This window comes from Bacteroidota bacterium, from assembly GCA_019637975.1.
Classification (GTDB): domain Bacteria; phylum Bacteroidota; class Ignavibacteria; order UBA10030; family UBA6906; genus CAADGV01.
In genome coordinates this window covers 57,672-173,014 of record JAHBUR010000003.1, presented here as the reverse complement: position 1 = coordinate 173,014, position 115,343 = coordinate 57,672, and the positions used below count along the sequence as shown (strand labels likewise).

The window sequence follows — 115,343 nt, the reverse complement described above, 5'->3', positions numbered from 1 at the left end:
AGCATTGAAGTCATGAATCCCGCCTCCGTAGGCAAGCGGCATAAAACACTCGTCGCAGATCTGGCGCAGCACATCAAGATTGGGTTCACGCCTTTCCTTCGTCGCCCGGATATCCAGAAAGCAAAGTTCATCAACTTCCAACTCATTGAAGATGCGAACCGTATTGACCGGGTCGCCGATGTACCCGTATTCACCGAACTTAATGGTCTTGACGAGACTTTCACCCACAAGCTGCAGGCACGGAATGACACGGGTCCTAACCACAACAATCAGAGAGAAGCAAAGTTCTCAAGTAGCCGGAGTCCGAATTTGTGACTCTTCTCGGGGTGAAATTGTGCTCCAAAAATATTGTCATGCTGGATAACCGAATCGAAGTGTATTCCATGATGGGTTTGCATAACAACATCGGAGCGATCTGCTGCCTTCACGTAGTAGGAATGCACAAAGTAGAAGCGGGGGTCATCCGGCAGCCCGGTTGTTAAAGGTGAGGGCCTGATTTCGCTGACGCGGTTCCATCCCATGTGCGGGACCTTCAATCCGGAATCCAGAGAAAATGAAAATCTATGCACGGAACCCGGAATGAATCCCAATCCCGCAAGACTCCCCTCCTCACTCGACTCCAGCAGAAGTTGCATACCCAGGCAGACCCCGAGAATTGGGACACCATCTTTCGCCTTCCGGATCAGTACGTCCCGAAAGCCGCCGTCGTTTATGCGTTTCATCGCGGCGTCGAAGGCCCCGACCCCGGGGAGCAACACCTTCCGGGCAACACTCAACGACGCCGGATCACTGGTGACTTCGGTTTCGACTTTGAGTTTTTTGAACATGTTCACAAGCGAACCGAGATTACCCATGCCGTAATCCACAAGTGTGATCACTGCCGGGTCAGATCTCCGATTTAGAGGTGTACTTGATGTAAAAACTCATAGGGACGAGATTGACTTTGGCCAACAGAAAGAAGAGTGGACGAAGGCGCTCGAAGGTACGCTTATAGGTTGGATAGTCCCGATATGATTTTGCAGGCAAAGCCATGGTGGATGCAAATTCTTCATCCGAGAGGCCGAGCCGCTTTTTGAAATACTCCAACAAGTCAGGCTCCATGTGAGGCGGCTCTGCAAATTCCATCAATGCTTCATCTCGAGAGAGAAGGCCTGCCCGCACAGATGCAGAAAGACTGTTGTTGCGGTTGTCGATTCCAAACTTCATCGGGTTGTAGTAGCTATGATGAAAGGCTGTGATGCGATTTTCAAGATGGTGGCCACCATAGTACTGCCAACCAAATTCTCTCTCCAGGAAAGCCCGTGCTTCTGTCTTTGAATAGCCTATGTACCAAAGGGGACGAATCTTCTTAATACGCTTCAACAGAATCCATTTCATGAACGTCCAGAAAGGCATGTTTGGATAAGTCCTCATCGGCATTGTTCCGTACAATTTGTGCACTGATCGGATATATTTGCCGTCCATATAGAGTGTTCCCAGAGGAGATATCCCTTCTGCAATATACGAGTGCCCTTCAAGAATATACGCTACACCGTACGTATCTGCAGCACGATACAAGGTCTCTGCAAGTGCGATATCGGTTGCGCAGTCAAGGTCTGGGACACTGGCTTTGAAGAAGGACTTGATGATGTCGTCTGCCTCCTTGTTGTCCACAACGTGGGTGTAGAGGTCTACTCCGAGCTTCCCTAGAACCTTCTTGATGTTCTCGGTGGCGATCGCCGTGTTCCAAGTATTGTCATAATGAACCGCCAAGGGCCTCAACCCCCATTCGACAGCCTTGGCTATCATGAAGGAAGAGTCCGTTCCTCCGCTAACTCCGACAACACAATCATATTTCTTGTTGCGTCCATCTTGCCGCATCCGGTCAATCAAAACCTGGAGTCTCTTCTCTCCTTCAGGTGTTCCAGTTGCATACTCAATCCGCAACTGATCAATGGTATGACAATAATTACAGACGCCCTCTGCGTCAAATCGAATTCCTCCGACGGTTTCGTCATAGATACACCGCGTGCAAATGCGTCGCCTGCGTAGGTGAGCCGGTGTTTGACGCGAAGAGACTTCCTCTACATCGACGGCAGTTTGCATGTCTTCAGCTTTAATTAGTGTGCCAGCCATGTTGTTCTAGATGGGGCGTGCCGGATTGCCTGCAACTTTGGAACCGGCCGGAAGCGACCGATTAACAAAACTGTTTGCACCAATCAAACATCCGTCGGCAACAACGACCCCTTTCGAGATAATAGTGTTCGGGCCGACGTAGCAGCGTGATCCGATTGATGTTGGCTGATGCTCGTATTTTTCGGTACCACCGGACAAAGCCCAAAGCACGGAATCGTGTGTATAGACTTGAACCCCTGCGCTGATGCTGCAATTGTCACCAATTGTCAATCCACCAGTTCCATCAAGTATCGTGAAAGGACCAATCCATGTATTGAGACCTACCTTGACATTGCCATAAACATAGCTGTTATGGTATATGCTCGATCCTTCTCCAAAACCAAGAATTCGTGCGCGCTCCCAACGATCAAACAAGAGCTCTTCAAAAGGGAGATCGCGATTCCATTTTCTTGAGTTGTCACTTCGCAATTGCTCGTACAATGAGCGAAGTCCTTTAAGCAGCTCATTCATTTCGAGTTTCATGCTTTCACCTTTCAGAGGTTACAGTCACTTGATAAATTGCCGAAGCCACCATTCGAATGAAAGGAGAGACCAGATCAGAAGCCTGCGGTTCGTTTTTCCATCAAAATGCTCGCGCATGAAGGCTTGCGCTTTCGCAGGTTGTATATAGTCGTATATCCTTGCTTTTCTATCGAACAGCAGCGTGCGAATGTACTCAATACTCTCACCGCGGAACCAACTTGCATCCGGCGCTGAAAATCCCTGCTTTGCCCCGTTTGTGAATTGCTCCGGCATGAAAGGCGACAACGCTTTTCGCAAGATCTGCTTCCCCTCCGTTGTTTGCTCCATCGACTTGGCGACTTGAGGATCATTCTCATTGATGCGCCTTTGCAAATGGAGACTCATCAATTTGTAGCGCGCTGGCACCCGCATGGCAAAATCAACAAGATCATTATCCATAAAGGGGACACGCGACTCAAGGCTGTGCGCCATGCTGAGTTTGTCCTCCACGACAAACAGGCCGTGGAGAAACGTGCGCATTTCAAAATACAGAGACTGATTGACGTATTCGCTCGCCTCATTGCTTTTCGGAGCCTTGCCATTGATGATGGTGCGGAACACGTCCTTGGTTTGATAATCCCAAATCTGCGGGTAGATCGACGGCTGATAGAAATCCGGCTTCTCACTGTCCGACACGAGACGCTGCCAATAGCGATAGTACTTGTCGATGTAGTGATTGGGGTCGTCGTTCGATACGGCGCTGAAATAGCGCCATGGGTATCCTGCAAACAACTCGTCACCGCCCGCCCCTGAAAGCACAACCTTCACGAACTTGCTTGCGAGCCTTGCAATGTAATAGTTGGGATAGGATTGGCCGAGACGCAGATCTTCAAGATGCCACACAAGATCAGGCATCACCCGCTCCATGTCGCCCGCCTTGAGAACAACTTCATAATGCTCGGTCTTGTATGCGTTGGAAAGAAACTCGGCTTTTGTCCGTTCGTCAAATCCGAGCTCAAGGCCCGAAGCCGAGGAGAGGTCGAACCCACCTGTAAATGTTTTGAGGTTTCTGAAGCTCCTCGCAGCGATAGCGGTCACCGACCCTGAGTCCATGCCGCCGCTCAGATACGAACCGACCTCCACATCGCTGATGAGTTGCCTGTTGACCGCCTGCTCGAACAAGCGGGAGAGTTCCAGCGCGCATTCATCCTCGGTCAGCGTCAGTTCATCGCGGAAATGATAATCCCAGTACCTTTCCGTGCGGAGAGAGTTCAGGTCTCCGAGCCGGAGCGTCAGAGTATGCGCCGCCGGAAGCAGCCGTACGCCCTCAAAAAGCGTGAGATCGGAAAAGACATTCTGAAATGAGAAGTACTCATTCAACGCTTGAATCGAAACCGAGACGGAGAAATCGGGATGCGTGAGAAGCGCTTTGATCTCGGATCCGAAGAGAAAGACACCGTTCTTGTAGTAGTAGTAGAGGGGCTTGATGCCGTACCGGTCGCGTGCAATAAACAGTTGCTGTTGTTTCTTGTCCCAAATGGCAAACGCAAACATGCCGTTGAACTTGCCGACGCAGGCTTTGCCCCACTCCTGATACGACTTCAGCACAACCTCTGTGTCTGTCCTTGAGTGGAACGCATAGCCTTTTGCCTCGAGCTCAAGTCGGATATTCTGGAAATTGTACACCTCGCCGTTGTAGGCTATGACGAGCGACCCGTCGTTGTTCTGCATCGGCTGATGCCCCAACGGCGATAAATCAATAATGGCCAGGCGGCGATGCCCGAAACCCACAAAGGATTCGGTCCAAAAACCCTCTCCGTCAGGCCCGCGATGCTTTATTGCATCCGTCATCTTCTTCAGGGTGTTGATGGAGACCGGTTTCCCATCAACGTTTAAAATGCCGGCTATGCCGCACATTAGATCGTCATTTCCTCGTCATTGAGTAGAATCGCTGTCCCCGCCGCAAGATCAACCTTCTCATTCTATAACTTCGCGAAAAAAATCGGACACTCCATGAAGAGGAAATTCATGTCCACCATCATGGTACAGAAATCGAATATTCTCCAACTGATTGAACTTCTTCTCCGTAAGTTTCTTCTCGTATTCAAGTGCGTACAAACCGGATTCCTCTGCGCCGTATGTGAGCATAAACTGCGTTGGCATTTTGCTGATCTGGCTAAAGAGCTCGTCCTCGGAATAGTGCTTGTAAAGTCCCGGTATCAGTATTTGGCTGAGACCGGCATGCGTCAGACGGTAATTGACTATGGAGAACCCTGAGGACACTATTGCTGCAGTCGGATGTGCCTGAAGGCTAATAAGTAGCGCGGCCAAGCCACCTTGCGAAAGGCCGACAACAACAACCTTTTCATATCTTGCCTTTAAATATTTTGTCAGAGCCATTGCATTCACCAGATAATAGGAGGAATACGAACCTCCCTCGCTTATGAGGTAATTCACAATGAACTGGTAATTCAACTTCCTCGTGCCATCATGTATTGCAAGAAAGCCTTCGTTGGGTTTAACGGCCACATAGGTATCACAGAATTCCACGAGAGAGTCAAGGACATGACCGTGATAATTTCCTTGTGTTCTTTGCATAAGGGCAGTGGATTGGTTAATGCCGGTTCCCGGAATTACAATTGCTGCGGTTGTGAGGTCCCTTCGGCGCGCCGGCTCAAAATATGCATACGAAATCCGCTCTTCATTGCTTAGTCGATATGGCACTCCTACGACTTTGTTGTTACCAACTATCAGCGTCTCAAAACTTTCGTTCGAGAGAGATATTCCTGCATAAGCGTCCCAGAAGAGTTCAACCGGAATCACCAGCTTCTTGAGTTCGTTGTGCGCCGCCGAGATACTACTGACTGGTGGAAGCAGGAGTGTATCCGCCCCTATCGGATCGGTGAAGGCCAACGAGAGAAGGTCGTTGTTAGAGGCAACAGAGTTGCTGTGCGCGGATTCCCCAACGAGCATGTTGCGGAGGGATCGCAACTGAGCGTAAGGTGGATACTGGTATACTCCCACAAGCATCCCAAGTGTGAAGGAAACTCCTGCAAGCACACTTAGAAGTATACCGCGACGTAGCTTCGAGGAAGCAGTTCGCTGAGCCCTTCGGAAAAGGTTTGTCTTACCGAGCACCCGGGTAGTCCGAAACAACTGAACGGATCAGGTCAAATTCACTGTTGCTCATATTGGCAAACAACGGAAATGCGATGGAGCACTGATCTGCGATCCACGCGTTTGGGAAATCGTCCGGCATAAGGCTGTATTTTTGGGAGTAGTGCGCAAGCATGTGAACTCCATGCGTCCCGGGGCGTGTGGAAACTCCGTGCTCTTGAAGATACTCCATGAAACTGTTGCGCAGCCGGTTTATCTCGCTCACGTTGTCAGTTGTCACAGGCTCAGGTTGAAAGAGGCAGACATACGCCTGATAGCCGTGCACAAACGCTTCAGCCGCAAAGGGCTTTCTCAACCAGGGAATACCGGCAAGGAGTACATCGTAACGGGCCGCTATTTCGGTACGCAGCCGGTGAATATCCTGTGCTCTGTCCATCTGCGATGAGCCAATCGATGCCTGGATATCGGTCAGCCGGTAGTTGAAACCGAGGTATGGGAAATCCGGAAGCAGATACGGCTTGCTGCCCAAGTGGCGTTGATGGTCGGATGTTGTTGCGCCATGGTCGCGCATGGCACGCAGCTTTCCGGCCAGAGTTGCATCGTTCGTCGTGATCATTCCCCCCTCACCCGTGGTAATAGCTTTACGCGGATGAAAGCTGAAACACCCTGTTGTACCAAAATTCCCCACATGAACCCCTTTGTATCGGGACGCGAAACCGCACGCCGCATCTTCCACAATCAGCAGATTATGTCGGCGGGCAATGTCGGGAATCTCGTCCATGTCGGCAGCAAGTCCGAAGAGATGCACCGGCATAATCGCTTTTGTACGCGACGTGATTTTCGTTTCAATCTGCCTTGGCTCAATGTTGAACGTGGCAAGATTGATATCGCAGAACACCGGCTTTGCCCCAAGCGATTCGACGGCGTTCGCCGAGGCAACCCAGGTAAATGCCGGTACGATTACTTCATCACCCTGCCCGATACCGAGTGCTGCGAGAGAGAGATGCAACGCGGTAGTACAGTTTGATGTAGCGATAGAGTGTTTTGCTCCGGTGAACTGCGACCATTTCTCTTCGAACTCCTTGACGAGCGGCCCTTGAACAACCCAACCGGATTTCAGCGGTTTGAGTATGGCCTCAAGGTCAGCATCCGAAAAGACCGTCTTTGCTATCGGGATGTTCATGCCTGGAAATCGGCAATGAGTTGTTTGCGGGTATTGCGCCATTCGATCAGTTTCATCAATCCCTCGCGCAACTCAATCGTGGATCGAAAACCGAGGTCCTGTTCCGCCTTGGCCGTGCTCCCGATTCTGTTGGTCACAAACGTTTTCCCTGCAGGCTCATAGTGAATCTGAAGATCTGAACCCGTCAGTTCAAGGAGCAATTCACACACTTCTTTGATTGACGTTTTGATGCCGCTTCCGATGTTGTAGAAACGATCACTCACGTCGGACTTCAGGGCACACACGTTTGCGCGACCAACGTCGCTGACGTAGATGAAATCATAACTCTGTGATCCATCCCCGAACACAATCGGCGGCAATCCCTGATCGATCCGGTCAAGAATCTTCATAATAACCGCGATATAGGTTCCCTTGTAGTCCTGCCGGGCCCCGTACACATTCATGTACCGGAGTCCGACATAGGATAGTCCGTATCTGTCGTTGAACGCCCTGCACATCGCTTCGCCGGCGATCTTTGTTGCTCCGTAAAAAGTCCGGTTATTGAACGGATGCTCCTCGGTCATAGGAATTTCGACAGCGTCACCGTACACTGATGCGGACGATGAATAGACCAGACGCCGGACAGCATGGTCGCGGCATGCTTCCAGCACATTGAATGTCCCGCGAATATTCACATCAAACGCTGCGCGTGGGTATTCATAGCATTGAAGCAGCCACAATGCCGCCAGATGGATCACGCCATCGCAACCCTTCATCGCCGACGAGAGAATATCAGTTTGCAGTATGTCACCCCCGATGTCAAAAATCCGTGCCCGTGGATCTTCCAAAGCGTCGGCGAGATTTTCCCGCGTGCCGCGGCAGAAATTGTCGTAGATAATAACCTCACCTACATCTTCTCGAAGCAATTCTTCAACGACATGAGACCCGATGAGTCCTGCGCCACCGATAACAAGTATTTTCTTTCCGCGTATATCCATGATACTCCTTACTTCGTTATATGCTCCGGCAAATGCCACGTTGCCTCCATCGCAATGAATCCGTGCGATGAGGACCAACGGTAGTGCCTGTCTTTTTCAAGGGAAACCTTCAAGACCGTGAAATCGCACACACGCTCAATCCAGTCAATTGTTTTGCCGTTCAAATGCCCCAGCCCGAGTTGAATGGAGTAGTTGCCCGGAAGCAGCGAGGCCGGAATCTCCACGCCGATGCAGTGGTGGCCTTCCGTCAACGTCAAAGTACTGCCATCGATGTCAAGAGTCTCGGAGTAAACGACCATCATTCCATCTGCGGTGGTTATTCCCACACTGATATTGGCATCAGGAACCTGTTGTTTCACTTCGAATTCCATTCCGACTGTTATATGCTGCCGGAAATAGAACTGCTTGGTCGGGATGCCATCCGATGTGGTCAGTTCTACTTTCCGAAAACGGGCCTCACCGGTGCCGAATTGACGAGTGAATGAGTCATCAATGACGCCTGTTTCATGAATTGTGGAGCCATCCGTGAGGTACTTATCGACTGCCTCCTTGACATCCCCTTCGAACCCGATTTGACCGCTCTTGAGAAGAAGGGCCTTCGAGCAGAGGGATTTCACGGCAGACATATTGTGACTGACGAATACCACCGTTCTGCCTGCACTTGCAACATCACTCATCTTGCCGAGACATTTTTTTTGGAACTGCATATCACCAACCGCCAGAACTTCGTCCACAAGAAGAATATCAGTTTCGAGATGGGCGGCTACCGCGAACGCGAGCCGAAGGTACATCCCGCTGGAATAGTGCTTCACGGGCGTATCGATAAATTTTTCAACTTCTGCAAAGCTGACCATCTCGTCGAATCGGCGAGCGATGTCCACTTTGCTCATACCAAGAATAGCGCCGTTGAGTAGGATGTTCTCTCTGCCGGTCAACTCGGGATGGAATCCTGTTCCTACCTCAAGTAACGATCCAACCCTGCCGCGAATCTCGGCATATCCCGACGTTGGGTCAGTTATTCTAGAAAGAATCTTCAGCAGTGTGCTTTTGCCGGCTCCGTTTCTTCCGATGACACCAATCACCTCGCCGCTCTGTACTTCAAACGTTACGTCCTTGAGAGCCCAGAACGTGTTGTGTGCAGGCTTCGTGTATCCGTTGCGACCGAACATGGATTTGGCAAATCTGAGGGGCGCACCGGGTATTCGGGCGATGGAGTCCCGCAGCGTCCTGTATCCCGCTTTCTGCACGCCGATGCGATACAGCTTTCCCAGGTTGGAGGCTATGATTGCTTTAGAACTCATTTCGCATCAGGCTTCGAAACGATCAACTGCGATCCTTCTTGTAGAAGTCGTATGGCTTGACCCCAACCCTTAATCCATCCGGCAAGGGCTGGTCTTCGGGCAGATCCACACAATGAACTACCCCGTTCACAAGTTTGTAGTTCAGCCCGCTCTCACTGCACGTTGCATTTCCGCTATCGTCAAAATTGAGTCTGTGACCGTGCCGCGACATCCAGCCGCGCTGCTTCCCCGGTACGCCAATAATGAGGGCATAGTCGGGCACATCCTTTGCCACCAAACTGCCCGCTGCAACAAACGCATAACAGCCGATGGTGACACCGCAGACGATCGTCGCGTTGGCTCCTATTGTGCAACCCCGCCGTAGAAGTGTTTTCTCATAAAGCGCGTGCCTGTTCACCTGCGATCGGGGGTTCGTCACATTGGTCAACACACATGAGGGGCCGAGAAACACATCATCTTCAATGATCGTCCCCGTGTAGATTGAGACGTTGTTTTGCACTTTCACGTTCGAGCCGATGACAACATCGTTGCCAACATTGCAATTCTGTCCAAAGACACAGTGTTGGCCGATCCGGGCTCCTTTCTGAATGTGCGTGAAGTGCCAGATTTTCGTGCCTTCTCCTATCTCGCACGGTTCATCCACATATGCGGATTCATGTTTGAAGTATGACATCGACATGGTATTCGGTTCAGTGTGGCGTGGAAGTGATGAGAAGCGGATGCAGCTCACCGGCTGAAGGCGTTACAGGCGCCGTCCTGATGCGGTAGGCAAGCTCAACCGATGGCCTTGCATCGTCGATGCTAAAACCGGAACCGGCAAGCGTTTGTTCATATACCCTTGTGTGCAAGTCCGTAAACCCCTCCGTAAACTCGATCTCCTCGCCATCCACTTGAATCGAACGATATGTTGTGGGTTGGCCGGGCTGCGGTTTGAACGGCAGATCATTCTGCTCCATAGAAAGGAACCAACGCACGTCTGCGTTCTCCAACTCCAGAAAACCGCCCATCTTCGTGACATCTCTTACATTGACGCCGAAGGCTTCTACTTTCCCAAACAACCAGATAAGCAGATCAAAAAAGTGAATACCGATGTTTGTGGCTACCCCCCCGGACTTCTCAGGATTTCCTTTCCAGGACGTTTGGTACCACAGACCTCTTGAGGTGACGTAGGTTAGCTGAACAATGTGCCGACGGCCGTTATTCTTCTTTTGAAGTCGCTCACGCAGTGCAATAAGTGACGGGTGTACCCGCAACTGCAGCACAGTGTAAATCCGGTTACCATACTCCTGCTCAAGTTCCGTCAGTGCGTCAAGATTCCATGGATTGATTACCAAAGGCTTTTCACAAATGGCATCTGCTCCAACGCGCAATGCCAACCTGCAATGAGCGTCATGCAAAAAATTCGGCGAGCAAATGCTGAGATAATGCACACGCTTCTCATCGGGTCCCCGCCGAAGCTTTTCCAAATGCCGATCGAACCTCTCGAATTCCGTGAAAAACCGGATGTCGAATCCAAACTGATCGAGAATACCAACAGCATCGTGCGGATCCACTGCGGCGAGAAGACGATTGCCGGTGTCCCGGATTGCTCTAAGGTGCCGGGGCGCGATGTACCCCGCTACTCCGGTGACTGCAAAATTTTTAGGAGCGTTGACCATAATCGTCTTTTGTGTCAGACTAAATCTGCAAAATTCTTTTCCATCCTCTTGAAGTAAAATGCACCGCTCACGAGAAGAACCAATGCCGCAAGCGAAGAAGCGATGATCATCGGTCCGGGTTGCGTATCCGTGCCGAGCAGCGCCCAACGAAATCCCTCGACAACACCAACCATCGGGTTCAGCGCATAGACAGGCCGCCAGAATTCGGGCAGCAGATTGCTCGGGTAGGCAATCGGCGTCGCAAACATCCAGAACTGTGTCAGGAATGGAATCACATAGCGAACATCCCTGTACTCGACATTGAGTGCCGAAAGCCAGAGTCCGACGCCGAGCGACGTCACCCCTGCAAGCAGTAACAGCGCCGGCAGCCACACGACGTTCATCGTCGGGAAAATGCTGAAGTACACCATCAACACTAACAGCATCACAAAGGACAAGGCAAAATCGACAACGCCCGAAAGAATGCTGGAAATAGGAACAACGAGCCGCGGGAAATACACTTTCTTGATAAGATTGGCGCTGCCGACAAGACTGTTTGACGATTGGCTGAGTCCGTACGCGAAGAATGTCCAGGGAACTAATGCCGCAAAGCTGAAGATCGGGTACGGAAGTCCGTCAGAAGGAATTTGGGCAAGCTTTCCGAAGAAGAGACTGAACACCACCATTGTCATGAACGGCTGCAACACTGCCCACGCCGCTCCGAGTGCTGTTTGCTTGTAGCGCACTTTGATATCGCGCCACGTGAGGAAGTACAGAAGCTCTCGGTACTCCCACAACTCTTTGAGCTTCAGCGAAACCCATCCACGCGAAGGCTCAATGCGGATGACGGGAATTACCGGTGATATTGTTGTTTCTGTTTGCATTGTTTTTTTAGCTATCAGCTATCGGCAATCAGCTCTCAGCGCTCACTACTTATCCTCAACCTCAACCTTGTCATTCAACCATCAACCATCAACCATCAGCCGCCATAAAACTCCCTGTACCACTCCACAAACCTCTTCACTCCCTCCTCAATCGGCGTCGAAGGCGCAAAGCCGACATCGTGCGCGAGATCATCCACATCGGCAAATGTTGCGGGCACGTCGCCGGGCTGCATAGGAAGAAACCGCTTCTCCGCCGTCCGCCCGGTTGCCTTCTCGATCAGTTCTATGAAGTGCATCAGGTGAACCGGATTGTGATTGCCGATGTTGTAGAGACGGTACGGCGCTTTACTGGTTGCGGGATTCGGTGCTGCGCCGTTCCATGCCTGGTCCGCGGACGGGATTCTCGTTGCGACACGCGCTACCCCCTCGACGATATCGTCGATGTAGGTAAAGTCACGTTGCAGGTCACCGTTGTTGTACACGTCGATCGGTCTCCCCTCGAGAATCGCCTTCGTGAACAGGAACATCGCCATGTCCGGTCTCCCCCACGGGCCGTACACAGAGAAGAAACGAAGTCCTGTACACGGAAGGCCATACAAGTGCGCGTACGAATGCGCCATCAACTCGTTCGCCTTCTTGCTTGCCGCGTACAACGACACCGGATGATCGACATTGTCCGACACGGCAAACGGCATGTGGGTGTTGGCACCGTACACCGAGCTGCTGGATGCGAAGACGAGATGCTTCACCTTTGCGTGCCTGCATCCTTCAAGGACATTGAGGAACCCGACAATGTTCGAATCAATGTACGCATGCGGATTGGTGAGCGAGTAGCGCACGCCCGCCTGCGCCGCAAGATTGACAACAACATCGAATGTGTGTTCAGCGAACAGCCGTTCCATCCCGCTCCGGTCTGCAAGATCGAGCTTCACAAACTCGAACCCCTTGTGGCATCGCAAACGGTCGAGCCGCGCCTCCTTCAGACTGACATCGTAGTACGCATTCATGTTGTCCAGTCCGACGACACGCACCCCCTGCGAAAGGAGTCTTTCCGCAAGATGATAGCCGATGAATCCGGCGGAACCGGTGACTAGGTAGGAGGACAAGGAAGAGGTTTAGGTTTAGGTTTAGGTTTAGGTTTAGGTTTAGGTTGAGGCTGAGAAATTGAGTGATTGAATGATCTTGTTGATATCATGAATCAACTGCGACAACCGAACATCGAGAGTGGCAACCGACGTTTCGGGGATATACCCGACTCTCCTGCAATACTCAAGGTGGCTTTGTGTTTCCGTTGCCGACCCACGTGCTATATAGTAGAAGTTCATTTTATCTTTTGAGTGGTGCCGCCCAAAGCCTTCAGCAATATTGCCGGAAATGCTCAAAGCAGATCGACGGATTTGGCTCGTAACGCCGTAATCTTCCTTCTTCGGGAGACCATCAGTAAGGCGAAAGACCTCAGCAGCAATCTCCATCGCCTCCCGCCAAACAGGCATGTCACGAAACGATTCATACATCTAGCTAAACCTCGACCTTGATCTCAACCTTAACCTCATCCTCACCCTACGCCTTATACGCTCTTCCTATGGACACCATATTCCTCGTATCCACAATCGGTGCGGTGAAGCTGCTGAAATCCATTCTCCTGTATTCGTCATGCGGCGTTGCGATGAGGATGAGGTCGTAGATGTTGCTTATCTCCACCGACTCGCGGCCTGCGTATTTCGACCATTCGCGCGAGGGACGGATCACGGGGACGAACGGATCGTTGTAGCTTACCGTTGCGCCTTTCTCTTCCAGCTTCTCGATCAAGTGATAGGAAGGGGATTCGCGGTCGTCATCAACGTTGGCTTTGTATGCAAGTCCCAACATCAGGATTTTCGAGCCTTTGAGTGCCTTGCCGTGATCATTGAGTGCCTCCATCACGCGTTGCACCACAAAGTCCGGCATGGAAGTATTGATCTCGCCCGCCAACTCGATGAACCGCGTGGCAACACCATACTCCCGCGCTTTCCACGTAAGGTAGAACGGATCAATGGGAATGCAGTGGCCGCCGAGACCCGGACCCGGATAGAACGGCATATAGCCGAACGGCTTTGTCTTCGCTGCTTCGATCACTTCCCACACGTCAATTCCCATTTTCATGAAGGCAACTTTCAGCTCATTGACCAGGGCGATGTTTACCGAACGGAAGATGTTCTCCATCAGCTTCGTTGCTTCGGCGACGCGGGTTGAGGAAACAGGTACCGTTCGCACAACGATTTGCGAGTAGAGTTTATCCGCGACAGCAAGTCCGTCAGGCGATGTTGCACCGACGACTTTCGGGATCGTCTCGGTGCGGTACTCCTTGTTGTTCGGATCTTCACGCTCGGGAGAGAATGCGGCAAAGAAATCAACATCGCATTTCAATCCGGTTGATTCGAGAATCGGAATCACCACCTCATCTGTTGTGCCGGGATAGGTGGTTGACTCCAGCACGAACAACTGCCCTGAACGCACGTACGGCGCAATTGTCTCGCAGGTGCTGACGATGTACGACATGTCGGGCTCGCGGTTCTTGTTCAGCGGTGTGGGGACGGCAATCAGAACGGCGTCGCACTTCGCAATCATCGAAAAATCTGTTGTCGCGCTGAACATGCCCGAACAGACAGCCTGCCGGATACGTTCGGAAGGAATGTGCTTGATGTACGATTCGCCTTTCGACAATGTGTCCGTTTTTTTGCGGTCGATATCGAACCCGATGCAATGGAACTTCTTCTCCGCAAAGCAAAGGCCGAGCGGCAGGCCTACGTAGCCGAGCCCGATGATGCCGACAACAGCAGTCTTGCCATTAATTTTGTTTAGAAGGTTATCCTTCGTTGTATCAGCTTGATGTATTTGTGGTGGGTGCATTATTGCATCTGTCCGCTTGTTGTCATTTGGGGTTGAGATTCAGGTTAAAGGTTCCGATCTCCGGACCGGAATCTCAATCTCATCCTTGGCCTCAACCTGTCCTCTCAGGTACGCTCCGCCCTTTCAGTCACATTCTGCTTTTAGAACAAGCAGATGCGGCCTACTTGGGCATTTTGTTACAACACAACTCTCAACGTCTCTTCAATGTCGCTGACATATGAAGGGATGAACTACAGCCTTGGTATGAAGCCCGCTCTTTGTTCCTCAACAGGCTGATCGATTCTCTCCAAAAACTCCTGTGGCACTTCCACGGATACCGACTGCGCTATGCACGATAACGACACGGCGACACGAGCCGTATCCTTCACCTTCATGACAACTCCTTCAACACCTTTGAACTGACCGGCGATGATTCGTACGACCTCGCCCACGCTTACATATTCCTCGCGACGGATCGCATCAGGCGACCCGGCGAGAATGCGCACCCAATTGATCTGGTGTTCGGGAACAGGCGATGGCGTGTTACGCACACCCACAAACCGGACAATGCCGTCGGTTTGAAGGATGGAGACCTTGTTGCGCAAGTCCGTCCGCACAAAAATGTACCCCCGGAACAGCGGCTCAAGCACTTTCTTTTTCCGGTCGCTCCACAAACGTACTTCTTCCACGAGCGGAAGGAAGCTTTCGATTCCCCGCCGGCGAAAATCATCGTCGATCTTCTTTTCAAACCGGGAACGGGTGTACAGCGCGTACCAGCGTGCGGTGTGCTCTGTTGCGGATAGGTGATGGTTCATCTCGGAAATACCCCGGACCGTTGTGAGAGACAACTTATCGTCGGGCCAGATTAATGACCGTGGCAGCGGTTGTGGTGATCACGGCAGCGTATCCCACCACACCGAAGATATCACGGACTACCGACCACGTGGATCTGTCGACCTCCACGACATCGCCGGGCTGCAAAGCGAGTTGTTCCGCACCAATACGGGTAAGATCGTTCAGGTCAACCGTGAACTCTTGGCGGGCAAACCGCTCCTCGTTTCGAACGAGACGGGAGATCTTGATTCCCTTTAGCGTTCCATCCACGGAAGGGCCGCCGGCTAATGCGAGCAGGTTGATCAGATCAATGGTGCTGGAGATTTCGTACCGTCCGGGCTTCTGCACAAATCCCAGCACATTCACGATAATGGTCAGCTCATTCGGCTTCGCAAAATAGAAGTTCGACGTTGTCGTTCCCACCGATGTGGCGGAAAGCAGCCCTGTTTGATCGAGCTGTGCCTGTGCCTGATGCGACAGCAAGATCGCAACTATACCAATCAACAGAAAATTCTTCATACCCTCTTTATACAGATTGTGAACAAACCGGTTTTCGTGAACGAGGTACTCTCAACTGCCGACAGTTTTCTTCCGCTTCTTCTTCGGACTCTCACCGTTTCCGTTGGAATGGTAGTACCCGTAATTGTGCGCATAGTAACTGTACCCGTAGCTTCCGTAGTAGCCGCCGTATGCTTTCTTGACATCAAAATTATTGAGCAGCACACCGAGTACTTTTCCTCCGACATTTGTCAACGATCCTGTTGCACGGTAGATTGCCGGCATCGGGTCTTCTGCGGAGGCGACAAGAATTGCCCCGTCGACAATGGTCGAGAGCACAGCTGCACTGTTACCGCCAGCAGCGGTGCGAATCGAACATCAGGATGTCGTACTTCCACTCATCTGTTCGATGAATTCACGCATCCTGCGCGAGCCGAGAAGTTCCGCCGGGTTGGGTGGCGTTGTACCGCAGCACAACACGTCCAGATTTTCCACAACATTCCTGTTCAGTGCATCATCAATGGAGACACTCCCGACAAAGATATCCGTGAGGCCGGGGTTCTTGTTGATTCGGAAGTAGTTGTGAATTGTCGCCCGACGCATATCCGCATCAACCAGCAACACTCTTTTCTCTGCCTGTGCAAACGCAACAGCGAGATTGGAGATCGTGGTGGATTTCCCCTCCGAGGGGTTTGCGCTCGTTACCAAAAAACTCTTCAGCGGCGTATCAAGCTGTGCGTACAGAACGTTCGTGCGCAAACGGCGGTACGCCTCGGCAAGAGGCGACAGCGGATTGTGGTACGCAACCAGGTGCGGGTCGAAATCGGGACTTTCATGAGGGGAATGCCCGTTCCCCGTCGAAGCTTCCTGCTTGTGCATATTGTCCATTTGATGCACGGCAGACAGCGGAATAAACCCGAATCGCTTCAGATCCTCGGGTGTTCTGACCCGAACATCGAGGTAGGAACGCAAGAGGACGTACGCAACACCAAGTCCGAGCCCGACTAACAGGCCAAGAATCAGGTTCTTGCGCATGTTGGGACTGACGGGCCCTCCCGGCACAATTGCCGGATCAATGATGTCAACATACCCGAATTCGGATTTTTCGGTGATAGCTGCTTCGTTGTACTTCTCCTCGACGAGAAGGTAGAGTTTTTCGTTGCTGAGTCGTGCCCGCTGGAGTTTCGCCAGTTCGATGCTTTTTTCCGGAATCTGATTGAACTGCCGCTCGTATTGCGCGATAACAGACTGCAAAGCCCGCTTGCGTGCATCAAGGGCCTCCAACTCAATTTGCTGCTCGACGATCTTCTGCCTCATCTGCCCGACAAACGCGGCACTGCCGATGCCGTCTTCGCCGGAGCCGATGGTTTTCAGAAATGCTTCCGTTCGTGATTTGAGATTCACCTTCAACGCGGCAATCTGGGAGTCGATTTCCTTCAGCTTCTCGGAGTAAATAGACTGTCCGGCAAGCGCAGGATTCTGGGCGATGACCACATCGCGCTGTACCTCGAGCGCGGCAAGCTTGTCTTGCAGCAAGCGGATATACGCATCACTCGATTCGCCCAGTGTCCGGGCAACGCTGGGTTCCTGTTTGGCAATTTCTTCACGATAGGAAGCGAGGGCCTTTTCTTTGGACCGGATTTCCACCTCGATAGCGTCGCGGTTTGCCTCGAGTTGCGACAACTGGGCCACGACTTTGTTGGATTCGCCGTCGAGCGAGACCATACCTGCAGACTTCATATACGCCTGAAGGGATGCCTCGGCTGTATCCAGCGCAGTTCTACGGGTTTCCAACTGACCCTGCAGGAACTCCCGAACGGCGCGAGAGCGCGTACGGCTGGCATCCATGTTCCGCTCGGCATAGACCTTCATGTAGGTGTTAGCGAGTAATGCCGCCTCCGCCCGATGGTTGCTTCGTGCCGTAATCCTGATAATATCCGAGTCACGAATCGGGACAAACAACACCGACCCGAGCAGCCGCCCGGCAACCTCTCTTACACTGGCGAGTTTCTGTTGGGGAACGCCATCCACAATCACCAGAAGTATCGGGGTTACCTCTGAAATCGGGCTGGCGTGTTCCGCGTCCTTCAGCAGGTCCTGGGCAACCGCCTCCGCCATTGTCCGCGATTTGAGGATCTCCAGTTCGTTGGTCATCTTATTGAAGCTGGTTCCGGCAAAATCAAAGAACGGGAGCTGGCCTCCTTTTCCTTTCATATCCACAAGAACAAGAGCCGCGGATTCATACACCGGATCTGTGCGCAATGTGACGAATGCGCTGATCGTAGTGGCAAGCAGCATCGAGGCAAGTATGATCCACTTTCCCCGAAGAATGATGGAGACATACTCCTGCACATGGGATTCACGCGGAAGTCCCCCGTGCATATCACCGTTTGTTCCAAAGTTTATTGTTTCCACGCTGCACCTTGCTTGATGTTACGTTCGAATTCGTCCCTGTTCACAGTATTTTTCCGCCCAACCATACTTGACTTGCTTTTCTCGTTTCAACATATAACTTATCAGATATGCGCGTCGCTATTCTTGCTGATATTCATTCCAATCTTCAGGCACTTGCCAAAGCGTTTTCGATTATCGACCGTTCCCGCATTGACGAAATCTATTGTCTCGGTGACATTGTCGGGTACGGCGCCAATCCCAACGAATGCCTCGGGCTTATCCGTGAGCGTTGTACTTTGACCGTTCTGGGAAACCACGACCTTGCCGCTATTGACACCTCCGTTGCCCATTACTTCACGAAGCCCGGCCGTATTGCCGCCGAGTGGACTCATTCGGTACTCACACCCGACAATATCGATTTTCTGAAGTCACTCCCCTATTCCACGGCCAAAGAACAAGCAACCCTTGTGCATGCTTCTCCGCATGAGCCCGAACAATGGACCTACGTTTCTTCTCTCGTTCTTGCGCAGAAGCAATTCCCGGCATTCGCAACGCCTTTGTGTTTCATCGGCCACACGCACATTCCCTTTGTATGCGGTGAGAATCTGAAAACCTTCTCCCTCAAGAAAGATATGCGCTTTCTCATCAATGTCGGCAGTGTCGGACAGCCGCGTGATGGCAATCCTCAGCTCAGCTTTGGCATGTTCGACTCTGACAGCTGGTCATACCAGAACATCCGGTCAGAATACGATATTGACGGCGCTGCCAAAGCTATACTTGCCAAAGGTCTGCCAACCGTACTTGCCAAACGACTCTCGCTCGGAGAATAGAGCCGGAGAATCACGATAGACTGGCGTACATGCGGAGAATTGTTGTCGGTTCGATTCCGATGGGGCAATGTGGGAGGGGGTACTGTGAGAAATCCTCTGCCGTGTTCCTGCAACGTTCCGTCAATGACAAAGGAAATGGTATTGCGCTCTCCCCAATAGACTCCATCGGCAGTTCCCGCCCGACCTGATGCCGGTGTCGCCAGTGCAAGCACACAGTTGACTGTAAGATTATGCCGGACTTGCAGTTAACGATTGCAGAGTCCGTTCAAGTAACGCATTAGTGTAACCGAATAATGCGTGAAAGTCAACAATGTTCTGTGCTCATAGGTGACACGCTAAGCGCGTCAAGTCACCGACCTCTCTCCGAATCCGCCGTCCTTCAGCACACGGGATGACTTCCCTGTTTTCCCGACTCGTCCCCCCTGAACGAATTCGGAAGCATCAGGTTCAGCATCCGCGTTTTTTGCATCGTCTCTTGCATCTTGTGCAATCAAGTGATACAATGCAACTCAAGTATGTAACTCTTTGCTGCTTCAGTTCATGTGATACGGAACAAACCCAACCGCCCTTATGATATGCCCGTCCTGCAAAAGCTCACGCGTATTCCGCTCACGGAGCAAAACCGCATCAGAAAAGGCTATTAGGGCACTTTTGCCTGTGCATTACTTCCGGTGCCATGAGTGTAATTGGAGGGGAATGAGGATAAGAAGAAAGGCGCTGAGAGTAACACAAGTGGTATTATTGGGAATAGGGTTCGGAATCATCCTGCTCGAATTCGCCAAGCCATTCCTGAGGGCGTTGATCAGGATATTCCTTTCCTGAAGCGTGGCGGCCAAGGCCCGGATGCAGACCTTCCCGAAACGCCGCCCCGACAACTCCTATAAACAGCAATCACGACTTAGTACGAAATCGGCGCGACATCAATCAGCTCTGCTTTGGGGTCCTGCTTCTTGAGAAAGTCAATAAACTCCGAATTGTAGTATTCCTGATGTGTCTTCTCGAATTTCTTCAAGAGAGTCCTGATCTTCTTCTCCTGAAACGTACTCCGGATGTAGTTGAACTGCTCTTTGTCGTCGTAAATGCGATAGTAGTAGTACGCCGTCCTCTTTGCCATGATATCGTTTCCTCGTAATGAATCTGATTGGATGTGATTACTGCAAAATCTTGCTTGCGTGCAGCAAATCGCCAAACAACTCTCCCCTGATTGCCTCGGCATTCCTGCGTGCCTGCGCCAGGGAAGTAACGATGTAACGATTTGCGATGAACACTTTCCGCGGCTCAATCTCCGCCTCATCCAATAATAGATAACCGATGTAGAGAGAGCCGTACATCTCTACAAGGTCCTTCGCAGCAACATCCTGAAATCCGCTGTCTTTCTTGTCAACCACATATTTCAGGCTGTCAAGAAACAGGCGCCGGATTTCCTTCAGATGATCTGCAAGCCGGGTGAGGCCTCCTTTGTACTCACGTTTCTCATTCGCCTCGAACGTCTCCCCCAACACATCATTGATGACACCGCCGGACGCCGCGACGATCTGCAGTTGCGACGTTCCTTCATAAATATTCGTGATGCGCGCATCGCGGGCAAGCTGCTCCACATGGAACTCCTTCATGTATCCTGTGCCGCCGTGAATTTGCAGTGCGTCGTACGTTATTCTGTTGCTGCACTCTGCGAGCATGTATTTCGACATGGGCGTGAGCAGATTGGCTGTTTTCGTGACGTGTTTCAGCCGGGCTGTCTCTTCCGCGACAGATTTTCCTTCCGCCTTCAGCTTTTCGATCCTGTCTTCCAACTTCTCCTTTTCATCCACACATTGTGTTGTACTGTAGAACAGCGAACGATTACTTTCGAGCATCACACGCATATCGATCAGCATGTTGGAGATGACCGGAATATCGGCAATCGCCTTGCCGAATTGCCTGCGCTCGCGTGCGTACTTCAGCGCTTCTTCATATGCCGCCTGCGAAATCCCGAGCGCCTGTGCCGACACACCCATGCGCGCCCTGTACATCAAATCAAGGACATACTTGATGAGCCCGAAGCGCCGTGATCCGACAAGCTGTGCAGGCGTGTCATTGAATTGCAGTTCGCAGGTGGGCGAGCCGTGAATGCCCAACTTGTTCTCGATGCGGCGGATCTTGACGGTTTTGTCGTGATGGCAAACGAAGAGGCTCAGGCCCCTGCCGTCCTTTGTTCCGGCTTCTGATCGGGCAAGAACAAGCAACACCTGCGCATTGCCGTTGGTGATGAAGCGCTTCATTCCGCGCAGGAACCATCGGCCTTGCTCGTCCTGATAGGCATGGAGTTTCACTGCCTGCAGATCGGAACCTGCATCGGGCTCCGTCAATGCCATTGCGCCGGTGTGTTCGCCCGAACTGATCTTCGGCAGAAATTCCATCCGTTGATCCTCGTTGCCGAACTTGCGGATCGTATCACCGATATCCTGCAAACCGAAGATATTCATCAGTGACGCATCGGCGCGGGAGAGCATCTCCACCGTCATCATGTAGATGGTGAAGGGGAAGTTCAATCCTCCGTATTTGCGCGGAAGAATCATGCCCATCAAATCCGCTTGGGAGAGTTGCTTCAAGTTCTTCTGCGTACCCCCGGCATAGGCGACTTTGCCGTCGGCAAACCTGGCGCCCTCATGATCCACGCCCGCGGCCCGCGCTGCAATGAAGTTCCCTGAAAGATCGCCCACCACTTCAAGCACCTTCCGGTAGTTTTCCATTGCATCCTCGTATCCGGCGGGAGCATACGGAAACTCTTGTGCCTGTGCGTAGTCGTCTTCCGCAATGGCAACGACTTCCTTCAAGTCAAGATTATTGAAATGAAAGAGAATATCTGGATTGTCAAGAAAGTAGTTCGGCATAGACCCTCACTTCAATCTGCTTCTGAATGCTTCGATGAATTTCGGGATGACGTCGGTGGCATCACCAACGATGCCGTAATGCGACACATCGAAAATGGGCGCATCCGCATCCGTATTGATGGCAATGATCTTTTTGGCCTCCTGCATGCCCGCCCTGTGCTGAATAGCTCCGGAAATTCCGATGGCGATATAGAGTTTAGGGCGCACGGTCACTCCCGTTTGCCCGACTTGTCGTTCATGCGGTATAAACCCTGCATCCACCGCTGCGCGGCTTCCCGCAACCTCTCCGCCTATAGTATGCGCTAGTTCGTGAACGAGACGGAAATTTTCTCTTGTGCCAAGACCGTATCCTCCCGCGACGATGATCGGGGCCCCTTTCAGATTTACTTTGTTTTCGGTACGGTGTTGTTCGATGATGGTCACAATGCTATCCACGCTGTCCGGAGTGTAGGGAATGTGGGTGATGTTCACCTCATGCGGATGAGAGAGAGGATGAAGCTCCATCACTCCTTCCCGGACTGTCGCCATTTGCGTCGGCGTATCGGGAGTAATAATCGTTGCAATGATATTGCCGCCAAAAGCGGGCCTGATCTGCAACAACAAGTTCTTGTGTTCCTTGCCGAGATACGTCACATCCGCAATCTTCAGATCGGTGCAATCGGCCGTCAGGCCGCTGCGGGTATGCGACGCGATGCGCGGTGCAAGGTCACGCCCGACAATCGTGGCGCCGAACAAGACAATGCGTGGTGTGTGGGCCCCGACGAGGTCATTCAGTACGCGTGCATAGGGCAATGTTGTGTAGTGTCCGAGATCGGGGTGGGAGACAACCATTGCCTCGTCCGCACCAAAACGGAATGTATCGGCCGCAATGGTCTGTACGTCGTTTCCGAGTACAACGGCCTTGAGTTTTCCTCCCATGCTGTCGGCCAATTTCCGGCCTTTGCTGAGAAGCTCGAAGCTCACTTCAGCGGGTTTTCCGTCCCGTTGCTCAACAAACACCCAGACATCATTTGTGAAGTTTTCCATGATCATCATCCCAGTATTCTGTCTTCCATCAATACATCGACGAGGGAGAGCATGCCTGCCTTGGAATTCTCAAACCGCATCGGTTTGCTTCCGGTCAGCACGACGGATTCCACCTCGTACACTTTTGTGGGTGAGCCCTTGATGCCGCATCGTGCGACGTCGATGTGCAGATCTTCCGCCGTCAACGTCGGAATGAAGAGCGAGCGGTTCTTGTATTCGTAGATGAGTTTGTCGATGTACAGTAGGGAATTTCCTTCGGCAAGTTTTTCGAGTTCGAGAAGTGACTTCGCCCCTTTGTATGCCATGACGCGTTTCGCGCTGAACGGCCGGGGCTCGGCCGCATCCTTGAGCACTGTCAGAAGGACGGGAAGTTGCGCCTCCACTATCTCGTATCCGCCGTCAATTTTCTTCTTGACGCGTATCTTGTTCCCGCCGATGTCGAGGATTTCTTCGGTGTATGTGATTTGCGGAATGCCGAGTTTTTCAGCCGTCTGCGGGCCCACCTGTGCCGTATCGCCGTCAATTGCCTGTCTGCCGGCAAAAATGAGATCAGCATCTCCGATCTTCCTGATCGCTTCGCTGAGAACATAGGAGGTCGCGAGCGTATCTGCTCCGGCGAACTTCCTGTCGGTAATCAGAAACGCATCGTCCGCCCCCATGTAGAGGCATTCGCGAAGAATGTCGGACGCACGGGGCGGACCCATCGTCACAGCCGTTACCTTTCCGCCGCAGCGATCCTTGATCTGAAGGGCGAATTCCAACGCGACTCTGTCTTCAAAATTGAAGATCGCCGGCAACTTCGCCCGGTTGACCGTTCCATCCTCTTTCATCACCTGGCCGGAGATGTTGGAGGTGTCGGGCACCTGTTTGACAAGGACTATTGAATTGTACATAGTGATTTCCTGAACGTGAATCTGCTGTGCCTACAGCACATCCTGCGCAGGAAATGGTCATTCCTGACCCGAAGCAACGTATGGTGATGAATACAGGAGGATGAAGATGATGATGAGAAAACGTTGAAAATCTCTTCACATGAAGGCCGGGCCTGCATTCCCTTGCAGGGTGTGAAAGAACGGGGGTAGATGTTGGGGTTGAAGATACTTCCGGCGTGTTGCCACAGACATTGTAGCAATTTTTTACACAGCAAGCAACCCGGCTATGGACGCCGGAACAGGTCAGGAGGGCGGAAATTTCCCGTTTGAAGAAGCAAGGTCAACGTGCGCAGACTCCAGTTGTAGTAATTTCCCACAGCCGGAGGTTCACGGAGAGCATTCTCGCGATAAAGTGAATCACACAATGGTTGATATTCCTCGCCCGCAACCATTGCAGCCGCCCCGAAAGGCCCCACAAATATGCTATTGCGTTCGGGCCCCATCGGCTTGCCATCCAACGAATAGCCGTTCCCGATATTTGCTGCGCCGATTGTTCGCGCAAATCCGGCAATCTTCAAGCAGAATTGCCGTGCTTCTTCGTTCCCGTACCAAAGATAGTCAAGGGCAATTCGCCACGGCGTTCTTGTTGCATCCCAATAATAGTAATGATTATTTTCACGCCCTTGTCCCGGAGATCCGTCTGCTTTGCACCAGTCCGGCACAAGTCCGGTTTCCGGATGGGCAGCATTTCTCAGAACTTCATAGCATTTCTCCATGACCCTCGACCATCCCGGGTTGCCCGTTGCTGCCTCGAATGCACGGTAATACGCCGGGGCAAAATACGATGGGTTGAGGAGATGCGATCCACCCCACGTGCCGTTTCCGGGTTTAAGAACAAACGTTTCCGGCTCGACCTGATGTGTGAAGATCCGGTCAATCAGAACCTGCGCATCCTCCCGGTAGTTGACTTTGCCATCGCTGCACCACTGCTCGTCGGCAAGCAACAACGCAAAGGCTGCATCCTCATCGGCGTCGGTTGCACCTCCGTATCCCAGAACTGTACAACTGTCGCTGATGTGCCAATCCATGAAGCCGCTTTTGTTCAGGAATCTTTGATAGTACGACCACAGATCATCAAAGAGTGCCTGATCGCCGAACGTAACAGCTAACAACATCCCGTACCCGATTCCCTCGGATGTTGTTGAACGCATATCGTCAAACAACACCCGCCGGAAACCGCACGCACCTTGCGACGTCACGTAGCCGGTCTTCCAACTCATGTACGAGGCTTCAGCAATCCCGTGATTCCGTTGTCGCGGCATAGCGCCGTATTGGTATACAATGTTCCGAGGAAATGGAAACTTCTCGCAACCGCCGCCATTTTGCGTCCGGAGAATCGTTCCATGTACACCCACGACAACACCTATCGTACCGTTTGCAAACGACACGCCGCGCAAATCGGTTTCTGTTCCGGCTGGCTGGTTAGCCCAAATGTTCCTGCCGTCTGTCGACTTCAACAGTGCGCCGGCAGACCCGACGATAAAACCGATTTTTGTGTCAGCAAAGCATACATCCCAAAGATCCGACGTAGTGTTGGAGGGGGCCTCTCGCCAATCTACGCCACCATTGGTAGTAGTGAGGATCGTTCCTGCTTCGCCGACCGCTATTCCAAAACCCGCGTTGGTGAAACGAACGTTGTGGAGCAGTGTTGATTTCCCTGACGGTCGCCGAGTCCACGTCTCGCCCGCATCGGTCGTGCGGAGGATTGTTCCTTCGGACCCCACGGCAATACCTGTGACACTATCGATAAGAAACACGCCGCGCAAGTTCGCCGTTGTTCCGCCCGGCTGCGTCACCCAGGTTGCTCCACCGTCCTTCGTTCGAAGAATCGTTCCCTCGAAACCGACGATGGCTCCGTTTCTCTTGTCTGAAAAGGAAACGCCGTACAGCGATTTCTTCGTCCCTCCTTCGTATTGCAGCCACACTTCTCCGGCGTTGGAGGTGGTGAGCATTCTTCCATTCCATCCCACAATCCATCCCGTGTTTTCATCAACGAAACTGACTGCACTGAGCCAAGTATTTGTGCCGCTTGATTGCTTGCTCCATGTAACACCGCTGTCTTCCGAGCAGGCGATGAACCCGCGTGCCCCTACAGCGTACCAACGGCTGCCGCCGGCATGTGTCACCGCAGAAAGCGGGTCTGTACTTCCGCTCGTGCTGCTTGTCCATTGACAGCGTGTGGAACTGACAAGAATGAACACCATCCAAACAGTGGCGAAGACTGTTCGTTGGAATCCGGAGTATGAGAATAAAAAATGCCTATATGTCATCGGAGCTCAAAAAGGAATTCGGATTCTTCCGCACGGTGGAGCCGTTCTTACTGTCCTGATGTCCTGTGCCCGTCGGCGGACAAAACGGCGTTTGCCTCGTCTCTGAATCGTTTCATGCGGGAGTTATGCAAGCGGTCAAACAGTCGCAAAGGAGCTGCTGTAGCGGGCGTTCGTTTGTTCTCTGCTTCACCATGTTCTTGTGTCGTCGCCGGAGCATGAAGTTTCCGCCTCATCGTGCGCCACATGCGATCGTCCTTCCAGATTCTGGAAGTTACAGGATGGGCAAGGAAACGGAGGATTGCCTTTGCAAGTGTAGAATGGAATTCTGACGAAAAGAATCGCAACGGATCTGAAAAAAGACTGATCCCTAAATACCTGAGAGATGTGCCATACCGACTGCGACGATTACTCTTTCCGGTAAGGTACAGGTAGTACGACCCCTTCGCCACCCGGAGTATCGGATTTGGAATGTGCGGGTGACGATGTTTTATCTCCTTCAGCAGCGATGCAAAGGCTCCTTCCATCCGGTAATGATTTGCAGACAAACTGGTCAGCACCTCCCTGTATCCGACGAGAATGTTCGGGACGAGACGGACCTTGTAACGTTCGGCAACACGGATGTACAAGTCCCATTCCTCACATGGTGTTGTAGCGCCGTTATACTCCCCCACCGCATCAAAGCACCTTCGCCGGATGAGCGCACAACTGCCGTTTCCAAGGAAATTTGAATAGACCAGATCGGCAAATACTCGCCCTTCATACGAGTGCGTTATATCAACAATGGGCCGGTCATCTTCGTCGATGATCTTTGACCAGCAATAGACGAGTCCAACAGACTCATCCGATTGTATCATACATTCAACCTGCGCCTTCAATCTGTCGGGATACCACACATCATCGGAATCGCATGGGGCAACATATTCGCCTGTTGCGTTCCGAATACCCATGTTGCGTGCCGTCGCCACCCCCCCGTTGGGTTTCTGAAGAAGCTTGACGCGGGAATCGTGAACAGCAAACGATTTGACTATACCTGCTGTACTGTCTGTTGAACCATCGTCAACGACAAGGACTTCAAAGTGCGGGTAGGTCTGCAACAGAATCGACTCGATGGTCTTGCCGACAAACCTTTCTGCGTTGTAGGCGGGAATAACAACCGACACAAGCGGCGTATTGGGAGTGGTCATCTCGTTGTTGTGGTACGTACGAAACTACTGAGTGAGTGAACGAAAGCATTGTGCGTAAAAGTCCGAATCCTGCACATGCGTCGTGTCACAAAATTCCCGGTTAGAGAGGAATGCGTTGATTTGCTGCTACTTGATCAGAACGAATTTCTTTGTCAGAATCACTCCCCCGGCACGCAATTGAAAGTAGTAGATGCCGCTCGCGAGGCGAGTGTTCCTGAATACGACTTCATGATAGCCGGCCTGCTGATAATCATTTACCATTTCTTCCACGACCTGGCCAAGAGTGTTGAACACGAACAGGGAAACATCCGAGTTGCGCGGCAAACCGTACCTGATTGTCGTCGTCGGGTTGAACGGGTTCGGATAGTTCTGCGCAAGCTCGAACTCCTGAGGAACTGCGTATGTTGTGCCCGAACTCGTGGTCAACACACTGAACCTTCGAACATCGCTGAATTCTCCCCAACCCGCTTCATTCTTTGATCTCACCCTCCACCAATACAAGGAATGATTCACGAGGCCGCGGGCTACGCGAATGGTATCTGTCAGTGTCGAATCGATTTTGGAATCTTCGAAGGTTGAATCACTTGCTATTTCAAACCAATAGAAGTCTACCGCAGGCCCGCTTGGGCGCCATGTGAATTGCACACTGTCGGATGCGATAACTGCTGCATTCAGCGGGGCAACCAGTACGACCTGATCCGGCAATCGGAGTATTGTTGTGAACCTCCATACATCCGACCAGACTCCGACAGCTTCCGTGTTGCTCCCCCTTACTCTCCAGAAATACTGGAGTGAATTCTCCAGTCCGGCTGCATAACATTCAATTTCGCCGACCACCACACTATCAAGGACTACAATACCGAATGACGAATCCCGCGAAACCAGTACCTGATACCGGAGCGCACCCGCCACTGAATCCCACGAGAGTAAAGGATTGGTTGAGACTCCTACCGCGCCATCGGGCGGCATAAGGAGTAAAGGCGGTGGAAGCGTAGTCGTGAAACGCCATGCCTCCGAAAACGGACTCGAGCCCCCTTCATTGCGGGCACTTACACGCCAATAGTATGCCGTCAGAAAGTTCAGTGGCCCGACGGGCAAGAAGGTTGCAGCAACCGCGGAGTCGTCAACAACAACACTTGAGAACAACGAATCGCTTGAAACCTGAACCCGATACATTGACGCATTCTGTGAGCTATCCCATGAAAGAGTAGGAGAAACCGCTACTCCTGCTGCCCAATTAGCGGGCAGATGAAGTGCCGGAGCAACCGGTGGCAACGGAACTGTAGTGAACTTCCACGAGGCACCAAATTCAGTCCATCCAACATGATTTTTCGCCTTAACGCGCCAATGGTACGAGGTTGCATTTGACAATCCCGTAACAAACCGTGTTGTGTCAACCAGCGTCGAATCATCAAGCATCAATGATGTAAATGTTGAATCAGCCGCAATTTGTATTCTGTAGCTCGTGGCCCGCGCGGACGCATGCCAGACCAGTACGGGAGAAGTGGGATTGGTGGTTGACCCATTCACAGGACTCACCAATGACGGGATTGCCGGTATCTGAACCGGATCCGCCAATGGGTTGAAGAAGTTCCCCGTCTGAAGAAAAAGCGTGAGGGTTCGCAGACTGTAGTTGTAGTAGTTTCCATTCACGAACTGCGGCACCGTTGCGACATTGTCCTCATAAGCGGAATCGCAAAAAGCCTGAAATGGTGCCCCCGTTCCCATTGCGCCGGCCCCGAACGGCCCGACAAACACATTGATATGCGCCGAACCCATTGGACTTCCATCTATTTGATATCCCTCGCCAATATTGACTGACCCGATGTTGCGGGCAAACGATGAGATCTTCTCGCAAAAAGCTTTTGCTCTTTCGTCACCAAACCATAAATAATCCAGCGCAATTCGCCACGGGGTTCTTGTTGCGTCGTAGTAGTAATAATAGGCAAAGCCGCTTGCCGGCAAACCATTCGCCTGACACCAATCAGGCACAAGCCCGGTTGTCGGGTGTGCGGCGTTGTTCAGAATCTGATAACATTTTGTAATCACGGAATCCCACGCGGCATTGCCTGTGGCTTCGCGAAATGCACGATAGTATGCCGGAGCAAAGTAAGAAGGATTTGTGACGTTGGAACCTCCCCACGTATCCCCGGGCTTCAGCACATACGTGTTGCGTTCAACCTGGCGTTGATAGATCCGATTGATTTGCGTGACTGCAAGTTGCCTGTAGTTGAGAGGGCCGGTACTGCACCATTGTTTGTCGGCAAGCAAAAGCGCAAATGCAACATCCTCGTCGGCATCGGTCGCGGCATTGATGCCCAACACCTGGCAGTTGTTGCCAATCCACCAGTGCATCAATCCGTACTGGTCAAGATTGGCCACGTAGTAGCGCCAAAGGTCATCGAACAATGGCTGGTCATCAAAGTTAGCGGCAAGCAGCATTCCGTATCCGATTCCCTCGGAGTAAGTCGAGTTCATGTCGTTGAACAGCACGCGCCGAAACCCGCAGGCTCCGGAGGATGTAACATAGTTGTTCTTCCAACTGAGGTATGATTGTTGAGCGTGAAGGTGATTACGATCCGCCGGCATCAGACCGTGGGGATAAATCGCATCCTGAGGAAATGGATAGTTGTGACATTCCAGCGTGTCGGAAATGCCGAATTGCTGTGCCCATAATGACCCGGCACTCACAAAGGCAACAAGAAGGATTCTTTCTACAAATCGAAGCGGGTTCACTCTCCCCCAATTCCACCTTTCGCGAAAGGTTGGTGTGTGCTCGTGGATACGAGATTGTCTCGCGCTAAAATATACGCGTAGATGAGAGGGTTGTCAAGAACTGAAAACGAATTATTACGGCAAAGGGGGAGCAGATTGTGACGATTTCGCCTTACAAACCAGAGTTCGTGATACTATTTGACGAGAATGAGTTTCCTGGATGCCACGAATCCTCCGGCTCTGAGCGTGCAGTAGTACACGCCGCTCGACAACCCCTCTGCACGGAATACCATTTCGTGATACCCGCGAGGCTTCTCTTCATCGATCAGTTGAGCAACGAGTTGTCCGAGGGTATTATGCACACTCATCTTGACATTGGCGTCATTCGGGAGGCCGAAGCGAATCCGGGTCGAGGGATTGAAAGGATTCGGAAAGTTCTGATACAGCGAAAAAGCAACCGGAACTGCTTCCTCATGAACCGACGTTGGTGCCTCCACCAAGATTGCATCAGTGAAATGCAATCTCCCGTCAAGGTCAATTTGTTTCAGCCTGTAGTATGTTGGACGCGTGATGGCTTCATTGTCTGCAAACGAATAGAATTGCGGCTCAAGCGTTGTGCCGTGTCCGGGAATGAAACTATTGGGCAGCGTTGCGAACTCCGGCGCTGATGGAGTTCGTTTCTGGATCTCAAATCCATAGTTGTTCAGCTCGGACAGCGTTCCCCACTCAAGCAATGCGCGGTTACCGGGCAGGGTAACCCGGCCTCTGAAATACGCGAGATGCACAGGCAACGGCACTTCGTTCGGGTTGAGGAAATTCCCTGTCTGAAGGAACAGCGTGAGCGTCCTCAAACTGTAGTTATAGTAATTTCCGGGAATGAACCATGGGATGGTATTTACGTTCTCATCGTACATTGAATCACAAAATGCCTGGTACGCTTCATCCGTTGCCATTGCACCCGCGCCAAACGGACCGATGAACACATTGATGTGCGACCAATTGAGGGGAGTTCCATTGAGATGATATCCTTCAAGAATATTGGGAGCGCCAATCCCTCGAGCAAAATTTGAGATCTTCTTGCAGAATTCGTAAGCACGTTGATCACCATACCACAGGTAGTCCAGAGCGACCCGCCACGGCGTTCGTGTTGCATCGTAGTAGTAGTAGTACGCGAACCCGTTTGCCGGTTGACCATTTGCCTGGCACCAATCGGGCACCAGACCCGTTGTGTGATGTGCCGCGTTGTTCAGAATCTCATAGCATTTGGTAACAACCGAATCCCAACCCGCATTCCCTGTTGCCTCACGAAATGCCCGGTAGTATGCCGGAGCAAAGTACGAAGGATTCGTCACATGCGAGCCTCCCCAACTATCTCCGGGTTTGAGAACATACGTATCCGGTTCAACCGTGTGAGCGTACAACCGATCGATGATCGTTTGTGCACTCAGAAGGTAGTTGACTGCCCCTTCGCTGCACCACTGCCGATGAGCCTGAAGAAGCGCAAACGCCACATCCTGATCCGCATCCGTTGCCGCCGTAATTCCGATAACCTGGCAATTACTCCCGATCCACCAGTGCATGAGTCCTTTTTGATCGAGAAAGTTGTTGTAGTATCCGAACAAATCATCAAACAACTCCTGATCGCCTGCATTGACGGCGAGAAGCATCCCGTATCCTATCCCCTCGGAGTAAGTCGTATTCATGTCGTTAAACACCACCCTGCGGAAACCGCATGCTCCGTCGGTTGTGACGTAGTTGTTTTTCCATGCAAGATAGGATTGGTAAGCCATTGCATGATCTCTGCCGTTCGGCATGAGGCCGAAAGGATAGGTTGCATTCTGAGGGAACGGAAAATTCAGACATTCGTTGCCGAGAGTATCGACGCGGTTTATCCTTGTGAGATTATCCCTCGGGCCGCCGAACATCTCGGACGCAAGAGCCGTAGCACTCCATAAAGCGACACAAATTACCGTTGCACGCATACATCCTGTGAAATGTGATTAGATAGAAAATGCTACAGAAGAGACGTCCGGAGTGACCGATACGGGACCGGCATAGTGTCAACAAATTGATGCTTACAAAATTCCCTCCAAATATACTTCGGACGGAATCGTTTGTCAAATGAAATTGCTTGCGACCGAACGATTTCCTCTTTCGTCCGGTAGACGGTTCACACAGGCCTGCGGGGTGCACAAAGACTGTCACCCATTTTTTGAGGCTTCAATTGCTCAGGCTCACAGCCGCCACATCACATAGACTTTTCACTGTGATCATGAGGAGAGGAGACACCTAAGCAGTTGATTGTAAATGCAAAAGCCTTGGGGAGTAATCCCAAGGCCTCTGGCTCCGCGAGCAGGACTCGAACCTGCAACCCTGCGGTTAACAGCCGCATGCTCTACCATTGAGCTATCGCGGAATGGATTTCAAATGTGGATGTATGATACAGAAAACAGGAACGAAGTTCAAGCCATTTCTTTGTCACACAAACAGGTTGTGGATGGCATCAACGATGTAATATCCTCCGGCGGCAACAGTCGCGGATGCCGGAATCGTAAGAACCCATGCCCAAACGATTCTGCCTGCGATTCCCCACCGCACAGCCGACAACCTCCTTGTTGACCCAACGCCCATTATGGCACCGGCAATCGTGTGGGTAGTGCTGACGGGAATTCCTGCCAGCGCCGTTCCGAGAAGGATGGAGGCACCCGCTGTCTCGGCACAGAAACCGCCGATTGGTCGCAAGTGGGTTAGTTTCATTCCCATCGTGCGGACAACTTTCCACCCTCCCATGTATGTGCCAAGTCCGATTGCCGCATGTGCCGAAAGAATTACCCAGACCGGAACGTAGAATTCGTCACCCAGATAACCCGATGTGTAAAGAACCAACGCAATAATACCCATGGTTTTCTGCGCGTCATTTGTGCCGTGACCAAGACTGTACGCAGCCGATGAGAGTAACTGTCCCACCCGAAAGACGCGGTCAACCTTGTGCGGCGAAGAATTCCGCGACAACCACGTTACACCAACCATAAAAACGTATGCTATCAACAATCCCAACAGAGGGGAGAGAAAAATGAACAATGATACCTTGATAAGACCGGCGGCTACAAGCGCCTCAAATCCGCCTTTCGCCAGCCCGGCACCTGCAAGCCCGCCAATGAGGGCATGCGAGACGCTGATCGGCAGGCCATATCGTGTGCAGACATGCGTCCAGACGATGGCCCCGATCAATGCTCCGAGAATCAGGTACTCGTTCACAACTGACAGCTCAACAATCCCCCTCCCGATTGTATTGGCAACATGCACACCGAATCCAAACGCTGCGGCAACATTGAAAAACGCCGCCCACAATACCGCAAGCTTGGGCGAAAGTACATGTGTCGATACAATTGTTGCAATGGAGTTGGCAGCATCGTTCATTCCGTTAAGGAAATCAAACAACAAAGCCATCACAATGATTATGATAACGAGTGTCAGCATATCAGGCGTTCTTGACGATAATCGATTCGATGGCGTTCGCCGCATCCTCGCACTTGTCCGTTGCCGTTTCGAGACTCACAATCAGCTCTTTGTTCTTGATCAGAAGAATCGGGTCTTTGCAGGTATCGAACAGGTTGGCAATGGCACGCTCGAACAAATCATCCGCCTCGTTTTCGATGCTGTGAATCTTCACAAGATTCTCGCGAATACTCGACTCGTTCTGATAGTCACGTAAATGGTGGATTGCGACGCTGAGTTCGTTGACTGCCTGGCAGATCAGAATGGCCAGTCGCTCCATTTCGGGGAGAATGATATCGACACGATACAGGACAATCCGGTTGGCCGCTCCTTGAATGTAGTCGAGAATATCGTCCAGCTTTGATGTCAACGCATGAATATCTTCACGGTCAAATGGTGTGATGAACGTCGATCCGAGCTCGGAAAAAATCTGATGTGTAATCTCATCTCCCTTGTGTTCAAATTCCTCGATCCTGCGGATTTTCTGGGCACGTTCTTCCTTTGACATTGAATTCGACATCAGTTCGCTGAACATCCTCGCCGCTTGCTGCAGATTGTCGACATCCTTTTCAAAGTACTTGAAGAACTTGTCGTCTTTGGGAAGAAGAGCGTGAAGGAAACTATCAAGTTTCATGAATGATCTGACCCTTATGATGTGGAAGAAATGAACACAGCAGAAACAGAGCGTACGCTTCATATTCAGGAGGCGCTGAAACGTCCTTGATCGCTCATCGCTCCAATATCACGCGTGTCGCTGCTTGTGTTCTTGGGAAAGTCCGGAGAACGAATGTTCGTAGGCTGCTGGCAACCGGATTAAATATATGGGAAATGATCTGCGGGTGCAACCGGTTACATCTATTGCATCTGTTTGCCGTGGAGGCGCTAGAGCTCGGCGCTGATTCCGATGGAAGGGAGAATTCCAATGCTTTCGTTCACTTCTGCACGCTGCTCACGCGCATTCCAGCGAATCTGGCTCACAGCCTTGTTGTTGTAGATATTCTGGATGTCGAGATAGACAATCAAATCCCAATTCGCAAAATTCCAGCGGCGATCTACCCGTATGTCTAGGCTGTGGAGATTGTTAAATCGGGAGGAATTGTACGCGGCGGCACTCTGCGTTCCATTCTGGCTGAACGGCGTGTACGGGCTGCCGGAAGCGAACCGGAATTTCGCGCTTGCTTCCCACCGCTCGTTGAACTGATAGCCGCCGCCCACATTGAACATCACGCGTTGATCAAATGCACCCGGCCGCTCAATACCATCAAGGGGGGTAAATTTCGTCGAACTCAGCGTCAGACTTGCAAGTCCGTACATCGGTATTTCCGACAGCTTCTTCTGCAGAAGGAACTCAATACCGTATGAACGTCCCCTTCCGCCACTCACCAGATGGTCAAGTCCGTACGAAGCAAAGTTCTCGTCAGATCCGCCGAAGCCTCCGCCTGTGTTGGACAGAACAAGGTACGGCCGCGTCACGCTGGCCGGATAGTTACGGTACTTCTTATGGAATCCTTCGATACGCAGCTTCAGATCGGCCCGCAGCAAATGTTCCACGCCCAGCACATATTGATCGGCACGAGCAGCTTCAAGATTCCTGTTCAGTGGATTCGCCACCAACCAGATGTACGACGGATTCTGGTAATACATCCCGGCACTGGCGCTGATCGACGTAAGATCCGAAATATCATACGTGATGGAACCCCGGGGCGAGAGATACGTTTTCTTGTTGATCATACTGAAGTAGTCAAGTCTTCCGCCTACGGTCAGTTGGAGATGTGTCATCACCCGTTGCGAATATTGTGCGTACACTCCGATTTTCTGTCCGGTTTCCGCGTAATTATTCACCATAATTTGGAGCGTATCACCAAACGTGGTGACATACTCCGGCATCCCAAGGTTTGCCTTGAAGTTGATGTATCGCGCCTGTGCACCAAATGACACTTCAGCCAAATACGGCAGCTGCATCACCACGTCGCCGCGGAGGCTTGTCTCCCCTTCTTTCGAGCGATTAGTGAAGAACGGGACGAGAAGTGAATCGCGTTGAACGCCGTTGTAGTTCACGTAACTGCGGCCAAGCGTGACAGTCGAGAATCCATTTCCAAACAGGTGAACCCAACTCACTCCGCTCGCATATTGCCGTTGCGCCGTGCCGAGTACGCGTGAGTTGTCGAATCTCTTTGTTGCGTCATCATTAAAGAAGCTCACATCATCTATCGCTCCCACCGCCAGAAATGTCAAACGATTGGCATTGTCGATCTTGTACGATGCTCTTCCGAGGAAGTCCCAATACTCGGGAACGAAGGCAAAGCCCGCCGCTTTGAAAATCAAATCCAGATAGCTTCGCCTCGCAGAAAAGACGAATGTACCGTTGTTGTCAAGCGGCCCTTCAACATTGAGGCCGAACTGACTTGCAGAAATGGTTGCTTTGCCTCCGAGTTTGTCGCTTCTTCCATCACGCAAGTCTATCGTGAGCACGGATGACATGCGGTCACCGTATCGCACACCGAAGCCACCGGTAGAAAAGGCGGTCTCTCGTACAAAATCCAGATTGATGTAGCTGAGCGGTCCTCCGCTGGCGCCCTGCGTGCCGAAATGATTGATGTTGGGAATTTCAATATTGTCCACAACAAAGAGATTCTCGGATGGAGCACCGCCGCGGACAACAAGGTCGTTTCGTCCCGGCGACACTTGCGCGACACCTGGCAAAACGGAAATAGCCCGCACAACATCCTCAAATCCTCCCGGCGATCTCCTGATTTCCTCGTACGAAAGCTGCTGAATACTTACAGCTGCATCGGGCGATTTCTGAAAATACCTCCCGCTTGCTTCCACTTCTTCAAAAGCAATATCTGCAGGTTGCAACTGGAATTTCAGGTCTGCAGGCTTCCCGACTCGTACCACGACGTCGGTCAGGATGAACGGCGCGAACCCCACCAGCGATGCCTGAACCTGATACGTCCCGACCGGAACCTCCGCGACCGAAAACGTACCGTCAACCGAAGTCCCAGCGCCGGACTGGGTTCCGAGAATCCTGACGTTTGCAAACGGCAACGGCTCCTGTGTGATCCGGTTGACAACTGTTCCGGTGATGGTTCCTGTTTGCGCGTAAAGCTGCACGACTGAACCGGCGAGCACCGGCAATACTGTTCTTAGAAAAGTCTTCATGGTTATGGATTTCTTACTTGAAAGAGAAGAGTGCACGGTTACAACACTGAAACGGGGGGCGAAGTTCCGTGGTGAAGAAAAGCTGAATAATAATTACTCGCCGGCGGCGTTCACTTTTCCCCGCAGCTTCTTCTTGACGCTGTGGGATTTCTTGCTCCGGATGCGGGAATGCTGCGATGCTGCGGAGGGTCTGGTTGGTTTTCTTTTCTTCTGGACAGCGAGGGCTTTTTGCATTAGCGACGCGAACTTCTCAACTACCACTTCTCGGTTTCTCCATTGGCTCCGCGATTCTTGTGATGCGAAGTGAAGGTTCCCGCCGGAATCGATGCGTGAACCCAGCCTGGAATAGACCTGCTCTTTCTGCGCGTTCGTCAGTGATGCCGAATCCCGAACGTTGAACACCAACTCGACACGCGTTGCCACCTTGTTAACATTCTGTCCGCCCGGTCCGCTGCTTCGGGCAAATCGGAATGTCACTTCATGTTCGGGAATGGACAACGACGAGGTAATCCGAATAGTCATCGAAAGTGATCCGGTGTTGAACTTGGTCGTGCTTCTGTGTACTTTGTAGTTGAAATATACATAACATTCCCGCGGATTTCTTCCATGAATACAACCGTCGGCAACTACATCATTGAAACAAGACAGGCGAACGAAAAGGGAATGCCATGGATTGTTCGCCTCCAACGCAAGAGACTACTGCTAAACAAACACATCAGCACAGATTGGTTTCTTGATAAGAACCAAGCAGATTTGTTCGCCCGTCAACTTGCAGAGCAATTCAGGTCAAACGCCGGCGAAGAGAATATGAAAAAGCGCAAACCTGGCTGGACCCTCACGCGCCCGATCCACTGAATGAAAGCCGGAATACCCCGTTCCGGCTTTGCTGTTCCCTGCTATCTCATTGAACTTGACTTCGATTCGCTTTCCAGCAAGTTAATCATCTTCGCGATATCGGTTGTCGGCAGCCGGCAGACGAAGTTCTCGCATACATATGCAGTCGGCTTCTCATCAATCATCGAAATGGATTTCAGAAACGCTCCGGCACTTCCGAAATTCATCTGTGGTGCTTCCTCAGCAAGGAGTATGACTGAGTTCGGGAGATAGCGGGAATGGATCTCCTTTATCATTTTACCTGTTGCCTCATCATGCCGCCTTCCTGCGATAACAATCTGCTTCACACCATCAAGTGAGAAATCAAACGCCGCGGCCATCTGCGGCATTGTGAACGGCGATTTCTGCAAGACATCACCGAATGCCTTCAATGTTCGTCCGGCTTTTACGCGCCAATCACGATTATCCGTCATAACGGACAGTCGTAGCAGGTTCATCACTGCGACAGAGTTTCCCGTCGGCTCGGCCCCGTCGTATTGTTCTTTCATGCGAACGAGTATCGAGCCATCGTTCCCTGTTGTATCGAAAAATCCGCCTGCTGCCTCATCCCAAAACAACTCAATCTGCTTTTCCGTCAAACGCATTGCTTGTTGGAGCCAGCAGGGTTCGAAGGATGTTTCATACAGATCAATCAGCCCCTGAGTCAGAAATGCATAATCATCGAGATAGGCGTCGAACTTCGCTTCTCCATCCCGATACCGCCGATACAGAGTGTGTGTGTCTTGATTGAAGAGATTATCCATGACAAATGTCGCTGCCCGCTCCGCTGCCTGCGCATACGCGGTCTCATTCAGAGCCTGCGCGGCACGGGCACATGCAGAGATCATAAGCCCGTTCCATGCAGTAATGATTTTGTCATCGAGATGGGGCCGTGATCGCCTCGACCGGATATCGAAGAGCTGTTGTCGCGCATGCTCAAGCCGTGCCTCAACCTCCGCCTCACTCACGCGGGCAAAGGCCGCCGTTTCCGCACTTGTGGCAGCAACATACAGAATGTTCTTTCCCGTAAACTCATGCTGCGGATCGTTCAACGCGTTTCCGCTTTCCTCCACGCCGTAATAGAAGTTGAATATCCGTGCTTCATCGCCGAGCGCTTCGTCGATTTCCCTTTTCGACCAGATATAAAATGCCCCTTCCCCTGTTTCATCGGCAGCATCCGTGAGCCTGCTGTCGGCATCTTCAGCAGAATAAAATCCTCCGCCGGTATCCGTCAAGTCCCGCAACACGTATGCAAGCGTTTCCCGCAATCGACGTTCAAAGAAGGGGTCTCCGGTTATCGAATATGCGTCCGCCAATGCAATGCATATCTGTGCCTGATCGTACACCATCTTCTCGAAATGCGGAACCCGCCATTCACCATCCACGGAATAGCGATGATAGCCGCCGCCGAGGTGATCATACATCCCCCCGTTGGACATTTGACGCAACGATTGCACGGTCATGTCCAGAGCCTGCGGTTCACCGGTTCGGTTGAAATAACGAAGTAAAAAGTTGAACACAACCGGCCGCGGAAACTTCGGTCCGCTTCCAAATCCGCCAAACTGTGTGTCGTAGTTCTTTGTTGCCTGTGTGAAACAAGTCTGTAGGAACGCGATGTCCAGCGACTCAGTTTCTTTCATTGCTGCCGGCAAATCGTGCAGAAACTGCGTAATACCGTTGGCAGATTCCGCCACCCGTTCGCGTTCGTTCTTCCAAATCTGACTGATGCGTTGAAGCAATTCGGGAAACCCGATTCTGCCGTATCGGTTTTCGGGAGGAAAGTAGGTTCCACCGAAGAACGGTTTGAGATCGGGAGTCAGAAACATCGACATCGGCCAGCCGCCATTCTCACCCATCGCTTGAAGCGCCGTCATGTACACTTTGTCAACGTCGGGGCGTTCTTCGCGATCGACTTTGATGTTAACGAAGAGGTCGTTCATTATCCCTGCGATGGATTCGACTTCGAATGACTCACGCTCCATGACGTGGCACCAATGGCACGTTGAATAGCCGACAGAAAGGAAGATAGGCTTATCCTCCAAACGCGCCTTGGCAAATGCCTCATCACCCCAGGGATACCAGTCAACGGGATTGTTTGCATGCTGAAGGAGATACGGACTTTTCTCGCGGGCGAGGCGATTTTGTTTCGGGAAAGCCATCGGATGATTTCATTGTGAATGAATTCTGTACTCGTGGGAAAGCGCCAATCACCATTGCCAGGCTGAGTACCTTTGTAAGGTACAAACTTTCCTCTCACCTGCAAAAATGGAAGAGGCCGATACATTCAGTATCGGCCTCTGCTTAAGCAGAACGCCTCATGCTGTCAGGAGTTAAGTCCTGCAGGATGGAATTTCATCCCCCTTGTAACCCTCCGCCCCCGGTCCACCAACCTGCAATCCTTCGGCGTAGATCGAAAAAACCCGGATAGAATGGCGGCCGGACCTGGTTGTTGGCAAGACGTTGGTCATACGTATACCGTTTTTGGAACCCCGAAACGAGCGAGGATCCAGAGAATGTGCCGACTGCCCCACGATCGTTTTGGACGATGGAGCCTTGTACCTGGAGAACTCCCTTGGGTCGGCTCTGGTAGTTTTCAGCATAGAATGACCCGCTTCTACAGAAAATGCTAGCTTGGATCTTTACCGAGAGGGCATTGGCCTGATTGTTTGTGATGATCACGTTCTTGTCTGCAACCAGCCCCAGCAAATCGTTGCTTGTAGAGTAGTTAGATCCGCTTGCGTACGTAACATCGTCCTGGATCCAAATGTCTTGTTGAGAGAATACTGTCAATTTCCCGTCAAGCGTCCCCTTCACGTTGACCTTTTGGGAGCTTCCAATAACACCATTGAAGCCTGAAGAAGAAATTTGGATGGTGTCATTGATCGTAGTACCTGAAAGAGAACGCACAATAGCCTTCCCGTCGCCGGCAGCAGCCGACCCGGGTTGCAGCGTTACCTCAACCGCTTGTCCGTAGTATCGCCCTCCTGAATTTGCCGCTGTCACCAACCTCGAAAGATCACTCGGGAATGTAATGCGCGACGCACCTGTCTTGTATCCTTTCTTGAACTTTGCATTCTTCTTATCCCCCTTAATATCACCTGCAGTCGTCACTTTTTCCATGAACACCGGATAGCCGGAAACATTCAAGCTTGAATTCGAATGCAGAGCCCCCCACACCGTGTCTCCCGTAAACCAATACACATTCCCCTCGTTGTTGCTCATCCACGCGTACAGCGAGAAGCTGTTTTCCTCGGCATCCGCGAACGAAACCTCGACGGTATCGTGCCTCATGGGGCCGGCAATGGACCTCAGTGAGGAAATACTCCGGACGAGTGACCCCGACGCTCCCTCCTCTGCATGAACCGTGAAGCTCCCGGCCATTCCATTCACATCAACCTGCTGTGTTACGGGCCCGCGCCACAGCGAATCCTGGTAGAGATTTGCCAGACCTATGTTCGCACCGGTGAATGCCAGATTTTGCGATGTTGCCTTCTCGGCATATATGGAGCTGTTGTCGTTGGCCGTACCCGCATTCCGTGCCATATTCAGCCCAATGTACCCGACAATTCCGCCAAATCCCATGACCATGATTAATGATGCCTTGCTGAGCATAGAGAATCTCCTAACGTTTCAGATTTTTTGATTCAAACCTTCTGCTGACAAAACGCGAAGCAGTATAGCGTTTGGGCCCTTCGATTCCTGCAGCATTTTCAATTGCATGCGGACTCTGGACTTCAATGGTCAGTTCCATTGCATTGATTTCCGTCAGGCGATCAGCCGGAACCGGTACGGGCAACTCGACATTTGCGGCCGTCAGATATCGGAGCGCAAATTCCGTTACCACACCGACTCGTAAAGCCGGTTCCTTGTTTAGCTTTCTGTACAAGAACCTGTCGTCGGGGTTTTCTGTCTTCGATACTTCATTCGTTGGACCGATTGAGTAGTGGATCGTGTCCGCCTTTGCCGAACCCCGGTTAATAACCCGATGCAGTATCATTTCTGAGAGATCGGCCTTGCTGATCTTCGGCAGCGTATCTGCTATTCCCGCTCCCGCATTTCGCATGTCCGACTCGATTACTTCCATCGTTGAAAGCAACGATTCCATCGTTTGCGTTTCGAAGCGCTGAAAGGAGGAGTCATCCGCTGCATTCTGGGTACCGGCAATAAGGATCCCGAAAATGGCAATGCCGATGAACATCGAAATGAGCAAATCTAATGCTGTAGCCATCTCATCTTCTTATTCAAAGAGGAAGTATCCCATAACATAATGGAGGCGGACAGTGTCTGCCTCGTCAGCACCGTTGAACGGGGGATTGATTCTCCAGAGTTTGATATCAAGCCGTTTCGAAAACGTCTTGCCGGTTGTGTAGGCATTCACATCGCTTGGTAACACGTAGCGAACATTGAACGATGCCCGGTATACTCTCGCGTCAGGCCCTGTTCTGTCAAGTTGATATCCGTTCAAATCATCAAAGTCGTTGAACGAGGTAAGAGTATCCTCGTTACCGCCGTCGGGCCCGAGAGAAGCTGAGGAAGTAAACAGGGAGGCGTTGCCCGGAGGGACTGATGCAGTGTCGGAGTACCTGTCATACGCCAAGCCTTGGGCAAACTCAATGTATGATGAACCCAACGCAGTCATTGCCAATGCTTCCTTCGACCGTGTGATATCAAGAGCAGACATTGCGGTGCGCTGATTGTAACCCATGAGTATTGTCGTGAGCAATACAAGGGCGCCTATTGACATCATAGCATGAAAGCTTGACATAGAACCGCGTGTTGTTGAAGGCTATTCGAACTACGAGTAGATGAGCAACACACATGCCAAACGCAGGAAAAGCTGAACGGCTGTGTTAATCGGGCTCCTGTGGTGAAATCGTAGTTGAGACTTCTACAAAAAGGATGGAAATCTTACAAGAACACCCGCCCCGGGGCCTAAACCCCATACTGTTCCTCAACAGATTCCAATTCCGCCAGATGGTTGTGTGACGCTGGAGGAGTTTTTTTTGTTGGAGAGATTGGCAGCGGCTACCTTCTTGCGCACTTTAGGTACCCGAATCGATACGCTGCACAATTTTGTCGTTGCTGGATTTGTGACACTTCTTGAACTACTCTTCGTCCTCATTACTTCGAAACAATTCGCCACCTCTCTCCCAACTCAGGCCGTAGAGTTCATAAACGGTCGCGGCGATTTGGCGCTCAATTGTGGTTTTATCGTGCTTGAGGTTGATGGCGGGTCGTGCAGACCGTCTGTGTTTCAGGCACGAATTTGTCAGGTACTTGCGAGAATCAGTGTCCCCCGGACGGATCGAGATACTGGATGGTCAACTTCACATCGAGATAGAACTGATCCTCAGCAACCCGGAACTCTTGCGGATTCAACTTGTCGAATCGGGCTGTTTGCCACGACGTCGTTGGATAAATGAACACATACTCGCCCGCTCCGGAAGCGACTTTGACGGGCATACGAAAATCCTCAACATCTGCAACCCAACGGTGGCGTAGTTCAAGAGCGGCGCCCTTCTTGGTCAAGCCAACTTCAAGCCGGGGCGGCTTTGTTTGCTTGAGATATTGCTCGAAGAAGTACGAGTAATCCGATTTTGTTTTTTCGTTGACAAGACTAAAAATATCTTCCGCATTGATGGATGTGTATTTGAACTTCTGCGCTATACTCTTCACGATATTCCACCACAGAGAATCATTGTTGATAGCGTGCCGCAGCGTGTTCAGTACAAGCTGCCCCTTATCGTACATGTCGCCCGAGCCGCGTTGATGGACGCCATACGTGCCGATGATGGGACGGTCGTTCTGCACATTCCATTTTTTTCCGTTCACGTATTGCATCGCCTTGTCATACCCGAACAGACACTCAACGTGCAGGGCTTCGGCATACGCCCCAAAACTCTCGTGGATCCACATATCGGCAATGTCGTTGGAGGTGACGCTATTCCCCCACCATTCGTGGGCCGTTTCGTGAATGATGATGAAATCAAACATCAGTCCCACCTCGGAGGATGATCTGCCCCTGTATCCCTGCAAATAGTGGTTGCCGTACGCTACAGCACTCTGATGCTCCATCCCCAAATGCGGCGACTCCACAAGTTTGTAGCCGTCCCGAATGAACGGGTAAGGTCCGAAATAGTGTTCGAAGCACTTCATCATCGGCTTCACCTGCTCGAACTGCCGCCGAGCCTTGGCCACATTTTCGGGAAGAACGTAGTAGTCGAGCGTGAGTGTATCTTTCCCGCTAACATACGTATCGCTGAAACGGGCGTAGCGGGCGATGTTGAGCGTAACATTATAGTTGTTAATCGGATAACTGACGAACCAATCGTATCGGGTCGAACCGTCCGGCAAATCCTCCGTTTTCCGCAGCCGGCCATTGGAGACATTCATGAGGTTGGAAGGAACCGTCACGCTGATCATCATGCTGTCCGGCTCGTCCGACTGATGATCCTTGTTGGGCCACCATGAGCTTGCGCCCAAACCCTGGCAGGTAACGGCAACCCAGGGGTTCCCTTCGCCATCACGTGCCCACGTAAATCCCCCGCCCCACGGCGGCCTCCGTGCTTCCTGAGGAGTGCCGGAATAGTGAATCGTAATCTCATGCACCCCTTTTCGCTTCAGCGATCTCGGAAAGCGGACGAATACGGCGGCATGTTCCCGTTCGTATTGCAGTTCAGTATTCCCCTCAAACACAATCCGTCCGATCTTCATAATCTCAAACAAATCCACCTGCATTACATCAAAGTCGCTCACAACGTTGAATTTGATTGTTGTGAATCCCTCGATCGAACGTGTTGCCGTGTCCACCTTAACCGAGAGATGGTAGTATGTCACGTCGTAGCAGGTACGCAAGGGCGTTAACATGCCGCGTAGCGAGTCGGCCCGTGTGAACGATGACTGGCTTGTCTGTGCAAGTCCGGGCGTTGCGCAGCACAACAGAACGGCGACGATACTCAGTATCCTGATGAACATGTTCGTTCTTTCTTGGATCGTTAGAGGATATTCTCGCACCGATGAACAACGGCGCGTAAAAGGAACTGTTGCTGCAATCTCAGCGAGTTACCGGCTGCCGGACCTTATACCATTGCTTTCCGCAACGCACGCTTCAAGTCGTGGATTCTCCGCATTGCGGCCTTGTGCTCCGCGTAGTTCTTCTCCTTCAACGCCGCGTCACGTTTTGCCTTCATCATCTTGATTTCGGCTTTCACGGCCGCCTTGTTGATGCCTTTCACTTCGTGATGGATGTGTGCTTCAACACCAAGCGCCGTGCAGAGTGCAGGCAGGAGTTTCTCCTTGTGCATTGTACTGAAGCCCTTGACCGCCTCGTGCTCGATTCCTTGGGCAATTTCCCGAAGCTGGGTAACCGTCATTTTGCTGAGGTGTTCGTATGAGTATGCCATAGTATTCCTTCCATATTGTGAGATGAATCAATGAAACGGAATTCTCCACTTTGCCGGAACAGCCCGACGTTTTCGGGATCACGCTACTTTCAACACCATCATCGTAATGTCGTCGGATTGCTGCGCTCCGTCGGCGTGCTGGATGATATCTTCATGCAGCAGTTCGATGATACGTTGGGCCGGTTCACGGCCGTATTTCCTCAGCACAGCCTCGATGCGTTCCTCGCCATACTCCATCGAGTCGTGGCTCATCGCCTCACTGACGCCATCGGTGAACAGCAACAGCAGGTCGCCGTGTGTGAGCCTAACAGTTGCCTCTTCATAGGGCATCAATGTCTTGAGCACACCGAGAATCATTCCCCCTTTATCAAGCCGGTCAATGGAACCGTCGGCATGAATGAGGTACGGGTAGTTGTGTCCGGCGTTCACGTAGTTCAACGTCATCGCAACGGGATCGACGAATCCCCAGAAGAACGTTACGAACTTGTTGCCGCCCGTGTTTTCACACATGAGGTCGTTCACGCGTCCGGTCAGTTCACTCAGCGAGAGGTTCAGGGGAACGAGTGCACGAATACTCGCCTGAATACTGGCCATCAGCAGCGCGGCCGGTGTTCCTTTCCCCGACACATCGCCGATGGCGATTACATGCCGGTTGTTGTCGGCGGGGATCACATCATAGTAATCGCCGCCGACCTGCTTCGAGGAGATATTTGCGGCCGCAATATCGAAGCCCGGAATTGCAGGCAGTACGTTCGGCAGAAGGCCCTTCTGGATGTCTCGCGCTATCAACAATTCGTCTTCCATCCTCTGCTTTTCAATCGCCTCTTTGAAGAGCCTCGCATTCTCAAGAGAAATGATCGCAAGATTTGCCAGCGACGTCAGGAATTCGTAGTCGATTTCCTCGTACGGGTTTCCGGAGAGACGTTCTCCCAATATCATCAAGCCTTTGTTTTCGCCCTGCAACCCCATCGGCACAACAAGTGCCATTCTCAATCCCGTCAGAACATCGCGGGCATTCTGCACTCCGCTTGCGGAGAGATGAGCAACAGGCACCGTTGCCTTCAATTTGAACAAAGTCTGCAGCAACTCTGCTTGGGGCACAGGGCCGTCAACCCGCGACGCGGCAACCCGTACATCACTTCCCTGTCGCAGACAAATAATGTATCGGTTGACGCCCACCTGCCCGAGCAGTGAAAACTCGAGCAGGCGGATCAGTTTTTCCGCATCAAGCAGCGAACCGAATTCCTTGCTCAGGTCGAACAGTGTGTTCAACTCCTGAATTTTCCGGTCGAGTTTCCGGTTGACTTGCTGCAATTCATCAAACGTCCGGCTTTTTTCGATGGCGGTTGCGGAAATGTTCGCCAGCGAACGGAGATAGGTCACTTCTCTTGAGTGAAGCTTTTTCTTAGAGAATCTCTCCCCGAATGCGAGCAACCCGATCGGGGTGTCGGCCATATACATCGGCAGAAGAATCTTTACTCCAAGTCTTTTAAAGAATTTCACCCACGGGTACTTTGTCGCGTTCACTTTGTCGACAAGAAAAATGGAGGGCGGAATCTGCCTGATGTGCATTGATGTTCCCACAACATCTTGCGAGAATCCCTTCGCCATGACGACGTTGAAGTGCCGGGATTCCTTTTCGACAATCACCATCCCTTTCGACGACAGAATCTTCCCCATGATGGTAAGAAGTATGTGACTGTAGATAAAGCGGGGATCGAGCGACGAGTTGATGACTTTGCTGAACTCGAACAACGCCGTGTGTTCGAAGTAGCTCTCGTAGGAAGACGAGGCGGAAGAACGTGATGTACGACGTGCCGTTGCCATGCACGGAGGGAAACGAGTTAACGGGGAAGTTGTTTAATGAGACGGACTTGATTGCGCTTGCCCGGCTCGATGTCGTACTCTACTTTATCCATCAGGGATTTCATCAGATAGACACCCAGTCCGCCGCGGCGGTACGAACTGAGGTACTCCTTCATATCGGGCTGTTTGATTTTTTTCGGATCGAACTGCTTGCCGCTGTCAACAATCGACACCTCGAAGTTGCCGTTCGAGTCGCCAACGGTAATTGAAATTTTCTTCTTCGCGTCATACTGATACGCATGCTTGATGACGTTTGTGCAGGCTTCATCGACTGCGAGGGCGATTTTGCTCACCTCTTCGTCGTTGAACCCGGAGGCATACGCCGCCTGCGAAACGAAGTCGCGCACGGTGATAAGCTGCTCGGTTTTGCTATCTATTTTCAGGGTTTGTTTCTTCACAGCAATGCCGTCAGAAGGCCCTCATTTCTTGTCGTTGAATTTCTTTACCGCTTCCGACTCGTCTTTGAAAATCTCGTACAGAAGCGGAAAACCCAGCAAATCGAACACATTGTACACCTTGTTCGACATATTCGTCAGTTTGATATCGCCCGATTTGTTCCGGACGTCCTCGATATAGGCCATAAACACACCAAGCCCTGCACTACTTATATACGAGAGATCTTTGCAGTTGACGACAATGTTTGTGCGATTTGTTTTCAGGAGGGTTTGGAATGCCTCCTCCAATTTGGGCGCAGTGTGCGCGTCCAGATATCCTCTCAGCTCAAGCACATTCACATTGCTTGCCTCGCGCTGGGCGATTTTGAATTCATTCATTCGAGATTCCTCCGAAAAAAAATCATGCAGACTTCTGTGAACCCCCACCCCGCCATTTGACCACCACCACCGTCATGTCATCGTCATTCTCCGGCTTGTCGGCGTGCGACCGAACCGTGTGCAGGATATGTTCTTTGAGCGCCGACACGGCCTCCTGTTTCGCACTTATCACTGTATGCATCAAACGATCATATCCGTATTCGTCGTCGTCGCCCCGCCGCGCCTCGGTGATGCCGTCGGTATAAAACACGCATACATCCCCGGGGTTGAGTCGGATCGTACTCTCCTCGATACTTTGTGCAAATGCTGTTCCGTTCGAAAGTCCGAGTCCCATACCGCCGGGACGAAGGTAGGCGGCGTTCTCCCCCGAAAGGTGCAACAGCGGGCAATGCCCGGCACGCGCTAAGGTCAACGTGCCGTTGGCCATGTCGATAACAGCATAAATTAAGCTAACAAAAGAATGTTTGTCAATAGAGCTTGAGAGGGCTTCATTCGCCCTGATCATGAATTCCCGGGGAGAGGGATAGAGACGACTGAGCGATTGAAAGATGCCTTTCACTTCAGACATGTAGAAGGCCGCCGACACTCCCTTTCCCGAAACATCGCCAACGACGATGCCGCATTTGTTGTCGTCGAGTTCAACAACATCGTAATAGTCGCCCCCCACCTCGAAGGCAGGAATGGAACTCGCATCAATGTCCATTGCCGCGTATGAAGGAAGGCACTGCGGCAGCAGTCTGCGTTGAATTTCCTGGGCGAGTGTCATCTCGCGCAACAGGCGCTCGCGCTCAATCGACTTCTTGATGAGGCGTGAGTTTTCGATTGCCACAGTAGCCTGATCAGCAAATGCCGAAATCACATCAACATCATCCTTGAAAAAGCCGTAGGCATTCTCCTTTGTGGCATACAAAACACCGATCAATCCTGCGTGTGAAACAAGCGGAACCACGACCATCGACCCAATTTGCGCTTTTGATTTTTCAACGCGTCGGAACCGGGAATCCCGCGCCAGGTCGTCAACCACAATGGCTTTTCGTTCTTCGATCACTTCGTCACGCAATGTTCGCTCTCCGGCAGGCAGCAACGTAATGATTTCCAGTTGGGAAATGTTCTTCATGCCTGCCAACTGCACAGAGTACTTCCCGCCCGCATCGTTGAGTACAACAAGCTCCTTTGGGCCGGATGTGTTGCGATCCTGGTCATGTTCATGGTGGATGATTTCAAGCCAGCAGCTTTGTGCTTCGCACACCTGGAGCGTCATTGATGTTACGGTCTCGACCAGTTCATTGAAATCAAACACCTGCGTTACGAGCTTGCCCAGGTTGTGAAGCGAAGTCACCTCGGTGGATTTTCTATCGAACGCCTCCGCGGTTGGTAAATGGAACAGCGTGCTGATGAACGCCATCCCAAAGTAGATATTTGCGAAGATCGTCGTCAGCAGAATGAAGCGGCTGAGCGGGTACGAATGATACAGCAGCGATTTCCCCAACAGGCTGCGTTCCATACCGACACCGACATTCAACCCGATCAGAACAAGAAACAGGATCAGCCCGTAAATCAACCCGAAGATCTTCTCGCGTTTTGTCAGGTAGACAATCCACGGAAGGCGGAACGAGTTGAGTACAGCAAACAGGATCGCAAAACCGAAAAGAATATTCGTGAACAAGCTGTACTCAAGAGGCTCAAGCGTCATTGTCGAGGCGGCTGTTGCCAGCGCCAATCCGATGAAGATGGTGAAGTTCCGTTCTGTTCCCCGCTTGCGTTTGAACAGCACCAATCCGCGTGCAAGGCGGAACATCAGAATCGCAAAGATGCCGAGAAGAACCGAAAGGAATGTCGCGAGAAAAAGCTGACCGTATGTCAACGGAATGAGGGCAAAGTCCTTCTGATCGAAATTGTCTTCGGAGATAAAGGCAATGACAAAGCAGACAAACCCCGTGATGACCGTGTAGATCATCATCAACCCAATGCGCTTGATCGGCGTCAGCGCCCGATGCACTTGTCTCGCTTCAAGATACAGGTAGATCAGGACAAACGATGCAATAATGAGAAGATCCCGGACGAGAGGGAGCCCGATGACGTTCAACTCCACGTTCTTTCTCATCACATCAATCACAAACACGAAGAGAAGAAGCGAGGCTGAAACACCGAGATATATGATGCGACGAAGCTTCATCGGGGCTTAGTGATGGTTGTATGCCGGTTCAGGCGTCGGCATGTGATTGTTCGGCAAATATCGGGAAAAGTTGCACAGTATGCCTGCACGGTACAATGGCGCACTCCCGCCGCCAAAAAACAAAGGCGACAGAACTTCAGTGCAGACAGCCGGATGGCCGTGTGTCATGTTCCGTCGCCGGGATTGTTTTTGCAGAGAAAGTCACACGGAAAGCCGGGCAATGCCGCGGTCGGCATCGCGACCGAATTGCGTGGTCGGGTATTCTTTCTTGAGTTTTTTGTAGATATCCAGCGCACGATCCTTCTTCCCGGCACGCGCGTAATTATCGGCCGCGTGATTGAGGTTTCCTGCTGCATCAACATCCTTGGGATATTTCGTGGCCGCCTTCTCATACTGCTCCGCGGCCTTCTCGTATTCACCCTTCGCCTCGTAGCACCCTGCCATTCCGGTCAACCGCGATACGGCAACCAATTGTTCGCTCGCGCTGAATTTGTCGAACTGTTCGAGCGCTTCATCATACTTGCGCAACTGGAAATAGGCGTCGGCCAGATAGAATCTGGCGAGATTCCCGGCATCGGTGCTGCCGTAATTATCGACGATGGACTTCAAGCCGACAATTCCCCTCTCGGCGGATCCATCAATCGCGAGTTGAAGTTGGTTCGTATCATAGAACTCGAGCACTTTGCCCAATGCCGTCACGGCTTTTTCATTATTCGCCGCCTGATTTCTCGCATAGATGAGAGTACCGGCCACTCCTACCACGAGCGCGACGAGAATAACGCCGATCGTTCGCTTGTTGTCTTCGTAGTACGAAGTGATCTTGGCGACATTTGTCAGCAGTGCATCCTGTTTGAGTTGTTTCTTCGAAATCTTTTTCTGCGCTTTGAGCATGGCGAATACGAACTGCCTCCTGGAATATGTATGAGATGGTTATTCTTTGTGCACTCGTCGGGAGTCGAACCCGAAACCTTTGGCTCCGGAGGCCAACGCTCTATCCAATTGAGCTACGAGTGCGTGAACAGTGTCCATTGAAGGTACCGAAAAACGGGATTGTGTTCAACCTAAATATTGACGGGTGATGGATGGGATTTTTCCTCTCTACCGACAAGACCCGCCAGAACGGAAAGCACCATGACCAGAATCAGAAGAAACACCGAGTACGCGGCAGCCGCGCCGAAATTATACGTCCGCATTTGAGCGAGAATTTCTACCGAAATAGGTCGATTGGAATAGGTATACAGAAGAACAGAGGAAACAAACTCGCCAATGGCAGTGATGATTACCAGGAGAGCCCCAGCGACTATGCCCGGCAAGATGCCGGGAAGTACGATCTTTCGAAACCGCCTGAAGCTCCCGGCACCGAACGATTCTCCCGCCTCAAGCAAGGAATCATCCAATTGATCCAACGATGCTGAAGTCGATCGAACAACAAACGGGAACATGCGAATGAAATACGCTAACGGCAATATCCAGAACGTTCCTACCAGAACAGTCTGGGCGGTAAATATGCCGGGCGAATTGAATGCGAGAATGAGACTGAGCGCGATGACTGTTCCGGGAATGGCAAAGGATAGAGTCGCCAGAACATCGCCGATATGCCTGACACGTCGAAGGCTTCCTTTCACAAGCAAATACGAGATGCTGACGCCGACGAGAATACACGCTGTCACGGCAACAAGACTCATCAGCGAACTGTTGATGATCGGATCGAACACATGGGGATCGGCAAAAAGCTTATGGTAGTTTTCCGACGTGTATGCTGCAGGCAGAATTTGCCACGTCCACGAGCCTTCTTTGGCAAATGAAATCAGGATGATTATTGCTATCGGCAGCAACTCCAACGCAAGCAATGCAATGCAACAGGCTATCAATACCCTGCGCACCGGAATCGGCAGTGATATCAACCCGCTCCTTCCGGTTCCCTTGCTCCGACGAACGCCCGATGTACGCGGAGTGACGATCTTGAGAAGGATGTAGAAGGTGATTGAGACGGCGGCAAGAACCACTGAATGGGATGCCGCAACATCAAGTTCCCCGTTGAGTTTGGCATTGTAGATTTGCAGTGTCATGAATCGCATGTCGCCGCCAAACAACAGGGGAGCCGAGAATGATGCCATGCTGGCCATGAACGTCAGGATTGCCGCGCCCAGCAAAGCAGGTTTCAATTCTGGCAGAACAACCGCTCTGAGTGTTCGAAGCGTCGTACTTCCGAGCGTTTGCGCCGCCTCAAGCTGTGCCGCGTCAAGTTGACGCAGCGTTGTTGAGACAAAAAGGTAGAAGTAGACATAGAATGAATATGTGTGCACGGCAACAATGGCGCTGAATCCCTCCAACGCGAATACATTTCCGTTCATGCCGGATACTTCCTGCGCAATCCGGGGGAGAATTCCGGATTCTCCGAACGCAAAAAGAAATGCGATCACCCCTACAAGCGGAGGCAACGCAATGGGAAGAACCGCAAGCCCGGTCAACAACCGCTGCAACGGAAACGTGAATTGCGTCAGGACAAATGCAAGAAAGGTTCCCAGAATTCCGCTGAACAACACAGAGAGAATCGAAACAACAATAGAATTCCACAATGCTTCGAAGTTCGCCGAATTGCCCGGGCTGAGAATATTGATGTAGTTTGCCACGCTGAAGGCACCGCCGATATTCACGCTTTCACGGAGGGTTTCTGTCAGCGGGTAAATAACGTATCCCACGTACACGGCTCCGAGCAACAGAACCGGAATCAATCGTTTGACTGCGAAGCTGTTCATGCGGCGTCAGTCATGAGGAAGTACTGTACAGCGCGACAGATCGAACCGGATGCCGGCCACATCGCCGGAACGAAGGCGTTTCGTCAGCCCGGAAGTCATTGACGTGATACGCAGGGTCACCTCTCCAACTTGTGCAAAAAAGTTCGTCGTGAATCCGAGATACTCTTTATGGACAATCAGGGCCGCGTTATCTCCTTCACCAACCGATGGCAATAGCACGATTGCTTCCGGCCTCACCACCAGCCTCGCATCCCCATCTCCATATCTATCCAAAAACGTTGCAGGAACGTGCAGCACAAGTTTGCCGGCTGTAATTGTCAGTTCGGAACGAGATACTGTTGCGGGGAGAACATTTGCTCCTCCCAAAAATTCGGCGACGAAAGCAGACACCGGGGCTTCATACATTTGCGCAGGTGCCCCGACCTGCTCAATCGTTCCGGAGCGCATTACCGCAATTCTGTCGGAGAGACTCATGGCTTCCGATTGATCGTGAGTCACGTACACAGTTGTTATGCCGGTTTTTTTCTGCAGCAGGCGTATTTCCTCCCGCGTTTTCAGCCGCAGTGCCACATCAAGGTTGCTTAACGGCTCGTCCATCAGCAGCACGGCAGGCTCAACAACAACTGCCCTGGCCACCGCCACACGCTGCTGTTCCCCCCCGCTCAACAAAGGGACGGGAACATCGATCTTCCCCGACAAATGTACTGAATCGAGAATTTCTTCAACCCGTTTCCTTATGGCCCTTCTCTCCATCCTCTTTGTTTCGAGTCCGAAGGCGACATTCTCGAACACCGTCATGTGAGGAAACAACGCATAGTTCTGAAACACCATCCCCACTCCGCGGTATTGCGTCGGAACATGTGTCACGTCGCTTGCGTCAAAGGAGATGGTACCGGAAGTCGGCCGCTCGAAACCGGCAATCATGCGAAGGAGTGTCGTCTTGCCGCATCCGCTCGGTCCCAGAATTGAAAAGAACTCGCCGGATGCAATCTCAAGACTCACATCGTGAACTGCAAGAGTATCGTCGAATTGCCGGGAAATGTTATGAAGCGATATTCGGGACACAGAGTTGACTTGTGGAGATGAATAGTGGTTATTTCGCGTTCAATGTGATATTCCCTTGCCTTTCACTTCTTCATCCCATTTTCTCATCCAGGCTCTTTCCTGTGCTTCGATTTCCTGCCAATTGAGTTTCATCGTGACGAAATTCAAACTTCTGATCCAATCAGGCAAGTCATCCCGAAGAATATCGGTCCGGGCGGGAATGCGGAAGAATTCGGAAGCCTGCTGAATCATTGCATCCCTCGAAGTGACGAATTCATAGAACAGTTCAGCATCAGCCCGGTTCTTCGTTCCGCGCACAATAGCGATGCAATCCGTGATAAGGGGAGTTCCGCTCACAGGAATATTCCAGCCGAACGGGTAGCCATTGGTTTCCTTCTGCAGCACGACATCAGGCAGGTTCCAAAGGGATACAAGTCCCTCCTCTCGCGCAATCTTCAAATACAACTGCGTCGGATCAGCCGCGTATGTTTTCGTGTTTGCATCGAGTCTGCGGAGCCACGCGAACCCGGCGTCAGGATCCCCCGTTCGGGCTGCTTCCCGCTGAATGATTGCCGAAAAGATGACCCGCATGGTTCCCGATGCTACAGGATTCCGGATGATGATCTTGTTCCGCCATTTGGGGTGGAGCAAATCATCCCAATCCCGGGGAGCTTCCTCCTCATGCACGAGGCGATTGTTGTACATAATCACTTCGGGAGTTGCAAACGTTCCGTACCAGAAACCGGCGTGGCTTTTCATCTCTGCTTCAACAAACTCAGCCCAGCTTGGCGTGTACTGTTCGAGAAGACTCTCGGCCTCGGCTTTCGCAAATGTTGTAAGCGGAGCGCCCCACCAGATATCGGCTTGGGGGTTCACTTTCTCTGTCCGAACCCGATCATAGACATCCTGCGAGCCCATGTCGAGCCATTGTACGTCAACATCAGGATAGCGGGCTTCAAATTGCTTTTCGAAAGCCGAAAGCATTTCTTTCCCGTGCGGAGAATACACAACAAGCTTCCGCTTGCCGGTGTCCGTTGAACAGCCGCCAACGGGGACAAGCAGAACGGCAAAGTACAGCGTACATGCAATTACCGCGGCCAACGATCGGAACTCCGGTTCTTTCCACTTCAGTCTGCGGCTTTGTGTTCTCACGGTGTTGAGCGGTATTTTGGGTAAGAAATCATATTCACAAAACACCGGAAGGCACCGGCATTGAACTCCTTAAGTTGGCGATACCAAACGTATGACGTATAGATATATGACCCCGCCCCGTGGCTTGCAAGCAGATATCCGGTTGTGAGCGGCGGCTCGTCAGGATCGTTTGAAGAAATGAGGTGAACGTATTCTTTTGCCACTTCGCCCGGAAAATACACTCCACGTTCTTGAATCCAATCCTCCCAATCTCCCTCCGATATGGTGTTAGGATGATTGAAGAGAGGGTGCGCCGGTTGCAGAACTTGGACCGGAGCCTCTTCAATGGTGACACGTCGGCGACTCAACTTGATCGGAAACGGTGCGTACTCCGGCTTCCACTCCTGATCCTTGTGGTACATCACCACGAGATGTCCCCCCTTGTGAACGTAGTCAAGAAGGCGATGGTTGTTCTTCTTCAAATCTTCACGAACGAGATACGCACGAATGTCAACAATAATTGACGTGAAAGACGAAATATCCCGTTCAAGATCTGCCGGGCCGAGCAGCTTGTAGCTCAGACCCAGTTCTTCGCAAGCAGTCTCGAGCGTGGTATCGTAGCTTTTGATAATGCCGACCGTAATGCTCTTCTCCACTCTCACATCAAACACTTTTGCTGTTATGTCGTTCCACGCATATTCTGATTTGACTCGCAGTTGATAAACACCCGGCTTCACGTTTTTTGGGGGTTGAATCGTCAACTGGCCGGTTGCCGAACTGTCTTCCCCTTGAATTACGTACGAAGCCCGTTCCGAAAGCCACCCCGGAGGCATCTGAACCGAAATTCTGCCCGCGGATTTTCGCGGTGCATAATTGGTCAGTGAAAACGAGAACCTTTTCCCCCTTGTGCATCATCCGGCGAAAAACGCGCTACATTCGGAGTCACATTCATCACCTGAAACGGCGCAACGTCAAATCGAGGCCGCACTGTCAGTGTGAGCGGTTTTCCGTTTGCAAGAACATGCGCGTGCAACGCCACAGTCTGTTCCGATTCAAGCGAATTGTACTGGGCTACTGTTTTGGGAAGTGTGAGAGTAGCGTTATCGCCCACAAATACGTCGTAGCCCCTTGTCAATACTCCTTTGTGGGGAACAGGAACAACTTCTGCACTCTCATTGACTGCCCAACCTTGTGGAACTGTTACCGAGTAACGAAACTCGCTCAACACACATTCTGAAGCGCTCAGAGTAAGCGTACTCTTCACTTTCTGTGTCGGGACAACCACCTGGTCGGCAAACTCCCATGTTGCCTGGATAGCGCAAAGTTGAATGACAAGTGCTTCGAGCCCCTCCTGCCAGCGGGAAAGGACACGGTGCGCAAGAGGGCTCAATTGCATTTTGCGAGTGCTGAATCGCATGATCTGCGAAGCGATTTCCAACACCGAATCCCGACTCATTCCGTGATGCAGCCGCGACAATACTGCCCTGCTGTTCTGCAACGGAGTCAATCCCGGATCACGCCACACATCAACCCCGCCGAGAAAGGTTGTTGTGTCCCGGACATACATGCTGTTGGCCCGGATCAGCCTGTACAAACTGAGCCCTCGTGTGAAGCGACGCAAATCGGCCCTGTCCATGCCCTGTGTCTTGTGTCGGGTCAGCGCCTCCGACGCTATGTCGAGATACGATAATCCGCTCGCCGGATCTGTTTCGCCAATTTGATTCACAACATCTGCAGTCTGATCAGCCGCCCCGAAATTTCTGAAGAACAATTTCTTCGGCTGCCAGCAAGCCATTCCCGGAAGTTGAAGTTGCTCAGGAAACATTGTTGAATCCGCTGCGGCATCGAACGCTGCGATAGCAGTAATGGCTACGGCCTGGTGGTGACCGTGGCCGCCGATTGTGTTGTGGTTTGTGAAGAGAACATCCGGCTTGTACTTCCGAATCACATACACCAATCTGCGCAACACCTCCTTTGCGCCTCCCCATTTCTGAAATGTTTCGGACGCCGTTTTGGAGTATCCGAAATCGCTCAGGTTCAAAAAATGAACCTCCGCCCCGAGTATCGTTCCGGCTTCGTGCGTCTCGTCGGTACGCAAAACGCCGAGTTCTTCGTACAATTCCGGCCCTGTTTCATTTTGTCCACCCTCGCCCCGTGTGAACAGAACAGAATACGTCTTCACGCCATACTTCATCCGGTAATAGGCGAGCGTAGAACCATCTTCATCGTCCGGATGAGCGGAGATATTCATGACAACGGCGTCGTTCGAAAGATCAAGGAATGCCTGCCGGAGTTCTGAGGATTGTCGGGCAAATATCACATTGCCGGACAGCAAAAAACAGAGAAAAGCGTGCGTGACGGACATATTACATCTCAATGGCCGGAAGAACTTCTTGAAGTACATCAAATGGAATGACTCCTTCACGTAAGAGTTTTGGCTTCTTTCCAACAACAGATACAACGGTTGATGGCTTGCTTTCGGGTAACCTGCCGGCGTCGATATACAAATCAATTCCATCAGTCATAACAAGGCGGATCTCGTCAACAGTCCGATGCACAGGCTCCCCGGAGATGTTGGCGCTCGTTGAGGTGAGAGGACGGTTACATCGTGTCAGAAGTTCCAGGCAGAATGTGTTGGAAGGAATACGAACACCTATTGTTCCGCTACCTCGCGTGAGTTCGGGTGGCACGCCGTGAGCAGACTTGAAGACAAGCGTGAGAGGCCCGGGCCAGAAGTGCTGCATCAATTGTTCCGCAAAGTCCGGTATGCCGGCAACAAGGTTCTTTAGCAGGTCACGTGAATGGATGATAACGAGAATCGGCCTTTCGTCACTTCTCCTTTTTGCCTTTACAACATTCCTAATAGCAGTCGCGTTGGTGGCATCTGCACCAATGCCATAGAGGGTTTCGGTCGGATACACAATCACTCCGCCATTCAACACAACCGTTGCAGCATCATCCAGTACTTCATGTTCGGGAACATCATACGACACGCTCAGAATCCGGTTCACGCGACTTCCACTCCTGTCTTTGAGAGAACGGTGTGTACCTTGCCGAGAACAGCCTCAACGGTAATGTTCTTCATACACACAAACGTCTTGACGGGGCACGAGTTCCCGCCGTGGATCGCGCATGGACGGCAATCCAGCCCCGAGGTTTGGACAATCTCGTCACGTGACCCGATTGGCGCAAAACCGAATTCGGGAACTGTTGCGCCGAAGATAGCGACAACCGGAGTCCGCATCGCAACGGCAAAGTGCATGGGCGAACTGTCATTCGTGACCGCAATTTTGCAGCGGCCAATCATTTCTGCAGACTGAAGAAGAGTCAACTTCCCCATCGCATTGAGAACCCGGTCACTCTGAACACCTGACAGAATCATGTTGCCGACGGAAAGATCTTCTTCTCCCCCAATCAAGACAACAAATAATCCTTCACGGATGAGTCGCCCGGTCAACTCGGCATATCGCTCCGGCAGCCAGCGTTTCGTTGCCCACACTGAACCCGGGGCTATGGCCACTATCGAACTGTCTCTCGCGGAAGGTTTCAAACCCAGCAACGCCTCGACTGCCCGCTTATCATCATCCGAGGGATACAGGCGGGGCAGCAGATCATCGTTCGGATACACATCCAAGGGTTCTGCCAGACTCAGGTTCCGCAAAACCTCGTGCGCCTCTTTTTGATACGGCACAATATCGGTGAAAAGAAATCTACCCGAGCTTGTTGAGAAACCGATCCTGCGGGGTATGCCGGCAAAATAGCATATCGCCGCACTCCGTATCGATCGATGCGGCACAATAGCAACACCGTATTGCGATTCCTGCAAATGGCGAACAAGCGAATACGCAGCGGCGGGGCCTTTCTGTCTACCCTTCTTGTCATACTCGATTATTTTGTTAATCGCCGGATGTCCGCGGAGAACCTGTGCGGCGGCGGGCACGGCAACAACATCGATGAACACTCCGTTCAACGTTTCATGCAGGTGCTGGATGAGCGGTAATGTCAGTACCACATCCCCCGTAAACGCTGTTTGAACGACGAGAATTCGTCCGGGAGTCTGCACTAACGAACCTCCTCAACTTCTTGCCGGGCCTGAAAGAACGGTGTGTGTTTCCAACGTTTGTGCATCCACAACCAATGGTCCGGGTTGGTGCGAATCCATCGTTCAAGAATCGCCACGTGACGTTGGGTCAGTTTCGTGATGTCTTCTTCAGACGACGAATCCAATCCGCTTTGATCTACTTCTTCGAACGTGATTGTGTACGTCCCGTCCGGTTGCCGGACGAGAACGCCCATTACAATCGGAGCCCCTGTTTTGAGACTGAATGCGGCAGCGCCTCTGTGCGTTGCCGAGGGACGACCGAAGAACTCGACAAACACGGCTTCTTTTGGCCCGCTTTGATCGCCGAGTATCAAGACAACGTGGTTGTCTGCAAGCGCCTTTAGCACTTTGCGAGTCGATGTTCCCATGCCGATGATGAAATTCCCAAAACGGGACCTATTTGTTTCAAACAAGGCATCGATATGCTTGTTACGCTGACGCTGAGCAATCATCCCGAACGGGAGCTCCAGAACAAGCGGTACACTTGTCGAAAGAAACTCCCACGAGCCGAAGTGAGCCGAGAGAAGCAGGACGCCTTTCCCGGCCTTCCTGGCATTATGCACTATTTCGGGATTTGTCGCGCGGACGATCTTCCTCAACTCCTCGGCAGACTGGCCGCTTGCCCACAATGATTCAACCAACGCGATGCCGTAGTTCCTGTACGCGCGGCGCGCAATTACTTGCAGGTCCTCTTCATGCTTTTCCGGGAAGGCCTTTCTCAGGTTGTCGAGTGTGATTTCTTTGCGATAGCCGATTACCGAAAACACAACGCCGCCCAACCACGCTCCGATTTTTCCGGCCCACCGGAACGACAACCGCCGGGCAAGCCAATCAACACAACTGAACAGAAAATATTCGATGTATTCTCTCATGGAAGAAAACGCTTGGGCTAACTTACATAATTCGATTCCAAGTTACAATCTAACCGATCTGCATGGAACAAAGAAGCCGCCTTCATCGGGCGGCTTCAAGCATCACGTTCCCCTCATGCTCAATTTGTGCGGGCGTAGCGCATCCAGTTTTCGTCATTTAATTCGCTGCGGTGAGTTGAATGCATCAACTCGTAGTCGCCGCTGTTCTGGCGCTGAACGAAAACAAAAATCACTCCGCCTTGAATATTGTTATACGTCCAAATTTCATACGGCTTTGTTCCTGCCTCGTTCGGATGGCGATCAACGTCGTCCGGGGGACCGTACGTGATGTGGACTCTCCCGCGATCGCTGCGATAGCCCTCGATTCCCATGCTCGCGTATGCCGAGTTTGCGGCGTTCACACGTTGGAAATATACTTCACGGGCACCGACCGGGCGTTTCGACCAGAAATCCGCCAAGAATCTCCGCTTTGGTTCAGCGCCCTTCAACTTTGCATACTGGTCCTTCTCAATGTCACGAGCCTCCCAGCGCGTACGCTTGAACTCATTATCAAGTTCCGCCTCTTGCATTGTGGAATACGCCGTCACAGCCAGGGTCGGATCCAGCGCAAGCAGTGATGAGTCTATTCCCATTGCATCGTTAAAGACGAAGAACTTTTTCCAGCTTGTTGTCAAGGTCTTCTTGCTCGAATCGTCGATGGAGAGCATTAGAGTATATGTGCCACTCGTGAGATTTGAGACGTCGATATTGTCCACAAGCACTGTCGATTCACCGCTCCGCTTGCGGGGGCGTTCCCGTGAAATCACCTCTTTTCCGATTGCATTCAATACGGTCGTCCTCAATGTCAAGTCGGACATTTCGTTGTTTGCAAGCAGGTTGTACGCCTCGGCGTAGAAGAAGCAGTTCTTTCCGTTGCCGAACACTCCGTCGACATTGGGGATTACCTCGAGAGTATTCTTGAAGAACGGCGAGACCTTTTCACCTTTTTTGATGTTGGATGCAAATTCGATATCGCTGAGGACGACATTGTTCGCAGGCGGTACTCTGGCCGCAATCTGTACCGCCACACTGTCGCTGCGTGACGGGTTGTTGACATCCTTTCCTGACACAGTCAATGTATAGTTGCCATCGGGTAACATCATTCCGGACAAGCTGACGAGATTCATGCTGCCCGCCACCGTATCTTGTGTCACGTGCGGCATCACAAAACGGTCGGCAAAGTGAATAGAGTCCTTCGATCGTACGACCACGAGCAACTCGACCCCGCCCCTGAAACCTTCGGGGCTCTGAGTATATGTCAGAGACCGTTGAGGAAAAGCGTAGTACACCTCCACGTAGCTGCGGAGGTCATCTCCGCGGAAGCGGGCAACGTCTACCTGGATTCCCAGAGTTCCTTGTCCGTTTACTTGCGCAACGCCGGGCGCCAGAACAAGACAGATGGCGAAAAGAACAGCAAACATTCTTGCCTGATAGTTCATGACTCTGCCTGAATATGTATTGAATTCAATGAGGATGGTGTTCAACTGAAAATCTACTGAAGGCCGGCACGAATTGCAATCTATTCTCCCATCACCTTCACAATAACTCTTTTGCGGCGCTGCCCGTCGAACTCGGCATAATAGATTTGCTGCCACGGACCGAAATCGAGTTTTCCGTTTGTGATGGGAACGATGACTTCATGATGGATAATCAGACTTTTCAGATGTGCATCGCCGTTGGTTTCTCCGGTACGGTGGTGGCGATAGCCGGACTTGAACGGGGCCAGCCGGTCGAGCCACTCGTCTATATCCTGAATCAGTCCGGCCTCGGCATCATTGACGTACACGCCGGCTGTGATGTGCATTGCCGACACCAACACCATGCCTTCCTTCACACCACTCTTACGAACAATATCCTCCACCGTTTCAGTGATATTGATGTACTCACGCTGCGTTTTGGTGTTGAACCAGAGGTATTCGGTGTGGAATCTCATCAGGAACGACCGAGGAGTTTCTTGGCAAGAAGAAGCAAATCTGCCGTAATGTACGGCTTCGGCATGAATTCATCGGCTCCGGCCTTCATCACTTCTTCGCGAACGTTCACTCTGCCAAACCCGCTTGCGCCGATAATCTTCACCGTGGGCTTCAATCCCCGCACTTTTTCAATTAACTCCACTCCGCCCATTTTTGGCAGGCCGAGATCTGTTACCACCAAATCAATTTCATCCTTGTGGGCAAGGAATGTTTCATAAGCCGTGAGCCCGTCGAAAGCCTGAAGGACGTTGAAGTTCTCGAGTTGAAGAACAAGTGTGAGAAGGTTGTTGATATCGACTTCATCTTCAGAAATCAGGATGGTCAGTTGCTTATCTTCCATCGGGGATGATTCGATTGTGAGAAGTACTATTGGATATGCGCGGCGCTTGTTTCAGTCAGCTCTCAACGACTTCTTGACACCTTCTCCGATCTCATCAAGAAGATCAGCAGTGAGTTGTTGCTGCATCATCTCGAATAATTCACGCTCTTCGCTGCGAATGTGCTTTTCAAGAACTTCGCCTAATGCTGTAAGATTCTTTTCCAACTGATCTCCTTCAAGATGGTCAAGCATATCAATCAGCCGCTCCATCTCGCGATGTTGACGAATCAACTCGACAATCAGCAATGACGAACCGGGAGCATGGCGGCTCATCAGCGGAAACACAACCTCCTCTTCGGACTTGAAATGCCGACGCAGATCGTGCTCGTAGAAATGCCGTACCCGTTTCGCCTGTTCAACCCTATCGTGGGTCCATCCGTCGTTCAGAAGTGCGTTGTTCCCTTGCTGCAACCGGATGGCGAGCGCAAGTCCGTGATGATGATCGTGTGATAACGGTACAAGGCCGGGGTGTCGCTTTGCCATATCATTTCCACTTCACGTGATATACCGGCTCAATATCAACCGGCACATGATCCAATCGCCGAAGCGATTGTTCCACGTCGATCGACATTGCCGACCATCGATTCAGAAACTTCACCGTTCCCTCGAAATCTCCCGTAGCTTCAAGCAACAGGAGTTCCCCGGCAAGGTCGGCAACAGCGGGCCCGAATCTGTCAAATATCACCGACCATCTCTTCGTGTTTGGATCAAACCGGATTGCGTTGGCGTTGCGCAGATAGTTCAACGCGCAGAGTGAGGCTTTTGCATGCGCCTCCGTTGTACTGAAACGGATGGTGCGGAAAATCGATGCAAGCGCAGACACCGCATGAATCTGTTCCATTTCCTTCCCGAGAATCCCCTTCCGGACGAAGTATCGCATCGAATGCAACCCGGCGACATCGGCTTTCGCTTCTTCGATGGTTGTGTAGTGTTCCTTGAGCGCCTCGTTCACGGAAAGCGTGTCCCCTGTACCGTGGACAAAGATGGGGCCGACGGAATGACATAGCTCGTGCATGATGGTGTTGCTGAACACGCCTTGGGTCGAAACGTATCCGATCTGGTCGGAGGAAATGAGCTCATAGGCTATCGGCAGAATGATCTTCTCGACACGCGCCACCATCATGTTCTTCCAGAAGATGATTTTGGTCCCCCTTGTATTCCGGACCATCGGATCGTTAGGCAATGTTGTGGCTACGGCCTGGTACCCTGTGGCGATATCACCCCCGCGGAAAATGTCGTTGACAACGTACATCGGCGATTTTAGCGTCACGGAACGGCTCTTATATTTCTCGTCAATCGGCAGATTCATTTCGAGCTCGTTCAGGTAGCTGCCGAAAAAGTCCACTTTTGCGCTTGCGGCAGAATCCTTCACCATCACAGAAACTTCATACGATGCCTTCAACCCCATCAACCCGTCGTCGTACACTTCATCGGGAGCCATCAGAAGATCAATATCCGAATCGATAACGTCAAGCCAGGCCACGTGACTGTCATAGTAGTCATCGGTAAGCAATGCCTTGGCTCGCAACTCGAGAAATCTCTTGAAGCTGGCATTGTCGGTCAGCGTGCTTGCTTTTCTCAGCAGCTCGGCTGCGGGGACTACGTATTGCGCGTATTCCTCGTGGAAAGGAATCGCCTTCAGTCCGCCGTTGTCACGCCTGACAACCGTGTACGGACTCATCAAGGCCTTCGATCGATGCATGTACCGGGCGAGGTAGCCTTCAAACTCCTCTTTCGTCAGATCTGCGGGATAGAAACCCGAGCCGGGAGGCTTGGGCATGTTGTTGACAAAATTTGTGAAGTCATCCATCTTGTCATAAGGGCCGCCGTTCCTCTCGACGAGTCGAAGCAGCTTATTGCTCAGATCACCGTCTTGTCTGCTGAGGCTGTCGCGTATTTCAATGCCTTCCGGCGCGTATTGATACAGGTATGCCTCATGCAACAACTGGCCCGCTTCCATGAGCGTCATGAGCAGTTCTTTCGTTTGCTGCGAAAACCCGCGGGCATCGAAGTTTATTTGCACTCTCTCCAGCCGGGCGAGCCGGGTATCAATATCCTTCGTGCGAGGATCCGAATCCCCGGAACATCCCAATAGGGAGACAGCAACAAATGCTGCGACCAGACTCAGCCGGTACTGTTTCATTTTTTTCATATATTTGGACGTCACGTATCTCTCAATTTGTTATGGCGACTCTCGACATTACTCTTTCCGTCCTTTTCGGAATGCTGGCACTCATCGGACTTGCTGTCGCCGCGTTCTGCTTTCGCAAAGCCCTGAACGTGTCCGGAGAGCGGGATGGCGATATCAAGATGTTCTTCTGGGCTGTAGGCTCAATGGCTGCATTAATTGTTTCGGGTATGAGTGCAGCCTATATTCTGCTTCCGATTCTCTTTCACTACACAAAATAGCGGAACGTTCTGAATCAACGAACTACGCTTCCGCTGGCTATTTCGCCCGAAGGGGAAACAACGAACAGCCTGCCATCGTCATCCGATGCCGCGAGAATCATCCCTTTCGACTCCTGACCCATCAGCTTTGCAGGCTGCAGGTTGTACACCACCACAACACTTTTGCCGATGAGATCCTCCGGCTTGTAGTGTTTTGCGATGCCGGCGACAATTTGCCTTTTTTCCTTGCCGATTTCCACCTGCAGCTTGAGCAGCTTTTCCGATTTCGGGACCGCCTCACATTCAAGTATCTTCGCGACTCGCAGTTCTACTTTCTTGAAATCATCGATGGTGATCGACGGTTCCTCCTCAACCTGCTTTGCTGCCGCGGCCGGTGCCTGTGCCGGTTGTTGATTTGTAGTCTCGCGAATTGCCTGTTCAATCACGTCGTCCTCAATTTTGGTGAAGAGAATCTCGGGTGTGCCTAATTTGTGGCCGGAGGGAATTACAGCCGACCCGGCAGAGCCCCACGACTGTGCTGCGGCCGCTCCTTCAAGCGCAAGCATGCGCCAGATTTTCTCGCATGAAGAAGGAATAAATGGAAACATCAACACAGCAAGCGAGCGGGCAATCTGTATGCTCACGTTGATAGTAGTCGCACAACGCGGGGTGTCGGATTTTGCTGTTTTCCATGGCTCGCTGTCATTGAAATACTTGTTCGCGGCACGGGCAAGGTTCATCACTTCCAGTAATGCGTCACGAAAACGATATTCTTCAAAGCACTGTCCGGCCGCGGTCGGAGTCGCCTTCAGCGCATCAAGGATGGTTTGGTCGAGCGATGTAATGTCACCTCGTTCGGGCACAACACCGTTGAATGTTCTGCCGGCAAACGCCAGTGTTCGATTGACAAAATTCCCAAGAATATCGGCAAGCTCGTTGTTATTTTTCGACTGAAAATCCTTCCAGTAGAAATCCGAATCACGATACTCCGGCAAGGATGAGGCCAGGTAGTAGCGAAGCGGATCGGCCGGAAACCGTTCAAGAAAATCCTGCACGTCAATTCCGATGCCGCGGCTCTTTGAAAACTTCTGACCCTCGAAGTTGAGAAATTCGTTGGCGGGCACATTCCCGGGCAACACATATTTCTTCGGATGCGTTTCGTTCCACGCCATAAGCATTGCGGGAAAAACGATGCAGTGAAACACAACATTATCCTTCCCGATAAATGCCACATACTTCGTCGATTCATCGAGCCAGAATTTTTTCCACTCATCCGGCTTGCCTATACGCTGCGACCATTCCTTCGTGGATGAGATATAGCCCAGCACGGCATCAAACCAAACGTACAGAACTTTGCTCTCATAGCCGGGCAGCGGAGTCTTGACCCCCCAATCCAAATCCCTCGTAACGGCGCGATCCTGTAAGCCCTCCTTGAACCATGATTGACAGTACTTCAGCACATTGTCTTTCCATCCGTCGCGCTTGTTGCGGGCATCAATATACGACTCCAGTTTCTTCTGGTAATCCCCCAGAGGAAAGTAGAGGTGCGACGTTTCGCGCAACACGGGAACTTCGCCCGAGATTTTGCTTTTCGGATTGATCAGTTCGGTCGGATTCAGATACGATCCGCAACGTTCGCATTGATCGCCGCGGGCTTCCGGGTTGCTGCACACGGGGCACGTTCCTTCCACATAACGGTCAGGAAGAAACATGTTTGCTTTTGGATCGAAAAACTGCCGTTCCTTCTTCTCCCTCAGAATCCCTCGTTTATGGAAATCAAGGAAGAATTCCAATGCAGTCACGTGATGCAAAGGCAACGAAGTCCGCGAGTAGTTGTCGAAACTCATGCTGAACCTCTCAAACGCCGCTTTGTTCATCGCGTGATACCGATCGACAACCGCCTGCGGAGTGATGCCTTCCTTATCCGCAGTAAGCGTGATGGGAACGCCGTGTTCGTCGGAGCCGCAGATGAAGACGACCTCACGACCCTTCAGCCTTTGAAACCGGACGTAGATATCGGAAGGCAGGTACGCTCCCGCCAAATGTCCGAGATGGATGGGCCCGTTAGCGTATGGTAGTGCGGCAGTAACCAGAATACATTCAGCCATGGAACCTGATGCCGTTTATATCCGTTGCAATGATTGTTCAAGGATAGCACGCCGCAGCCTCACTGTAAGCTGAATAAGCGTGAGAAGAATGTAGCCATTTTTGTAGATAAGAGAAATAGACTGTTCAACGGCATTCATTACGCCATTGAGGTTCGCATCCGGAAATTTCGCAGTGAATCTCTTCAGATCATCTTGCTGATCGAGATTGATAATGCTGCCGCCCTGGAGCAGCACAAAAGCATCACGAAACCATACAAGCATAAGCGTCAGGAAACGAACAACAAACTCCCGGTCCTTCGATGATGCCAACTGCTCAACCTGTTCCGAGATAGCCACAGCGTTGCCCGTAAGCGTTGTCCGGACAAAATTCACAACATCCTGCCGCAATGCCGCTACATCATCCTTCAACAATTCCAATGCACGGACGTAGCTGCCGTTAGCGAGTCGTGCCACCAGCGTTGCCTTGAGATCATCAACCAGCTCGCGTTCCATCAGCGCAGCCCGGATGTCAAGTTCTGTCAACGGGTCAAAACGAACAAGCTGACATCGTGAGATGATTGTTTGCAGCAACGTTTCGGGGCGGGATGTTGTAAGAATGAGAAGCGTATCACCGGGCGGCTCTTCAAGAGTTTTGAGCAACGTATTGGACGCCTCATCGCCCATTTCGTCGGCGTTGGAAATGATGAATACTTTCTTTCCGCCGTACAACGAGCTCATTGCCGACTCGCGGCGAACTTCCCGGATACTGTTGATCTTAATGATGTTTGCTTTCGCTATCGCTACGCGGTGATACGGATTTTCGCCTTTACGTCTGTATTGCTCCTGAACAGATTCAACATCCGCCGCAGTGAGTTTTTCCATCGGCGGATCGTCGCTTTTTTCGCTTTTCCCCACGGGCAATGCGGTGATGAGCTTGACATCGGGATGCTGAAGCGTGTTCAACTTCAGGCATGAGGCACATTCCCCGCAGGCGTTTTCTTTCTCCTTTTCACAATGAAGCGCGCGCGCAAGCTCGAGAGCCATTGCATCCTTGCCGACGCCTTCGTTCCCTGCGAACAAATAGGCGTGCGGCAGCCGCCCGGTGCGCAATGCGCTGAGCAGAATGTTCTTAACACGTTGTTGCCCGATAACCCGATGCCACATAGTTCGTCCAATTATTAAAAGGCGTGACCGATGCCGAAATGGAGTACGCCGAGGCGGAGTGTCTCACTCCAGAACTTCCGCTGCGTTACCCAGTTCTTTCCGCTGACGCTGCCTCGCGGGTCGTGGATCTGAATTCCGTAGTCAATCCGAAACGGACCGAAGAACGTATCGTACCGGATTCCGAACCCGGCTGCAATGGCGGTAGTTCGAACCTGCAGATTTCTCGTTTCCGCCCACACGTTTCCGACATCAATAAAAAGCACCGTCCACAGTTTGTCCCAGAAATCGTCCCTTAAACTTTGCAGAACATTCGTTCGAAGTTCCAGACTTCCCTCGGCGAGAACATTGCCCCCCAACTGCGGATTTCCTCCAATACCTAAATCACGCGAGCGCCACCCGCGGACGCTGCCGCCGCCTCCGGCATAAAAGCGATGAGTTTGCGGAATAGTTCTTGTGGAATCAGAGAAACTCATGCCGTACTTGCCTTCGTAGCCGCCCTTCAGCTTGAGTGCGAGAATGGAAAACCGGCTGCTTCCGGTGAGATCAAGATACCACCGAAGGAGGAAACTTGTTCGATAGAACTGCGTGAACGGCAAATCAGGCCGCCACCGTTGGAGAATGAGAGGAAGCAAGCCGGATTCCTCCAATGTGAGAGAATGGAAGAACCCGCGGGATGGTGAAAAAATATCATCCGTCATATCCCGTTGGATTGTAAATGAGAGAATCGAGTTGAATTGCTGAAGCGAATCCTGCAATTCAAGATCGCGAAGGCCGCGTAGCACCTCAAGATTTGTCGAGTCAATAGCTATCGAGCTTTTCTTCTCCAGGCTGACAAGCTGTGTTGTCCAATCGAGATATCCCGTTGTGAACTCCGCAAACCTGTTGACGAAGCCGAACTTGTTTTGCAGAATGCGGTTGATGTAGAAAGTCTGCTTGTCCACAATTGCCGAAAACGACCACGAGCCCCTGATCTTGTTCGAAAAAATGTACGGCTGGATGAGTTCAAAGGTCAGGTCGGCGTTGGCAATTGCATTGTTGTTCGCGTTAAACACATCAGGAAAATCCCTGAAATTCCGCGTCCGAAAGCGAAGATGCGTGGTGAACGTCCGTGCTCCGCTGAGAAAGTTTCTGTTCGTATAGCCGATACCGGTTCCGAGTGTGAAGTTATTGTTGTCGTCACTGCCGAACAGAACCTCCGGAGCAAGCTCGTGTTTGTCGCGGGGACGAATCTTGACATGTGTCGTCACATGGATCGATTCAGGATTGGGGGCAGCGTCGGGAAACGCGGTCTCAATCCAAGCGCGGTCAAAAATGCCGATTCGATTGAGATTGCGCTCGCTGGCCTTGAGTTTATCGAGACTGAAGTCCTCGCCGGGTGTGTAATCGAGCTGGCGCAGAACATCTTCTTCCCGGATATCCTCCCTGATAGGATCCAGTTCTTGCTGAACCGTAATCTCCCCGAACCGATGGAACTTACCGAGTTCAAATTGCAGAACCACACTGAAATTGCGTGTACTCGTGTAATACGTTATCGTAGAATGCTGTCGGGCAAAAGCTGCTTGCCCGTGGCCGTTATTCTTAAGAACCTGGAGAACGTGCCGAACATCCTCCTCGATGAGGCCCTTGTTGAACGGATCGCCAACCGCAATTTTGCTGTCTGATATGATTTCTTCGAGAACTGCCGGCGGGACATCAACAATTCCTCTGTAAACAAGAGTATCGATGACAGAACGATATCCCTCATTAATGCGGATACCGACGTCCATGACACGTTCACGCTCGGTGAACGAGAGGAGGCTGTCGATCTTCACTTCTTGAAACCCGTGATCTTTGTAGAATTGTCGGAGGCGATCGAGATCTTCAGCGAGCATCCGCTCGTCGAGAAACTCACTCTTCCTTCCCAGTCGTTCACTTATGCTGTTGTGAAGAAACTTGTTGATGAAACCGGGCGTTTCCCTGGTTTGAATTTGCTGCAGCAACTCGTTGTTGCTGAAGGTCTCGTTCCCTTCGAACCTGATGGAGGCTATTTCGTAATCAGAAGGAATGACCTGCGCCAGAGTGGAGGAGGGCAAGAGTATTGAAAGCACGGCGAGTACGTTCAAGCACAGAGCCGCAGCAGGAAGGTATCCGAAGCAGCGGTTCAGGACTCGATATGTTCGGGCGCGTTCAGCCTTCATGGCAAGGTACGGTAAAGAAACACAAAACCCATCCCGACCACTCGGAATGGGTTGCACCAATGGTGGATTGCTCTAAGTGTATCAAGGGAGGTAGTGCAGGTTAGTATTCTCCCTCATCCTCGAAGAAAAAGTCTTCATCCGTCGGATAATCGGGCCAGATTTCTTCCATACTTTCGTACGGCTCTTCGCTGTCTTCCAATTCCTGGAGATTTTCTACAACCTCAACCGGCGCGCCGGTTCGAACCGCGTAATCAATCAACTCTTCCTTCGTCGCAGGCCATGGAGCATCATCCAAATACGAAGCAAGTTCCATCGTCCAAATCAACGCTGTACCACTTCCTTTCTAAAGTAATTAACACTACGTTCACTTTGCATTCGCCAGCTGCGCACGGTAACGGGTCGCATCCACGTCATCGAAGAAGTAATCAACCGGGTTTTGCTGCCGTCCGTTCAAGCGGACCTCGTAATGCAGGTGCGGCCCGCTCACCAAACCCGAACGACCGACCAGTCCAATAAGTTCCCCCCGCTTCACGCGCGCACCCTGTCTTGTCTGAACCTTCGAGAGATGGGCATACAGTGTAGTATAACCGTATCCGTGGTCGATCTCAACTACGGAGCCGTACCCGCCCATCGTCCTTCCTGCAAAGCGAACCATGCCGTCGCCTGCCGCATACACTGGCGCGCCAATATCTGCTATGATATCGACCCCCTCATGCATTCTCCATACTCCCAGCACCGGATGTACTCTCATACCGAAACCATTTATCGAATAAGGTCCTTGCGCGGGCTTGATGGCGGGCAAATGTTTGAACTTGGTCTGGTTTGCAACATACTGCCTGTTGATTTCTTCGTAACTTTTCTTCTGAAGTCGTACCTCGCGTTCCAACTTCGAAAGGATGTCGTATGAACTTGCCAGAAGGGTTCCGGCTTCACGACCAAGAAACCCGAACTCGGCAGTATTCAAGGAGCCGCCAACCGAGGCTTTCCGTGTTTCCGAGTCGATCGTTTTCAGATCAACCATCAAACGAAGTTGATTGCTGTGATTTGCAAGCTCGACCAGATTCTTTTGAACTGATGCTGCCTTTGCCGTCAATTGCCGGAGTTGATCTTTAAGAACGGTGTTCTCGGTGGCAAGATTGTTTTGGTGTGTGACGTTGAGCGGATCGCCCAGAAGGTAGTTGATTCCATAGAATGCACCGAAGAGTGCACATCCAAGTACAACTACAGAAAGCAGAGCTTTGGTTTTGAAATACTTGACTTCGTGATAGCCGAGCGTCGAATCAGAGAAATAAAAAATCTTGATCTTCCGTAGCACTGACACCTCTCGTGTTTGCTTCATGCTTCAGTGAATTTGTGTCTCTCCCCGAAGCATAGATTATACAAATTGGATGCCTACGTTGGCGTTTGGTCCTTGGAATCAGAAAAAAAGAAGAACTGAAAAACAAGGTGTTGGGGCGTGCAACTCTTTACGGGCTGTGAAATTATAAAAAAACCCTCATGATTTGTCAAGGTGTTTTTTCGGTATTAGAGTTTTTTAACGATTTTTCCCCGGGGAGAAACGCGTACGCTCTTTCACGTAGGCAAATATGCCCCTTCTACTCGAAATCGTGCTCAAAGTAGTTGATGGCCCTGTTCCCCTTCTTCTTCTTTTCCGCGATCGTCCCCTCCAATCTCTTGGCAAGCTCTTTCGCCGCGTCGTATCCGTAGTGGCGAAGTAAGTAGTTCAAAGCGATCACCTCGGTAATGACGGTGACGTTTTTACCAGGGAAAATAGGTAAACGCACGTGGGGAATTTCCACTTCAAGAACAGGAACCGTTTCATCATCCAACCCCGTTCGTGTATATTCCTGCCCGGCCTTCCAATCCTCCAACTCAATGATAATTTCAACTCGCTTCTGAAAGCGAATGGCACGAATCCCGAACATACTGCGAACATCGATGAGTCCCAACCCGCGAATCTCCATGAAGTGCTTTACGAGATCGGTTCCCGATCCCATAAGGATTCCCTCTCCTTTGCGCGTAACGTTGACAACATCGTCGGCCACGAGGCGATGGCCTCGTTCAACCAAATCGAGCGCAATTTCACTTTTGCCGATACCCGATCGCCCGATAAGCAAAACGCCGATTCCGTACACATCAACAAACGAGCCATGCAAGACAATCTGCGGAGCGAATTGATCGTCCAGAAAGTCCGCAATGAAGTACGATATCTTTGTTGTCTCGAACGATGTCCCGAATATCGGAACATGCTTCCGGTCAGCCACGTCCAGCATTTCCGGTTCCAGCGTATTGTTATCCGTCAACACAATGCACGGAATCTTAAATTCCAGCAATTTCGAGAATGCCGAGCGGCGCTTTTCCGGGGGCAACGATTTGAGATAGTTCACCTCCGTGTTTCCGATGATCTGCACACGGTCGAATGTGAACAATTCAACGTAACCGGCAAGCGCAAGCCCCGGGCGATGAAGATTTCTGTCGTTTATCTGATTGTCAAACCCGTCATCCCCGTTCAGCAGCCGGAGCTTGAACCGCTCCTGGTTCGCTTCAAAAAATGAGCGTACCGTAATATACTTCTTGCGCGTTTCTCTGTTCTTGTCTGCTTTCACCCGTGTACTCCCAAAGGCGTTCACACTTTTTCTTGAATTCGACGCACTTTCGTCTTGTCTTTCCCGCGCAATTTTGATTTATATTTGCTCAGTTGTCTTCCCAGTTTCTCTACTGTGTTGTCGATGGATTTGATGTAATCGTTGGAACCGTGGTGCGCGAGCAATTTTGTTCCGTACACATGAAGTCCGATCTCGGCAGTCTTCACGCTATTGACACCCCGCTCGTAAAACAGAATAATATCGGCCCGCACAATGCCGTCGTACAGCTTCTGCAACTTCTTCACTTCTTCAATTGCATATTCCTTGATCTCGGAATGAGCTCTGAACCGTCGTGCCGTGAAATTAATATCCATGGTAGGTTCCTTTCACTTGCCAATAAGTTGTGGAATTAGGATGCTTTCGGATGTGCCTGAGTGTACACTTTCTTGAGACGCTCTACGCTTACATGCGTGTATATCTGCGTTGTTGCAAGGCTCTCGTGCCCGAGCAGCTCTTTCACCGCACGCAGGTCTGCCCCATGATCGAGCAAATGTGTTGCAAAGCTGTGACGCAACACATGCGGACTCTTCTTCTTGATTTCAGAAACACGGCCAATATACCTGTTCATCAGAACATTTACCGCTTTGGGAGAAAGCCGCTTGCCGCGCAGCGTAATAAAGACGGCAGCCCCTCCCGTTTCGTCGTGAAACTTTCCGTGCAAAATGTGATGACGCGACTTCGAGTATTGCTTCAGTGACTGCTTTGCTTGCCGCCCCAACGGAATGATTCGTTGCTTGCTTCCCTTGCCCGTCACCTTGAGTGTTGCATCGGAAAGATTGACATCCTTCCAATCGAGGCCTATCAACTCGCTCAAACGTATTCCCGATCCATAGAACAACTCGAGTATCGCACGGTCACGCATTCCTTCCGGTGTGGAGATGTCCGGCTGCTCCATCAATGCCGACACATCCGCCTCGCTCAGAACAGAAGGCAGCGGCTTGCTTAATTTCGGCGATTGAACCGATGTCGCCGGGTTTGTTGGAACGATTTTCTGCTTGCGTAAATATCGAAAGAACGACTTCAGACAAGCGAGTTTCCTTGCAATGCTGCGCCGTGAAAATCCCTGTTCTACCAAGTCATGAAGAAACAACCGGATAGTGACCTGATCAACCTTCGCTACTGCAACACCTGAATCGGAAAAATGTCTCCTCAGAAAATCGGCAAACTGCCGGAGATCGTCTTCGTACGACGCAACGGTATGGGGTGAGTAGTTGCGCTCTCCCCCGAGCGAGGACAGAAATGTGCGGACGTATTCTTGCATCACCTTGCGAAGTGCACGTGGTTAACCGGCAACCTCTTCGCTGACTTCTTCTTTTGCCACTTCGGCTTTGCAGGCGGGACACAACAGAAAATCGCCCCGGGTTTGTGTGAACTTCTGAACCATGTAGGGATTTCCGCATGTATCGCAGGGGCGGAGAACAGGCCTGTCCCACGATGCAAAGTCACAATTCGGATACTTTGAACATCCAAAAAAGGAACGCTTCCGTTTCGTTTTCCGCTCAATCACATCACCTTCCTTGCACTTCGGACATTTCACGCCAATGCCAATCGGGCGAGTACTGGTACAGGTCGGGTATTGCGAACAGCCGAGAAACGCCCCGAACTTTCCGCCCTTCACCACCATATCCGCGCCGCACACATCACACTTCACCCCTACGGCGTGCTTTAATGCATCCTGATCTTCCTTGAGCGGTTTTGTTGTTTTGCATTTTGGATAACCGCTGCACGCCATAAACCGGCCGTTGCGCCCCCACTTGATAATCATCGGCTTGCCGCACACTTCGCACAACTCATCGGTGGATTCCTGAAGCGACTTCTTGATGTCCCCGGCAGTCTTGTCGACAGCAGCAAGGTCATCCATAAACGGATGATAGAAATCCTCCATCGCCTGCTGATAGGACTGCTCGCCGGTAGCAACCGTTTCGAGTTCATCCTCCATCTTCGCCGTAAACTCAACATTGAAGAGATGAGGAAAGCTTCGAGTCAGAATCCTGTTCACCGTCATCCCGAGTTCAGTCGGATACAGGCGTCGTTCTTTCGACTCGACGTATTTTCGCGCCTGAATCGTATCAACAATCATTGCATATGTACTCGGACGTCCGATGCCAAGCGCTTCGAGTTCTCTAATAAGCGAACTATCGGTATACCGCCCCGGAGGTTTTGTGAAATGTTGGTTGGGAAGGATGTTCGTCAACGAGGCTTTGTCTTCCTGCTTCAAATTATCCGGAAGCTTCGATTTCGGGTCCTGGTCACTTTCGGTATCTTTTTCCGATTCATCCACAATATCATCATACACCTGCAGGAAGCCCCGGAATTTCGGAATGGAATCGGTTGCCCGGAAAAGATAGTCTCCTCCCGCAACATCGACGGTGGTTTGCTCGAATACTGCCGGATTCATCTGGCACGCAACAAACCGGTTCCAAATCAACTCATACAGTTCATACATGTCTTTGTCGAGAAAGCGTTTGACAAACTTCGGCGTGTATTTGATTGATGTCGGGCGGATTGCCTCGTGCGCATCTTGCGAACTCTTCCCCTTCTTGAATTGTCGGGGCGTCTCGGGAACATACTCCTTTCCGTAGTTGGAAAAGATGAACTCACGAACGTCCCGAACGGCATCATCGCTCAGCCGGGTTGAATCCGTTCGCATGTAAGTAATCAACCCGACCCGGCCTTCATCACCAAGGTCCTGACCTTCGTACAATTTCTGCGCAAGCATCATGGTACGCTTTGCGTTGAACCGGAGACGGCGGGCAGCTTCCTGCTGCAGAGTGCTGGTAATAAATGGTGCGGGAGGATTGCGTTTGACAGGCTTGCGTTGAACATCAGCAATGCGGTACTTCTGCTTGTTGATGTCGTTGACATACCCCTCGGCAGTTTTCGTGTCGCCGATCTTTGGATCTGCACCGGCAACTTTGAAGAGCTTGGCAAGAAACGGGTCGCTTCCTTGTACCTCGAATTCGCCAACGATTGACCAGTATTCTTCGGGAATGAACGACCGTATCGCCTCTTCTCGCTCGCAGACAAGCCTGACTGCAACCGATTGAACACGGCCTGCCGAGAGAACACCAAAAAACATCGTCTTCCAGAGAAACGGTGTCACCTTATATCCGACGAGCCGATCCATGGCACGGCGAGCCTGTTGTGAATCCACGAGTCTCTTGTTGATCTTGCTCGGATTCTCCATCGCTTCGGTGATGCCGCGCTCGGTAATTTCGTGAAACAATACCCTGTATACATTCGTGTTGACGTCTTCAATTTCCTTGGCCAGATGCCATGCAATGGCTTCGCCTTCGCGGTCAGGGTCGGTGGCAAGATAAATGGTTGATGCTTTTGCCGCGTGCTGGCGCAGTTTGACCAACACTTCGTCTTTGCCTTTGATTGTTTCGTACGAAAGAGCAAACCCGTTTTCCACATCAACGCCCAGTTTGCTTTTGGGGAGATTTTTGATGTGACCCACCGATGCCTCGACGAAGTAGTTCTTGCCGAGATATTTGTTGATGGTTTTTGCTTTGGAGGGAGACTCGACAATAATCAGCGATGTGCCGGCTTCGGGTTCCGGTTGAGCCTTCTTTGCACGCGCCCTCACGGTTTTCTTCTTCTTCTCCTCAACCTGCACTTCGCCGTTTGAGGGTACTGCTGCTTTGCGTTTTGCCATTAATGAACAGTATCGTTGTTATCAAGAATCGAACGGCTTTCATGCCACTTGCTTGGACGCGCAAACAGCACTGAAGCTGCAATCTCCCGCACTTCGTACATGGTAAGCTGTTCCAATCCGGACATCATTGCCCGTTCGATAACATTTTCCAGATCACGATTGTCGAGCAGTCCTACTTCGCAGAGTTGCATCAAGTAGCCCTGCGCTTCGGTGGACATCATCAGTTTTTCCGCCTCATGCAAAATGCGGTGAGACTCCTTTGCCGGAAGCGCCCCGCGCACAACAATGCCGTCTTGAACAGGCATGTTATCATACAGCCAACTGAATGCAGCACTGATCTCGGTTTGCGTGTATCCCCTCCTCTTCAGGACTTCAAGGTCGATGTCGCTGAGACGTTTGTTTGCTTCAATCTCCGACATGAGAATCACCAATATTTCCACGACACGTTCTTTCATATCGCATTTTCCTTCTTCAAAGGAAACCAATGCTGTACGTGCAAATCTTCCATGTTCTTCAGTACGCGCTGCGTTCGCGTTGTCGTATCGTCATACCCGATCAGGTGAAGCGCACCATGAATAACAAGCCTGGCCGCTTCATTGGAAAGGCTTACGCCGTATTCACGCGCCTGCTTTCTTGCCTTGTCGAGATTAACGTAGATTTCGCCCTCCAACACCGGCGTTGATTCGAGAGCAAAACTTATAACGTCGGTTGAGTAATTATGGTTCAGATAGCGTGTGTTGATAGCCTTGCTGTAGCGTGAATCGATGAAAATGACCGTTATATCCGACTTCCTTTTCCCCATAACCCGTTGTACGTACCGCTCAATCCGCTTCTTGGGAAGCCGGTATTTGCGGTGAGCGTTAATCACAGTAACCGCAGCTATCACACCCTGCTCTTTCCTGACTTTCTTCTTTTGTTTCTCGCCGCAGTCCGGTTTGTTCGTGATTTCCTCGGTGGTGCGACAGACCCTTCCAGAATACTGTCCGTCAGTGAGAGTGCAATCCCGGACAACATCACTTCGGGGCCGAGTTTTGTGAAATCTCCGGAAAGCAATTCACGATCGACATTCGCGTACAAGGAACATCCGCCTCCTTTTTCGATGATCAGGCCCGAGAGTTTTCCGTCGTGTTCCCCGATGAATGTCACCTCGCCGAGCATTTCGCTCACAACAAATCCCGAACAGAAATGTAACTGCAAATGAGACGATTCCGTGTACACGGAAATCAGATTCCCTTTCTCATTGCCGATACGGATTTGCGGGAAAATTTCCAGGGCAAGCCTTCGATGCGGATCCGCTCCGCCCACTTCATAGCGATAGTTTGCGCCCATCACTTTCGGACGCGCGTTTAGTAACTTGCCGATTCTTCTGACGTCAGCCGGCGAAAAAGTAAACGACATGGTTCTCTCATCGAAAAAACAACAAAACCCCGACGCAGCATCAATACTCGGGGTTCATGACATTCTGGGACTGAACGCTTCTCATACGAGAACAACATTCATTGCCTGGGGACCTTTCTTACCGGTCTTGATTTCAAACTCGACAGCGGCACCCGGCTGCAGACTCTTCAACTCCTTGTTCTGCAGACCGCTCACGTGCACGAAAACATCTCCCCCGGATTCTGTTTCGATGAAGCCATACCCCTTTTTCTCATCGAACCACTTGACTTTGCCGCGTTCCATCAGCGTTCCGGAATGTTGTGAGGGTTTGCGAAGTGCCGTTGCGAACTTGCGGCAATATAAACAGCATCGGAGCGATTGTCAAGAATTTTCTCCGAAACGTCGGCGTTACGCGAAGGCTGAGTACTCATCACCACTGCAACTCCATCCCTTCTTCCGCCGCGAAGCATTCAAACTTGTAGTCGCGGTTCTTCACTTCCTTCTTGCAGGTCTCGACAATTTCGTCAATTTTCTCGTCGCTGTGTGAAGGATCGTGATGGAAGAGAATCAGTTTCTTCACCTGAGCTTCTGCCGCAACCTTCAAGGTAAAGAGATAGTGCGAGTGTCCCCAGCCGACACGATTCACGTATTCTTCCGGCGTGTAGGTTGCATCATGAATCAGAATATCCGCACCGCGGGCAAAATCGAAAATCCGTTGGTTCGGGTCCCCTTTGCTTTCGGAGTACTTGTCCGTGATAACTTTCTCGACGTTCTTGAGCGAGCGTGCGACTTCCCGATCAAACGGCTCGTTGTCACTGATGTAGACAAGTGAGCGTCCCCCCACATCAAGTCTGTAGCCGAGAGCAAACGACGGGTGATTTACATAGATCGACGTCAGATCGGCGTCGAAGATCTGCGTCTTCCCTTCCCTGAGCGGGCGGAAGTTTATCTTTGCTTTCAGTTCGTTGAGCTGAACCGGAAAATAGATTTTGTTCATCTGGTCGGCAACCATCCGCCGCAACGTAACATCCTTCGATTGGGCACCCATAATAGTCAGTTCGTTTCCGGAAATGAACGCGGGCTTGAAAAACGGAAACCCCTGTATGTGATCCCAGTGCGGATGTCCGATAATTACGTATGCGTTGACCGATTCCCCTTTTGCCGTCAAGGCTTCGCCGAGGCCGCGAATGCCCGAGCCGGCATCGAGTATCACCAGCTTGTCGTTCTTCAACCGGACTTCAACGCAGGGGGTGTTGCCGCCGTACCGGACGGTATCCTTCCCAGGAGTTGGTATTGAACCGCGGGTCCCCCAGAATTTCAGTCTCATGAACGATATCCCCTTGCGTACTCAACGTAGCGCAACGCCGATTCACGTATTTGCCTTTTTTCTTCTTCCGTCAACGGGCGGATGACTTTCGCGGGCACGCCCGCAACAAGCACTCCTTCAGGCACAACAAAATTCTGCAACACCACAGCTCCGGCTGCGACAAGCGAGTGCGACCCAACATTTGCATTATCCAGAATCACGGCGCCCATCCCAATCAAACAACAATCGCCGACTGTGCAGCCGTGAATGATTGCCCGATGCCCGACTGTTACATCATTACCGACAATCACGGGATACTCCTCCGTCACATGGAGAACAGAGCAGTCCTGTATGTTGGTTCTCTCCCCGATTTCAACACGATTAATGTCACCCCGGAGCACCGAATTGAACCAAATGCTTGAGTCCTTGGAAAGCGTTACATCTCCAATCAGCCGGGTTCCTTCGGCAACAAATGCAGTCTGATCAATTATTGGCGAGATACCTCTGTAGGAAATGATGGTCATAGCGTCAGTTCTTCGCAACGGGAGGCTTCCAACCATCCCTTTTCCATTGCATAAGCTCAATCGTTACGCTTCCGAGAATCACCTTCATTTTTGCAATAATGGGAATACGGGCGTCGTCATTACTGAACCACCCCTCAAAATCCCCGGTGAGCCCGAAAATTCCGGTAAATTCCATTGTTCCCTCAAATCCTACCGCATCTACCGGGTAGTCAATGAGATCGTACTCCACAGCGCGTGACCTACCATGGAATTGGATTGTTGTATAGACTTTCTTCTCTTTGACTATGGCGGGAATAACATGCCTTTTGCCGGAGAACAAATGGTCACGGGCGTAGAAGAACAACGAAAGCCCGTCTTGCGTGCTCCCGTCGAGGAAGAGGGTGTCCCGCTTCTCAACAAGCGTATCCTTGCTTCCGGATTCGAGGTAGGCAAGTTTCTTCACATAATCAAAAGTATAGCGGCCAAAATTCCAGTAATCACCATCCCTGCTCTTCCCGACGAAGAACCGGGAAAACACTTCGCTATCTATCAGACTCTCAAAAACCGCATTCAGCTTTACGAAAGGTACTTTCTTGTATGAATCGATGTAAGCTATTGTCTGATAAGCAACTGTACCGTTCGAATTCAACTTCTTAATGGTCTTAATTCTTACCTGCCCGAGGTCAAATATCCCATACCTGACGTTGTAGATCAAGTCCTCGCCTTCGACAAGAACATGTGAGGCCGGTGTGTGTTGCTGGCTGGATGATGGAAACGGGAGCAGCACGAGTATCAATAAAAAAACGGCAATGCGACCAAGTGCACGGCCGTTCGTGGTACATCCGATGCTGTTTTGGGAGAGATGTAGCAAGTGTAAACTACTTCAAGCTTGTCAGATTTTTCGAAATTCTCTCAGCTTCGGGGAACAAGCTCATGGCTTTTGCAAACTGATTGTCTTCCTGCAACATCACGCGCGATGAGCCAATATTCCCCCAGATTGCCCTCGCGATGTTCGCTTTCGTAAAGGCCTTAATGTAACGCAGATCCTTCTCGTACGATTCTTGTTTGAATTCAATCCCCTTTGCCTTTGCAACTCTGAGAAGTCCTTCAACCATGTCAACAGTCACTTCAAAATTGCGGGCAAACTTCCTGCTGTCGCTGCTATAGGTTTTCCGCAACTCAGCCCCTTTGCTATCCATGTATTTGTTGGCATAGTCGAGGTACACCTGACGGCTGCGAAGCTGTACAGCATATTCGCCGAGCCGCTCGGCTTTGATAATATAGTCTGGTGTAATTCCACCGCCACCGTACACAACCCTGCCCCCGGCAGTTTTATACTTTGGACGGTTGGTATCCTTTTCGGCAGTGTGTGTTATGTTTTCGCCTTCTTCCTCATTCTGCTCGAATGCTTCCCGCTGGTATTTTGCTTTGTCTTGAGAATAGGGTCGCTGAATCAATCGTCCGCTGGGTGTATAGTATCGTGCCGTGGTCAACCTGAAGCCTGACCCATCCGAAAGGTCGAATTGGCGCTGGACAAGCCCCTTGCCGAAGGTGGTTTCGCCAACAACCAAACCCCTATCCCAATCTTGTACCGCTCCGGAAACAATCTCGCTTGCGGACGCTGAGACGTTGTTTACCATCACCACCAGAGACACATCCGCAAACTTGGCGGAACCGGAGGAGAGATACTCTTCATTGAATTGCGGCAGACGGCCTTTCGTATAGACCACCTTCTTTCCCCTCGGCAAGAGTTCATCAACCATCTTGAACGCCTGATCGAGATACCCGCCGCCATTATAACGGAGGTCGAGCACGAGCCGTTTGAGACCCTCCTGCTTCAGCTTGCTTACCGCCTCCACAAATTCGGAGTGTGTTGTTGAAGCAAAACGCGTAACGCTTACGTACCCAACTTCTTCATTCACCATGAAGGCCGCATCAACGGTGTACAACGGAATCTTGTCGCGGATAATTTCGAAATCGAGCTGATTCGCAATGCCGGCACGCGATATGGAAACCTTCACCTTTGTTCCCTTTGGGCCGCGCAACTTCTTCGGCACAGCATCTTGAGAAATCCCGACCGAAGAAGTATCATTGATCTTCACAATCTTGTCGCCCGCCTCGATGCCGAGCGCTTCGCTGGGTCCGCCGACGATAGGCGTAACTACCATCAACGTATCGTTGAGAACAACAAACTCGATTCCGATTCCTTCGAAGCTGCCTTGGAATTGTTCTTTGATGGTCTGCATTTCCGAGGCAGGTATGTACACCGAATGGGGGTCAAGTTCTCCCAACATTCCTTTGATTGCGGATTCTGTGAGCTTTTTGGTGTCAACATCCTCAACGTAGCTCTTTTGGGCCATGCTGAGAACATCCTTGAACTTATTGATCTGTTCGTAGATGTTATCTCCCGAAATAAGCTGGTTGAGCCACGCTCCCGCCACCAGACTCATTACCACCAACAACCCGACGCTCAACAGCGAAAATCGCTTTCTCATAAGAATCCCCAAAAGAGTACTAAAAACTGAAGAATGTTGTTCGCCCACACTTCTTCTAACATTCAAATCGAAGGTTGAGTTCTCAAGCGAGTATATCCAAATATGCCTACAAAGTCAATAAAAAGCCCCACTCACGCAAGAAAGGGGGGCCCGTTGAATCCACCCGGAAGAGAAGAATGGATTGATCGGGCATTCTCTCACTCCCCCCGGAAGCGCTTCGCTCTGTCATACGGAATCACGTCGAAGATTTCTCCTTTGCAAAGCTTCCCGGTCAGATTCTTCCAGAAATCAAGAGTATAGAGATCGCCGTGAACCGACTTGAACACGCCCCTCAGCGGATGCGGAATGCCGGAGTACCGCTCAATCTCGTCCATGAAAAAATCATCTTCCGTCGCAAGAATCCGGTTTTCTTCGGGCTCGCTTTCCTGCAGTTCATCACGAGGCTGCGGCTTCTCGCGAAACCTGATACGCTCAATCGGCAACACATCATCATAGTCGTACAAAACAACACGCCCCCATTGCGTGACGCCGTAGTTCCACGTGTTGAACAAATCACTGGGAAAAACGCCGCTTGCAGCAAGATCCTTCAGGAAATATCCGAAGTCAATCAACACATGACGGATGGCTTCAGGATTCTTTTCGTTACGAAAATACAGAGGCAACGGAACCACCTTCCTCTGCACATACACATGTTTGATGATGACATAGTCTTCAAGAATCGTCACGTTTCTCGTCACCGCCTGTTGAAATTCTTCCAGCACCTGGCTTGTGAAACGCTTCTTCTTGAAGCGCAGATTCTCAAACTCCTGGGTGTTTACCATTCTCCCTGCAGGATCGCGATGCGAAACAAATCCGTACTGGTAGCGAACCCTTTCCTGCGTGATGACTTTCGAGGTTTGATTGTTGGACCGAAGAAAGCAGGGGCGATCCTTAATGACTTTGAACACGAAACCGTAATTCGGTAAGGTGAACACGTTCATGACGGCTCCCTCCAGTCCGGGTGCAATCACGAATTGTTCTTTCGAGACGTGAACGTACCTGTGAAGATCACGATAGAATCCGGTTTTGCCATGATGATTGTAGCCCAGCGAGATGTACAATTCCGACGTTTGCGATTGCGGAATTATCGAGCGAAGAAATTGGATCAGCGCATCATATCGCTCGATATCCACAAAGAAATAGGAATAGGCAAAACTGAAAACAATACCGGCTTCCGCTTTCTCCAATAGCACGGTATCCACATGAATTCCCGACTCGCCGTTGACAAGTGGAATAATAAGCGGAAACGATTTGTCGGAAGCGTTGATCCTTCCGACGATATACGCTTCCTTGTTGCGGTAGAAGATCGCCTTTACGACATCTATTGAGAAGGAGTTTTCGGCGCCGATTACAGGCCAGAGATGCAGATCGATTTCCTGTGCAACGAGGCCGACATCACGATCAAGATCCTCAAATCCGACACCAAAGGAACAATCATCGAGGATGAGTCTGATGAGAGACTCAGTATCTAAGCTTCTCGAGTAAGATTTGTACACCGACTCCACGGCATACGGCGCATGCGGTTTCGGATGGAGGTAGAAAAACTCGACGTCGCGGTTCAGGCCGACGGTACGCAGCATCCTTCTCGTTACAGAGTTGAAGTAGGTTTCACCGCGGCCAATATCGTAGCGTCGCGCCAACAGCGCTGCAAACCGGGGCTTGGCATCAACCCACAACGGCGTTTCACGTGCCTGAGACCCGATTGAGGTATCAAGCTTCCTGACAACTTGATCGAGCGAACGTTCGTACGAATCCAGCCGCTCGATTGCATCATGCCTCCCGCCTTGCCAGTCCCGCTGCTCGAACCGGTGTTTTGCCCGGCGCGTGATGGACCGGAATGCGGCATCAAAGGCTTCAAATGCTTCCAACACTATCTGCGCAGCAAGTTCGGCTGTGTTGTTCGTTGACATAGATGATCGAGGAAAGAACTGAAAGCGTACAGTGAGGGGATGTTGCACGAAGGATAGGGAATGCGCGGCTCAGTTGCAATGCTGCCGGTTACCGTACAGGCTTCCACTCGTCCAGAATGGATCGGCGAAGGAATTGCACGGCAAGGAAGTTCATGAACCATGATGCCGTAACGTACGCGTAGCCGTACTTGCGGTAGCGGCGGGGAGACTCATAGACAACCACGTCTTTCAGAAACTTGATGCGTCCGATTTTCTCAAGGCGGCGAAACATATCATAATCTTCACCGGCGGCAATTCTCGCCGCATAGCCGTTCACTTGCTCAAACACGTCACGTTTCATGATGTGGCATTCGCCCCTTCCCATGCCCATTCCCACAACGTTCATCATGTAGAAAAACCGGTTGTAGAATCCGTGATAGTATGTATCGATGGTTCTTCTCTCATGCGGGTAAATCTCAACGCTGCATGTGATGGCGGCAAGGCCCTCAGTCTGTATTTCCTCGTTAATCCGACGAAAGAAATGCGGAACATCCTTCACAAGCGTGTCAGCATTCAGAAACACGAATATCCGGCCGGATGCATGCCTTGCGCCTTCATTCCTGCCTAGCGAAATGGTCTGCTTGATCTTTGCGGTATTCTCAACAACCACGTGAGCATATTTGCGGGCAATCTCCAGCGTGCGGTCGGTGCTGCCGCCATCGCTGACAACAAGTTCAATGTTGTATTGCCGGATGATGTCAGACGTAAATTGCTTCAACATCCCTTCGAGAAGCTTCTCCTCGTTGAGGGCGGGGATGATGATGCTGTAGCGCAGCAAATGTGATTCAGAGGAATTCAGGGCAGTGGTAATTCAAGTAGAGATAGAAGATGTCATAATGCCAATATATTCATTTCTCAAGTCAGTTCATGCTCGCATCCGCACAGAGCATCCGATTTCGCTTTCTCGAAACATTCCTTCCCCTCGGTAAAGGAAAAGTACGCAAGCCCTGCCGTGCCGAGGGCGTCAACATACGCAATATGGGTCAGCTCGTAGATTGCGCTGGCTGCGAGTAATACAATCGACATGTAAATGCAGATCATCGTGCATCGGGCGTCGGCCATGATAGCATCTGATCCGAGTTCGCGGCCCACATTGTTTTTCGCACGCATCAACCCTATCATCACAAGAATGGAAATGCACGAAATAACAACACCCCAGAATGTTGTCGCGGGCACGTGACCGATTACGATGTTGTTGATTGCCATCGCTGTGAGGACAATCGTGAGACCGTAGAATGCCGAGCCGGTTATACGCAACGCTGTCCGCTCAAAGTCATCGCGGACAACATTCTGATTCCGCCTGATACGCAGCACCATGTGGGCGATGCCCAATCCCGAAATCGCCTCGATGTAACTATCCAGCCCGAAGCCGAACAACACCAGCGTTTCATCCTCGTATCCCAAGTATGTTGAGATTACCCCCTCGATGATGTTGTAGATGATAGTGAAGATGGCAAGGGCAAACGCCCGGGAGTGGAGCTTTTGTCGTTTTTGCTCGTCAGAAAGTGGGTTCATGCCGGACTCAACGTCCTCACTTTCTGGACAATCTGATATTTCACCTCCTTCAACAACGTCGTCTTCCACGTCGGCGTGACAACCGAGCATTGGTATATTCGCTCGAATCCCGCTTCGGAGAGCGAAACTGTTTCGATGGGGTAACGCCACAATGTGGCAGGCTGTTTCACGGCAAATGCGGTTTCGATACCCAGCCATTCATCAACCAGCCCGAAGCGCTTTACATTCTCTTCCGCACCGGTACTCCGAAGCCGCTTATCCTCAAGCGGCCGCTTCTCAATCTCATAGTACCGATCATGTGCATCGCCCGCCATCATGCCGACGCAAAATTCTGCACCGAACCAGATATCAACTGCATTCTGCTCGCGGTTCGTAATCGTATAGTCAACGGTGAATGCGGCGTCGCCTTTCTTCACCGTCACGACTTTTTGCACAGTAATGCGGTGGGGCTTCTCACCAAACCACAAGGCCCCGTCCCGTCTCATGGTTATCTTGACTCCCTCTTTTCCAACAGAAACTTTGTGCGTATACGGCTGGTTCACGAAATCGCCCAACTCAAGATACTTGCATTGGGCATAGTGTTCGAGCGTTGTATTCGGTCCGAAGAAATGATCAACCAACGAAGCATGACGGTACCAATCGAAGTGCAGGTGATTCTCAAGTCCCAACTCCTTCACCAGCACGCTGTCGTGAACATTCGCCGGATCCTCCAACTTTCCCCCCTGCGCCATCAGGCGGCGGTGATAGCCCTCTTCCCTTCTGCTGAGAATATCAAGCAGATTGAACCCGGCGGGTTTGTAATCCAATTCCACGAGACTACCTCCGACATCAGGCTTGAAGTACAAGTTGATAATATCTGATTCGAGCAGGCTTTCATTCATGCCATCGCAATCAAAATCCGATTCTTCCACCCTGATCGGAGGAAGCTTTTCGATTGCATCAAGTTTGGCTTCGGCCTGAAGCAGATTCCGGTACACGGGAAAACGCAGGTTCGGCAGATACAATCCTCCAAAAACACCGTGCCAGTATGGATCGTTGCATTGCCCCGCCCAGATGTTGTCGAAAACATCCTGCGGCATTCTCTGTTGTCCCGATAGTCTCTCAGCCCGTTTAGCAATACGCAGCATCTTCTTGTGCATGTGATTCGATTCGGGGTATTTTGCCAGAAAATTCCTCCAATATCCTCCCCGAACGAACATCAAATGTTCTTCGTCGTGATGATGTTCCTTCAACTCTCGTTCAAAATTCTCAAGCTGTAGAAATGCCGTCGGATTCAACGCCCATTTCAACATCTCGGAGTATGAAGCCGTTGGAAGATAGATTCTTCCTTGCGGCGCGAATGTGTCAACAACGTCGACAAGATGCAGCATATTGATCCACGCATTGTCTTCGACCATCTTGCAGAAAGATTCAAGCCACCCGTTTGTGTAAACAGTGTTGTACGTTTTGGGCCACACGCCGAACTTCTCCCCGTCGTCGGCATTGATAACGATTCGTGCGCCGTTTTCGGATGAGACATTTTGGAGATAATGCAAGGTTTCTTCGAGCGGACGAAATGGCACAGTGTAACGCAGCATTTTGTCGATAGGTAAAACACGGAGTGTGTGCCCTTGCTCTTCGGTAACGTAGTAGCCGAGCAATTCCTCATCATGCAACCCGACGTGACGGAAATGCGTGTCGTCGACAGTCACAAACTCGACGCCGGCCTTCGCCAATGAAGCAACCAGGGGCTGTTCCCAGACCCTTTCGGCGAGCCACATTCCCCGCGGTTCGTAATCAAAGATTTTGTGGATGTAGTCGGAGAGTCTCTTGATCTGCCCGATCCGGTCGGATTCGGGAATGATGGCAAGAATAGCCTCATAGTATGAGCCGGTCAGCAGTTCCAACTGTCCCCGCTTCACCATCTCTCTCATTATTTCAATCACCTCGGGATGCTTCGCAACAAGCCATTCGAGCAATGTTCCTGTCCAATGCTGGGTGATCTTGATGTCAGGATGCTGCGCAATGACATCCAGAAACGGTTTGTAGGAATGCCGGTACGCCTCTTCAAATACCTTCTCGAAATTACCGATGGGCTGATGATTGTGAACTGCAAAGACTGTGTTGATGACTTTCATGTATTCCCAGCAATAAAACGACTCCGAAAAACAACAAAAGAATCATCAGAGATGCAACAATGTGCATTGCAAGTTTTTCATTGTGTACGTACATTGAATCACCAGCAGAAACCCATTCTCACATACTCATCAACGAATGAAGCGATTACTTGTTGTAGCTGCAGTGTTCATCCTGCCGTTCACTCTCATCTCGCAAGACAAACCATTTCTCCCGACGGGGACTGAAGGAATTGCCGGCACACCGATTATTCAGCCCCTAAATATCAATCGAATGATCGGATGGTACAATTCAAACGGCAACCAGGAATATCCGGCCGGCCTCTTTTCCGGGGCTGGCATGTTTTATCCGAAAGAAACATCGAACATTGTGTTTGCCTCGGGGTTGATTTGGGGTGGAAGATTGCGTGACGGCAACATCAACCGGCTTCACGTGAACGGACAATATTTCACAAGCGGAATGCGGCAAGGCGCGATTCTCGGGTTGCGGACAAGCACTGTGCAGAATCCGAATGACAGCACGGTTCGGATGTACAGAATTCGGCGTGATTTTCGCAAAATAGATTTGCGTCAGGATGCGGCAGAAACCTACCGAAAAATCCCGACTAACGTGACAACAGCCGACATCATCGCGCTTCGGAACGCGTACCAAAAGGATTGGGCTGAATGGCCGTGGGAATTCGGCGCCCCGTTTTATGACACAGGTTATCTTGATCAGAACGGACAACTTGTGGACGCCAACAATGGCGTACTTGATTGGGGCGAAGATGTCAACCGCAACAGCGTTCTTGACCCGGGCGAAGACCTAAACCGCAACGGCAAACTCGATGGTGAAACTCCCGGTTACGCCGATGCCGATATGGTATTGTGGTATGTTTGCAATGATGTGATTGCGTCGCGGCCGTTCTCTTCACAGCCTGTTGGCATGGAGTTGCAGGGAACACTCTGGGGCTACAACCGGACAGACGCATTGGCGAACGTTGTGTACAAGCGGTTCCGGCTCATCTACAAGGGCCTGTCATCAACCTCTGCCGCGGCCCGCATCGACAGCATGTATATCGCGCAAATGTCGGATCCGGATATCGGCGACGCCACCGACGACTACGCTGCTTGCGATACCCTGCTGAATCTCGGCTATGTGTACAATGCAGCCGTCACGGATCGTTTGTTCAACAACTTCCTTCTTCCTCCGCCTGCCGTGGGTTTCGATTTTATTCAAGGGCCCGTAGTTCCCGGTGTTGCGGGACAGGATCGGGATAAAAATGGAATTGATGACGCATCGGATTTTGCCATCATCAATCTGAAAACAAAAGGTCCGGGCTACATCAATCTTCCGATGACATCGTTCGTTTATTACGACCGGCATGTACGAAACGGCTCGCGCTATCAACCACCGCTTAGCGGGAATTTTTGGGTGAATGGATGGTATCAAGTGCTGCGCGGTTTGCCGCCATCACCCATCGGGCCGCCCGATCCGGCTCCGCTTATCAATCCTACAACTCAGACTGCTTCGAAGTATTGGGCTCACGGCGACCCCGTTCTGAATTACGGCTGGCTCGATGGATCGCCGCTGCTTCCCGGAGACAGAGAGATTACACTCTCGTCGGGTCCCTTCACAATGGCTATTGGCGACACGCAGGAAGTTGTACTTGCCGTTGTCGGAGGCTTGGGAACCGACAACATCTCCAGCATTAAAGTCATGAAGTATAACGACAAGGCAGCGCAACTCGCTTACAACAACGGCTTCAATCAGCCAAAAGCCCCCGCCCCGCCGAAGGTCAAGGCATTCGGGCTTGACCGTCAGGTTTTGCTGGATTGGAGTTTGGATTCTGCGAGCATCGCTGAAACGGAAGTCCCTCTACTCTTCGGCGGATATCGTTTTGAAGGATACAATGTGTATCAGATTCCTGATGGCACAACGGATTTGACGAACGCGCAGCGACTTGCGACGTTCGATCTCGTAAACAATGTCAAAACCATATCCCAAGAAGTGTTTGATCCTCAGGCAGGCGACATCTACCTCAGGCCTGTGCAATACGGAACCGATAGCGGCATTCAACGAAGCCTTCTCATCAATCAGGATATACTCCGGAACAGATCGCTTGTAAACGGTCAGCAGTACCATTTTGCGGTGACGGCCTACAACTACACAATGGATAACACAACCATCATCAGAAGTGTTGAAAGCGCCCCGGAAATTATCACCGTCATCCCCCAATCAAAAACGCCCGGAGCGTTGTATCCCTACAACGTTGGGGATACGGTTCTCGTCAAGAATATCGTCGGCAACAGCGACGCGGTTGTTGTGCCCGTAATCTACAATCCGCGGGGACAATCCGGCGCTCCGTACCATATTCGTTTCGACACAACGACATCAAGCAAGTCGTACAAGTGGAGCATCATCAATGCCACAAGCGGCACATCCATCTTCTCCAACATCACCGACCTCAGCGGCAGGGTCCCCTACAAAGTGGCAGAAGGTGGATTTGATGTCACGATCGGCATTCCGCCTGTAGGGTTGCGGTATGTGTTGGATGAACGGGGCAACAATGCCTACGGGCCCGATAACCCGAATCAGAACTACACGGTTCTCAGTCAGCGGCGTACACTTCGCTCGCTGAACGGCGTCGGAACAACACAGCGTGATTACGAAATCCGGTTCGATGGGGTGGGGAGTTATGCGGTACGCCTGATCGTTCTCAATATCCAATCCAAACCCGTGAAGGTTCCGTTCTCGGTATGGGATGTCGGGCGGGGGCCCGATGATGTTCCTGTTCAGGTGATTGCATCGTTCCGGGATTCGGGCAACACGCCCGATACGTGGAACGTGACGCCGTACGGCGTGTTGTACACGGATACGCTGTTCAAAATCTTCGAGCCGATTCATGTTACAGATATTCGATATCCGGTTGGGGGGAATGATTCGATTGGGGTATCAGGTCTTCTGACTGACGTCTTCCGAGCATCACAAAGTCCTGACGAGCAGGGCAATGCTTTGTGGGGAATCCAAATCGCCGACAAGGACAACGACGGCTTGCCTCCCCCGGTCGGAACCGTGATCAAGTTCATCAAATTCCACGAAATCAGGCACGGTGACATCAAGGAGATAACACCGCAAGGCCCTGTTTTCAACGACAAGAATCAAATCCGCGCCGATATTGCGGCGATCAACGTTGTCCCCAATCCCTACTACGGAGAAGCTGTTACGCCGACAGGATTGTCGAAACGCCGCGTGACGTTCACGCGACTACCCGCGAAAGCAACAATACGCGTTTTCAATCTGGCGGGACAGCTTGTTCGGACACTGGTGAAGGATGACGGAACGGAGGGCTCGCAGTTTGTCGAGTGGGACTTGCAGAATGAGTTCGGGCTGCAAGTGGGCAGCGGCGTGTACATCGCCTATATCGAGCTGCCGGAGTTCGGCGCGACGAAGACACTGAAACTCATTGTGATACAAGGGAAGGAAAACCCGAACGGGTTTTAGCACACTCTACGGCGGGTAGCGAACGTACACATGATAAATGAGTTCGAACTCGTACGCCCCGGTTTTTTCGGCCGGAACATTCTCATAAACCTGCATCGATGCAGTTGCAGTAAATCGTACCGGCGCCGATTCGAAATAGAACCGGCCCGTTCCATCCACCCTTCCCCGCAGTTGAATAAAGTTCCAGAACCCTCTCCCGACGTCCGCGATGTGGTTCCATTGCTTAGACATCGATACTGAGTCACCCGGCAGAAGTGTAAGAAACCCACCCGGTTCGATGTACGGATAATCAACATTGATCTCCGTCAGTAACACTGATGTTCGTATCGTCGGCTGGCTCGTCAACCACACATCAATTTCACCTTTGATGAAGGGCCTGTCTTCCAAGACTTCGTTGAAGAAACTCTTGAGAACAAGGCCAAGACTCCCCGACGAGCCGTTGATCGTAATCGGGAACCCCGACGCGTTCGAATCGATGAACACATTCACGACACTGTTCGGAGCTACGTAAACTGATGCCTTCAAGAACCGTTCAGGCTCGATACGCGGCGGCAACAATTCATCACAACTTGTGAATGCCAGCATCAAGAGCAGGAATGCCGGCAAATATCTTGGTTTAGAATTCAACTTGCATTCCCAGTGTTGTTCTTCTTCCAATGTAATACCCGCCCGGATCACTCAGTTCACCGCCTATTCGTCCGTTGGAGTCGATCCACTTGACGTTGTTCTCATTGAACACGTTGCGAACATCCAAGTAGAGGCTTATCAACGAGTTTGGCCACCAATCGAATTTCAATTTCTGTGTTGCCCGAAGATCGAGATTGAAGTAGCGAGGCATGCGGCTGTTGTTCTGCGAGAATGCCTTCTGACTTACAGGCTCGAATCCGGTTGCGGTGGGATAATTCGTGTACGGTCTGCCGGAATGATACTGCGCAAAAAGGTTGAACGTAAAATCCCACGGCAAGGCCAGCGAGGCCGTTGCCTTGACGGTATGACGCTGATCCCAACTGAGCGGGTATACACGCGTTGCAGGGGGAAGCCCGAATTGCGCGATGTAGAATCCGTCATCGGCGCTGCCACTGACACCCTCTGCCGTCATAAATGTGTACGACATTTCCCCCGTCAGCCAATCCCCACGGTCGCGGCTGATGATGATCTCAAATCCGGAAGCATCCGCAAACGGCGTATTGACATACTCTGCAAAGCCGTATGTACCGGCAAGCTTGCTGTCGCCGGGCACGAATGTTTTCGTGTCGATGAGATTCGTCGTCTCCTTCTTAAAGTAGGTGATTGAACCGACGATATTGTAATCGAAGCTGTACTTCACGCTGATTTCGTACGACTTTGTCCGTTCGGGCTCAAGATCAGGATTGCCAGTCACGGCACTCAACCCTCGCGCAATCGACACACGATCCAATCCGCTGTAAAGATAATCGAACAACGGATACTGAAAATACCAGCCGATGTTGAGAAAGAGATAGCCGTTCTCGGCAAGTTGCGTAGCGGCGCCGATGCGCGGACTGAACTGCTGCTTCAACCGCGCCGGAACATCCTGCTTGATCGCAAACGTAAATGCCGTGTCGCTCGACGGAATCGCCTCGATTGCCGGCCTGCTTGCTGTCGGGTCGAGAAAATCATATCGCACGCCGAAATTGAGAAGTATGCCGCTTTCCGGCACATCGTACTTGTCCTGGATATACACCGCTCCCGTTCTCGGCTTGTAGTTGTAGGAAGAACTGAAATTCAACTGCGGCTCATTGACAAGCGGCTTTCCGAAAAAGGTTTTGCGCGGCTCATACTTCACGATGTCGGAGTTCACATCGTAGAAATTCATCTCGGCTCCCACCTTCAGCAAATGCGCGCTGCTGACCTTGTACGTGGCGTCGAACTTCGCCGTGTAATTTTCCTGCTCGGTTCTGCTCCACCAAGCCCGCTGCCCGCTCACGATGTACTGCAAGTAGAAATCGTATTGGTAGGGATCATCCGCAGGCAGACTCTCTTTTGAACCCTCCCCGATTTGTGATTTTAGAGAAAACCGGCTGAGACTCGCCGTATAAAAGAAATTGTCGGATAGAGTCTGCGAAAGGATTGCAGCCAACCTGTACGAAGTCCGGTGTTGCGGCGGCAATCCCGCAAGATTGTAGCGCCAGTTGAATTCATAATCGCGCCAATCACGATCGGCATACAGCAGTTGCACGCCGAACCTCATGCTCGGCGAAACAATGTAATCCAATTTTCCAAACCCGCTGAAAGATTTTTCGACGGGAGTCTTGAAAAAATATTGCATATCCTGCCACCACCGCGTATCGGAAAGAACGCCGCTTCCTGATACGAAGTAGTAGAGCTGTTCTTCCAGAACCGGCCCTGACGCGGCAATCTCTATCTCATTCGTCTTGCTGGATTGCTTTCCGCCGAACAGATTATCTTTCGATCCTTTGACCAGAAAGCGATGATCTTCCGTTCCGGTTTTGGTGACAATGTTGACAACGCCGGAGAGCGCATTGCCGTATTCGGGTTCAAATCCGCCGGTGTACAGACTCAGTCCCGAGATGGAACTATTGGGCAACTCGGTTTTCAATCCTCCCGAAAGAGCATCCTGCACGGGAAGCCCGTCAACGAGATACACAACTTCCGTGGTCTTTCCCCCCCGGATATTTCCCTCAGCCGTGACGCCCGCCTTGTAGGTAACTACATCCGCGACTTTCGTTACAGGAAGAAGTGTCACATCTTCGCTGCTAAAGGAAAATGTTGTTCCCGTAACGTCACGTTGTATAGGTGGTCTCTCTTGAATGACAATGATCTCGTTCATTTGAACATCGGCCGCATCAAGCTGGGGATTCAGCTTCGTGCGCAAGTCCGGATTGATGACGACATTCTTCACGATCAGCGTTTGATAGCCGACGTGGCTAAGTCGGATATCATACGTGCCGGCCCGGATATTCTGTACCTGAAAATATCCCTCGACGTCGCTGCTTGTACCCTGCTGTGTTCCGACAACAAGAACAATAACGCCCGGAAGTTTCTCGTTCGTCTTCTTGTCGCGCACAACACCTTCGAGAATACCGTTGGTGCCGGCAACTGCAGGCGAGACAAAAGAGAGAAATGTGAGGAATACAAGAACGCGACTCATAATTTCTCCGGCTTCATCTGCGGGAAGAAGATCACGTCGCGAATCGATTCCTGTCCGGTGAGCAGCATCGTCAGGCGATCGATCCCGATGCCGAGGCCTGCTGTCGGCGGCATGCCGTACTCGAGCGCCCGCAGGAAATCCTCGTCGAGCGGCTGAATTTCTGCCTGTCCGCGGGCACGAGCCTTCATCTGTTCCTCAAAGCGGGCCCGTTGATCGAGGGGATCGTTCAGCTCACTGAATGCATTGCAGATTTCCTGCCCGTTGACGATTGCCTCAAATCGCTCGACGAGTCCCTCTTCCGAACGGTGTTTCTTTGCTAACGGCGACATTTCGAGAGGATAGTCGGTAATGAATGTCGGTTGGATGAGATGATGCTCAACCTTCTCGCTGAACATCTCATCGATAATTGCGCCCGAACCCTCGCCCGGCGGAATGTCAAGATGCATCTCTTTCGCAATCCGCCGGAGATCTTCTTCGCTTTTTCCCCTGAGCTGCTTTCCGGTGTACTTTTCGATTGCATCAAACATCGTCAGCCGCGTCCAGGGTGGCGTGTAGTCAATCTCGTTCTTTCCCACAACGGCTTTCATCGAGCCGTTGATTGCCGTCGCTACGCGGCTGATCATCTGTTCAACCATCTCCATCATCCACAAATAATCCTTGTAGGCAACGTACACCTCAAGCATCGTGAATTCAGGATTGTGCGTGCGGTCCATTCCTTCATTGCGAAAGTCCTTTGCAAACTCAAACACGCCGTCGAAGCCGCCGACGATCAGTCGTTTGAGATACAATTCGTTCGCAACACGCAGGAACATCGGCACATCAAGCGTGTTGTGATGCGTGATGAACGGGCGTGCGAACGCGCCGCCGTATTGCGGCTGAAGAATCGGGGTCTCGACTTCAAGATACCCCTTCCCCTCAAAGAACGCCCTCATCGTAGAGATGATCTTCGACCGTTTGATGAACACATCCCTCACCTGCGTGTTGACGACCAGATCGATGTAGCGTTGCCGGTAGCGAAGTTCCTTGTCCGAGAACGGATCGTGAACGACACTGTTTCCTTGTTCGTCTTTCGTTTCTTTTGCTATCGGCAACGGGCGGAGGGATTTCGCCAGCATCGCGATTGTTTGAGCATGAACGGACACTTCGCCCATTTTCGTTCTGAAGATGAAACCTTCTACTCCCACAATGTCGCCAATATCGAAGAGCTTGAACGCGTCGTACATCGCGCCAAGATCATCTTTCTTCAGATAAATCTGAATCCTCCCCTGCGAATCCTGAATGTGACAGAATGATGCCTTGCCCATCTTTCGAATAGACATGATTCGACCGGCAACAGCCACCGTTCTCTGCGGCGCATCGTCCTGGAATGAGTTGATGATTTCCTTCGAGAATGCGTTACGCGGAAACTGATACGGGTAAGGATTGACGCCGATCTTCTTCAGTTCTTCAAGCTCTTCGCGCCGGCGAAGCATGAGTTCGTTGATATCCTGGTGTTCCTGCTTTACTTCCAAGGTTTCTCCCAATCTCTTAACAATATGAACCGTACGGCGAATGGATGAGTCAGAATTCTTCAGGCATTCCTGCCATTTGTTTCAGCTTTCGGATTTCGGGACGAGTCAGGCTGCGTGTTTCTCCTCTGCTCAGTCCTTCTTTCGTCACGGGCCCGTACGCAACCCGGTCGAGTTTCTTCACTTCGTACCCGAGTGATTCGAACATGCGACGAACCTGCCGGTTGCGTCCCTCATGAATAGTGATGCCAATGTCCTTCCCCTTGCCATGAGGGATGACGTAGATTTCCGCGGGTGCAGTCTTGCCGTCCTGAAGTTTCACTCCTTTTCTGAGTTGAGCTGCATGCTCGTGTGTCAATGGCGTTTCCAGGGCGACTTGATACGACTTCGGAATCCCGAACTTCGGATGCATCAAGTGATGTGCAAACTCGCCGTCATTGGTCAGCAGCAATACCCCCGTCGTGTTCCGGTCAAGGCGGCCCACGGGATAGACGCGTTGTTTCGTTTTGACGAGGCTCATCACCGTTGTTCTCCCCTTTTCGTCGCTGAGTGTGGTAATGGCATCCTTCGGTTTGTTCATGACCAGATAGAGATAGTCGTGGACGTGAGCAACCTGTTTGCCATCGACGAAGACTTTGTCCTTGCGCGGGTCGATCTTGGCACCAAGATCCTGCAGCACGTTGCCATTGACTTCGACTTTCCCCTCCAGCACAAGGTCATCGGCCTTGCGCCGTGAGGCGACCCCGCACATACTGATGTACCGATTGATGCGGATGAGTTCTTTCGGGCTCTCTTTCGGATTACGTTTCATGGGAGGATTTCGTACCGGTCGGGCTCAATCATTGTGTTCCGGTTCTTCCGTGTCCTCGTCAGGATCAACCTTGCGCAATCTTCCATCCTCACTGACGACAATGCGAACGTCGTCATCGTCGTCCGCTTCTTCATTGGCCGAGGCTTTCGCTTCCTGCTCCTTCAACAGCTGCTTCTCGACCTCAAACTCCGCTTCCGCCAACAGCTCGTCAATTTCGCGGGGTTTGGGAAGTTCCGAAAGGTCATTCAGGCCGAAATGTTTGAGAAACTCCGCAGTGGTGCCGTACAACAACGGACGACCGGGCGTTGCGGCTCTTCCCACAATCGTGATCATGTTCCGCTCCAACAGCGAGCGAATGATGTAATCCGCATTCACGCCGCGTATGGATTCGATTTCCGGTTTGGTCACGGGCTGTTTGTATGCTATCACGGCGAGGCTCTCCAGTGCGGAAGCGGACAATTTGCGTTTCGACTTCTCCTTCATCATTTTGCCAAGCCACACGGCATACAGCGGAAGGGTTGCAAACTGGTAGCCGCCTGCGACTTTCACGATGTGCATCGAGCGCCCTGACGCCTCGTATTCCTTGTTCAACTGTTCAATGCCGTCGAGAATAACCTGCTCGGTGATACGTTTTTGGGGAAGCTCTCCTGATTGAAACTCGCCGAATATCGCGAGCATATCCTTGACAGATAAAGGCTCATCCGTTGCAAACAGCAACGCTTCGATGATCTGCCGTATGGTTGTCGGTTGTTCCCCCGTCATGCATTCTCCGGCACGGTACTCTGCGAAGGGACTGGCGCGATGATGATATCGTCTTCAGACTCCATCGGCAGCAGGGAAATGACCTTGTTCTTCGTCATTTCGAGCAACGCAATGATGGTCACAATGATCCGCATTTTCTCTGTCATGTGCCCGACAAGCTTCAACAGCGTGACATTCTTGTTGACACGCAAGTAATCCAGCGTGTAGCTCATTTGTTCTTCGATCGTGACGTTGAAGAGCTGTACCTCATGGACAACTTTCTTCGGCATGCTGTCCAATGCTTTTTTGTAGGCGGCAATCAGGTTGAACACCGTGATATCCTTGAGGAAATCCTTCTCCTCTTCTTCAGCATACACCACCGGATCGGCTTGAAAGAATCTACGATAATAGATTTTGCGTTGTTCATCCTCAAACTTCGAAAGTTCAAACGACATTTCCTTGTACCGCTTGTACTCGATCAAACGACGGACAAGCTCTGCACGCGGGTCTTCTTCTTCGCCGTCGGGTCCGATCTCGCGGGGGAGCAACATCTTCACCTTGATTTGCATCAGCGTTGCCGCCATAACAATAAAGTCCCCGGCAATCTCCAGGTCGAGCGTCGCCATCAGGTGAAGATATTCGAGAAACTCCTGCGTGATTTTCGAGATGGGAATATTGTAGATATCCAGCTCATCTCTCTTGATGAAAAAGAGAAGCAAGTCAAGAGGGCCTTCAAAGTCTGTAAGCTTGACTCGGTACATCGTCATCCCAGGTTCATTGCTGTACGGACTTCGTGCATTGTTTCTTGTGCCCGCGTGCGGGCTTTTGTTTCGCCGTCGGCAAGGATGGCTTGAACTTCATTCATATGTGTTTCGAAGTAGGAGCGTTTCTCGCGGTTTGGAGCCAACTCGTCTGCAATCCTTGTTGCCGCCCGCTTTTTGCAATCAACACATCCCAACGCTCCACTCCGGCAATCTGCCTCGATCTGAGGGACTTCAGTCGGATTGAATTTCTGATGGTATGTAAACACCAGACAGATTTCCGGCCGCCCGGGGTCATTCTTCCGTACTTTCTGCGGATCTGTTACCGCTGTTCGCATCTTCTTTTGTATCTCGTCGGGAGAATCTGAAAGAAGAATCGTGTTGCCGACGGATTTGCTCATGCGCCTGCCGTCCAATCCGGTCAAGCGTGCAAACTTCGTCAACTTCGCTTCGGGTTCGGGGAACACCCGCCCGTACTCGCTATTGAACTTGCGGGCAATCTCCCGTGTGATTTCAACGTGCGGAACCTGATCTTCGCCAACAGGAACATACTCGCCTTTGTACAAGAGAATATCCGCCGCCTGCAAGACGGGATAACCGAGGTGGCCGTAGCTCACGTTTTCGATATTCAAATCTCTCACCTGATCCTTCACGGCAGGGTTTCGCTCAAGGCGCGCCTGCGTAATCAGCATCGAGAAGATGAGATGCAACTCCGTATGTTCTTTGATTTGCGATTGGCGAAACACAGGGCTTTTTGCAGGATCAATACCGGCTGCAAGCCAGTCGATCAACATATCGATTGAATTCCGGTAAATGTCCGACGAATCCAACTTTGTCGTCAGAGCATGATAATCAGCGATAAGGTGGTAGTTGTTGAATTCGTGTTGGAGAGAGACCCAATTTTCCAGCGCTCCGACAAGATGGCCCAAATGCAACTTTCCTGTCGGCCGCATACCGCTCAGAATGGTTTTTTTTGTCGTCAATAAATCTTCCCTGAAAATCCCGTTTGGCAAAAGAACAAAGAACCCGTCGCGTGCAGACGGGTTACTGGAGAAAGAGGTACGGCTTCCACCGCTCATCCATCCTTCCCACAAAGTGGCTGATGAACGAGACATGATTCGGCCTCATGGGTTTGCGCAACAAAGGCATGCCGGCTTCGTCCGGAGTCCGGTCACCTTTCTTGTTGTTGCATTTGACGCACGCGCACACAAGGTTCTCCCACGCCTCCTCGCCGCCGCGGGAAACCGGCCACACATGATCGAGCGTGAGCGTCAAGTCACCCCGGCCGCAATACTGACATCTGTGTCCGTCGCGACGGAGGATATTCTTTCGTGAGAGAATAATCCGCTTGAACGGAACTTTGACGTAGAACGACAACTTCACGATGCTTGGAAACGGCATCGTGGCCGACACGGAATGTACAGCCCGTCCGTCGTACGCTTCAATCAATTCCGCTTTACCGAGATACAACAGAATGATTGCCTTCTTCACGTTAATCACACTCATTGGCTCGTAGTTCTGATTCAGAATCAGAACTTTTGCGTTCATCTTGCCAAGAGCCGTCCGCTGTGCCGCGTATGCGCTGAAGTTGACTTACCTCCTTGCTGTCGCAATTCGTTAATCGATCGCCGTGGACTAGTATCTGGAAAAATATAGCACTAAAGGGAAGTATTGTCAAGCAACATGAGGTTGACGCTGCAAGCCTCTTTCATATATCACAAACAAAAAGCCCCGGGTACGGCCGGGGCTTTCTTCAGAATTCATGGATGTTGAGCTTATCGCGGAATCTGAACTGCAATATACACTGATACGCCTTGCTGCTTCTTTACTCGCAGCAGTAATGCATCGCCGGGTTTCTTTGCATCCACTAATTTTAGAAACTCGGACGTACTACCGACAGCCTTCCGATCTGCTTCGATGATAATATCACTTTCTGTAATACCCTGGTTCGATGCCTCACTGAAGCGGGTCACTTCCGACACCATGACACCACTTTCTGTTTCGCTTACCTTTTTCTCTTCCTGCGTCATCGGGCGGACTGTCAATCCCAACTTGTCAAATTTGACAACGGACGGTTTTCGTTCACTGTCTCTGTCGGTTTCTTCTTTTTGTCTGATGCCCTGACGGTCGTTCTTTCTTCCTCCAGCTCCTTCAGTGTAATCCCTTTTCGTTCGATGTTCTTGCCATCCCGGAAGATTTTCAGGGCAACAACAACGCCAGCGCGCTTTGTTGCGATATAGCTCTGCAATTCATTCGGCTCATTCACGTCCTTGTCGTCAATGGAGAGAATCACGTCGCCGGGCTTGATGCCGGCAGTTTCAGCCGCACCGCCTTTTCGCAATTCATTCACCAACACGCCCCGGGCCCTGTCCAACCCGATAGCACTCGCCATCGTCTGATCTACGGCACGAATAGTGACCCCGATGTATCCGCGACGAATCTTACCATCCTGAATCAAGTCCATTGCAACCGTCTTGACGATATTGATCGGCACAGCAAAGCCGTATCCCTGATACCGCATGTTCGTCGTTGCGATGGCAGTGTTGATGCCGATCACTTCGCCGTTCATGTTCACCAAGGCGCCGCCACTGTTTCCCGGATTGATGGCAGCATCGGTTTGAATGAAGTTCTCGATACCGTACTGGTCGTTGATGATCCGAATGTTGCGGCCCAACGCACTGACAATTCCGGCCGTTACAGTGGAGGTCAAGCCCAACGGATTACCGATTGCGAGAACCCACTCGCCAACCTGCACGTATTCTGAGTTGCCGAGGGCTGCAACCGGAAAATCCTTGCCTTCGATCTTGATGACAGCAAGATCAGTTGTCGGATCAGTTCCGATCAACTTTGCATCATATGTTGCCTTCTGATTGTCAAGCAGAACCTTGATGCCGTTCGCGTCAGCATTCTCGACAACATGATTGTTTGTGACGATATATCCGTCAGAGGTAACAATGACACCGGAACCCGCTCCTTGTGATCGCGGGGATTCACGCCGCTCCGGGCCAAAAAAATGCCAGAAATCCTGCGGCATATTACCACGGTCGCTTCGGGCTGCTGTCGTCACGGTGATGGACACGACGGTCGGCGTAACCGCCTTTGATACAGCGATGAAGTTGTTGCTCGCCGCTTTTAGATCCACATTATTCACTACCGGCGGAGCTGCTGCACCGAGCTTGATGTCGTCCTTGCTTCCTGCAACGCCCGGACCAACACCTAAACCTGAATTCGATACAAGCAACGCACCGAAGATAATCCCGATGGTAATCAAAAACAGTGAAACAAAAACTGATTTCTTCGTCATTTCTTCTCCCTACATATTGTTATTAGACATTCCAATATCACAACTGCGCACATCAGCGTTTACAAAAGAGTTGCAAACACCTCCTCGGAACGAAGTCCTCGAAATCCTTCAATATGATGCCGCAAGTGACGATGCAATGAATACTGCACTTCTTCATTCACCGAGGGTGACAGATTCATATTCATCACTGATTCTGATGTCGTGGCGTGTCGCATCTGTTGTAGCGAGCGTACTGAAGAAGCTGAAATCCCTTTGCGACCGGAATTATCCGAGCAATTCTTGCAGAGAATTCCGTCGTGAGTGACAACATAACGTCCGGATTCCTCCAGACCTTCCGGAATCCCAACATTGCAATGCACGCAACTCTCAAGTTGAGGATCGAACCCCAAAATGGCCGACATCTTCATTTCAAAGTAATATAACGCATAAACGGCGTTTTTTGTTGCAGCATTCACCGTCTGTAAAACATCAACGAGCAATGAGAACAGAATTTCATTCCTCTCTTCGGCGTGGCTTGCGATATCTGCCAGCTCAACCACGGAAAGGCCTACCCGCATTTTCTCCATGTCTTCCGACAGGTATCGAAACGGGGTTACAACATCACATTGGGAGAGCAGTTGCAAATCCCTATTGTCTTTCTTGTAGATTACACATGCCACATGGTTCATGGGCTCAAGGGCAGACCGGAATTTGCTTTTCGCCTCGCGCGCACCTTTTGCGATGACGGATATCTTGCCGAATTCGCGTGTGTACAAGCGAAGGATCTTGCTCGTATCGCGGTATTTCATTTTGGAAAGAACAACTCCTTCGGTCTTGACAATCATGGTGCTATGCCCGTTGCCCTCCCGGTATGGCGGGCTGATTGCCCTCGGGTTTTCCGGCCTCTGTTCGCAGCCCCGCTATTGATTTAACAAACGGGGGCCGCAGCACGCCTACCTCTGTAACAATGCCATGAATGAATTCGTTCGGGGTTACATCAAAAGCAGGGGCAAATACCCCCGCACCTTCGGCAGCAATTCGCAGGTTGCCAATATGCGTCACATCTCTTGGGTCGCGTTCCTCAATCGGTATGTTTCTGCCGTTGCGTGATTTGAAGTCGATGGTTGTTGTCGGGGCAGCAACATAGAATGGAACGCCATGTTGGCGTGCAAGCACAGCGAGAACGTACGTCCCGATCTTGTTGGCTGTATCGCCGTTGGCGGCAATACGGTCGGCTCCGACAATCACCAAATCAACTTCCCGGTTTTGCATCAGCAGTCCTGCCGTACTGTCCGTTATTACGGTAACGTCGATGCCGGCACGAAGCAATTCCCACGCAGTTAACCGTGCACCCTGAAAAAGGGGGCGTGTTTCATCGGCAAACACACGAAGAACATTGCCTTTTTTTGCCGCTGTCGTGATCACGCTCTGCGCCGTGCCGCTGCCTGTGGTTGCAAGCGCACCGGTGTTGCAATGGGTGAGGATTGAAGAAGGAATCTGGATCAGACCGGCGCCCAATTCGCCTATCTTCCTGCAAGCGTCAGCATCTTCTTCCTGCATCATCTTTGCTTCATTGAGCAGATACCGTCGCATGTCGGCCAACTCCGCCCGGGGATTCAGATCGAAGGTCCGGCGAACCCGCTCGAGAGCACCGAAAAGATTTACCGCTGTGGGACGAGTTTGAGAGAAGTAGTTGATGGCGGAATAGAATTCTTCGGTCACCTCCTGCATTGTCGTGAGCGAACTTGCATGCGCCACGAGAACCAGTCCGTATGCAGCAGCAACTCCAATGGCAGGCGCCCCGCGAATCTGAAGCTTCCGGATCGCCTCCCCTACGACACGATAGTCTGATGTTTCAACATATACTTCTTCATGAGGGAGTCTTGTCTGGTCGATAAAGCGAACAACGCCATTGCGCCACTCAACCGATACCATGGTGTGGTCTCCGAATAAAATGTGTCAGTCGCCATCAAAACGGGAGAGTTCGCGAAATGCCCGGAACCGGTCCTGAACTTGGAGGTATGTCAGATCTGTGAGGCCTTCAACACTGAACTTCTCAACACAGAATGATGCCATTGCGCTGCCGTAAATGACGGCGCGCTTCAAATTCTCTTCCGAAAAATCATCTGTCTTGCCCAGCCATCCGACAAATCCTCCCGCAAATGTATCGCCTGCTCCCGTCGGATCAAAGATATTTTCCATCGGATACGCCGGCGCCGTGAAGATTGTTTGTTCCGTTATCAGCATTGCGCCATGTTCACCTTTCTTGATGATCACGATTTTGGGGCCCATTGCCCGAATGACGCGTGCCGCCTTGATGAGATTGGGTTCTCTCGAAAGCAAACGTGCTTCCGAATCGTTCAACACGATCACATCGATCAGTTCAAGAGTCTTCTTCAGCTCGGCATTCTTCCCCTCAATCCAGAAATTCATTGTGTCGCAAATAACCAGACGGGGTTTGTCAATCTGCTCCAGCACACGCCGCTGCAACACGGGATCGATATTCCCGAGACAGACATACTTGCTCTTCTTGTACTTCTCCGGAATCTTCGGATTGAACTTTTCGAACACATTCAAATCCGTTGCAAGCGTGTCACGGTTGTTGAGGTCGTAGTGATACTTTCCCGCCCAATGAAATGTCTTCCCGTCCTTCACTACTTCGAGACCGTCAAGGTCGATGCCACGCGATTCGAGGAATTCCATCCCTGATTTTGGGAAATCTCCTCCTACTACTCCCACAAGCCGATGGGTGCAGAAGCAACTTGGTTGCGGCGGCAATATATGTTGCAGAGCCACCGAGAGCATTTTTCGCCGAACCGAACGGCGTTTCTATGGAATCCAATGCAACGGAACCAACAACGAGTACACCCAATTGATTTCTCCGATATGACTGTTGAGGAAGTAAAAAACCGAACAAATTTACAGAAAGCGCGCCTGATTAGCAACGAAAAGATGCCCGCTCGAATCAGTGTTGCTGAACATCACGCTATACGAGTACGGAAGTCCGGCTCCATCCGGAACCGGACTTTCTGCTGAATGGAAATCGATCGGAATCGATTCGGACAACAGAAACCGTCAGTCATACAAGCGATGCAAGGCGGAAAGGACGATTCCGCACGCCACACTGACATTGAGCGATTCGCCGGCCCCGTATCTCCGAATTACGAGCCGGGCATCGGCTAATTGCCTCACCTGATCGGAAACACCCCATGCTTCATTACCGAATACGATGATCGACTTGCTTTCGTAGGTAACATGATCGAAATGTGTCTCGCCGCTCGGATCCGTGACATAGATGCGGTACCCCAAGTCTTTCGCCTGTGAAAGGATTGAGAGGAGATCCACCTCTTCAACAATGGGCAGATGGAAGACGCCGCCCATTGTTGCGCGCAGAACTTTCGGATTGTAGAGCTCGACGGAGTTCCGTCCGATCAAAATCCCATCTACTCCAAACCAATCGCACGTTCTCACCATTGAACCGACGTTCCCGGGGTCGGATACGCCGTCGAAAGCAACAATGGTGCATTGGCCATCCGGGCAATGCAACAACGACTCGGCGGGGAATTCCCGTTGCTGCAGAACCGCCACAATACCCTGGGCATTCACGGTATCAGATATCGCGTCAAGCTCTCTCGGAGCCACTTTGTGAACATCGCGGCATTTCTTCTTCAATGCCTGAAGAGCAATTCTGCCACTTGCATCCTTCTCCACTTCTTCGGTATAGAACGCTTCGATGATGGGAAAATCAGAACTTGCCGCTTCCTGCACAAACCTGATGCCCTCTACAAGGAACTTCCTTTCGCTGTCACGATGTTTCTTGTCGGCAAGATGCTTCAGCGATTTGATTTTTGCTTTGGTCAATGTCATCTTCTCACCTCCATTGTGAGAATTGTTTAAGTGGCCACCCCCGTCATTCAGCGTATTCCCCCCACGTTTGTCTGAGAACATCCGATATTTCGCCTATCGAGGCATACACCTCAACACAGGAAAGGATATAGGGAATAAGATTCTCTGTCCCTTCTGCTGCGGCTCGCAAGGCATTCAGCATGCGGCGAACGTCGTCGTTGTTTCTCCGGGAACGTATCTCCTGAAGCCGCTCAAGCTGACGTTTCGTTGCAGAATCTCCTATTCTCAGAATGTCAACATCACTCTCATCGTTGGAAACAAATTCATTCACGCCGACAATGATTTTTTCCTTCTGCTCAATTGCAAGCTGATACCGGTATGCACTTTCCGCAATTGCCTGCTGGAAGAATTTCTGCTCTATTGCCGACACAGCTCCGCCCAATGCATCAATCTTATCGATAAGTTCCTTCGCCTTCGCTTCGATATCATTGGTGAACGATTCGACAAAATAGGATCCTCCGATCGGGTCAATAGTATCTGCAACGCCGGACTCGTGTGCTATTATCTGCTGTGTGCGCAGCGCGAGGGCCGCCGATTGTTGTGTCGGTAGCGCAAGAGCTTCGTCCCTTCCGTTGGTGTGTAACGACTGGCAACCGCCAAGCACGGCGGCAAGCGCCTGCATAGTTACCCTGACAACGTTGTTGTCGATTTGCTGGGCAGTCAGCGTCGCGCCGCCCGTTTGTGCATGAAAGCGGAGTTTGAGAGTCTCATCATTCTTTGCTCCGAATCGTTCCTTCATAATGCGGGCCCAAAGCCTGCGTGCTGCACGGAACTTCGCAATCTCCTCAAAGAAGTTGTTGTGAGCGTTAAAGAAGAACGACAACTTCGAGCCGAAGGTATCGATGTCGAGTCCCGCATCGACGGCGGCTTGAACGTATGCGATGCCGTTCGCAAGCGTGAACGCTACTTCTTGAACGGCTGTCGCCCCCGCTTCACGGATGTGATATCCGCTGATGGAAATTGTGTTCCACTTCGGGACGTGTTCGCTGCACCACTGAAAAATATCCGTCACAAGGCGCATCGACGGAACGGGCGGGTAGATGTACGTGCCGCGTGAAATGTATTCCTTCAGAATATCATTCTGGATCGTGCCGGAGATTTTCTTGAGATCCACTCCTTGTTTTTTTGCCAATGCAACGTACATGCACAACAAAACGCCCGCCGTCGCATTAATCGTCATGGAGGTTGTAACTTTGTCCAGAGGGATACCGTCGAACGCTACTTCCATATCCGCGAGGGTATCAATAGCAACACCGACTTTCCCGACTTCGCCTTCCGCAAGTTTGTGGTCGGAGTCGTACCCGATTTGTGTAGGCAGATCGAAGGCAACGGAAAGTCCGGTTGTTCCCTGACCGAGAAGAAATCGATAGCGTTTGTTGGATTCTTCCGGCGTGCCAAATCCGGCGTACTGACGCATCGTCCAGAATTTCCCGCGATACATTGTCGGGTAGACGCCTCTTGTAAACGGATATTCGCCGGGAAAACCTATCGTGTCATGGTGATCTTCACCCGTAGGAATGTACAAGCGCTCAATCGGAATTCCCGAATCTGTTGTAAACTGCTTACGCCGTTCGCCGAACCTGTCAACAACGGGTTTGACTCGCTTTTCGTTCCACGCACGTTTCTTATTTTCTAATGATGAAGACATGTTCTTTCCAAAGCTGATGTGGAGGATGTAGAAAATAATAACCAAGACTATGGGGAGATGCAAGCAACGGGGTTGAGCGCGTGATCGGCGTTATAGAAGCACGCGTCAACGCCAATCAACTCGATACAATTCCTTTCCGTTCGTTTCAAACAGAATTGCCCCTTCCTCGTCGGTGCGGAGTATTTCAACATTCATTGCTCGCAGACGCCCTACAACTTCTTCAGACGGATGATTGAACTTGTTGTTCACACCCGCAGAAATCACGGCAAACGCCGGTTTCACATAGTCGAGAAATTCCTGCGTGCTGCTGGTTTTGCTGCCATGATGCCCTGCTTTGAGAAGTGTGGATTGGAGGAACTCTCCATGAATGTCTGTCATTTCGAGTTCAGCGTCCATCTCCGCGTCGCCTGTGAACAAAAACGATATCTCACCAAAACACAACTTGAAAACAACCGATGTGTTATTGAGATTGGGATGACGGCGTGTCGTGTCGGTATCGATGAATGTTGTTGTCGGATACAGCAGGTACACCTTCGCCTCTCCGATGTGGATAGATGAATCGAGTGTCCTTGCTATGTTCACATTGCATCCCTCGTTTCTTACAGCTTCGGCATACTCAATGTAGATTGGATCCCGTGCAGGTTGGCCGCTTTCGATTACTTCCTTTACCTCGAACCGGTCGAAAATGTATTTGAATCCGCCAATATGATCGGCATGGGGATGCGAGGCAACAAGATAGTCAATCGAAGAAATGCCTCTCCGCCTAAGAAACGGCGCAACAACTCGCTCGCCCGCATCATACTCCTCACTTTTCGGGCCCGCATCAATCAACATCGTTTCGCCGCCCGGAAACTCGATCAGCGCGGCATCGCCTTGCCCGACATCGATAAAGCTCACGCGGAGATGCTCTTCGAGCGGCCTGTCGAATGTTGAGACGGGAACTATCAGAAGCAAGTTGAGGGATGCCACGAACCCAATCACGAATTTCTTCGCGTAGCCAATTGCGTGCAGATGGAAAAGAACGCCGAGCATCGCGTAAAAGGGGAGCGTGTGAATCGGCCTGAACTGCAGGGTATTGATGTATGCCCACGGCAAGCTGCCGGAAAATTCGGCCGTCCACAACACAAAGCGCAGAAGCAGTACATTCGGCTGGGCAAAAGTCTCTGCAACAAACGGACTGAGCCACCCGAAAAGTGCAGACAGAAATCCCAAAGTGATGCTTCCGGCTACTGCCGGTACAACAGCAATGTTCGTGAGAAGCCCGACGACCGACACCTTGCCAAAGTACACGGCCATCAAAGGGAATGTGCCGACTGTCGCAACAAATGTTACCATCGATAACTCGATTGAACGCGTAACAATCTTTCCGCACCACACTGACGGCTTGATTGTCGGAAGAATATCCTTGGCAATCGGAAAGAGATAGACCAGTGAAAACACCGCTGCGAAGGAAAGTTGAAATCCCACATCATAGATTTGGCGGGCATCATATCCGAGAATGAGCAAAGCAGCAAAGCCCAGCGAGTTGAGTCCGTCCGATTTCACTCCCAGCAGTCTCGCCCCCTGGAAGATCCCGCCCATAATCGTCGCCCGAACAATCGGCGGATTGCTGCCTGTCAGGAGCATATAGAACGCAACTGCGATAAGCGCTCCAACAATCACCATTTGCCTCGGAAGGCGAACCAGCGTCAACACCATCGTGACGACTCCCCACACAATAACTACGTGAGCCCCTGAAACGGCCAGAAGATGCGAAATGCCGGAGTTTGCAAACGCATTACGCGTTGAATAGGAAATTCCGCTTCGATCTCCAACAAAGATTCCTTTCAGCAACTCAGCCTCCTCACCTCCCACGATGTTGTCAAAGAGCAAGATCATGTAGTGGCGGACGGGAATGACCGCATGCTGCATCAACCACTCGAATACATTCCGTGTTGATGATGAGTCAAGAATCGCAACGTTTTCATATCCGCGAACTCTCATCACGAAGGCGATGCCCTGTGCGTCATAGTACTTTCGGGCATCAAATTCTCCGGGATTCCGTTGTGGTGAGGGGCGGGCGAGTTGCCCCTTCAACTCCATCGTGGCACCATACCGGAACGGAACATCAAGCGTATCCTTCTTGCGCCGCACAACGGTAACAAGAATCTGTGAATCCATAGCGCGGGTGACGGACGAATCCGCATACGATATTGCCTGGAAGGTGAATCGCGTTTTGTTGTCGAGTTGTGATGGCGGCTCAACAATTCTCCCGACAACTTCAACTACCCTGTTTGATTGTATCGGGGAGGGTGTGGATTGGAAATCGAGCTGTACTTTGGCAGCGCCCGAGCAAATAACAAGGAATCCAAGAGTGAACGAAAAGAGGGGGTGTCCGTCCCTCCCAATGAGAAACTGAAAGACCGCAGCGTTGAGGAAGAACAAAGAGAGTACAAAAAGAAACGCGAAGGGCAAGCCGCCGGCTTTGCCGAGGAGGATTCCGATTGCGAAGAGTAACGCAACGATGAGAGCAGGAGTTGTACGAATCGTCCGCTTCTTCATTTGGCCAAGAACAGGTGGAACTATTTACAAGATATCATTCCCCCTTAAGAAACAAGATGTTCCATAAGCGCCGGCGTGACGCCTGTAAGATCGGGTCTTTCCCGCAATGTTTGCGCTACCTCGTGCTGACGGAAGCCGAACAGTATTGCCGGGACAGGATTGCGCGTATGCACCTTCGTTGACATATCCTCGATATTGCCGTGGTCGCTTGTAATGAGCAGCAACGTTCTTGTTGCATCAATTGATTGAAGAATACCGCCTAACATTCCGTCGAAGACTTCAAGCGAGTCGACGGCCTCACTAATTTTTTCCGAATGTCCCGCCTTGTCGGTTCTCCAATACTCAAACAGCACGAAATCAAACTCGGCGGTAAGGCGCACAAGTCTCCGTCCGGCCTCGGCAGGTTCGATGGGTAGAATGTGAGAATACCCCATGCGCGGCCATCCGGCGTTCGTAATGTCGGCAGAAACGGCGACGCCCTTCTCGAGTTCCGTAACCTGATGAAGCGGCATGTCACAATAGTTGCACGAGAGGGTTGTGACGGTGAGACGTGTTTGCTTGTCCTTGAAGTAATCGAAGAAGCGTTGCGGATAGGCGTTGGCGAAATACCCCTTCTTACCGGCATTAATCAGTTGACGAAAGATGTTCCTCTCCCGCACAACCGGACGCAATGTTGAGTAGGGATACGGGCCAAAATGCTTCCCTATCAACTGCGGGGCGTTGACTCCCGTGAATAGAGCGGTTTGTCCCGTTCCGCTTTGTGGAAGCCCTTCAATTCCGAGGTTGGGATCAAGAGGGATGAGTGAGGCTGTGCCGTTTTGCAGAAACGGGCGATTCAAGCCGGGCAGTTCGCCGCCGAACAGCGAGCGAAGTGAAGGAAGCTCTGCTTGAAAGAAAGGATTAACCGACGCATCCGCTGTACCAATCCCCACCCCATCAAGAAAGAGCATGAGAACGCCCATGAACTACTTGCTTTCCATCAGAATCGTTACCGGACCATCATTCACAATCTTCACTTCCATCATTGCACGGAATATCCCCGTAGCAACACGATCGTTGCAGAGCAACGTCTTCATCCTCTCAACAAAACAATCATACAGCGGCTCCGCCTCTTCCGGACGGGCTGCTTCGATGAAGCTGGGGCGGTTCCCTTTTTGCACATTGCCGTACAGCGTGAATTGGGAAACCACGATGACGCTTCCGCCGACATCGTTCAGGTCGAGATTCATCTTTCCGTTTCCATCCTCGAACACACGAAGCGACGAACATCTATCAGCAAGAAAAACAGCGGCGTCTCTTGTGTCGCCTGTCCGAATTCCAAGCAGTATCACGAAGCCCTTTTTGATGCTTGCGTGAACTGTTCCATCAATAGTCACGCTGGCTTCGCTTACCCGCTGAATGACAGCTCTCATCTATTTCTCGACAACAATAATCCGCGAATGTCCTGAATAGTCGGCAAGAACGCGAGCATTTGCAAACCCCGCCATTTCTGCAATCGTTATCGCCTGCCCAGACTGATTATGGGCAATCTCCATGAGCAATGAGCCTCCCTCATGCAGCTTGCGAAACGCAACATCGCAGATTCGACGGATGAAACGATAGCCGTCGGCGCCGTCGGTTGTCGCAAGACGCGGCTCGAAATCCCGGACTTCGGGATCAAGCGTACCGTGTTCCGTCACAGATATATAAGGAGGATTCGAAACCATTACATCGAATATTCGATCGGGCAGAAATTCCGCGAAGACATCTCCGAGCAGAAGCGAGACATTCTTGACCGCATTGCGTTCGATATTTTGTTGCGCCAGGCTCAATGCTGCAGCGCTTACCTCAAGGGAGGTAACCCGGGCTTTGGAAGTGAGCTTTGCAAGAGCGATGGCAATATTACCTGAACCGGTTCCGATGTCCAAGACATCAACACTCTCCTTTTCCATCACATTAACAATGCTGATGGCGTGTTCAACGAGTTGCTCTGTTTCAGGACGAGGGATGAGCACATTGGAATTGACGGAGATCGGCAGGCCCATGAACTCCGTTTCACCGGTAATGTACTGCAACGGTTCGTGCGTGAGGCGGCGTTTGAACAGCGATCGGTACATGCAAAGTTCGTCCGCCGTGAGCGGGCGATCGAAATTCATGTACAACTGAAGGCGGGTACATTCAAGCACATGAGCAAGAAGCAATTCAGCATGCAATCGTGCTTCGTCGAATCCGTGCTCGATAAGATGGTTCGTAGACCATTCAACCAGAGAAAGAACAGTCCAACGCTGATTAGTTGGCGAAGATGTGGCAGCAGTATGGTGCATATCGTGGACTCAATATAAATCCGTGAGCCTTGAGATGCAACGACCACTTGGAGTCTTACGACCGAATCAGGATTCGTGAACTCCTATGCCGAATCTCTTTGCCAGGCTGGCCAGATTCTCCAACTCCACCCGGGCATTACATACTCCTTTCGGAATGGATTCGAGAGTGGATTTCTTTGCGACGAGAATGGAGAAATACTCGTCCCGATATTGCTTACAGAAGGTCGTGAAGGTTCTTAATCCACCCCGCTTCGGTGAAAAGCTGTGGAGCGTTTCGATGATAATCGTCTTTCCATCACGACTCTTCGTTTTCGTCAACACAATATCCGGTACAAACAACGAAGGCGATCCGTTTGATGTGGATTTGATGATGAAGACGTCGCTTGCATGTTTGTGCGCTACCCCCCTTTCCGTCAGCCATTCGCAGATCTCCCGTTCGGTCAGTGTGCGTATTCTGTGTCCTGATCCTGTTTCAAGGCTGCCGCGGTTCGGCACGAAACGAACGTGAACAACCTTTTCATGTTCCTGCATACATACCCCCCTATGTGTGCGTGATGACTTATTGAAATGAAATCTTATATACTTGCGGCTGTGTGCGACTCAGAAAACATTTTCCTTGGATCCTGCACACGAAACATCGTCATAGCCACTCCTGCAATCGAAGCAATAATCCCTACGGCAAACAATGCAGAGTACCCGAACACTTCACTTATCGTTCCTCCCAGCAACCCGACAATGTAGAATGGAGCCAGGATGGTGTTCATCAACCCGACATATCGTGAACGCTGGTGCAAGGGACTGTATTCCACCGCTATGTTGTATCGGGCAAGTAACTCGGTTCCGAGATTGATACCGAGAAACAAGAACACGAGGAAAAACCAGTCCGCTGACGGAGCGAACAGAGCCATGACATTTGCGCACAACAACGCGACAGCGGCTAGTACCAATGTAAGTTTGTTTCCCCGCTTGTCGGATAGATACCCTATAAGAAGGGAAGTCGCCACCTGAACACCAACGATTGCCAGGGTGAACGTGCCGACAACTTCCTTGTTCAGGTCGAACCTGGACATTGCATACACGGCATAAAAGCCGACCGGCATCGACGCAACAATCTGAAACATGGATGCAACAAGAAAGTGCTTGAATGCCGCGTTCTCGCGAAGCACACGCGGAAGATCCCGCAAATATACCGCAAGCGGTTGGCGCTCAGAAGTCGGGCTCGGCTCGGTTTCGACCAACGCCATCTGAACAAGTATAGATGCCGACTGCAATCCGAACGCAAGAAAGAACGCAAAGGCAAATCCCAGGGGGAATGGAAAACGGGCGAGAAGCCAGGTCAAAATGAGGCCGCAACAGAAGGCCCCGATTCCCCCCAATGAACTTCGGATCCCGACAAGGCGGCCGCGTTTGCGCGTCGGAACCATCTTCGCAAACATGTCAAACCAGCCGGGCGTCGTTACCCCCAGCAGAATCTGACACAGTGAGTAGAACACAAAAAACACCACCAACGCGAGTGCCGGCTGGTCGGCGCCGAAGAGCAGCAATCCCACCCCGATGCAGAGCACCGTCACGCGTTGGGCAATACCGAATTTGATCGCCCACGGCTTTTTCCAAGGGAGAGTTTCAACATAGCGCGCAGCGAAAATCTGCGGAAGAAACAATCCCACCCAAACAATCACACTCAATGCGCCGATTGTGATGTTGCTTCCACCGAGCATCGCCACAATCACCGGCAACACAGTCTGCGGCGACATCAACGAGCCGGAAGCTGCGAATAATGCTCCCTCAGAAAAATTGAGAACGAAATTCTTGCGGTCTACCTTCTGCCGGTCAACACTCTCTTCCAACGATGGCTCAAGCGTTAGGGCGTTGAAACAGACGAATACACTATGTCTCCCCCGACTATCGTGAAGAGCACGCGAGTGTTGAGAATATCACGAGGCTCACACTTCATGATGTCCTTTGAAAGCACGACAATATCCGCCAGTTTCCCGTTTTCAATCGATCCGCGTTTCGACTCCTCGAATGCAGCGTATGCGGCCCAGATAGTAAAGGCCTTGAGCGCCTCACCCCTTGTCAATCGTTGTTCGGGAAGCCAGCCGCCCGTCGGCCAGCCATTATGATCCTCACGTGAAATTGCAGCAAAAAATCCATGCAACGGGTTCGGGCTTTCGACCGGAAAATCCGAGCCGCCGGGAATAATTGAGCCCGACTCGATGAACGAACGCCATGCGTAAGCGCCTTTCAATCTGCGCGAACCTACTCTGTCTTCAGCCCAATACATATCTGATGTACAGTGAGTTGGCTGCATAGAGGGCAACACGCCTAACGCGTGAAATCGCGGAATATCGTTCGGCTCCACAATCTGGGCATGTTCAACCCTGAAACGGGCATTACCGGCACGTCTCGTGTCGCTTGCCAGTACTTCTTCATACATATTCAGCACAATGTGGTTAGCGCGGTCGCCGATAGCATGAGTACAAACCTGAAAACCTTTACGCAATGCATCAAGCGAAGCGTTCTTCAAAGCCTCTGCCGGAGTCAAGGTTAATCCACGGTTTGTCGGGTCGTCGGAGTATGGTTCGATAAGGGCCGCGCCGCGTGAGCCTAGGGCTCCATCGGCATACAATTTCAAGGCACGGACAGTGAGCCGGCTGTCATATCCGTCGGTTTCGGGGCCGGCCTTCAGATAGTGTTCCCACGTTTTTCCGATACCGTCAATGGCAGCGTAGACGCGAAAAGGGAACTTTTTCTGTTCAATCAATTTCTTGTAGATGCCGATGAGCTGAAGATCGGTTCCCATGTCGTGCATGGCGGTCAAACCGACTCCGAGACACGCTTCAACGGCAAGACCAATTGCTTCAGTTCGTTCCTCTTCCGTTGGCTCGGGCATAACAGAATCGAGAAGCGCTATGGCATTGTCAATCAACACTCCGGTCGGATGCCCTTCCCCGTCGCGGAGAATCTTGCCCCCTTCCGGATCGGGTGTTGATTTTGAGATTCCCGCCAGATCGAGGGCTATCTTATTCACCCACACGGCGTGTCCGTCAACCCGCGTGAGATAGACGGGGTTCTCTTTCGCAACCTGATCAAGCAACTGATGTGTAGGAAATGACTTGCCTGCCCATTTATTCTGATCCCACGAACGTCCCCGTATCCATCCTCCGGGCGGAACAGTTGTCACGCGTTCCGCGACAAGCGTCTGAATCTCCTCCACCGATTTCGTGCCGCTGAGATTGATATTCAGCAACAGAGCGCCCAACCCCTCAAGGTGTGCATGTGCATCGGTGAAACCGGGGTACACGGCACTCCCCTGAAGATCAACAGTCTTCAATGCCGTGTATCGTGACGTAATCTCCTCATCCGATCCGACTGCAAGAATTCTGTCGCCGCCTATTGCAATCGCCTGTGCAACCGGTTGATTTTCATTCACAGTATAGACGACACCGTTTACGAGAATGAGTGTCGCTGATGATGATACGCTCATGTAGTAGGCAATGCATACAAGGACGAACAGGAGGATGCCGAGTGAAACAATGATTCGAGCTTTCATGAGAACGACTTGATTGTACTTATGGTCAACACGCCGCAAACCGGATCGATATGAACGAGTGTTGCGGG

Annotated in this window: 101 protein-coding genes, 2 tRNA genes and 1 pseudogene (1 of these 104 only partly in view); 4 read left to right on the top strand and 100 right to left on the bottom strand. The window is 51.4% G+C overall.

What is annotated here, in order from left to right:
• The 19 genes from KF749_02680 to KF749_02590 all read right to left on the bottom strand — a co-directional run.
• Positions 1–264 carry the 5' end (the start) of an AglZ/HisF2 family acetamidino modification protein gene (locus tag KF749_02680; GenBank protein ID MBX2990053.1) on the bottom strand. Its footprint begins 501 nt before the window's first position, so the window shows 264 of its 765 coding nt (coding positions 1–264); it begins with the start codon at positions 262–264; its stop codon lies off the left edge, out of view.
• Between the two features lie 5 nt (positions 265–269).
• On the bottom strand, positions 270–878 hold the full coding sequence (gene hisH, locus KF749_02675) for an imidazole glycerol phosphate synthase subunit HisH (GenBank protein ID MBX2990052.1): 609 nt from the start codon (positions 876–878) through the stop codon (positions 270–272).
• Between the two features lie 7 nt (positions 879–885).
• The gene (locus KF749_02670) at positions 886–2,085 is read right to left on the bottom strand and encodes an N-acetyl sugar amidotransferase (GenBank protein ID MBX2990051.1); all 1,200 of its coding nucleotides are present in this window, start codon (positions 2,083–2,085) and stop codon (positions 886–888) included.
• Between the two features lie 36 nt (positions 2,086–2,121).
• Complete coding sequence (locus tag KF749_02665) at positions 2,122–2,637, bottom strand: acyltransferase (protein ID MBX2990050.1); 516 nt, start codon at positions 2,635–2,637, stop codon at positions 2,122–2,124.
• A 24-nt stretch (positions 2,638–2,661) separates the two neighbouring features.
• On the bottom strand, positions 2,662–4,533 hold the full coding sequence (asnB, locus tag KF749_02660; GenBank protein MBX2990049.1) for an asparagine synthase (glutamine-hydrolyzing): 1,872 nt from the start codon (positions 4,531–4,533) through the stop codon (positions 2,662–2,664).
• A 60-nt stretch (positions 4,534–4,593) separates the two neighbouring features.
• Positions 4,594–5,676 carry a hypothetical protein gene (locus tag KF749_02655; protein MBX2990048.1) on the bottom strand — a complete coding sequence of 361 codons (1,083 nt, stop codon included), beginning with the start codon at positions 5,674–5,676 and terminating at the stop codon, positions 4,594–4,596.
• Between the two features lie 67 nt (positions 5,677–5,743).
• Positions 5,744–6,916: a DegT/DnrJ/EryC1/StrS family aminotransferase gene (locus KF749_02650; protein MBX2990047.1), complete on the bottom strand. Its 1,173-nt coding sequence runs from the start codon at positions 6,914–6,916 to the stop codon at positions 5,744–5,746.
• On the bottom strand, positions 6,913–7,893 hold the full coding sequence (locus tag KF749_02645) for an NAD-dependent epimerase/dehydratase family protein (GenBank protein ID MBX2990046.1): 981 nt from the start codon (positions 7,891–7,893) through the stop codon (positions 6,913–6,915). The genes KF749_02650 and KF749_02645 overlap by 4 nt, the downstream gene beginning before the upstream one ends.
• An 8-nt stretch (positions 7,894–7,901) precedes the next feature.
• Complete coding sequence (locus tag KF749_02640; GenBank protein ID MBX2990045.1) at positions 7,902–9,194, bottom strand: ABC transporter ATP-binding protein; 1,293 nt, start codon at positions 9,192–9,194, stop codon at positions 7,902–7,904.
• Positions 9,195–9,216: 22 nt separating this feature from the next.
• Positions 9,217–9,867: an N-acetyltransferase gene (locus KF749_02635; protein MBX2990044.1), complete on the bottom strand. Its 651-nt coding sequence runs from the start codon at positions 9,865–9,867 to the stop codon at positions 9,217–9,219.
• Positions 9,868–9,883: 16 nt separating this feature from the next.
• A complete protein-coding gene (locus KF749_02630) occupies positions 9,884–10,852 on the bottom strand; it encodes a Gfo/Idh/MocA family oxidoreductase (protein MBX2990043.1) in 969 nt (322 codons plus the stop codon).
• 14 nt (positions 10,853–10,866) lie between these two features.
• Positions 10,867–11,715, bottom strand: coding sequence for an ABC transporter permease (locus KF749_02625; GenBank protein MBX2990042.1), 849 nt, complete (start codon positions 11,713–11,715; stop codon positions 10,867–10,869).
• Between the two features lie 95 nt (positions 11,716–11,810).
• The gene (locus KF749_02620) at positions 11,811–12,821 is read right to left on the bottom strand and encodes an NAD-dependent epimerase (GenBank protein ID MBX2990041.1); all 1,011 of its coding nucleotides are present in this window, start codon (positions 12,819–12,821) and stop codon (positions 11,811–11,813) included.
• A gap of 39 nt (positions 12,822–12,860) precedes the next feature.
• Positions 12,861–13,229 (bottom strand): four helix bundle protein, encoded by a 369-nt coding sequence (locus KF749_02615; protein ID MBX2990040.1) that lies wholly within the window; start codon positions 13,227–13,229, stop codon positions 12,861–12,863.
• A gap of 46 nt (positions 13,230–13,275) precedes the next feature.
• On the bottom strand, positions 13,276–14,604 hold the full coding sequence (locus tag KF749_02610) for a nucleotide sugar dehydrogenase (protein ID MBX2990039.1): 1,329 nt from the start codon (positions 14,602–14,604) through the stop codon (positions 13,276–13,278).
• A gap of 230 nt (positions 14,605–14,834) precedes the next feature.
• Entirely contained in the window at positions 14,835–15,398 is a 564-nt protein-coding gene (locus KF749_02605; protein ID MBX2990038.1) for a UpxY family transcription antiterminator, read from the bottom strand.
• A 34-nt stretch (positions 15,399–15,432) separates the two neighbouring features.
• Positions 15,433–15,936 carry an SLBB domain-containing protein gene (locus KF749_02600; GenBank protein MBX2990037.1) on the bottom strand — a complete coding sequence of 168 codons (504 nt, stop codon included), beginning with the start codon at positions 15,934–15,936 and terminating at the stop codon, positions 15,433–15,435.
• 51 nt (positions 15,937–15,987) lie between these two features.
• A complete protein-coding gene (locus tag KF749_02595; protein MBX2990036.1) occupies positions 15,988–16,254 on the bottom strand; it encodes a hypothetical protein in 267 nt (88 codons plus the stop codon).
• A 39-nt stretch (positions 16,255–16,293) separates the two neighbouring features.
• A complete protein-coding gene (locus KF749_02590) occupies positions 16,294–18,330 on the bottom strand; it encodes a polysaccharide biosynthesis tyrosine autokinase (GenBank protein ID MBX2990035.1) in 2,037 nt (678 codons plus the stop codon).
• Between the two features lie 107 nt (positions 18,331–18,437).
• Between KF749_02590 and KF749_02585 the strand changes: the two genes are divergently transcribed.
• Complete coding sequence (locus KF749_02585; GenBank protein ID MBX2990034.1) at positions 18,438–19,139, top strand: metallophosphoesterase family protein; 702 nt, start codon at positions 18,438–18,440, stop codon at positions 19,137–19,139.
• An 898-nt stretch (positions 19,140–20,037) separates the two neighbouring features.
• Here the strand turns inward: KF749_02585 and KF749_02580 are convergent.
• The 13 genes from KF749_02580 to arfB form a co-directional block, all read right to left on the bottom strand.
• On the bottom strand, positions 20,038–20,253 hold the full coding sequence (locus KF749_02580) for a hypothetical protein (GenBank protein MBX2990033.1): 216 nt from the start codon (positions 20,251–20,253) through the stop codon (positions 20,038–20,040).
• A 37-nt stretch (positions 20,254–20,290) separates the two neighbouring features.
• Positions 20,291–22,012: an acyl-CoA dehydrogenase family protein gene (locus KF749_02575; GenBank protein MBX2990032.1), complete on the bottom strand. Its 1,722-nt coding sequence runs from the start codon at positions 22,010–22,012 to the stop codon at positions 20,291–20,293.
• A gap of 6 nt (positions 22,013–22,018) precedes the next feature.
• Complete coding sequence (locus KF749_02570; protein ID MBX2990031.1) at positions 22,019–23,038, bottom strand: electron transfer flavoprotein subunit alpha/FixB family protein; 1,020 nt, start codon at positions 23,036–23,038, stop codon at positions 22,019–22,021.
• 5 nt (positions 23,039–23,043) lie between these two features.
• Positions 23,044–23,931 (bottom strand): electron transfer flavoprotein subunit beta/FixA family protein, encoded by an 888-nt coding sequence (locus tag KF749_02565; protein ID MBX2990030.1) that lies wholly within the window; start codon positions 23,929–23,931, stop codon positions 23,044–23,046.
• Positions 23,932–24,194: 263 nt separating this feature from the next.
• A complete protein-coding gene (locus KF749_02560) occupies positions 24,195–26,240 on the bottom strand; it encodes a hypothetical protein (protein ID MBX2990029.1) in 2,046 nt (681 codons plus the stop codon).
• Positions 26,241–26,287: 47 nt separating this feature from the next.
• A complete protein-coding gene (locus tag KF749_02555) occupies positions 26,288–27,424 on the bottom strand; it encodes a glycosyltransferase family 2 protein (GenBank protein ID MBX2990028.1) in 1,137 nt (378 codons plus the stop codon).
• 126 nt (positions 27,425–27,550) lie between these two features.
• Positions 27,551–30,160 (bottom strand): T9SS type A sorting domain-containing protein, encoded by a 2,610-nt coding sequence (locus tag KF749_02550; protein MBX2990027.1) that lies wholly within the window; start codon positions 30,158–30,160, stop codon positions 27,551–27,553.
• Between the two features lie 173 nt (positions 30,161–30,333).
• A complete protein-coding gene (locus tag KF749_02545) occupies positions 30,334–32,121 on the bottom strand; it encodes a T9SS type A sorting domain-containing protein (protein ID MBX2990026.1) in 1,788 nt (595 codons plus the stop codon).
• A 359-nt stretch (positions 32,122–32,480) separates the two neighbouring features.
• Positions 32,481–32,555, bottom strand: a tRNA-Asn gene (locus KF749_02540).
• Between the two features lie 62 nt (positions 32,556–32,617).
• The gene (locus KF749_02535; protein ID MBX2990025.1) at positions 32,618–33,619 is read right to left on the bottom strand and encodes an inorganic phosphate transporter; all 1,002 of its coding nucleotides are present in this window, start codon (positions 33,617–33,619) and stop codon (positions 32,618–32,620) included.
• A 1-nt stretch (position 33,620) separates the two neighbouring features.
• Entirely contained in the window at positions 33,621–34,271 is a 651-nt protein-coding gene (locus KF749_02530; GenBank protein ID MBX2990024.1) for a DUF47 domain-containing protein, read from the bottom strand.
• Between the two features lie 248 nt (positions 34,272–34,519).
• Positions 34,520–36,799, bottom strand: a complete 2,280-nt coding sequence (locus tag KF749_02525; GenBank protein MBX2990023.1) for a TonB-dependent receptor — start codon at positions 36,797–36,799, stop codon at positions 34,520–34,522.
• Positions 36,800–36,892: 93 nt separating this feature from the next.
• Complete coding sequence (arfB, locus tag KF749_02520; GenBank protein ID MBX2990022.1) at positions 36,893–37,321, bottom strand: aminoacyl-tRNA hydrolase; 429 nt, start codon at positions 37,319–37,321, stop codon at positions 36,893–36,895.
• Positions 37,322–37,405: 84 nt separating this feature from the next.
• On the opposite strand from arfB, the gene KF749_02515 reads away from it, so the two are divergent.
• Positions 37,406–37,654: a hypothetical protein gene (locus tag KF749_02515; protein MBX2990021.1), complete on the top strand. Its 249-nt coding sequence runs from the start codon at positions 37,406–37,408 to the stop codon at positions 37,652–37,654.
• Positions 37,655–37,695: 41 nt separating this feature from the next.
• Here KF749_02515 and KF749_02510 read toward each other — a convergent pair whose 3' ends face one another.
• The 25 genes from KF749_02510 to KF749_02390 form a co-directional block, all read right to left on the bottom strand.
• Positions 37,696–39,831 carry a thioredoxin domain-containing protein gene (locus tag KF749_02510; GenBank protein MBX2990020.1) on the bottom strand — a complete coding sequence of 712 codons (2,136 nt, stop codon included), beginning with the start codon at positions 39,829–39,831 and terminating at the stop codon, positions 37,696–37,698.
• A gap of 193 nt (positions 39,832–40,024) precedes the next feature.
• Complete coding sequence (locus KF749_02505) at positions 40,025–41,284, bottom strand: hypothetical protein (protein ID MBX2990019.1); 1,260 nt, start codon at positions 41,282–41,284, stop codon at positions 40,025–40,027.
• Positions 41,285–41,294: 10 nt separating this feature from the next.
• Positions 41,295–41,900: a hypothetical protein gene (locus tag KF749_02500; GenBank protein ID MBX2990018.1), complete on the bottom strand. Its 606-nt coding sequence runs from the start codon at positions 41,898–41,900 to the stop codon at positions 41,295–41,297.
• A 9-nt stretch (positions 41,901–41,909) separates the two neighbouring features.
• Positions 41,910–42,437: a hypothetical protein gene (locus KF749_02495; GenBank protein MBX2990017.1), complete on the bottom strand. Its 528-nt coding sequence runs from the start codon at positions 42,435–42,437 to the stop codon at positions 41,910–41,912.
• A 521-nt stretch (positions 42,438–42,958) separates the two neighbouring features.
• Positions 42,959–44,647 carry a M1 family metallopeptidase gene (locus KF749_02490; GenBank protein ID MBX2990016.1) on the bottom strand — a complete coding sequence of 563 codons (1,689 nt, stop codon included), beginning with the start codon at positions 44,645–44,647 and terminating at the stop codon, positions 42,959–42,961.
• A gap of 104 nt (positions 44,648–44,751) precedes the next feature.
• A complete protein-coding gene (locus tag KF749_02485; protein MBX2990015.1) occupies positions 44,752–45,075 on the bottom strand; it encodes a hypothetical protein in 324 nt (107 codons plus the stop codon).
• A 78-nt stretch (positions 45,076–45,153) separates the two neighbouring features.
• Positions 45,154–46,902, bottom strand: coding sequence for a SpoIIE family protein phosphatase (locus tag KF749_02480; GenBank protein MBX2990014.1), 1,749 nt, complete (start codon positions 46,900–46,902; stop codon positions 45,154–45,156).
• 17 nt (positions 46,903–46,919) lie between these two features.
• Positions 46,920–47,339, bottom strand: a complete 420-nt coding sequence (locus KF749_02475; GenBank protein ID MBX2990013.1) for an ATP-binding protein — start codon at positions 47,337–47,339, stop codon at positions 46,920–46,922.
• 21 nt (positions 47,340–47,360) lie between these two features.
• Entirely contained in the window at positions 47,361–47,714 is a 354-nt protein-coding gene (locus KF749_02470; GenBank protein ID MBX2990012.1) for an STAS domain-containing protein, read from the bottom strand.
• Between the two features lie 22 nt (positions 47,715–47,736).
• A complete protein-coding gene (locus KF749_02465) occupies positions 47,737–49,890 on the bottom strand; it encodes a SpoIIE family protein phosphatase (protein MBX2990011.1) in 2,154 nt (717 codons plus the stop codon).
• 201 nt (positions 49,891–50,091) lie between these two features.
• Positions 50,092–50,781 carry a tetratricopeptide repeat protein gene (locus tag KF749_02460; protein ID MBX2990010.1) on the bottom strand — a complete coding sequence of 230 codons (690 nt, stop codon included), beginning with the start codon at positions 50,779–50,781 and terminating at the stop codon, positions 50,092–50,094.
• 49 nt (positions 50,782–50,830) lie between these two features.
• Positions 50,831–50,904: transfer RNA gene (locus KF749_02455), tRNA-Arg, on the bottom strand.
• 47 nt (positions 50,905–50,951) lie between these two features.
• Complete coding sequence (locus tag KF749_02450; protein ID MBX2990009.1) at positions 50,952–52,649, bottom strand: iron ABC transporter permease; 1,698 nt, start codon at positions 52,647–52,649, stop codon at positions 50,952–50,954.
• A gap of 6 nt (positions 52,650–52,655) precedes the next feature.
• Positions 52,656–53,714: an ABC transporter ATP-binding protein gene (locus tag KF749_02445; protein MBX2990008.1), complete on the bottom strand. Its 1,059-nt coding sequence runs from the start codon at positions 53,712–53,714 to the stop codon at positions 52,656–52,658.
• A gap of 39 nt (positions 53,715–53,753) precedes the next feature.
• A complete protein-coding gene (locus KF749_02440) occupies positions 53,754–54,845 on the bottom strand; it encodes an extracellular solute-binding protein (GenBank protein ID MBX2990007.1) in 1,092 nt (363 codons plus the stop codon).
• Positions 54,842–55,657: a hypothetical protein gene (locus tag KF749_02435; GenBank protein ID MBX2990006.1), complete on the bottom strand. Its 816-nt coding sequence runs from the start codon at positions 55,655–55,657 to the stop codon at positions 54,842–54,844. Before KF749_02435 ends, KF749_02440 begins: the two co-directional genes overlap by 4 nt.
• Positions 55,658–55,701: 44 nt before the next feature.
• Positions 55,702–57,189 carry a PIG-L family deacetylase gene (locus KF749_02430; protein ID MBX2990005.1) on the bottom strand — a complete coding sequence of 496 codons (1,488 nt, stop codon included), beginning with the start codon at positions 57,187–57,189 and terminating at the stop codon, positions 55,702–55,704.
• Position 57,190: 1 nt separating this feature from the next.
• Positions 57,191–57,835: a threonylcarbamoyl-AMP synthase gene (locus KF749_02425; GenBank protein ID MBX2990004.1), complete on the bottom strand. Its 645-nt coding sequence runs from the start codon at positions 57,833–57,835 to the stop codon at positions 57,191–57,193.
• Positions 57,832–58,887, bottom strand: coding sequence for a lipopolysaccharide heptosyltransferase II (waaF, locus tag KF749_02420; protein ID MBX2990003.1), 1,056 nt, complete (start codon positions 58,885–58,887; stop codon positions 57,832–57,834). Before waaF ends, KF749_02425 begins: the two co-directional genes overlap by 4 nt.
• Entirely contained in the window at positions 58,887–59,798 is a 912-nt protein-coding gene (locus tag KF749_02415) for a lysophospholipid acyltransferase family protein (protein ID MBX2990002.1), read from the bottom strand. Before KF749_02415 ends, waaF begins: the two co-directional genes overlap by 1 nt.
• Before the next feature lie 119 nt (positions 59,799–59,917).
• Entirely contained in the window at positions 59,918–61,276 is a 1,359-nt protein-coding gene (locus tag KF749_02410) for a GWxTD domain-containing protein (protein ID MBX2990001.1), read from the bottom strand.
• 80 nt (positions 61,277–61,356) lie between these two features.
• Positions 61,357–61,770 (bottom strand): secondary thiamine-phosphate synthase enzyme YjbQ, encoded by a 414-nt coding sequence (locus KF749_02405; GenBank protein MBX2990000.1) that lies wholly within the window; start codon positions 61,768–61,770, stop codon positions 61,357–61,359.
• The gene (locus KF749_02400) at positions 61,770–62,150 is read right to left on the bottom strand and encodes a response regulator (protein ID MBX2989999.1); all 381 of its coding nucleotides are present in this window, start codon (positions 62,148–62,150) and stop codon (positions 61,770–61,772) included. Before KF749_02400 ends, KF749_02405 begins: the two co-directional genes overlap by 1 nt.
• A 51-nt stretch (positions 62,151–62,201) precedes the next feature.
• Complete coding sequence (locus KF749_02395) at positions 62,202–62,672, bottom strand: hemerythrin domain-containing protein (GenBank protein ID MBX2989998.1); 471 nt, start codon at positions 62,670–62,672, stop codon at positions 62,202–62,204.
• A gap of 1 nt (position 62,673) precedes the next feature.
• Positions 62,674–64,332, bottom strand: a complete 1,659-nt coding sequence (locus tag KF749_02390; protein MBX2989997.1) for a hypothetical protein — start codon at positions 64,330–64,332, stop codon at positions 62,674–62,676.
• Positions 64,333–64,373: 41 nt separating this feature from the next.
• On the opposite strand from KF749_02390, the gene KF749_02385 reads away from it, so the two are divergent.
• A complete protein-coding gene (locus KF749_02385) occupies positions 64,374–64,598 on the top strand; it encodes a hypothetical protein (GenBank protein ID MBX2989996.1) in 225 nt (74 codons plus the stop codon).
• Between the two features lie 14 nt (positions 64,599–64,612).
• Here KF749_02385 and metG read toward each other — a convergent pair whose 3' ends face one another.
• From metG to KF749_02280, 21 genes are all read right to left on the bottom strand, one after another.
• A complete protein-coding gene (gene metG, locus KF749_02380) occupies positions 64,613–66,685 on the bottom strand; it encodes a methionine--tRNA ligase (GenBank protein ID MBX2989995.1) in 2,073 nt (690 codons plus the stop codon).
• A 15-nt stretch (positions 66,686–66,700) separates the two neighbouring features.
• A complete protein-coding gene (holB, locus tag KF749_02375) occupies positions 66,701–67,828 on the bottom strand; it encodes a DNA polymerase III subunit delta' (GenBank protein MBX2989994.1) in 1,128 nt (375 codons plus the stop codon).
• Between the two features lie 14 nt (positions 67,829–67,842).
• The gene (locus tag KF749_02370) at positions 67,843–69,930 is read right to left on the bottom strand and encodes a BamA/TamA family outer membrane protein (GenBank protein MBX2989993.1); all 2,088 of its coding nucleotides are present in this window, start codon (positions 69,928–69,930) and stop codon (positions 67,843–67,845) included.
• Positions 69,931–70,105: 175 nt separating this feature from the next.
• Complete coding sequence (locus KF749_02365; GenBank protein MBX2989992.1) at positions 70,106–70,330, bottom strand: DUF2795 domain-containing protein; 225 nt, start codon at positions 70,328–70,330, stop codon at positions 70,106–70,108.
• Positions 70,331–70,369: 39 nt separating this feature from the next.
• On the bottom strand, positions 70,370–71,320 hold the full coding sequence (locus KF749_02360) for a M23 family metallopeptidase (protein ID MBX2989991.1): 951 nt from the start codon (positions 71,318–71,320) through the stop codon (positions 70,370–70,372).
• Positions 71,321–71,600: 280 nt separating this feature from the next.
• On the bottom strand, positions 71,601–72,611 hold the full coding sequence (locus KF749_02355; protein ID MBX2989990.1) for an HPr kinase/phosphorylase: 1,011 nt from the start codon (positions 72,609–72,611) through the stop codon (positions 71,601–71,603).
• A gap of 20 nt (positions 72,612–72,631) precedes the next feature.
• Positions 72,632–72,964 (bottom strand): ribosome-associated translation inhibitor RaiA, encoded by a 333-nt coding sequence (gene raiA / locus KF749_02350; GenBank protein ID MBX2989989.1) that lies wholly within the window; start codon positions 72,962–72,964, stop codon positions 72,632–72,634.
• 35 nt (positions 72,965–72,999) lie between these two features.
• Positions 73,000–73,911, bottom strand: a complete 912-nt coding sequence (gene xerC, locus KF749_02345) for a tyrosine recombinase XerC (protein ID MBX2989988.1) — start codon at positions 73,909–73,911, stop codon at positions 73,000–73,002.
• A gap of 21 nt (positions 73,912–73,932) precedes the next feature.
• Complete coding sequence (gene topA, locus KF749_02340) at positions 73,933–76,308, bottom strand: type I DNA topoisomerase (GenBank protein ID MBX2989987.1); 2,376 nt, start codon at positions 76,306–76,308, stop codon at positions 73,933–73,935.
• Entirely contained in the window at positions 76,308–76,763 is a 456-nt protein-coding gene (locus KF749_02335) for a DUF494 family protein (GenBank protein ID MBX2989986.1), read from the bottom strand. The genes topA and KF749_02335 overlap by 1 nt, the downstream gene beginning before the upstream one ends.
• Complete coding sequence (gene ybeY / locus KF749_02330) at positions 76,760–77,194, bottom strand: rRNA maturation RNase YbeY (GenBank protein ID MBX2989985.1); 435 nt, start codon at positions 77,192–77,194, stop codon at positions 76,760–76,762. Before ybeY ends, KF749_02335 begins: the two co-directional genes overlap by 4 nt.
• Positions 77,191–77,706, bottom strand: a complete 516-nt coding sequence (locus tag KF749_02325; protein MBX2989984.1) for a hypothetical protein — start codon at positions 77,704–77,706, stop codon at positions 77,191–77,193. Before KF749_02325 ends, ybeY begins: the two co-directional genes overlap by 4 nt.
• 81 nt (positions 77,707–77,787) lie before the next feature.
• Entirely contained in the window at positions 77,788–77,988 is a 201-nt protein-coding gene (locus KF749_02320) for a cold shock domain-containing protein (GenBank protein ID MBX2989983.1), read from the bottom strand.
• A 127-nt stretch (positions 77,989–78,115) separates the two neighbouring features.
• Positions 78,116–79,012 (bottom strand): MBL fold metallo-hydrolase, encoded by an 897-nt coding sequence (locus tag KF749_02315; GenBank protein ID MBX2989982.1) that lies wholly within the window; start codon positions 79,010–79,012, stop codon positions 78,116–78,118.
• Complete coding sequence (locus KF749_02310) at positions 79,009–79,515, bottom strand: gamma carbonic anhydrase family protein (protein MBX2989981.1); 507 nt, start codon at positions 79,513–79,515, stop codon at positions 79,009–79,011. The genes KF749_02315 and KF749_02310 overlap by 4 nt, the downstream gene beginning before the upstream one ends.
• A 4-nt stretch (positions 79,516–79,519) precedes the next feature.
• Positions 79,520–80,365, bottom strand: coding sequence for a DUF3108 domain-containing protein (locus KF749_02305; GenBank protein ID MBX2989980.1), 846 nt, complete (start codon positions 80,363–80,365; stop codon positions 79,520–79,522).
• A 7-nt stretch (positions 80,366–80,372) separates the two neighbouring features.
• Complete coding sequence (locus KF749_02300; protein MBX2989979.1) at positions 80,373–81,989, bottom strand: S41 family peptidase; 1,617 nt, start codon at positions 81,987–81,989, stop codon at positions 80,373–80,375.
• A gap of 197 nt (positions 81,990–82,186) precedes the next feature.
• Positions 82,187–83,938: a bifunctional isocitrate dehydrogenase kinase/phosphatase gene (aceK, locus tag KF749_02295; GenBank protein MBX2989978.1), complete on the bottom strand. Its 1,752-nt coding sequence runs from the start codon at positions 83,936–83,938 to the stop codon at positions 82,187–82,189.
• An 88-nt stretch (positions 83,939–84,026) separates the two neighbouring features.
• Positions 84,027–84,755 carry a glycosyltransferase gene (locus KF749_02290; GenBank protein MBX2989977.1) on the bottom strand — a complete coding sequence of 243 codons (729 nt, stop codon included), beginning with the start codon at positions 84,753–84,755 and terminating at the stop codon, positions 84,027–84,029.
• A 77-nt stretch (positions 84,756–84,832) separates the two neighbouring features.
• On the bottom strand, positions 84,833–85,492 hold the full coding sequence (locus KF749_02285; protein MBX2989976.1) for a hypothetical protein: 660 nt from the start codon (positions 85,490–85,492) through the stop codon (positions 84,833–84,835).
• Positions 85,489–87,609, bottom strand: a complete 2,121-nt coding sequence (locus KF749_02280) for a DUF1926 domain-containing protein (GenBank protein MBX2989975.1) — start codon at positions 87,607–87,609, stop codon at positions 85,489–85,491. The genes KF749_02285 and KF749_02280 overlap by 4 nt, the downstream gene beginning before the upstream one ends.
• A 136-nt stretch (positions 87,610–87,745) precedes the next feature.
• Here KF749_02280 and KF749_02275 point away from each other — a divergent pair, with 136 nt between their 5' ends.
• Entirely contained in the window at positions 87,746–91,090 is a 3,345-nt protein-coding gene (locus KF749_02275; protein MBX2989974.1) for a hypothetical protein, read from the top strand.
• Positions 91,091–91,096: 6 nt separating this feature from the next.
• Here KF749_02275 and KF749_02270 read toward each other — a convergent pair whose 3' ends face one another.
• The 22 genes and pseudogenes from KF749_02270 to KF749_02165 all read right to left on the bottom strand — a co-directional run bounded on the left by KF749_02270 (position 91,097) and on the right by KF749_02165 (position 115,209).
• The gene (locus tag KF749_02270; protein MBX2989973.1) at positions 91,097–91,717 is read right to left on the bottom strand and encodes a hypothetical protein; all 621 of its coding nucleotides are present in this window, start codon (positions 91,715–91,717) and stop codon (positions 91,097–91,099) included.
• A complete protein-coding gene (locus KF749_02265; protein MBX2989972.1) occupies positions 91,707–94,220 on the bottom strand; it encodes a TonB-dependent receptor in 2,514 nt (837 codons plus the stop codon). Before KF749_02265 ends, KF749_02270 begins: the two co-directional genes overlap by 11 nt.
• The gene (lysS, locus tag KF749_02260; GenBank protein ID MBX2989971.1) at positions 94,217–95,692 is read right to left on the bottom strand and encodes a lysine--tRNA ligase; all 1,476 of its coding nucleotides are present in this window, start codon (positions 95,690–95,692) and stop codon (positions 94,217–94,219) included. Before lysS ends, KF749_02265 begins: the two co-directional genes overlap by 4 nt.
• An 88-nt stretch (positions 95,693–95,780) precedes the next feature.
• A complete protein-coding gene (locus tag KF749_02255) occupies positions 95,781–96,539 on the bottom strand; it encodes an rRNA pseudouridine synthase (GenBank protein MBX2989970.1) in 759 nt (252 codons plus the stop codon).
• A gap of 24 nt (positions 96,540–96,563) precedes the next feature.
• A complete protein-coding gene (gene scpB / locus KF749_02250) occupies positions 96,564–97,301 on the bottom strand; it encodes an SMC-Scp complex subunit ScpB (GenBank protein MBX2989969.1) in 738 nt (245 codons plus the stop codon).
• Positions 97,298–98,041: a segregation/condensation protein A gene (locus KF749_02245; GenBank protein ID MBX2989968.1), complete on the bottom strand. Its 744-nt coding sequence runs from the start codon at positions 98,039–98,041 to the stop codon at positions 97,298–97,300. The genes scpB and KF749_02245 overlap by 4 nt, the downstream gene beginning before the upstream one ends.
• A gap of 2 nt (positions 98,042–98,043) precedes the next feature.
• Positions 98,044–99,120, bottom strand: coding sequence for a tryptophan--tRNA ligase (gene trpS, locus KF749_02240; protein MBX2989967.1), 1,077 nt, complete (start codon positions 99,118–99,120; stop codon positions 98,044–98,046).
• Positions 99,086–99,589 carry an HNH endonuclease gene (locus KF749_02235; protein ID MBX2989966.1) on the bottom strand — a complete coding sequence of 168 codons (504 nt, stop codon included), beginning with the start codon at positions 99,587–99,589 and terminating at the stop codon, positions 99,086–99,088. Before KF749_02235 ends, trpS begins: the two co-directional genes overlap by 35 nt.
• 227 nt (positions 99,590–99,816) lie before the next feature.
• The gene (locus KF749_02230) at positions 99,817–100,092 is read right to left on the bottom strand and encodes a PDZ domain-containing protein (GenBank protein ID MBX2989965.1); all 276 of its coding nucleotides are present in this window, start codon (positions 100,090–100,092) and stop codon (positions 99,817–99,819) included.
• Positions 100,083–101,345, bottom strand: a complete 1,263-nt coding sequence (locus KF749_02225; GenBank protein MBX2989964.1) for a trypsin-like peptidase domain-containing protein — start codon at positions 101,343–101,345, stop codon at positions 100,083–100,085. Before KF749_02225 ends, KF749_02230 begins: the two co-directional genes overlap by 10 nt.
• Positions 101,346–101,404: 59 nt before the next feature.
• On the bottom strand, positions 101,405–102,169 hold the full coding sequence (gene recO, locus KF749_02220) for a DNA repair protein RecO (GenBank protein MBX2989963.1): 765 nt from the start codon (positions 102,167–102,169) through the stop codon (positions 101,405–101,407).
• Between the two features lie 4 nt (positions 102,170–102,173).
• Positions 102,174–103,259, bottom strand: coding sequence for an S-methyl-5-thioribose-1-phosphate isomerase (gene mtnA / locus KF749_02215; protein ID MBX2989962.1), 1,086 nt, complete (start codon positions 103,257–103,259; stop codon positions 102,174–102,176).
• Between the two features lie 24 nt (positions 103,260–103,283).
• Positions 103,284–104,196, bottom strand: a pseudogene (locus KF749_02210) (sugar kinase).
• Positions 104,197–104,399: 203 nt separating this feature from the next.
• Complete coding sequence (locus KF749_02205; protein MBX2989961.1) at positions 104,400–105,191, bottom strand: RNA methyltransferase; 792 nt, start codon at positions 105,189–105,191, stop codon at positions 104,400–104,402.
• A 43-nt stretch (positions 105,192–105,234) separates the two neighbouring features.
• Complete coding sequence (locus KF749_02200) at positions 105,235–106,878, bottom strand: methylmalonyl-CoA mutase family protein (GenBank protein ID MBX2989960.1); 1,644 nt, start codon at positions 106,876–106,878, stop codon at positions 105,235–105,237.
• Positions 106,879–106,983: 105 nt separating this feature from the next.
• Entirely contained in the window at positions 106,984–109,419 is a 2,436-nt protein-coding gene (locus tag KF749_02195; GenBank protein ID MBX2989959.1) for a DNA internalization-related competence protein ComEC/Rec2, read from the bottom strand.
• A 44-nt stretch (positions 109,420–109,463) separates the two neighbouring features.
• The gene (locus tag KF749_02190) at positions 109,464–110,381 is read right to left on the bottom strand and encodes an alkaline phosphatase family protein (GenBank protein ID MBX2989958.1); all 918 of its coding nucleotides are present in this window, start codon (positions 110,379–110,381) and stop codon (positions 109,464–109,466) included.
• Between the two features lie 3 nt (positions 110,382–110,384).
• Positions 110,385–110,831, bottom strand: coding sequence for a D-tyrosyl-tRNA(Tyr) deacylase (gene dtd, locus KF749_02185; protein ID MBX2989957.1), 447 nt, complete (start codon positions 110,829–110,831; stop codon positions 110,385–110,387).
• Positions 110,832–111,722: a peptide chain release factor N(5)-glutamine methyltransferase gene (gene prmC, locus KF749_02180; protein MBX2989956.1), complete on the bottom strand. Its 891-nt coding sequence runs from the start codon at positions 111,720–111,722 to the stop codon at positions 110,832–110,834. It lies immediately after the preceding gene.
• A gap of 66 nt (positions 111,723–111,788) precedes the next feature.
• A complete protein-coding gene (locus KF749_02175) occupies positions 111,789–112,253 on the bottom strand; it encodes a hypothetical protein (protein MBX2989955.1) in 465 nt (154 codons plus the stop codon).
• A gap of 44 nt (positions 112,254–112,297) precedes the next feature.
• Positions 112,298–113,569, bottom strand: a complete 1,272-nt coding sequence (locus tag KF749_02170) for an MFS transporter (protein ID MBX2989954.1) — start codon at positions 113,567–113,569, stop codon at positions 112,298–112,300.
• Positions 113,570–113,583: 14 nt separating this feature from the next.
• On the bottom strand, positions 113,584–115,209 hold the full coding sequence (locus KF749_02165; GenBank protein MBX2989953.1) for an amidohydrolase: 1,626 nt from the start codon (positions 115,207–115,209) through the stop codon (positions 113,584–113,586).
• Positions 115,210–115,343: the final 134 nt, after the last annotated feature.

What these genes read in the sequence shown, in the direction of transcription:
- KF749_02670 (MBX2990051.1), bottom strand. Translation starts at nt 2,085, where the DNA reads ATGCAAACTGCCGTCGATGTAGAGGAAGTCTCTTCGCGTCAAACACCG.
- KF749_02665 (MBX2990050.1), bottom strand. Translation starts at nt 2,637, where the DNA reads ATGAAACTCGAAATGAATGAGCTGCTTAAAGGACTTCGCTCATTGTAC.
- asnB (MBX2990049.1), bottom strand. Translation starts at nt 4,533, where the DNA reads ATGTGCGGCATAGCCGGCATTTTAAACGTTGATGGGAAACCGGTCTCC.
- KF749_02650 (MBX2990047.1), bottom strand. Translation starts at nt 6,916, where the DNA reads ATGAACATCCCGATAGCAAAGACGGTCTTTTCGGATGCTGACCTTGAG.
- KF749_02645 (MBX2990046.1), bottom strand. Translation starts at nt 7,893, where the DNA reads ATGGATATACGCGGAAAGAAAATACTTGTTATCGGTGGCGCAGGACTC.
- KF749_02640 (MBX2990045.1), bottom strand. Translation starts at nt 9,194, where the DNA reads ATGAGTTCTAAAGCAATCATAGCCTCCAACCTGGGAAAGCTGTATCGC.
- KF749_02635 (MBX2990044.1), bottom strand. Translation starts at nt 9,867, where the DNA reads ATGTCATACTTCAAACATGAATCCGCATATGTGGATGAACCGTGCGAG.
- KF749_02630 (MBX2990043.1), bottom strand. Translation starts at nt 10,852, where the DNA reads ATGGTCAACGCTCCTAAAAATTTTGCAGTCACCGGAGTAGCGGGGTAC.
- KF749_02625 (MBX2990042.1), bottom strand. Translation starts at nt 11,715, where the DNA reads ATGCAAACAGAAACAACAATATCACCGGTAATTCCCGTCATCCGCATT.
- KF749_02615 (MBX2990040.1), bottom strand. Translation starts at nt 13,229, where the DNA reads ATGTATGAATCGTTTCGTGACATGCCTGTTTGGCGGGAGGCGATGGAG.
- KF749_02610 (MBX2990039.1), bottom strand. Translation starts at nt 14,604, where the DNA reads ATGCACCCACCACAAATACATCAAGCTGATACAACGAAGGATAACCTT.
- KF749_02605 (MBX2990038.1), bottom strand. Translation starts at nt 15,398, where the DNA reads ATGAACCATCACCTATCCGCAACAGAGCACACCGCACGCTGGTACGCG.
- KF749_02600 (MBX2990037.1), bottom strand. Translation starts at nt 15,936, where the DNA reads ATGAAGAATTTTCTGTTGATTGGTATAGTTGCGATCTTGCTGTCGCAT.
- KF749_02585 (MBX2990034.1), top strand. Translation starts at nt 18,438, where the DNA reads ATGCGCGTCGCTATTCTTGCTGATATTCATTCCAATCTTCAGGCACTT.
- KF749_02580 (MBX2990033.1), bottom strand. Translation starts at nt 20,253, where the DNA reads ATGGCAAAGAGGACGGCGTACTACTACTATCGCATTTACGACGACAAA.
- KF749_02575 (MBX2990032.1), bottom strand. Translation starts at nt 22,012, where the DNA reads ATGCCGAACTACTTTCTTGACAATCCAGATATTCTCTTTCATTTCAAT.
- KF749_02570 (MBX2990031.1), bottom strand. Translation starts at nt 23,038, where the DNA reads ATGGAAAACTTCACAAATGATGTCTGGGTGTTTGTTGAGCAACGGGAC.
- KF749_02565 (MBX2990030.1), bottom strand. Translation starts at nt 23,931, where the DNA reads ATGTACAATTCAATAGTCCTTGTCAAACAGGTGCCCGACACCTCCAAC.
- KF749_02560 (MBX2990029.1), bottom strand. Translation starts at nt 26,240, where the DNA reads ATGACATATAGGCATTTTTTATTCTCATACTCCGGATTCCAACGAACA.
- KF749_02555 (MBX2990028.1), bottom strand. Translation starts at nt 27,424, where the DNA reads ATGACCACTCCCAATACGCCGCTTGTGTCGGTTGTTATTCCCGCCTAC.
- KF749_02545 (MBX2990026.1), bottom strand. Translation starts at nt 32,121, where the DNA reads ATGCGTGCAACGGTAATTTGTGTCGCTTTATGGAGTGCTACGGCTCTT.
- KF749_02535 (MBX2990025.1), bottom strand. Translation starts at nt 33,619, where the DNA reads ATGCTGACACTCGTTATCATAATCATTGTGATGGCTTTGTTGTTTGAT.
- KF749_02530 (MBX2990024.1), bottom strand. Translation starts at nt 34,271, where the DNA reads ATGAAACTTGATAGTTTCCTTCACGCTCTTCTTCCCAAAGACGACAAG.
- KF749_02525 (MBX2990023.1), bottom strand. Translation starts at nt 36,799, where the DNA reads ATGAAGACTTTTCTAAGAACAGTATTGCCGGTGCTCGCCGGTTCAGTC.
- arfB (MBX2990022.1), bottom strand. Translation starts at nt 37,321, where the DNA reads ATGACTATTCGGATTACCTCGTCGTTGTCCATTCCCGAACATGAAGTG.
- KF749_02515 (MBX2990021.1), top strand. Translation starts at nt 37,406, where the DNA reads ATGAATACAACCGTCGGCAACTACATCATTGAAACAAGACAGGCGAAC.
- KF749_02510 (MBX2990020.1), bottom strand. Translation starts at nt 39,831, where the DNA reads ATGGCTTTCCCGAAACAAAATCGCCTCGCCCGCGAGAAAAGTCCGTAT.
- KF749_02505 (MBX2990019.1), bottom strand. Translation starts at nt 41,284, where the DNA reads ATGCTCAGCAAGGCATCATTAATCATGGTCATGGGATTTGGCGGAATT.
- KF749_02500 (MBX2990018.1), bottom strand. Translation starts at nt 41,900, where the DNA reads ATGGCTACAGCATTAGATTTGCTCATTTCGATGTTCATCGGCATTGCC.
- KF749_02495 (MBX2990017.1), bottom strand. Translation starts at nt 42,437, where the DNA reads ATGTCAAGCTTTCATGCTATGATGTCAATAGGCGCCCTTGTATTGCTC.
- KF749_02490 (MBX2990016.1), bottom strand. Translation starts at nt 44,647, where the DNA reads ATGTTCATCAGGATACTGAGTATCGTCGCCGTTCTGTTGTGCTGCGCA.
- KF749_02485 (MBX2990015.1), bottom strand. Translation starts at nt 45,075, where the DNA reads ATGGCATACTCATACGAACACCTCAGCAAAATGACGGTTACCCAGCTT.
- KF749_02480 (MBX2990014.1), bottom strand. Translation starts at nt 46,902, where the DNA reads ATGGCAACGGCACGTCGTACATCACGTTCTTCCGCCTCGTCTTCCTAC.
- KF749_02470 (MBX2990012.1), bottom strand. Translation starts at nt 47,714, where the DNA reads ATGAATGAATTCAAAATCGCCCAGCGCGAGGCAAGCAATGTGAATGTG.
- KF749_02465 (MBX2990011.1), bottom strand. Translation starts at nt 49,890, where the DNA reads ATGAAGCTTCGTCGCATCATATATCTCGGTGTTTCAGCCTCGCTTCTT.
- KF749_02460 (MBX2990010.1), bottom strand. Translation starts at nt 50,781, where the DNA reads ATGCTCAAAGCGCAGAAAAAGATTTCGAAGAAACAACTCAAACAGGAT.
- KF749_02450 (MBX2990009.1), bottom strand. Translation starts at nt 52,649, where the DNA reads ATGAACAGCTTCGCAGTCAAACGATTGATTCCGGTTCTGTTGCTCGGA.
- KF749_02435 (MBX2990006.1), bottom strand. Translation starts at nt 55,657, where the DNA reads ATGCCTCCGGGGTGGCTTTCGGAACGGGCTTCGTACGTAATTCAAGGG.
- KF749_02430 (MBX2990005.1), bottom strand. Translation starts at nt 57,189, where the DNA reads ATGTCCGTCACGCACGCTTTTCTCTGTTTTTTGCTGTCCGGCAATGTG.
- KF749_02415 (MBX2990002.1), bottom strand. Translation starts at nt 59,798, where the DNA reads ATGAGAGAATACATCGAATATTTTCTGTTCAGTTGTGTTGATTGGCTT.
- KF749_02410 (MBX2990001.1), bottom strand. Translation starts at nt 61,276, where the DNA reads ATGAACTATCAGGCAAGAATGTTTGCTGTTCTTTTCGCCATCTGTCTT.
- KF749_02405 (MBX2990000.1), bottom strand. Translation starts at nt 61,770, where the DNA reads ATGAGATTCCACACCGAATACCTCTGGTTCAACACCAAAACGCAGCGT.
- KF749_02400 (MBX2989999.1), bottom strand. Translation starts at nt 62,150, where the DNA reads ATGGAAGATAAGCAACTGACCATCCTGATTTCTGAAGATGAAGTCGAT.
- KF749_02395 (MBX2989998.1), bottom strand. Translation starts at nt 62,672, where the DNA reads ATGGCAAAGCGACACCCCGGCCTTGTACCGTTATCACACGATCATCAT.
- KF749_02390 (MBX2989997.1), bottom strand. Translation starts at nt 64,332, where the DNA reads ATGAAACAGTACCGGCTGAGTCTGGTCGCAGCATTTGTTGCTGTCTCC.
- KF749_02385 (MBX2989996.1), top strand. Translation starts at nt 64,374, where the DNA reads ATGGCGACTCTCGACATTACTCTTTCCGTCCTTTTCGGAATGCTGGCA.
- metG (MBX2989995.1), bottom strand. Translation starts at nt 66,685, where the DNA reads ATGGCTGAATGTATTCTGGTTACTGCCGCACTACCATACGCTAACGGG.
- holB (MBX2989994.1), bottom strand. Translation starts at nt 67,828, where the DNA reads ATGTGGCATCGGGTTATCGGGCAACAACGTGTTAAGAACATTCTGCTC.
- raiA (MBX2989989.1), bottom strand. Translation starts at nt 72,964, where the DNA reads ATGGATATTAATTTCACGGCACGACGGTTCAGAGCTCATTCCGAGATC.
- xerC (MBX2989988.1), bottom strand. Translation starts at nt 73,911, where the DNA reads ATGCAAGAATACGTCCGCACATTTCTGTCCTCGCTCGGGGGAGAGCGC.
- topA (MBX2989987.1), bottom strand. Translation starts at nt 76,308, where the DNA reads ATGGCAAAACGCAAAGCAGCAGTACCCTCAAACGGCGAAGTGCAGGTT.
- KF749_02335 (MBX2989986.1), bottom strand. Translation starts at nt 76,763, where the DNA reads ATGAAAGAACGTGTCGTGGAAATATTGGTGATTCTCATGTCGGAGATT.
- KF749_02325 (MBX2989984.1), bottom strand. Translation starts at nt 77,706, where the DNA reads ATGTCGTTTACTTTTTCGCCGGCTGACGTCAGAAGAATCGGCAAGTTA.
- KF749_02320 (MBX2989983.1), bottom strand. Translation starts at nt 77,988, where the DNA reads ATGGAACGCGGCAAAGTCAAGTGGTTCGATGAGAAAAAGGGGTATGGC.
- KF749_02315 (MBX2989982.1), bottom strand. Translation starts at nt 79,012, where the DNA reads ATGAGACTGAAATTCTGGGGGACCCGCGGTTCAATACCAACTCCTGGG.
- KF749_02310 (MBX2989981.1), bottom strand. Translation starts at nt 79,515, where the DNA reads ATGACCATCATTTCCTACAGAGGTATCTCGCCAATAATTGATCAGACT.
- KF749_02300 (MBX2989979.1), bottom strand. Translation starts at nt 81,989, where the DNA reads ATGAGAAAGCGATTTTCGCTGTTGAGCGTCGGGTTGTTGGTGGTAATG.
- aceK (MBX2989978.1), bottom strand. Translation starts at nt 83,938, where the DNA reads ATGTCAACGAACAACACAGCCGAACTTGCTGCGCAGATAGTGTTGGAA.
- KF749_02285 (MBX2989976.1), bottom strand. Translation starts at nt 85,492, where the DNA reads ATGAACCCACTTTCTGACGAGCAAAAACGACAAAAGCTCCACTCCCGG.
- KF749_02280 (MBX2989975.1), bottom strand. Translation starts at nt 87,609, where the DNA reads ATGAAAGTCATCAACACAGTCTTTGCAGTTCACAATCATCAGCCCATC.
- KF749_02275 (MBX2989974.1), top strand. Translation starts at nt 87,746, where the DNA reads ATGAAGCGATTACTTGTTGTAGCTGCAGTGTTCATCCTGCCGTTCACT.
- KF749_02265 (MBX2989972.1), bottom strand. Translation starts at nt 94,220, where the DNA reads ATGAGTCGCGTTCTTGTATTCCTCACATTTCTCTCTTTTGTCTCGCCT.
- lysS (MBX2989971.1), bottom strand. Translation starts at nt 95,692, where the DNA reads ATGCTTCGCCGGCGCGAAGAGCTTGAAGAACTGAAGAAGATCGGCGTC.
- KF749_02255 (MBX2989970.1), bottom strand. Translation starts at nt 96,539, where the DNA reads ATGAAACGTAATCCGAAAGAGAGCCCGAAAGAACTCATCCGCATCAAT.
- scpB (MBX2989969.1), bottom strand. Translation starts at nt 97,301, where the DNA reads ATGACGGGGGAACAACCGACAACCATACGGCAGATCATCGAAGCGTTG.
- KF749_02245 (MBX2989968.1), bottom strand. Translation starts at nt 98,041, where the DNA reads ATGTACCGAGTCAAGCTTACAGACTTTGAAGGCCCTCTTGACTTGCTT.
- trpS (MBX2989967.1), bottom strand. Translation starts at nt 99,120, where the DNA reads ATGAGCGGTGGAAGCCGTACCTCTTTCTCCAGTAACCCGTCTGCACGC.
- KF749_02235 (MBX2989966.1), bottom strand. Translation starts at nt 99,589, where the DNA reads ATGAACGCAAAAGTTCTGATTCTGAATCAGAACTACGAGCCAATGAGT.
- KF749_02225 (MBX2989964.1), bottom strand. Translation starts at nt 101,345, where the DNA reads ATGACGAAGAAATCAGTTTTTGTTTCACTGTTTTTGATTACCATCGGG.
- recO (MBX2989963.1), bottom strand. Translation starts at nt 102,169, where the DNA reads ATGATTGTCAAGACCGAAGGAGTTGTTCTTTCCAAAATGAAATACCGC.
- mtnA (MBX2989962.1), bottom strand. Translation starts at nt 103,259, where the DNA reads ATGGTATCGGTTGAGTGGCGCAATGGCGTTGTTCGCTTTATCGACCAG.
- KF749_02205 (MBX2989961.1), bottom strand. Translation starts at nt 105,191, where the DNA reads ATGACATTGACCAAAGCAAAAATCAAATCGCTGAAGCATCTTGCCGAC.
- KF749_02200 (MBX2989960.1), bottom strand. Translation starts at nt 106,878, where the DNA reads ATGTCTTCATCATTAGAAAATAAGAAACGTGCGTGGAACGAAAAGCGA.
- KF749_02195 (MBX2989959.1), bottom strand. Translation starts at nt 109,419, where the DNA reads ATGAAGAAGCGGACGATTCGTACAACTCCTGCTCTCATCGTTGCGTTA.
- KF749_02190 (MBX2989958.1), bottom strand. Translation starts at nt 110,381, where the DNA reads ATGGGCGTTCTCATGCTCTTTCTTGATGGGGTGGGGATTGGTACAGCG.
- dtd (MBX2989957.1), bottom strand. Translation starts at nt 110,831, where the DNA reads ATGAGAGCTGTCATTCAGCGGGTAAGCGAAGCCAGCGTGACTATTGAT.
- prmC (MBX2989956.1), bottom strand. Translation starts at nt 111,722, where the DNA reads ATGCACCATACTGCTGCCACATCTTCGCCAACTAATCAGCGTTGGACT.
- KF749_02175 (MBX2989955.1), bottom strand. Translation starts at nt 112,253, where the DNA reads ATGCAGGAACATGAAAAGGTTGTTCACGTTCGTTTCGTGCCGAACCGC.
- KF749_02165 (MBX2989953.1), bottom strand. Translation starts at nt 115,209, where the DNA reads ATGAGCGTATCATCATCAGCGACACTCATTCTCGTAAACGGTGTCGTC.